At 34.2% G+C, this 115,343-nt stretch carries 121 protein-coding genes, 12 pseudogenes and 1 riboswitch (1 of these 134 running past the window's edge); of the genes and pseudogenes, 85 read left to right on the top strand and 48 right to left on the bottom strand.

The annotated features are described in order from the left end of the window. From A2J09_RS08710 to A2J09_RS22960, 8 genes and pseudogenes are all read left to right on the top strand, one after another. On the top strand, nucleotides 1-2,763 hold the 3' portion of the coding sequence (locus tag A2J09_RS08710; protein ID WP_051563259.1) for a non-ribosomal peptide synthetase. 4,845 nt of this gene lie to the left of the window's left edge; the window shows 2,763 of its 7,608 coding nt (coding positions 4,846-7,608); the start codon falls outside the window, past its left edge; its stop codon occupies nucleotides 2,761-2,763. 592 nt (nucleotides 2,764-3,355) lie between these two features. Next, the gene (locus A2J09_RS08705; RefSeq protein WP_036161900.1) at nucleotides 3,356-4,351 is read left to right on the top strand and encodes an ETX/MTX2 family pore-forming toxin; all 996 of its coding nucleotides are present in this window, start codon (nucleotides 3,356-3,358) and stop codon (nucleotides 4,349-4,351) included. Nucleotides 4,352-4,945: 594 nt separating this feature from the next. Further along, entirely contained in the window at nucleotides 4,946-5,476 is a 531-nt protein-coding gene (locus A2J09_RS08700) for an ABC transporter permease (protein ID WP_012291793.1), read from the top strand. 445 nt (nucleotides 5,477-5,921) lie between these two features. Further along, the gene (locus tag A2J09_RS08695) at nucleotides 5,922-7,268 is read left to right on the top strand and encodes a Larvicidal toxin protein (protein ID WP_012291792.1); all 1,347 of its coding nucleotides are present in this window, start codon (nucleotides 5,922-5,924) and stop codon (nucleotides 7,266-7,268) included. Nucleotides 7,269-7,439: 171 nt separating this feature from the next. Next, nucleotides 7,440-8,552 carry a toxin gene (locus A2J09_RS08690; protein ID WP_012291791.1) on the top strand — a complete coding sequence of 371 codons (1,113 nt, stop codon included), beginning with the start codon at nucleotides 7,440-7,442 and terminating at the stop codon, nucleotides 8,550-8,552. Nucleotides 8,553-9,067: 515 nt separating this feature from the next. Then, nucleotides 9,068-9,385, top strand: a complete 318-nt coding sequence (locus A2J09_RS08685; protein ID WP_012291790.1) for a hypothetical protein — start codon at nucleotides 9,068-9,070, stop codon at nucleotides 9,383-9,385. 268 nt (nucleotides 9,386-9,653) lie between these two features. Beyond that, nucleotides 9,654-10,070: a hypothetical protein gene (locus A2J09_RS08680; protein WP_012291789.1), complete on the top strand. Its 417-nt coding sequence runs from the start codon at nucleotides 9,654-9,656 to the stop codon at nucleotides 10,068-10,070. Between the two features lie 308 nt (nucleotides 10,071-10,378). After that, nucleotides 10,379-11,443, top strand: a pseudogene (locus tag A2J09_RS22960) (IS3 family transposase). 232 nt (nucleotides 11,444-11,675) lie between these two features. On the opposite strand, the gene A2J09_RS08665 reads toward A2J09_RS22960, so the two are convergent. The 3 genes from A2J09_RS08665 to A2J09_RS08655 are packed head-to-tail and all read right to left on the bottom strand — an operon-like array spanning nucleotide 11,676 to nucleotide 15,290. Next, nucleotides 11,676-12,797: a Ger(x)C family spore germination protein gene (locus tag A2J09_RS08665; protein WP_012291786.1), complete on the bottom strand. Its 1,122-nt coding sequence runs from the start codon at nucleotides 12,795-12,797 to the stop codon at nucleotides 11,676-11,678. Between the two features lie 29 nt (nucleotides 12,798-12,826). Next, entirely contained in the window at nucleotides 12,827-14,227 is a 1,401-nt protein-coding gene (locus A2J09_RS08660; protein ID WP_061504544.1) for a spore germination protein, read from the bottom strand. Beyond that, nucleotides 14,214-15,290 (bottom strand): GerAB/ArcD/ProY family transporter, encoded by a 1,077-nt coding sequence (locus A2J09_RS08655; RefSeq protein WP_061504545.1) that lies wholly within the window; start codon nucleotides 15,288-15,290, stop codon nucleotides 14,214-14,216. Before A2J09_RS08655 ends, A2J09_RS08660 begins: the two co-directional genes overlap by 14 nt. Before the next feature lie 1,284 nt (nucleotides 15,291-16,574). Here A2J09_RS08655 and A2J09_RS23425 point away from each other — a divergent pair. Next, nucleotides 16,575-16,715: pseudogene (locus A2J09_RS23425) on the top strand (IS3 family transposase); the annotation flags it as partial. Between the two features lie 426 nt (nucleotides 16,716-17,141). On the opposite strand, the gene A2J09_RS08650 reads toward A2J09_RS23425, so the two are convergent. From A2J09_RS08650 to A2J09_RS08640, 3 genes are read right to left on the bottom strand one after another with little or no spacing between them, the layout of a single operon-like run. Next, entirely contained in the window at nucleotides 17,142-17,642 is a 501-nt protein-coding gene (locus A2J09_RS08650; protein ID WP_036161884.1) for a hypothetical protein, read from the bottom strand. After that, nucleotides 17,599-19,746 carry a site-specific integrase gene (locus A2J09_RS08645; RefSeq protein WP_012291782.1) on the bottom strand — a complete coding sequence of 716 codons (2,148 nt, stop codon included), beginning with the start codon at nucleotides 19,744-19,746 and terminating at the stop codon, nucleotides 17,599-17,601. Before A2J09_RS08645 ends, A2J09_RS08650 begins: the two co-directional genes overlap by 44 nt. An 8-nt stretch (nucleotides 19,747-19,754) precedes the next feature. Continuing rightward, complete coding sequence (locus A2J09_RS08640; protein ID WP_012291781.1) at nucleotides 19,755-21,119, bottom strand: tyrosine-type recombinase/integrase; 1,365 nt, start codon at nucleotides 21,117-21,119, stop codon at nucleotides 19,755-19,757. 150 nt (nucleotides 21,120-21,269) lie between these two features. Between A2J09_RS08640 and A2J09_RS08635 the strand changes: the two genes are divergently transcribed. Beyond that, nucleotides 21,270-21,569: a YolD-like family protein gene (locus tag A2J09_RS08635; RefSeq protein ID WP_231112959.1), complete on the top strand. Its 300-nt coding sequence runs from the start codon at nucleotides 21,270-21,272 to the stop codon at nucleotides 21,567-21,569. Then, nucleotides 21,562-21,903 (top strand): YhjD family protein, encoded by a 342-nt coding sequence (locus tag A2J09_RS08630; protein ID WP_012294775.1) that lies wholly within the window; start codon nucleotides 21,562-21,564, stop codon nucleotides 21,901-21,903. The genes A2J09_RS08635 and A2J09_RS08630 overlap by 8 nt, the downstream gene beginning before the upstream one ends. A 367-nt stretch (nucleotides 21,904-22,270) precedes the next feature. On the opposite strand, the gene A2J09_RS08620 is transcribed toward A2J09_RS08630, so the two are convergent. After that, entirely contained in the window at nucleotides 22,271-23,215 is a 945-nt protein-coding gene (locus A2J09_RS08620; protein WP_012294773.1) for a helix-turn-helix transcriptional regulator, read from the bottom strand. A gap of 154 nt (nucleotides 23,216-23,369) precedes the next feature. Here A2J09_RS08620 and A2J09_RS08615 point away from each other — a divergent pair, with 154 nt between their 5' ends. Together A2J09_RS08615 and A2J09_RS08610 are read left to right on the top strand one after the other, a co-directional pair. Further along, nucleotides 23,370-23,705, top strand: a complete 336-nt coding sequence (locus A2J09_RS08615; RefSeq protein WP_012294772.1) for a hypothetical protein — start codon at nucleotides 23,370-23,372, stop codon at nucleotides 23,703-23,705. 12 nt (nucleotides 23,706-23,717) lie between these two features. Next, a complete protein-coding gene (locus A2J09_RS08610) occupies nucleotides 23,718-24,800 on the top strand; it encodes a DNA alkylation repair protein (RefSeq protein WP_036161876.1) in 1,083 nt (360 codons plus the stop codon). A 241-nt stretch (nucleotides 24,801-25,041) separates the two neighbouring features. On the opposite strand, the gene A2J09_RS08605 is transcribed toward A2J09_RS08610, so the two are convergent. Next, nucleotides 25,042-25,242: a hypothetical protein gene (locus A2J09_RS08605; protein WP_012294770.1), complete on the bottom strand. Its 201-nt coding sequence runs from the start codon at nucleotides 25,240-25,242 to the stop codon at nucleotides 25,042-25,044. A gap of 178 nt (nucleotides 25,243-25,420) precedes the next feature. Here A2J09_RS08605 and A2J09_RS24535 point away from each other — a divergent pair, with 178 nt between their 5' ends. Continuing rightward, nucleotides 25,421-25,789 carry a DUF6713 family protein gene (locus A2J09_RS24535; protein WP_036161873.1) on the top strand — a complete coding sequence of 123 codons (369 nt, stop codon included), beginning with the start codon at nucleotides 25,421-25,423 and terminating at the stop codon, nucleotides 25,787-25,789. 145 nt (nucleotides 25,790-25,934) lie between these two features. Here A2J09_RS24535 and A2J09_RS24185 read toward each other — a convergent pair. From A2J09_RS24185 to A2J09_RS08590, 4 genes and pseudogenes are all read right to left on the bottom strand, one after another. Beyond that, nucleotides 25,935-26,060: pseudogene (locus A2J09_RS24185) on the bottom strand (ATPase); the annotation flags it as partial. A 39-nt stretch (nucleotides 26,061-26,099) separates the two neighbouring features. Further along, nucleotides 26,100-26,312: an RNA polymerase subunit sigma gene (locus A2J09_RS08595; protein WP_230586074.1), complete on the bottom strand. Its 213-nt coding sequence runs from the start codon at nucleotides 26,310-26,312 to the stop codon at nucleotides 26,100-26,102. 183 nt (nucleotides 26,313-26,495) lie between these two features. Then, a pseudogene (locus A2J09_RS22950) lies at nucleotides 26,496-26,917 on the bottom strand (hypothetical protein). A 50-nt stretch (nucleotides 26,918-26,967) separates the two neighbouring features. Further along, on the bottom strand, nucleotides 26,968-27,477 hold the full coding sequence (locus A2J09_RS08590) for a DUF3231 family protein (protein WP_012294768.1): 510 nt from the start codon (nucleotides 27,475-27,477) through the stop codon (nucleotides 26,968-26,970). 475 nt (nucleotides 27,478-27,952) lie between these two features. On the opposite strand from A2J09_RS08590, the gene A2J09_RS08585 reads away from it, so the two are divergent. From A2J09_RS08585 to A2J09_RS08565, 6 genes are all read left to right on the top strand, one after another. After that, complete coding sequence (locus A2J09_RS08585) at nucleotides 27,953-28,798, top strand: MBL fold metallo-hydrolase (protein ID WP_012294767.1); 846 nt, start codon at nucleotides 27,953-27,955, stop codon at nucleotides 28,796-28,798. Between the two features lie 321 nt (nucleotides 28,799-29,119). After that, entirely contained in the window at nucleotides 29,120-29,584 is a 465-nt protein-coding gene (locus A2J09_RS08580) for a sigma-70 family RNA polymerase sigma factor (RefSeq protein WP_012294766.1), read from the top strand. Between the two features lie 2 nt (nucleotides 29,585-29,586). After that, complete coding sequence (locus tag A2J09_RS08575) at nucleotides 29,587-30,567, top strand: anti-sigma factor (protein ID WP_012294765.1); 981 nt, start codon at nucleotides 29,587-29,589, stop codon at nucleotides 30,565-30,567. After that, entirely contained in the window at nucleotides 30,549-30,836 is a 288-nt protein-coding gene (locus A2J09_RS08570; RefSeq protein WP_036161870.1) for a hypothetical protein, read from the top strand. Before A2J09_RS08575 ends, A2J09_RS08570 begins: the two co-directional genes overlap by 19 nt. A gap of 204 nt (nucleotides 30,837-31,040) precedes the next feature. Continuing rightward, on the top strand, nucleotides 31,041-31,199 hold the full coding sequence (locus A2J09_RS23955; RefSeq protein WP_012294763.1) for a hypothetical protein: 159 nt from the start codon (nucleotides 31,041-31,043) through the stop codon (nucleotides 31,197-31,199). 239 nt (nucleotides 31,200-31,438) lie between these two features. Further along, nucleotides 31,439-32,161, top strand: a complete 723-nt coding sequence (locus A2J09_RS08565; protein WP_036161867.1) for an SDR family NAD(P)-dependent oxidoreductase — start codon at nucleotides 31,439-31,441, stop codon at nucleotides 32,159-32,161. A 441-nt stretch (nucleotides 32,162-32,602) separates the two neighbouring features. Here A2J09_RS08565 and A2J09_RS22945 read toward each other — a convergent pair whose 3' ends face one another. Both A2J09_RS22945 and A2J09_RS23950 read right to left on the bottom strand, forming a co-directional pair. Continuing rightward, nucleotides 32,603-32,710 (bottom strand): YjcZ family sporulation protein, encoded by a 108-nt coding sequence (locus tag A2J09_RS22945; RefSeq protein WP_080695207.1) that lies wholly within the window; start codon nucleotides 32,708-32,710, stop codon nucleotides 32,603-32,605. A gap of 629 nt (nucleotides 32,711-33,339) precedes the next feature. Further along, on the bottom strand, nucleotides 33,340-33,492 hold the full coding sequence (locus A2J09_RS23950) for a hypothetical protein (protein WP_012294761.1): 153 nt from the start codon (nucleotides 33,490-33,492) through the stop codon (nucleotides 33,340-33,342). Nucleotides 33,493-33,774: 282 nt separating this feature from the next. Here A2J09_RS23950 and A2J09_RS08560 point away from each other — a divergent pair, with 282 nt between their 5' ends. Continuing rightward, nucleotides 33,775-34,656: a cation diffusion facilitator family transporter gene (locus tag A2J09_RS08560; RefSeq protein ID WP_036161865.1), complete on the top strand. Its 882-nt coding sequence runs from the start codon at nucleotides 33,775-33,777 to the stop codon at nucleotides 34,654-34,656. A 163-nt stretch (nucleotides 34,657-34,819) separates the two neighbouring features. After that, nucleotides 34,820-35,647: a DNA alkylation repair protein gene (locus A2J09_RS08555; protein WP_012294759.1), complete on the top strand. Its 828-nt coding sequence runs from the start codon at nucleotides 34,820-34,822 to the stop codon at nucleotides 35,645-35,647. A gap of 106 nt (nucleotides 35,648-35,753) precedes the next feature. Here the strand turns inward: A2J09_RS08555 and A2J09_RS23945 are convergent, their stop codons facing one another. Both A2J09_RS23945 and A2J09_RS08550 read right to left on the bottom strand, forming a co-directional pair. Continuing rightward, nucleotides 35,754-35,924 (bottom strand): hypothetical protein, encoded by a 171-nt coding sequence (locus A2J09_RS23945; RefSeq protein ID WP_171821092.1) that lies wholly within the window; start codon nucleotides 35,922-35,924, stop codon nucleotides 35,754-35,756. 177 nt (nucleotides 35,925-36,101) lie between these two features. Next, entirely contained in the window at nucleotides 36,102-36,746 is a 645-nt protein-coding gene (locus tag A2J09_RS08550) for a pentapeptide repeat-containing protein (protein ID WP_012294757.1), read from the bottom strand. Nucleotides 36,747-37,160: 414 nt separating this feature from the next. Here A2J09_RS08550 and A2J09_RS08545 point away from each other — a divergent pair, with 414 nt between their 5' ends. The 3 genes from A2J09_RS08545 (at nucleotide 37,161) to A2J09_RS08535 (ending at nucleotide 39,124) form a co-directional block, all read left to right on the top strand. After that, entirely contained in the window at nucleotides 37,161-37,640 is a 480-nt protein-coding gene (locus A2J09_RS08545) for a GNAT family N-acetyltransferase (RefSeq protein WP_031417856.1), read from the top strand. Nucleotides 37,641-37,873: 233 nt separating this feature from the next. Next, nucleotides 37,874-38,185, top strand: a complete 312-nt coding sequence (locus A2J09_RS08540; RefSeq protein ID WP_012294755.1) for a hypothetical protein — start codon at nucleotides 37,874-37,876, stop codon at nucleotides 38,183-38,185. Between the two features lie 525 nt (nucleotides 38,186-38,710). Beyond that, nucleotides 38,711-39,124 carry a hypothetical protein gene (locus A2J09_RS08535; protein WP_036161863.1) on the top strand — a complete coding sequence of 138 codons (414 nt, stop codon included), beginning with the start codon at nucleotides 38,711-38,713 and terminating at the stop codon, nucleotides 39,122-39,124. A 143-nt stretch (nucleotides 39,125-39,267) separates the two neighbouring features. Here A2J09_RS08535 and A2J09_RS08530 read toward each other — a convergent pair. Beyond that, nucleotides 39,268-39,579, bottom strand: a pseudogene (locus A2J09_RS08530) (transposase); the annotation flags it as partial. Nucleotides 39,580-39,690: 111 nt separating this feature from the next. Between A2J09_RS08530 and A2J09_RS08525 the strand changes: the two are divergent. The 3 genes from A2J09_RS08525 (at nucleotide 39,691) to A2J09_RS08515 (ending at nucleotide 41,361) form a co-directional block, all read left to right on the top strand. After that, nucleotides 39,691-40,275 carry a GNAT family N-acetyltransferase gene (locus A2J09_RS08525; RefSeq protein WP_036161862.1) on the top strand — a complete coding sequence of 195 codons (585 nt, stop codon included), beginning with the start codon at nucleotides 39,691-39,693 and terminating at the stop codon, nucleotides 40,273-40,275. Nucleotides 40,276-40,504: 229 nt separating this feature from the next. Next, complete coding sequence (locus A2J09_RS08520) at nucleotides 40,505-40,888, top strand: hypothetical protein (protein WP_012294750.1); 384 nt, start codon at nucleotides 40,505-40,507, stop codon at nucleotides 40,886-40,888. Nucleotides 40,889-40,974: 86 nt separating this feature from the next. Further along, on the top strand, nucleotides 40,975-41,361 hold the full coding sequence (locus A2J09_RS08515) for a hypothetical protein (protein WP_099806218.1): 387 nt from the start codon (nucleotides 40,975-40,977) through the stop codon (nucleotides 41,359-41,361). Between the two features lie 166 nt (nucleotides 41,362-41,527). Here the strand turns inward: A2J09_RS08515 and A2J09_RS08510 are convergent, their stop codons facing one another. After that, entirely contained in the window at nucleotides 41,528-42,463 is a 936-nt protein-coding gene (locus A2J09_RS08510) for an EamA family transporter (RefSeq protein WP_036162783.1), read from the bottom strand. A 448-nt stretch (nucleotides 42,464-42,911) separates the two neighbouring features. Between A2J09_RS08510 and A2J09_RS08505 the strand changes: the two are divergent. Both A2J09_RS08505 and A2J09_RS08500 read left to right on the top strand, forming a co-directional pair. Further along, nucleotides 42,912-43,825: pseudogene (locus tag A2J09_RS08505) on the top strand (EamA family transporter). A 230-nt stretch (nucleotides 43,826-44,055) separates the two neighbouring features. Then, nucleotides 44,056-44,697: a DUF998 domain-containing protein gene (locus A2J09_RS08500; RefSeq protein WP_036161860.1), complete on the top strand. Its 642-nt coding sequence runs from the start codon at nucleotides 44,056-44,058 to the stop codon at nucleotides 44,695-44,697. Between the two features lie 269 nt (nucleotides 44,698-44,966). Here A2J09_RS08500 and A2J09_RS08495 read toward each other — a convergent pair whose 3' ends face one another. Then, a complete protein-coding gene (locus A2J09_RS08495; protein WP_031417209.1) occupies nucleotides 44,967-45,512 on the bottom strand; it encodes a DUF7010 family protein in 546 nt (181 codons plus the stop codon). Nucleotides 45,513-45,835: 323 nt separating this feature from the next. Here A2J09_RS08495 and A2J09_RS23940 point away from each other — a divergent pair, with 323 nt between their 5' ends. Continuing rightward, complete coding sequence (locus tag A2J09_RS23940) at nucleotides 45,836-45,994, top strand: hypothetical protein (RefSeq protein ID WP_172799063.1); 159 nt, start codon at nucleotides 45,836-45,838, stop codon at nucleotides 45,992-45,994. A gap of 555 nt (nucleotides 45,995-46,549) precedes the next feature. Here the strand turns inward: A2J09_RS23940 and A2J09_RS08490 are convergent. Then, nucleotides 46,550-47,902: a lytic polysaccharide monooxygenase gene (locus A2J09_RS08490; RefSeq protein WP_036162780.1), complete on the bottom strand. Its 1,353-nt coding sequence runs from the start codon at nucleotides 47,900-47,902 to the stop codon at nucleotides 46,550-46,552. Between the two features lie 581 nt (nucleotides 47,903-48,483). On the opposite strand from A2J09_RS08490, the gene A2J09_RS08485 reads away from it, so the two are divergent. From A2J09_RS08485 to A2J09_RS08455, 7 genes are all read left to right on the top strand, one after another. After that, nucleotides 48,484-48,948, top strand: a complete 465-nt coding sequence (locus A2J09_RS08485) for a DUF2243 domain-containing protein (protein ID WP_012294741.1) — start codon at nucleotides 48,484-48,486, stop codon at nucleotides 48,946-48,948. Nucleotides 48,949-48,961: 13 nt separating this feature from the next. Continuing rightward, nucleotides 48,962-49,756: a cytochrome c oxidase assembly protein gene (locus A2J09_RS08480; RefSeq protein ID WP_012294740.1), complete on the top strand. Its 795-nt coding sequence runs from the start codon at nucleotides 48,962-48,964 to the stop codon at nucleotides 49,754-49,756. 316 nt (nucleotides 49,757-50,072) lie between these two features. Then, complete coding sequence (locus tag A2J09_RS08475) at nucleotides 50,073-50,957, top strand: peptidase MA family metallohydrolase (protein ID WP_012294739.1); 885 nt, start codon at nucleotides 50,073-50,075, stop codon at nucleotides 50,955-50,957. A gap of 457 nt (nucleotides 50,958-51,414) precedes the next feature. Then, nucleotides 51,415-51,909, top strand: coding sequence for a GbsR/MarR family transcriptional regulator (locus A2J09_RS08470; protein ID WP_036161853.1), 495 nt, complete (start codon nucleotides 51,415-51,417; stop codon nucleotides 51,907-51,909). A gap of 65 nt (nucleotides 51,910-51,974) precedes the next feature. Further along, entirely contained in the window at nucleotides 51,975-52,427 is a 453-nt protein-coding gene (locus tag A2J09_RS08465) for a GNAT family N-acetyltransferase (RefSeq protein ID WP_012294737.1), read from the top strand. 79 nt (nucleotides 52,428-52,506) lie between these two features. Continuing rightward, entirely contained in the window at nucleotides 52,507-53,010 is a 504-nt protein-coding gene (locus tag A2J09_RS08460) for a GrpB family protein (protein ID WP_036161851.1), read from the top strand. Between the two features lie 92 nt (nucleotides 53,011-53,102). After that, a complete protein-coding gene (locus A2J09_RS08455) occupies nucleotides 53,103-53,648 on the top strand; it encodes a GNAT family N-acetyltransferase (protein WP_012294735.1) in 546 nt (181 codons plus the stop codon). Between the two features lie 250 nt (nucleotides 53,649-53,898). Here A2J09_RS08455 and A2J09_RS08450 read toward each other — a convergent pair whose 3' ends face one another. Further along, nucleotides 53,899-54,438: a hypothetical protein gene (locus A2J09_RS08450; RefSeq protein ID WP_036161849.1), complete on the bottom strand. Its 540-nt coding sequence runs from the start codon at nucleotides 54,436-54,438 to the stop codon at nucleotides 53,899-53,901. 683 nt (nucleotides 54,439-55,121) lie between these two features. Here A2J09_RS08450 and A2J09_RS08445 point away from each other — a divergent pair. Further along, the gene (locus tag A2J09_RS08445; protein ID WP_012294732.1) at nucleotides 55,122-55,403 is read left to right on the top strand and encodes a CPCC family cysteine-rich protein; all 282 of its coding nucleotides are present in this window, start codon (nucleotides 55,122-55,124) and stop codon (nucleotides 55,401-55,403) included. 199 nt (nucleotides 55,404-55,602) lie between these two features. Here A2J09_RS08445 and A2J09_RS08440 read toward each other — a convergent pair whose 3' ends face one another. Beyond that, entirely contained in the window at nucleotides 55,603-55,866 is a 264-nt protein-coding gene (locus tag A2J09_RS08440) for a hypothetical protein (protein ID WP_012294730.1), read from the bottom strand. 649 nt (nucleotides 55,867-56,515) lie between these two features. On the opposite strand from A2J09_RS08440, the gene A2J09_RS08435 reads away from it, so the two are divergent. Beyond that, nucleotides 56,516-57,370 carry a hypothetical protein gene (locus tag A2J09_RS08435; protein WP_012294729.1) on the top strand — a complete coding sequence of 285 codons (855 nt, stop codon included), beginning with the start codon at nucleotides 56,516-56,518 and terminating at the stop codon, nucleotides 57,368-57,370. A gap of 243 nt (nucleotides 57,371-57,613) precedes the next feature. On the opposite strand, the gene A2J09_RS08430 is transcribed toward A2J09_RS08435, so the two are convergent. Together A2J09_RS08430 and A2J09_RS08425 are read right to left on the bottom strand one after the other, a co-directional pair. Continuing rightward, on the bottom strand, nucleotides 57,614-57,898 hold the full coding sequence (locus A2J09_RS08430) for a hypothetical protein (RefSeq protein WP_012294727.1): 285 nt from the start codon (nucleotides 57,896-57,898) through the stop codon (nucleotides 57,614-57,616). A 235-nt stretch (nucleotides 57,899-58,133) separates the two neighbouring features. Continuing rightward, complete coding sequence (locus A2J09_RS08425; RefSeq protein WP_012294726.1) at nucleotides 58,134-58,556, bottom strand: ferritin-like domain-containing protein; 423 nt, start codon at nucleotides 58,554-58,556, stop codon at nucleotides 58,134-58,136. 616 nt (nucleotides 58,557-59,172) lie between these two features. Here A2J09_RS08425 and A2J09_RS08415 point away from each other — a divergent pair. Continuing rightward, on the top strand, nucleotides 59,173-59,445 hold the full coding sequence (locus tag A2J09_RS08415) for a hypothetical protein (RefSeq protein ID WP_227256854.1): 273 nt from the start codon (nucleotides 59,173-59,175) through the stop codon (nucleotides 59,443-59,445). Nucleotides 59,446-59,589: 144 nt separating this feature from the next. Here the strand turns inward: A2J09_RS08415 and A2J09_RS08410 are convergent, their stop codons facing one another. Beyond that, nucleotides 59,590-59,970, bottom strand: a complete 381-nt coding sequence (locus A2J09_RS08410; RefSeq protein ID WP_012294724.1) for a hypothetical protein — start codon at nucleotides 59,968-59,970, stop codon at nucleotides 59,590-59,592. A 666-nt stretch (nucleotides 59,971-60,636) separates the two neighbouring features. Between A2J09_RS08410 and A2J09_RS08405 the strand changes: the two genes are divergently transcribed. Next, nucleotides 60,637-60,858 carry a hypothetical protein gene (locus A2J09_RS08405; RefSeq protein ID WP_036161846.1) on the top strand — a complete coding sequence of 74 codons (222 nt, stop codon included), beginning with the start codon at nucleotides 60,637-60,639 and terminating at the stop codon, nucleotides 60,856-60,858. A gap of 249 nt (nucleotides 60,859-61,107) precedes the next feature. Next, on the top strand, nucleotides 61,108-61,827 hold the full coding sequence (locus A2J09_RS08400) for a hypothetical protein (RefSeq protein WP_012294722.1): 720 nt from the start codon (nucleotides 61,108-61,110) through the stop codon (nucleotides 61,825-61,827). A gap of 98 nt (nucleotides 61,828-61,925) precedes the next feature. On the opposite strand, the gene A2J09_RS08395 is transcribed toward A2J09_RS08400, so the two are convergent. Next, nucleotides 61,926-62,129: a hypothetical protein gene (locus tag A2J09_RS08395; protein ID WP_012294721.1), complete on the bottom strand. Its 204-nt coding sequence runs from the start codon at nucleotides 62,127-62,129 to the stop codon at nucleotides 61,926-61,928. Between the two features lie 334 nt (nucleotides 62,130-62,463). Here A2J09_RS08395 and A2J09_RS08390 point away from each other — a divergent pair, with 334 nt between their 5' ends. Continuing rightward, the gene (locus A2J09_RS08390) at nucleotides 62,464-62,826 is read left to right on the top strand and encodes a PD-(D/E)XK nuclease-like domain-containing protein (RefSeq protein ID WP_051563255.1); all 363 of its coding nucleotides are present in this window, start codon (nucleotides 62,464-62,466) and stop codon (nucleotides 62,824-62,826) included. A gap of 555 nt (nucleotides 62,827-63,381) precedes the next feature. Continuing rightward, complete coding sequence (locus tag A2J09_RS23700) at nucleotides 63,382-63,519, top strand: hypothetical protein (RefSeq protein WP_012294719.1); 138 nt, start codon at nucleotides 63,382-63,384, stop codon at nucleotides 63,517-63,519. 32 nt (nucleotides 63,520-63,551) lie between these two features. Here the strand turns inward: A2J09_RS23700 and A2J09_RS08385 are convergent, their stop codons facing one another. Next, nucleotides 63,552-64,268: a copper amine oxidase N-terminal domain-containing protein gene (locus tag A2J09_RS08385; protein ID WP_012294718.1), complete on the bottom strand. Its 717-nt coding sequence runs from the start codon at nucleotides 64,266-64,268 to the stop codon at nucleotides 63,552-63,554. A gap of 328 nt (nucleotides 64,269-64,596) precedes the next feature. Between A2J09_RS08385 and A2J09_RS08380 the strand changes: the two genes are divergently transcribed. From A2J09_RS08380 to A2J09_RS08350, 7 genes are all read left to right on the top strand, one after another. After that, complete coding sequence (locus A2J09_RS08380; protein WP_012294717.1) at nucleotides 64,597-65,157, top strand: hypothetical protein; 561 nt, start codon at nucleotides 64,597-64,599, stop codon at nucleotides 65,155-65,157. Between the two features lie 208 nt (nucleotides 65,158-65,365). Beyond that, nucleotides 65,366-66,187, top strand: coding sequence for a hypothetical protein (locus A2J09_RS08375; protein WP_012294716.1), 822 nt, complete (start codon nucleotides 65,366-65,368; stop codon nucleotides 66,185-66,187). Nucleotides 66,188-66,394: 207 nt separating this feature from the next. Next, a complete protein-coding gene (locus A2J09_RS08370; protein WP_309150427.1) occupies nucleotides 66,395-66,661 on the top strand; it encodes a terminase large subunit in 267 nt (88 codons plus the stop codon). A 56-nt stretch (nucleotides 66,662-66,717) separates the two neighbouring features. After that, nucleotides 66,718-67,143 carry a phage portal protein gene (locus A2J09_RS23935; RefSeq protein WP_012294713.1) on the top strand — a complete coding sequence of 142 codons (426 nt, stop codon included), beginning with the start codon at nucleotides 66,718-66,720 and terminating at the stop codon, nucleotides 67,141-67,143. Beyond that, the gene (locus A2J09_RS23930; protein WP_206701078.1) at nucleotides 67,085-67,495 is read left to right on the top strand and encodes a phage portal protein; all 411 of its coding nucleotides are present in this window, start codon (nucleotides 67,085-67,087) and stop codon (nucleotides 67,493-67,495) included. The genes A2J09_RS23935 and A2J09_RS23930 overlap by 59 nt, the downstream gene beginning before the upstream one ends. Before the next feature lie 45 nt (nucleotides 67,496-67,540). Next, complete coding sequence (locus A2J09_RS08355) at nucleotides 67,541-68,029, top strand: phage minor head protein (RefSeq protein ID WP_080695206.1); 489 nt, start codon at nucleotides 67,541-67,543, stop codon at nucleotides 68,027-68,029. A 188-nt stretch (nucleotides 68,030-68,217) separates the two neighbouring features. Continuing rightward, nucleotides 68,218-68,616 (top strand): hypothetical protein, encoded by a 399-nt coding sequence (locus tag A2J09_RS08350; protein ID WP_036161838.1) that lies wholly within the window; start codon nucleotides 68,218-68,220, stop codon nucleotides 68,614-68,616. 78 nt (nucleotides 68,617-68,694) lie between these two features. Here the strand turns inward: A2J09_RS08350 and A2J09_RS22935 are convergent. Further along, nucleotides 68,695-69,011, bottom strand: a pseudogene (locus A2J09_RS22935) (transposase); the annotation flags it as partial. Nucleotides 69,012-69,468: 457 nt separating this feature from the next. Between A2J09_RS22935 and A2J09_RS08345 the strand changes: the two are divergent. The 6 genes from A2J09_RS08345 to A2J09_RS08320 all read left to right on the top strand — a co-directional run bounded on the left by A2J09_RS08345 (nucleotide 69,469) and on the right by A2J09_RS08320 (nucleotide 75,676). Further along, complete coding sequence (locus tag A2J09_RS08345) at nucleotides 69,469-69,894, top strand: acyl-CoA thioesterase (RefSeq protein WP_031416085.1); 426 nt, start codon at nucleotides 69,469-69,471, stop codon at nucleotides 69,892-69,894. A 12-nt stretch (nucleotides 69,895-69,906) separates the two neighbouring features. Beyond that, on the top strand, nucleotides 69,907-70,281 hold the full coding sequence (locus A2J09_RS08340; RefSeq protein ID WP_012294707.1) for a DUF423 domain-containing protein: 375 nt from the start codon (nucleotides 69,907-69,909) through the stop codon (nucleotides 70,279-70,281). A 146-nt stretch (nucleotides 70,282-70,427) separates the two neighbouring features. Then, entirely contained in the window at nucleotides 70,428-71,759 is a 1,332-nt protein-coding gene (locus A2J09_RS08335) for an SPFH domain-containing protein (protein ID WP_031416084.1), read from the top strand. A gap of 14 nt (nucleotides 71,760-71,773) precedes the next feature. Continuing rightward, the gene (locus tag A2J09_RS08330; RefSeq protein WP_012294705.1) at nucleotides 71,774-72,877 is read left to right on the top strand and encodes a TFIIB-type zinc ribbon-containing protein; all 1,104 of its coding nucleotides are present in this window, start codon (nucleotides 71,774-71,776) and stop codon (nucleotides 72,875-72,877) included. A gap of 469 nt (nucleotides 72,878-73,346) precedes the next feature. Then, entirely contained in the window at nucleotides 73,347-74,552 is a 1,206-nt protein-coding gene (locus A2J09_RS08325) for an EAL domain-containing protein (protein WP_031416080.1), read from the top strand. Nucleotides 74,553-74,806: 254 nt separating this feature from the next. Then, nucleotides 74,807-75,676, top strand: a complete 870-nt coding sequence (locus tag A2J09_RS08320; protein ID WP_012294703.1) for a GNAT family N-acetyltransferase — start codon at nucleotides 74,807-74,809, stop codon at nucleotides 75,674-75,676. A gap of 614 nt (nucleotides 75,677-76,290) precedes the next feature. Here the strand turns inward: A2J09_RS08320 and A2J09_RS08310 are convergent. Continuing rightward, on the bottom strand, nucleotides 76,291-76,917 hold the full coding sequence (locus tag A2J09_RS08310) for a nitroreductase family protein (protein ID WP_012294702.1): 627 nt from the start codon (nucleotides 76,915-76,917) through the stop codon (nucleotides 76,291-76,293). Between the two features lie 126 nt (nucleotides 76,918-77,043). On the opposite strand from A2J09_RS08310, the gene A2J09_RS08305 reads away from it, so the two are divergent. After that, entirely contained in the window at nucleotides 77,044-77,415 is a 372-nt protein-coding gene (locus A2J09_RS08305; protein ID WP_031416075.1) for a winged helix-turn-helix transcriptional regulator, read from the top strand. A gap of 325 nt (nucleotides 77,416-77,740) precedes the next feature. Here A2J09_RS08305 and A2J09_RS23420 read toward each other — a convergent pair. From A2J09_RS23420 to A2J09_RS08285, 5 genes and pseudogenes are all read right to left on the bottom strand, one after another. After that, nucleotides 77,741-78,318 (bottom strand): annotated as a pseudogene (locus tag A2J09_RS23420) (transposase); the annotation flags it as partial. Nucleotides 78,319-78,621: 303 nt separating this feature from the next. Next, nucleotides 78,622-78,747, bottom strand: a pseudogene (locus tag A2J09_RS23415) (manganese catalase family protein); the annotation flags it as partial. Further along, complete coding sequence (locus A2J09_RS08295; protein ID WP_080695204.1) at nucleotides 78,748-79,011, bottom strand: spore coat protein CotJB; 264 nt, start codon at nucleotides 79,009-79,011, stop codon at nucleotides 78,748-78,750. Next, nucleotides 79,008-79,229 carry a spore coat associated protein CotJA gene (locus A2J09_RS08290; RefSeq protein WP_031418574.1) on the bottom strand — a complete coding sequence of 74 codons (222 nt, stop codon included), beginning with the start codon at nucleotides 79,227-79,229 and terminating at the stop codon, nucleotides 79,008-79,010. The genes A2J09_RS08295 and A2J09_RS08290 overlap by 4 nt, the downstream gene beginning before the upstream one ends. A 440-nt stretch (nucleotides 79,230-79,669) precedes the next feature. Then, nucleotides 79,670-80,302, bottom strand: a complete 633-nt coding sequence (locus tag A2J09_RS08285; RefSeq protein ID WP_012294697.1) for a hypothetical protein — start codon at nucleotides 80,300-80,302, stop codon at nucleotides 79,670-79,672. Between the two features lie 144 nt (nucleotides 80,303-80,446). Between A2J09_RS08285 and A2J09_RS08280 the strand changes: the two genes are divergently transcribed. After that, nucleotides 80,447-80,920 carry a hypothetical protein gene (locus A2J09_RS08280; protein WP_031418573.1) on the top strand — a complete coding sequence of 158 codons (474 nt, stop codon included), beginning with the start codon at nucleotides 80,447-80,449 and terminating at the stop codon, nucleotides 80,918-80,920. 569 nt (nucleotides 80,921-81,489) lie between these two features. Here A2J09_RS08280 and A2J09_RS08275 read toward each other — a convergent pair. Then, entirely contained in the window at nucleotides 81,490-81,891 is a 402-nt protein-coding gene (locus tag A2J09_RS08275) for a hypothetical protein (RefSeq protein WP_031418572.1), read from the bottom strand. A gap of 222 nt (nucleotides 81,892-82,113) precedes the next feature. Then, a complete protein-coding gene (locus A2J09_RS08270) occupies nucleotides 82,114-82,434 on the bottom strand; it encodes a DUF4183 domain-containing protein (protein WP_031418571.1) in 321 nt (106 codons plus the stop codon). Nucleotides 82,435-83,702: 1,268 nt separating this feature from the next. On the opposite strand from A2J09_RS08270, the gene A2J09_RS08265 reads away from it, so the two are divergent. The 3 genes from A2J09_RS08265 to A2J09_RS08255 all read left to right on the top strand — a co-directional run bounded on the left by A2J09_RS08265 (nucleotide 83,703) and on the right by A2J09_RS08255 (nucleotide 85,906). Further along, the gene (locus tag A2J09_RS08265; protein WP_012294692.1) at nucleotides 83,703-84,464 is read left to right on the top strand and encodes a glycosyltransferase; all 762 of its coding nucleotides are present in this window, start codon (nucleotides 83,703-83,705) and stop codon (nucleotides 84,462-84,464) included. Nucleotides 84,465-84,655: 191 nt separating this feature from the next. Beyond that, entirely contained in the window at nucleotides 84,656-85,057 is a 402-nt protein-coding gene (locus A2J09_RS08260) for a VOC family protein (protein WP_036161832.1), read from the top strand. A gap of 93 nt (nucleotides 85,058-85,150) precedes the next feature. Further along, entirely contained in the window at nucleotides 85,151-85,906 is a 756-nt protein-coding gene (locus tag A2J09_RS08255) for a class I SAM-dependent methyltransferase (RefSeq protein ID WP_012294690.1), read from the top strand. Nucleotides 85,907-85,997: 91 nt separating this feature from the next. Here the strand turns inward: A2J09_RS08255 and A2J09_RS23695 are convergent, their stop codons facing one another. The 3 genes and pseudogenes from A2J09_RS23695 to A2J09_RS24655 form a co-directional block, all read right to left on the bottom strand. Next, on the bottom strand, nucleotides 85,998-86,150 hold the full coding sequence (locus A2J09_RS23695; RefSeq protein WP_155729468.1) for a hypothetical protein: 153 nt from the start codon (nucleotides 86,148-86,150) through the stop codon (nucleotides 85,998-86,000). Nucleotides 86,151-86,462: 312 nt separating this feature from the next. After that, nucleotides 86,463-87,038 (bottom strand): annotated as a pseudogene (locus A2J09_RS24660) (M13-type metalloendopeptidase); the annotation flags it as partial. 192 nt (nucleotides 87,039-87,230) lie between these two features. Beyond that, nucleotides 87,231-88,583 (bottom strand): annotated as a pseudogene (locus tag A2J09_RS24655) (S-layer homology domain-containing protein); the annotation flags it as partial. A gap of 660 nt (nucleotides 88,584-89,243) precedes the next feature. Further along, nucleotides 89,244-89,290, top strand: a riboswitch (PreQ1 riboswitch). 122 nt (nucleotides 89,291-89,412) lie between these two features. Here A2J09_RS24655 and queF point away from each other — a divergent pair. From queF to A2J09_RS08215, 7 genes are all read left to right on the top strand, one after another. After that, nucleotides 89,413-89,913: a preQ(1) synthase gene (gene queF, locus A2J09_RS08245; RefSeq protein WP_031418567.1), complete on the top strand. Its 501-nt coding sequence runs from the start codon at nucleotides 89,413-89,415 to the stop codon at nucleotides 89,911-89,913. Between the two features lie 119 nt (nucleotides 89,914-90,032). Continuing rightward, nucleotides 90,033-90,692, top strand: coding sequence for a 7-cyano-7-deazaguanine synthase QueC (gene queC / locus A2J09_RS08240; protein WP_012294686.1), 660 nt, complete (start codon nucleotides 90,033-90,035; stop codon nucleotides 90,690-90,692). A 2-nt stretch (nucleotides 90,693-90,694) separates the two neighbouring features. Next, nucleotides 90,695-91,168, top strand: coding sequence for a 6-carboxytetrahydropterin synthase QueD (gene queD, locus A2J09_RS08235; protein ID WP_012294685.1), 474 nt, complete (start codon nucleotides 90,695-90,697; stop codon nucleotides 91,166-91,168). After that, nucleotides 91,161-91,889: a 7-carboxy-7-deazaguanine synthase QueE gene (queE, locus tag A2J09_RS08230; protein WP_036161829.1), complete on the top strand. Its 729-nt coding sequence runs from the start codon at nucleotides 91,161-91,163 to the stop codon at nucleotides 91,887-91,889. The genes queD and queE overlap by 8 nt, the downstream gene beginning before the upstream one ends. A 45-nt stretch (nucleotides 91,890-91,934) precedes the next feature. Then, nucleotides 91,935-92,474 (top strand): VUT family protein, encoded by a 540-nt coding sequence (locus A2J09_RS08225; RefSeq protein ID WP_012294683.1) that lies wholly within the window; start codon nucleotides 91,935-91,937, stop codon nucleotides 92,472-92,474. A gap of 149 nt (nucleotides 92,475-92,623) precedes the next feature. Next, nucleotides 92,624-92,821, top strand: a complete 198-nt coding sequence (locus A2J09_RS08220) for a hypothetical protein (RefSeq protein WP_036161826.1) — start codon at nucleotides 92,624-92,626, stop codon at nucleotides 92,819-92,821. A 732-nt stretch (nucleotides 92,822-93,553) separates the two neighbouring features. Then, entirely contained in the window at nucleotides 93,554-93,946 is a 393-nt protein-coding gene (locus tag A2J09_RS08215) for a RidA family protein (RefSeq protein WP_012294682.1), read from the top strand. Between the two features lie 325 nt (nucleotides 93,947-94,271). Here A2J09_RS08215 and A2J09_RS23410 read toward each other — a convergent pair. The 4 genes and pseudogenes from A2J09_RS23410 to A2J09_RS08195 form a co-directional block, all read right to left on the bottom strand. Then, nucleotides 94,272-94,732, bottom strand: a pseudogene (locus tag A2J09_RS23410) (transposase); the annotation flags it as partial. 324 nt (nucleotides 94,733-95,056) lie between these two features. Beyond that, nucleotides 95,057-95,302: a hypothetical protein gene (locus A2J09_RS08205; RefSeq protein WP_012294680.1), complete on the bottom strand. Its 246-nt coding sequence runs from the start codon at nucleotides 95,300-95,302 to the stop codon at nucleotides 95,057-95,059. A 228-nt stretch (nucleotides 95,303-95,530) separates the two neighbouring features. Beyond that, on the bottom strand, nucleotides 95,531-96,574 hold the full coding sequence (locus tag A2J09_RS08200; RefSeq protein ID WP_012294679.1) for a DUF418 domain-containing protein: 1,044 nt from the start codon (nucleotides 96,572-96,574) through the stop codon (nucleotides 95,531-95,533). A gap of 89 nt (nucleotides 96,575-96,663) precedes the next feature. Then, on the bottom strand, nucleotides 96,664-97,608 hold the full coding sequence (locus A2J09_RS08195; RefSeq protein ID WP_012294678.1) for a helix-turn-helix transcriptional regulator: 945 nt from the start codon (nucleotides 97,606-97,608) through the stop codon (nucleotides 96,664-96,666). Nucleotides 97,609-97,709: 101 nt separating this feature from the next. Between A2J09_RS08195 and A2J09_RS08190 the strand changes: the two genes are divergently transcribed. Beyond that, the gene (locus A2J09_RS08190) at nucleotides 97,710-98,240 is read left to right on the top strand and encodes a dihydrofolate reductase family protein (protein ID WP_036162774.1); all 531 of its coding nucleotides are present in this window, start codon (nucleotides 97,710-97,712) and stop codon (nucleotides 98,238-98,240) included. Between the two features lie 135 nt (nucleotides 98,241-98,375). Here the strand turns inward: A2J09_RS08190 and A2J09_RS08185 are convergent, their stop codons facing one another. Together A2J09_RS08185 and A2J09_RS08180 are read right to left on the bottom strand one after the other, a co-directional pair. Further along, a complete protein-coding gene (locus A2J09_RS08185) occupies nucleotides 98,376-98,747 on the bottom strand; it encodes a hypothetical protein (protein ID WP_012294676.1) in 372 nt (123 codons plus the stop codon). Nucleotides 98,748-98,911: 164 nt separating this feature from the next. Then, entirely contained in the window at nucleotides 98,912-99,253 is a 342-nt protein-coding gene (locus A2J09_RS08180; RefSeq protein WP_036161823.1) for a hypothetical protein, read from the bottom strand. A 320-nt stretch (nucleotides 99,254-99,573) separates the two neighbouring features. On the opposite strand from A2J09_RS08180, the gene A2J09_RS08175 reads away from it, so the two are divergent. Then, a complete protein-coding gene (locus A2J09_RS08175; RefSeq protein ID WP_012294674.1) occupies nucleotides 99,574-100,095 on the top strand; it encodes an AAA family ATPase in 522 nt (173 codons plus the stop codon). A gap of 41 nt (nucleotides 100,096-100,136) precedes the next feature. Here A2J09_RS08175 and A2J09_RS08170 read toward each other — a convergent pair whose 3' ends face one another. Beyond that, complete coding sequence (locus A2J09_RS08170) at nucleotides 100,137-100,958, bottom strand: non-homologous end joining protein Ku (RefSeq protein WP_012294673.1); 822 nt, start codon at nucleotides 100,956-100,958, stop codon at nucleotides 100,137-100,139. Between the two features lie 107 nt (nucleotides 100,959-101,065). On the opposite strand from A2J09_RS08170, the gene A2J09_RS08165 reads away from it, so the two are divergent. Next, entirely contained in the window at nucleotides 101,066-102,883 is a 1,818-nt protein-coding gene (locus A2J09_RS08165; protein ID WP_012294672.1) for a DNA ligase D, read from the top strand. A gap of 51 nt (nucleotides 102,884-102,934) precedes the next feature. Here A2J09_RS08165 and A2J09_RS08160 read toward each other — a convergent pair whose 3' ends face one another. After that, complete coding sequence (locus A2J09_RS08160) at nucleotides 102,935-103,897, bottom strand: MBL fold metallo-hydrolase (protein WP_012294671.1); 963 nt, start codon at nucleotides 103,895-103,897, stop codon at nucleotides 102,935-102,937. A 136-nt stretch (nucleotides 103,898-104,033) separates the two neighbouring features. On the opposite strand from A2J09_RS08160, the gene A2J09_RS08155 reads away from it, so the two are divergent. From A2J09_RS08155 to A2J09_RS08125, 7 genes are all read left to right on the top strand, one after another. After that, the gene (locus A2J09_RS08155) at nucleotides 104,034-105,509 is read left to right on the top strand and encodes a methyl-accepting chemotaxis protein (protein ID WP_036161818.1); all 1,476 of its coding nucleotides are present in this window, start codon (nucleotides 104,034-104,036) and stop codon (nucleotides 105,507-105,509) included. A gap of 188 nt (nucleotides 105,510-105,697) precedes the next feature. After that, entirely contained in the window at nucleotides 105,698-106,171 is a 474-nt protein-coding gene (locus tag A2J09_RS08150; RefSeq protein ID WP_012294669.1) for a GNAT family N-acetyltransferase, read from the top strand. Between the two features lie 46 nt (nucleotides 106,172-106,217). Then, on the top strand, nucleotides 106,218-106,877 hold the full coding sequence (locus A2J09_RS08145) for a hypothetical protein (protein ID WP_012294668.1): 660 nt from the start codon (nucleotides 106,218-106,220) through the stop codon (nucleotides 106,875-106,877). A gap of 739 nt (nucleotides 106,878-107,616) precedes the next feature. After that, nucleotides 107,617-108,135 (top strand): PadR family transcriptional regulator, encoded by a 519-nt coding sequence (locus A2J09_RS08140; protein WP_036161815.1) that lies wholly within the window; start codon nucleotides 107,617-107,619, stop codon nucleotides 108,133-108,135. Between the two features lie 156 nt (nucleotides 108,136-108,291). Next, nucleotides 108,292-109,413 (top strand): ABC transporter permease, encoded by a 1,122-nt coding sequence (locus A2J09_RS08135; RefSeq protein ID WP_036161812.1) that lies wholly within the window; start codon nucleotides 108,292-108,294, stop codon nucleotides 109,411-109,413. After that, on the top strand, nucleotides 109,414-110,127 hold the full coding sequence (locus A2J09_RS08130; RefSeq protein ID WP_012294666.1) for an ABC transporter ATP-binding protein: 714 nt from the start codon (nucleotides 109,414-109,416) through the stop codon (nucleotides 110,125-110,127). It begins immediately after the preceding gene. Between the two features lie 33 nt (nucleotides 110,128-110,160). Then, entirely contained in the window at nucleotides 110,161-110,481 is a 321-nt protein-coding gene (locus A2J09_RS08125) for a heme oxygenase (protein WP_012294665.1), read from the top strand. 236 nt (nucleotides 110,482-110,717) lie between these two features. On the opposite strand, the gene A2J09_RS08120 is transcribed toward A2J09_RS08125, so the two are convergent. Further along, nucleotides 110,718-111,107 carry a hypothetical protein gene (locus A2J09_RS08120; protein ID WP_012294664.1) on the bottom strand — a complete coding sequence of 130 codons (390 nt, stop codon included), beginning with the start codon at nucleotides 111,105-111,107 and terminating at the stop codon, nucleotides 110,718-110,720. 327 nt (nucleotides 111,108-111,434) lie between these two features. Between A2J09_RS08120 and A2J09_RS08115 the strand changes: the two genes are divergently transcribed. The 5 genes from A2J09_RS08115 to A2J09_RS24175 all read left to right on the top strand — a co-directional run bounded on the left by A2J09_RS08115 (nucleotide 111,435) and on the right by A2J09_RS24175 (nucleotide 115,257). Further along, entirely contained in the window at nucleotides 111,435-111,995 is a 561-nt protein-coding gene (locus A2J09_RS08115) for a hypothetical protein (RefSeq protein ID WP_012294663.1), read from the top strand. A gap of 1,363 nt (nucleotides 111,996-113,358) precedes the next feature. Further along, a complete protein-coding gene (locus tag A2J09_RS08105; RefSeq protein ID WP_051563253.1) occupies nucleotides 113,359-114,579 on the top strand; it encodes a stalk domain-containing protein in 1,221 nt (406 codons plus the stop codon). A gap of 70 nt (nucleotides 114,580-114,649) precedes the next feature. After that, nucleotides 114,650-114,802, top strand: coding sequence for a hypothetical protein (locus tag A2J09_RS23690; RefSeq protein WP_155726284.1), 153 nt, complete (start codon nucleotides 114,650-114,652; stop codon nucleotides 114,800-114,802). Between the two features lie 23 nt (nucleotides 114,803-114,825). Beyond that, complete coding sequence (locus tag A2J09_RS24180; RefSeq protein WP_227256852.1) at nucleotides 114,826-115,011, top strand: hypothetical protein; 186 nt, start codon at nucleotides 114,826-114,828, stop codon at nucleotides 115,009-115,011. Between the two features lie 15 nt (nucleotides 115,012-115,026). Continuing rightward, nucleotides 115,027-115,257, top strand: coding sequence for a phage tail tube protein (locus tag A2J09_RS24175; protein ID WP_012294659.1), 231 nt, complete (start codon nucleotides 115,027-115,029; stop codon nucleotides 115,255-115,257). Nucleotides 115,258-115,343: the final 86 nt, after the last annotated feature.

Raw genomic sequence — 115,343 nt, 5'->3', positions numbered from 1 at the left:
GATATTAAATATCCGTCAGATCGTGTATCGTATATCTTTAACGACAGTAAGGCAAAGCTAATTCTTACTAAAGAAGCTTTAAAAAAGAAAATACAAACGTATAATGAACAAGTGTTTTTAATTGAAGATATTTTTGCATCATCTTCCATTAAAGACATCTTAAGTAAAAATAGAGTGGATGACACAGCATATATGATTTATACATCTGGATCGACGGGGAATCCGAAAGGTACATTACTCCGACATGCTGGCGTACTCAATTTAGTGGAATGGCGTTCAAAAACATTCTGTATCACAGAGCAAGATGTGTTATCTCAATTTTACTCTCACAGTTTTGATTCCTCTGTTTCGGAAATTTTTTCTGCTTTATTAACTGGAGCAAGGCTTCATCTGTTAAATGAAGAACAACGAATCTCTTCACAAGCATATTTTGATGCAGTTGCTACTTATAACATTACGATTTCCGACGTAGCAACAGCCTTTTTTAAACAATTAGCAAATGAAGTGTCTTTCAAGCACCGTAGTCCATTACAAAGTTTACGGGTCCTAATTATGGGAGGAGAAGCTGCATCAGCAGAGGCTATCCGAAATTGGCATTCTGAAATGAGTGATACCGTACAAATTGTCAATGAATACGGACCTACAGAAACAACAGTAAGTTCTTTATATCACGTTGTTTCTACAAAAGTGGAAAGTACAGTTACTCATATTCCTATTGGTAAACCTATTGCTAATACAAAAGTCTATATCTTAAATGAAAACATGCAGTTATGTCCAATTGGGGTAATAGGAGAACTTTACATTGAAAGTATAGGAACAGCAATTGGGTATGTAAATCAACCGGAAATAACCAAACTATCATTTTTATCAAATCCATTTTCAGCAAACAATCATTCTATTTTATATAAGACAGGAGATTTAGCGCGCCTATCATTAAATGGAAATGTAGAATACATGGGTAGGCGTGATAGACAAGTAAAAATAAGAGGATATCGTATTGAACTAGGAGAAATTGAAGATGTGCTTATGCAAGAACCTCGCATTCAACAATCGGTGGTTCTACCAGATGCAGAAGGGAAAGAATTACATGCATATTACACTGTTCACAAGCAAACAGAAATTAGTATTGAAGAAGTCTATAAACATGTTTCAACTACTTTACCTGAGTATATGGTGCCAAAGGGATATGTTTGCATTCCAGAGATTCCTGTCACACAAAATGGCAAAATAGATGCTCAAAAATTAATAGGGAAATATCAAATCCAATACCAGAAAAATAAAAATCATCAAGCACCTGTTACAGAAACACAAAAGATACTAGCTAATGTTTGGGCAGAAGTACTAAACAAAAAAGACATAAACATAAAAGATGATTTTTTTTCTCTAGGTGGACACTCATTAAAAATTATGCCTACTTTGGTGAAATTAAAACCATACTTCCCTAAATTGCGTATACAGGATTTCTTTCAATATCCTACAATAGAAAAAATGGCCAAAAAAATAGAGAAAGATGCGATCCAGCTACAAAACAACATAGTAGCCACTGTGGAAATGCATAAAAATGAAAATAATACTAATCTAGATAAACATGAAAACAATAAAAATTGGGATAATCTAATACAAGTAACACAACAGAAACCTCGCTGTGTATTATTAACAGGTGGAACAGGTTTTCTGGGTGCCCATATCTTAGAGCAGTTATTATTACTTCCTGATACATTGATTTATTGCCTAGTTCGGAATCAAAAACAAGAATCATTGGAAATTAAAGTACAAGAAAAAATGAAATTTTACTTTGGTGAGTCCATTTTAGAAAAAATGAAGCATCGTGTTAAGGTAATTGAAGGAGATTTGAGTCAGGAATCTTTAGGCCTTACACCAAATATTAAAAAGGAATTGATTCAAGAAATAGATACAATTATACATTGTGGAGGAGAAGTACGTCACTATGGCGACAGAGAACATTTTATCCGAGTCAATGTCAAATCAACTCAATTCTTAATAGACATGAGTAAAGAAGCAAGGGCACGCTTTCATTATATTTCAACAATAAGTATTTCTGGACATGCCCCTCATGATAATGAGAAAATCTTGTTTTATGAAAGGGACTTTGACAAGGGACAACAGCTAGATAATGTGTATGTAGAAAGTAAATTTTTAGCAGAAAAATTAGTAAGGAAAGCTATAAAAGAAGGTGTATCAGCCACAGTGTATCGCGTAGGAAACCTAGTAGGGCATACACTTGACGGGAGATTTCAAGAAAATATAGAAGAAAATGCTTTTTATCGTTTAATAAAAGCTATCTTATTACTACAAATGGCGCCAGACATTCGTACGTGTATCGATTTAGTACCAATTGATTTTGGGAGTAAAGCAATTGTACAACTTGTATGTACAATGGAAACGGAAGGAGAAACTTTCCATATTATTAATCCTGTTCAATTGGAATGGAAACAGTTTATTGAATATGTGATACAGATGGGTCATCCTATAAAAATTGTAAATACTGAACAGTTTATGAATCTTTTTAAAGACAATACATTGTCTGAAAAACAAAAGTATGCTTTAGAATTAATAGTGCCTTTACTAGAGGAAACAGCTAAAAATTCCTTATCAATCCCAACATGTAAAGATACTCAACGCTTTTTACAAGAAGTTGGTGTATTATGTGAATTACCTAATGCCAAGTTTGTATCTAATTTGATAGATTATGGATATCGCATTGGTTTTTTCTCCATAAGCACAGAGTATACTAAGATTTAAGAGATAGTCATAATTAGTTGTATACAAGAGAAAATTAGGCAGCTAATTGGATGGCATTAGTTAGGTAATTTACGAGGGTACTGAAAAACTTTATCTAGTTCACTTTAGCGAGGTATAGGATGATTCAATCGTACTTACCTCGCATTTTAAATTTATAATTTATATATCAAATAAAGGTATTTTTATCAATTATTATAAATCGAGAGAAACTCAACTTAAGTCCATATATAACTATTTAGTATATTGTCGTGCATAACGATAATATCCTTCAGAAAGTTAACAAATGGGGCAAGCAGAAGGAAAAGTATTGACTTTAAATAGATGCGTATTTATTTGTATGTTCCAGAACATTTAGCAAATAGGAGGTGTGTGTAAATGTGAAATTTATATGGTTATAGTAGTAAGATATAAACCTTAAATTATGTATAAATATAGTTTAAGTGGCTATTTAAAAGTATTATATTCAATTTTATAGCCCTTAATATATTTAAAATACGTTATAAAGGTGTATTCTACCTTTACTTGCAAAAAAATGTGTATATAAATACTATTCTAATTATAAATAAATTTTTCTTTGGAAGGGGAAAGAGATATGCGAAGTAAAACGTTAAGAAATGCACTAATAATTGGAATGGTATTTATAACGTTAGGAGGTACAACGACTATAAATCCTAGCCAAACTTATGCAGAATCAAATAGTATGCAAGAGAAAAATATTGGTATTACAAACGTTAATCAAGTACTCGAGAAGATAGGGAGCTATTATTATCAAAGGAATTTATCCTTGACTTGGTATGAAGCACCGAATTCTATAGGAGTTAATCATGACTTCCAGTTACGAAAAAATCCTGATTCAATTTCCTCAGAAGTAGATTTATCAATTTCTGGAGAAGAAATTGAAAGCTTGTATTACGATTCAACAATCCCCAAATTTTTAGGAGAAAACATATTTGAGAATAATACAAATCAAGAACAAACCTATAATACTTCTAAATTTAGTGAAACATACACCGAATCCACATCAACTAGTGTTTCAAAAGGATTTAAGATTAATGTTGGTCGCGATTTCACAATACCATTAATATTGAACGAAGGGGGTAAAATTAACTTAGAATATAATTCGGGTAGTACAAACACCAATACTTTAAGTAAAACTTATACGTTAGAAGCGCCATCACAGCCTGTTAAAGTGCCACCTAATAAAATTTATAAAGCAGTAGTAGAATATAGCCAAAGGACTTACAAAGGGACAGTGAAATTTTATGGGAGAAACACTCACAATCCATACCCTATAAATACAATTAAAACAACAGGTTCTTATACTGGATGGATGGGAATGCAAGAAATTAAACAATTTACATTTAATGATCCTCTGTACAAACACTATGATGGACTATCAGATAGTCAAAAAAAAGAAGTTGAAAATGACGGAGTAGTGATTATTCCCTTTTTAGGTGCAACTTTTGTTGTTGTAGAGGGTAAAGGCTCTTTTGAAGGGGTATATGGAGCTAAATTAAATGTGAAAACGTATGATGTTACGGATCAAAATAAAGTTAAGTTAGTAGATTCAAGAAGTATTGATTTATAAAATTTATTATGATGCGAAAAACCCTAATATTATTACAAGATAGTAATATATTCAAGGTGTTGATGTAATTAATTGGACATTTTAAAAAACAAAGTTTAGTTGTTATATAGTCCTACCTAATTATTAAAAAGTAAGTGCGTATTTTGGTACTTATCATGATCTGAGACTGGGACAAAACTAGCTGATATTCAAGCAAAAAAAGGGAAATCGATACTGTACGATTTCCCTTTTTGCTTATTTACAAAGTTTTTCTATTTCTTTAGCTTGCTAAATTAATGACAGAATGTTTCCTAAGGATGCACTGCCATTAATATTAAGACCAGTTTGTTGTCAACCTTCGGTTTTCCTCGTACAGAAAATCAAGTGAGAAATAAATTAGCTTTCAAAAATCTCTATTCTCTTCTAACGAAAGAATAGCTATTTAGGTATGAAATAACGGTTGATATAGGATGTCCAAATACATAACTTGGAAATAAGTGTGGTTAAACGCAACATGTGAAAAGAACGAGGCTTTATAAGTTATTTTTATAAAAAAAGGAATAATTCTTTTTTTAAAAAATATATTAAATTTGGAAAGGAGGCAAGGGGAATCAGATGAATACCAATCATGATCGTTTTGAAGAACTTCATACTTCTCAGGAAGAATTATTGCATCAAAGTGCTGGTAAAGAATCGCATAAAATCCCATTTTGTTGTGTCATTTCTATTCCATATGGATTTGAAGTGATTTCAAATTATCAACCTAAAATAATGTATCATTTGGGTTGTTTGGCAACAGTAGAAGAAACATGCCGCAAAACAGTTCAAGTAGATGACTGTGGTAATGCAGAAGTGGATTTACACGTTTTAAAGGCAAAAGGATGTATCCCATTTATTGCTAATATAGTTGTAAAACCAACTTGTGAACAAAAAGGATGTTCGGCCAAACCCCATATTAAAGAAATTGCTATTAGTTGTCAAAATAGTGTGTGTGTGGATTTGATATTGAACTGTAGTGTGGACAGTTCTCAGCATATACACCTGAACTGTAATAATGTAGTAGTTTGTGACTTACAGATGACACCTATTAAGGAAGCTTGTCAACATGTGAAGATTAAAGGTAACTTTCAGTTTCTTTCTGTGTAACAATACACGAAGTAATATATGTATTTCTATAGAAATTAATCAAAAAAAGACCTAGTGAACTGCACCCTGTCAAGTAGATAGTGGAAATAATAAAAATGTATTAAGCGGCTTGTGCTCTTAATTCTAAGAAGGTGATGAAAAACTTGCACTCTAGGGCGTACCAAGCAATCAAAGGAGAAACGTTGTATCTCCGGATTAATTCGAACTACAACGTCTATTGTAGATTAAACCGTAAGAGATTATATAATTATTATAACAATACTTTAATTAATTCAATTGAAATTAAACAAACAACTTTTTCGGTATATACTATCTAACATATCGGTTTCAGTCCCATCGTTCTAAAGGTACCTTCTTTTTGGTTAACGTTATTTAATGAACTTTTTAGGTTTTAAATAATATAATGAGAAGTATTTTTTATCAATGATAAGGAGATGAAGAAAGCATGTGCGATTCAAAAGACAATTCTGGCGTTTCAGAAAAATGCGGAAAGAAATTTACTAATTACCCGCTAAATACTACTCCTACAAGCCTAAATTATAACCTTCCAGAAATATCAAAAAAATTTTATAACCTTAAGAATAAATATTCACGGAATGGTTATGGTTTATCAAAAACCGAATTTCCTTCAAGTATCGAAAATTGCCCATCTAACGAATATTCAATAATGTATGATAATAAAGATCCTCGATTCTTGATTCGGTTTTTATTAGATGATGGTAGATATATTATTGCAGATAGAGACGATGGAGAAGTTTTTGATGAAGCACCTACTTATTTGGATAATAACAATCACCCTATCATAAGTAGACATTATACCGGAGAAGAGAGACAAAAGTTTGAGCAGGTAGGTAGTGGAGATTATATTACGGGAGAGCAATTTTTTCAATTCTATACACAAAACAAAACACGTGTATTGTCAAATTGTAGGGCGCTTGACAGTAGGACAATATTACTATCTACTGCAAAAATCTTCCCAATTTACCCTCCAGCTTCTGAAACTCAACTAACAGCTTTCGTTAATAGTTCATTTTATGCTGCGGCAATTCCTCAATTACCCCAAACATCCTTACTTGAGAATATTCCTGAGCCTACTAGTCTCGATGATTCTGGAGTATTACCAAAAGATGCAGTAAGAGCAGTTAAAGGAAGTGCGCTATTACCTTGTATAATAGTACATGATCCTAATTTAAACAATTCCGATAAAATGAAATTTAATACCTACTATCTTTTAGAATATAAAGAATACTGGCATCAATTATGGTCACAAATTATACCTGCTCATCAAACTGTAAAAATACAGGAACGAACAGGAATATCTGAAGTTGTACAAAATAGCATGATTGAAGATTTAAATATGTATATTGGAGCAGATTTTGGCATGCTTTTTTATTTTAGATCTAGTGGATTTAAGGAACAAATAACAAGGGGGCTAAATAGGCCTTTATCCCAAACGACCACTCAGTTAGGAGAAAGAGTAGAAGAAATGGAGTATTATAATTCTAATGATTTGGATGTTAGATATGTGAAATACGCATTGGCTAGAGAATTCACACTAAAACGCGTTAATGGTGAAATTGTAAAAAATTGGGTTGCTGTAGATTATCGATTGGCAGGTATACAATCGTATCCTAATGCACCTATAACTAATCCACTTACGCTAACAAAACATACAATTATTCGATGTGAAAATAGTTACGATGGACACATATTTAAAACACCTTTAATCTTTAAAAATGGTGAAGTTATTGTAAAAACGAATGAAGAATTAATACCTAAAATTAACCAGTGATACTTTAACTTCAAATATTCATTACCATGTTATTTAAAATAGTAGATAGATGAAATAAATAGTATATATTAAGACAACAACTTAATTTTGACACATAAGAATAATTTTTAAATGTATAAATAGTATTTAGAGTGTTATTGCAATATATTTTTTGAAAGGGAGCTAAAAGACATGAGAAATTTGGATTTTATTGATTCTTTTATACCCACAGAAGGAAAGTACATTCGCGTTATGGATTTTTATAATAGCGAGTATCCTTTCTGTATACATGCACCCTCAGCCCCTAATGGGGATATCATGACAGAAATCTGTAGCAGAGAAAATAATCAATATTTTATTTTTTTTCCTACTGATGATGGTCGAGTAATTATTGCAAATAGGCATAATGGGTCCGTTTTTACCGGAGAAGCCACAAGTGTAGTATCAGATATCTATACTGGTAGCCCATTACAGTTTTTTAGAGAGGTCAAAAGAACTATGGCAACTTATTATTTAGCGATACAAAATCCTGAATCCGCAACAGATGTGAGAGCTCTAGAACCGCATTCCCATGAGCTGCCATCTCGCCTTTATTACACTAACAATATTGAAAATAATAGCAACATATTAATTTCTAATAAGGAACAAATATATTTAACCTTGCCTTCACTTCCAGAAAACGAGCAATACCCTAAAACTCCAGTATTAAGCGGTATCGATGATATAGGACCTAATCAATCAGAGAAATCAATAATAGGAAGTACTCTTATCCCATGTATAATGGTTTCGGATTTTATTAGTTTGGGGGAGAGAATGAAAACCACTCCATATTATTATGTAAAGCACACTCAATATTGGCAAAGCATGTGGTCCGCGCTCTTTCCACCCGGCTCTAAAGAGACAAAAACTGAGAAATCAGGTATCACTGACACTTCTCAAATAAGTATGACTGACGGGATTAATGTTTCAATCGGAGCAGATTTCGGATTAAGGTTTGGAAATAAAACGTTTGGAATTAAGGGGGGGTTCACCTATGATACAAAGACTCAAATAACTAATACCTCCCAATTGTTAATAGAAACAACTTATACTAGAGAATACACAAATACAGAAAATTTTCCTGTTAGATATACAGGCTATGTTTTAGCGTCAGAATTTACTTTACATCGTAGTGATGGAACTCAGGTTAATACGATCCCATGGGTTGCTTTAAACGATAACTATACAACAATAGCAAGATATCCACATTTTGCAAGTGAACCTTTACTAGGAAATACAAAGATTATTACAGATGATCAAAACTAAATTTAAACAATATTCTTGAACTAATAGATGTTAAATAGAACAATTAATAACAATTTAAGTACTTTTGGATTATAGTGAAGGGACCTATAAGCATAGCTTTTAGGTCCCTTTTAAGTTGCTTTTTTTCGTTTTTAGAATAGTATAGATAGGCTACACTACACTAAGTTGGACAGATAAAATAAGGGGTTGTAAACTTAGACTATTAAAAAAGGGAGAGTGCTACTATGACACGTCAACATCGAACTTTTACACTCGAATGTAAACTGTTGTTGTTTGGAAATAAAGTCGTGATGTTTATAAAAAAGATGCGATGTTTAAAATAAAGTCACGACGTTTATAAAAAAGCTGCGAAGCTTTTCCTTGCACCGTTTTGAAATCAAAAATCCTGTATTGCAGGATTTATTTTATTCAGCAATCGGGCCATATTATGGCATAACACTTAAAAAGAAGTATTTAGATATTTATGTTAAAGTTAAGATAAGATTGGGGGAAAATGTTCTATTGGGGGGATTCTTTTGAATGAATTGAAAAAAGTTGTATTTAGAACAATTGAAATCATTTCCCTATTGGCAATCGGTTTGCTTTTCACAGTTTATGTCTTAAAACCTATTTACGAGGGCTTTGGAATTAACTTTATGGGCAATGTATGGGTGAACTGGTTCGGAGTTTCTTATATTTTATTTGTCATGTACACGTTGATTGCTGCTTTATTTCTATTTAAGAAAAGTATCCTTTTCAAACAAAGACTTACATCTGTCTTTTTTTGGCTTATTTTTATCGGTGCTAATTATGTAGTTTTTATCCCTTTTATAAAAGGTGAGAACCCGTTTTAGACTTAAGCGGAAGAAAGTAGTAATTTCTTGTTTATTTAACCTAATAGAAGCTGATCGGTATTCAATAATAGGGCGCTTTTCCGTAATAAGGAAAGCGTCTTTATTCATAGAAGGGCCATTTGAATAACAACCTTTTATGATATGTTACCAAACGACGCTTTGGCTTTTTGTATTCTCAACTCTCAAAATAGTTCATTCAAACAGCAACTATATAAAATCTCTCTCAAGTGGTAATATAAGGGTATATATTGTTTGGGAGGGCGTAAAAATGAAATTAAATATGATTTTAAGTGTTATATCAATTTTTTTATTACTAACTCTAAGTGCCTGTTCACAAGATGAAAAAGAATATAATTTTTATGGAACAAGTAATAACTGGGTTGTAAAATACGACACTGAAATAAGTGAAGGCAAAGAATGGGCTGATTTTTCATTTGAATATATTGGAGAAGAAGATGCACCAGCAATCTTTGGATATAACTTAAAAAGTAAGTGGTTTGAATTAACAAGCAAAGAAGAAAGATTCAATCATCAAGATAAAAATATTAATTCTGGTAATAGTGAGTGTACAGGACCTCCAATAAACAATGAAAGTTGTGCAGTAATTATTGAAGAAGATGAACAGATGGAAGCAAAAATAGAGTGGAACGGCAAATCTGAAGTTATTTTATTGAATAGAAAATAAAGCTAAAGGTTGTGAAGTATGCTAATAACGTATACATAAATAAACTTAATAAATGTTCCCAAATGAAAGTTTGGAAACACACTTAAAAGCCACAAAATGAAGTTTAGTTATTCCATTAAAGGGCGCTTCAATGGAATAAGGAACATAGAAATGATCAAACTTTTTTATAAAAGAATGATTCAATTGAATATAGAAAAAGCGTGTTTTGATCAATCTTTTTTCAAAACACGCTTTTTCTATTTGCTATTTTAGCAAGATTTATAGAGTTAATTTAATCAAACTTTTTTTCAATGCTACAACTGTAATTAGTGAAACTTTATGAAAACGGTAAATATCGGGCGGACATTGCTAAAGAATATAATATTACATCTTCTGCTTTAGATGGATAAAGAATCATAAAGAAACAGGCTCTTTCACTGCTAAAAATAATCGAACAGAAGAAAAAATGAATTAACTGGATTACGTAAGGAAAACCAACGATTAATAATGGTGAACGATATTTTAAAGCAGGCAGCGCTGATCATGGGACGAAAATAGATGTGATTCGAAATAACGCTCACAAATATTCAGTATCAGCAATGTGTGACGTCCTTGATATTCCGAAAAGTACGTATTACTATCATGCCGATGTTTGTGGCAAACGTGCGCTAAAAACTGAAGATAATGAGATTTCCAAAGAGATTGCTCGTATTTTCAAAGAAAGCCGTAATAATTATGGTACGCGTAAAATCAAGGAAGAACTAAGTAAATTACCAGATCCAAAACACGTATCACGTCGTCGAATTGGTCGATTAATGAAAGGTCTTGGACTAGTATCAAACTATACAGTAGCACAGTATAAGGTGCATCACTCAACATGTAATGAAGCGCCGATAAAAAATGAATTATAGCGCCAATTTGAGCAAAAAGAGCCGTTGGCTGTCATCGTGAGTGATTTAACATATGTCCGTGTCGGAACAAAACGGCATTATGTATGCTTATTTGTCGTCCTTTTTAATCGTGAAATCATTGGCCGTAGTGCTGGTGCAAATAAGACAGCAGAGCTGGTTTATCAAGCACTAGTAAGTATTAGAGGTAATTTGAACGACATACAAATGTTTCATACAGACCGAGGAAAAGAGTTTGATAATAAGCTCATTTCAAAAGCCCTAGAAACATTTGGAATCCAGCGATCCCTGAGCATGAAGGGTTGCCCTTATGATAACGCCGTGGCTGAGGCGATGTTTAAGGTATTTAAAACCGAATTCGCTAACGGAGCACATTTATCTACTCTTGAACAGCTCGCTCTTGAACTTGATGATTATGTTCATTGGTTCAATAACATTCGAATTCACGGGACACTAGGCTATTTAACTCCAGTGGAATTCAAGTAACAGACCTTATAATTTTTGTCCAGTTTAGTGTTGACATACCACTTACATCTCAGCTTTTAAAGTGGGGGGCAATACCTTAAACATCAAAACAGAAACATTTGTATCGATTATACTCAGGCAGAAATACAGTAATTATAGCAAGGTCATTAATGCATTAATCTCATTGCTCACACTAGCTATCGTCTCACTAAAGGGATAACTTCTACGTTTAACAAGATGAAGAGGGACCTTCTTACTTTTTAGCTCCTTCATCCTTGATAAAAACATGAATATTAAATTTTTTTATTGAATGTTCAGTAATGGAATTTAATTTATCTACAGTCCATGATTGGGGCTTGAAGCGATAAGCTTTTTCTGAAAAATTGAAGACATCAGAGTTTATTTCCAACCCTTTACTAAAGGTATTTTGAAACTGTGATAAAATAATATTTTTAATTTCATTTTCAATTGTTTCTTTTCCAATATTTTTTGGATTTTCTCTGATTGAAGCTTTAATGTCTAAATTTATAATATATTTTGGAATTGAATTATCCACAATTTCTATATGATAATCTATAGTTTCAATAAACATTGAAACTGACTTATCCTTTATTAATAATTTCATGTTATTAAAATCCTTATTAAACCAATCCAGCCCTGAAAGTTCTTCTTCTTTTATCCAACCATTGAATTCTTGACGTGAAAGAAAATAAGCACCACTTATTTTTAAAATATTTTTAGATTTATTATCCTCCATCCAATAATCTTCACTAATTTTTATTGTAGGAACCATAATGGATCCAACTGGTTCATAATACCTTTTAATCATGTCTTGAACAGTACTGGTTGAGATGAATGAATTAAAGAATAATTGTTCATTTGGATCATAAGGAAAAGTTAATATTGGCGGTTTGTAAAAGAGACCATGTACATTCAATATCTCTTTAATATCATCTTCTTCATATCCATAAGCTAAAGTATTATAACGTAGATAATAATCCCTACTAAAAAAATCAAAAAATTCATCCAAATGACCATCCAATATATTTTTGGAAATAAAGAAAGTTTGTATATGTCCATAATACAAAGGGTTAACAGAATTCTTTTCTATATCATCGATTGCTCCTTGAATGGTTTCACCTTCTCCATGTCCGACAACTATTGGGGCAGGCTCAGTGCTAGGGTCTGAGCCCGCAACATTCGTAAATCCATAAGCTTGAAAATATAAATGATATACATCATTAGAGTAATCTATACCCAGAGCAGTAATATAAACTTCACTTTGTATTTCCTTCGTGCCTAAACAACCGCCTAGTATAAATAATAAAGGAAAAATGAAAGTTATTTTAAATGTGCAATTATAGTAATGGGACATTTATAATCTCCCTTCTGCTGAAAAAACAGTCAGTCTTTTATTTTAATTCTAAAGGGCATTTTAAAAAAACCTTTAATAAAATTGGGTATACTTACTTTATAAAATGTGGAAAGATAAGGATGCCCAAAACTTTCTAATGATGAGATATATGTTAAGAAAAATAAGAGGCTTAAAATAAAGCCATACATTCCAAAAAAGGAGGCAATTATTAATGTTGCGACTCTTATTAAAAATACATTGCCTAGTACATTTTGATTAATTAATGTATAGCTAGATATAACGGTAAGTGCTCCAATTACTAATGTTGATGGTGATGTAAATCCTGCTCTTATAGCAGCATCTCCAACTATTAAGCCTCCTAAAACTGCAACCGTTTGACCTACAGCTTTAGGTAAACGTATTCCCGCTTCTCGAAAAAGGTCAAAAAAAATGAGCATAATAAGAATTTCGAACGAAGAGGAAACAGGTAGTCCAATTTTAGATGCAGATATTGATACTAGTAAGGGAAAGGGTAGCTGGTTTAGTTGATGGACAGTTAATGCAATCCAAAGTCCAGGTAAAAATATACTTGTTAATAAAGAGGTAATTCTTAAAATTCGTGATAAACTCACAAATAAAAAATTGGTTTGATCATCTTCAGCTGCTTTCAAAATAAGTAATAAATTTACGGGTCCAATTAAACAGCTTGGACTTCCATCTACCAGTATGACAAAACGGCCTTTATTGAGGGAACTTACTACAAAATCTGGCCTTCCTGAATAATCCAGGAGGGGAAAGAGGGTCAGCTTATCATAAAGTAATTCCTCAATATGATAACTACTTGCAATATTATCTACTTTTATTTTATTTAGTTTGCTTTGTACATTCTTTAACGTATTTTGGTCAATATAGTTTTCAATGTAGAGCAATAAAACTTTGGTTTTACTGATGTCGCCAATTGTAAAATCGTTACTTGATAAATTTTTACTTTTTAATCTCATTCTTATTAAAGAAAAATTGGTATCTATATTTTCAACAAACCCATCTCTCGGTCCTCTTAATGAGACTTCCATATTTGATTCTTCAATGGATCGTTCAGGAAGTTTAGCTAAATTGGTTGAATATAAGCTATTTGATGGAACATGAAAAAAATATAAAAAACCTGAGAAAATTTTGCTATTCATTTCATCTGTCTTTGTTCGGTACTCTTTGATTTCAAATACTTCTAAATAACGGTTTATAATTTCAACATCATGTAAATGTCCGTGTTCAGCAAGGAATCTAATATTTGGTAATAATGAATTCAAAAAAAGTACACTATCAACCAAACTATGGCAATAGACAAATATAACTTCATGCTTTTCATTATTAAACATATAGAATTTACTACTTATCGTTATATCTGATTGGTGGCCTAATTCTTTATAGAGAAAATCCTTATTTTCGGTCAAGATGATGAACTCCCTTTTGCTTTTTTTCTACTACATAGAAAACAATCATAAAAAAGAATAAAAATAAAAAAATAGAAAGGAGATAAGTGCTTTTTATAAATGACAAAAAATCAGAAACAGACCAAGGAATTAATAATCCTATTGTTAAGCATAAATAACCAACAATTAATATGAATTTTCGATTTTTAAAGAAGGACGACACAATATACATAAATAAACATATACGAATAAAAGCCATTGATAATAATTGGAGAACAGATAAAGAATCTAACCTTGTAAAGTACTTACCAAATGATAAAACTCTCCATTGCTCGTTTATAGGAAAGAGCATTTTTTTGGTTAGATAAATGCCGAATTCAGATACAGCCGTCACAATAGCGATTAAAACGAATAAGACAAACAGAATAGAGAATACGAGTATACCTTTCCTTTTCAGTCGCTCTTTTACATAACCATTTAAAACGATTAAAATAAAGCCCATTTCTAAAATACCAATACATATGTATAATATTCCCCAATAAATGGACGGAGTATTACTTGTATTTACTGGTAATAATAGTTCGTATTCATTGTTCATTGAGTTTCCTAAATTGAGAAGAACAAACAAAAAAATGTATAGTGAACAAATAATCAAGGACTGGATAGCTATGGTCTTAAGCCCTTTTAGGGAACCATAAAAGCATAATAATATAAATAAAATGACTGTAATAAAATAGGGATAATCAGAGTTAAAACTTTCTTCTGCCCAAATAATCGTAAATTTGAGTGAGACAAACGTTGATGACATTAAATAAACGATATATATATAAATGATGAATACGTACAGTGTTTTATTATTTTGGACAGTTTTTAATTCAAGGATTGAACTATTATTTAATGAAGAAGTTATTCTAGAAATAAATAATGCTAAAAGGAATATGGGGATTAAACTGAGCAAGGCACTTATCCAAGCTTCACGTTCCACCACTGTAAAAATTGAGGGAATTAAAACAAAGTGTGCTAAAAAACTAACTGATAAGAATAACAAACAATATACATGGATTGGCTGTAAAACTTTTTTCATTTTATACCTCCCTAACAAGAATACCCACTAAGGCTTTGATATATACACTTAATCGGGTGAATGGTCTGAAAGCATTCTTGAATGATGGATAGATAATAATTATGGAAATGCCTCCGTCACAACGAAGAATGTGCAAATACAAACGCCATCTGCTTGAGCTACACATGGAAATTAAAATAGACGTATTTAAAAATCGATGATATATGGGTAATCAATACGATAATTTTAATAATTGGGGTTTGCGATTTAACATACATTCAATATGGTTAATAATAGAAATAATTATAAGAACTCGTTGACTCAAGTAGCATGAGTTCTTAATACCATTACTACGTTGGTAGGGTGTCTCCCTTCATTTTGGATTAGAGATTAGCTAATCTTGAATATAGCTGGTGGGAGGGTTGGCTACTACATTACTAAGTAAAAAAGATGAGGGAACATATTCACTTCAAGTTGGAGAAATTTAAGTGAATATAAAAGAAAGTAAGCTGCTTATCAAGCGCAAAGATCTGACATTTTTGCTAGGCTGGAAAATACTATGCCAATACAATACTTAAAAAACTATGTTTCTATATATGAGATATACAAGCTTCCAATAATCGATTAATACCCCAATCCATCTCAGAAGATGCGTATAGAAAACTTATTAAAATAGTACAAAAAATAAACTTAGCTATAATTGGAAGTTATTGGTAGGACACTTGACTATGTCAACACCGTGTTTAGCTAGTGCAATTAAATTAATCCTTCTCTAATACCTTGTTGTGTGCTAGCAGATGAAAATTTGTTTTAAATAATGCAAAAAAAGTCGATTATTAGCATTATTCTGGGTGTTACATATGTTCAACTTCTTTGAATAGTGTAGAAGATACATATTATAAAAATTTCATTGCAAGTACAAAAATTGGATTAAAGAATACCCTGTATTACCCAAATTTATAATGTTCGATTAGTTATTGTAAATAAGTATAAAGCGCTGCATTCGTGGGAGATCTACAAATGTGGTAATAGCAAAATACACAAGTAACGAACTACAGTTATTTAAAAAAAAGTAGTATTTATTATTTAGTAATACGAAATCCTGAATCTAAAGTAGATATCTGAGCTATACAACCATATAATCACAAAGAACATGAAATTGCTAAATCGATTGGGACAAATCATAAGGAAATTCTTATTTTGGCTATAACAATCGTATACAAACTATACAGCACAGTTTAAACTAGACGTACTAAACTACATGATTGAACACAGTGCGTCCTTCATAGAAAACAGCGGCCATCTTATTTAAAGGAGTTCGAAAGTGTTGAGCATTTTAAATCGGAACTCGAAAACTATATAACGTATTAGAACACGAAACGAATTAAGGCAAAATTAAAACTGAGTCCGGTACAATACCAAACTCAGTTTACCCATGCTGCATAAATGAAATAACCGTGTCTAACTTATAGGGGTCATTTCATAATTTACTATAGGGATATACCCCTTATTTAACCTTACTGTCCTTCATGGGGATGATCAACGAGCTCCAACGCCAATAGTCAACAACATCGACGATATAGCTCGGTCTACTCGAAAGGCAGATGTTAACGAAGATATAGTCATTTCAACAGTTGTGAGGTAATTTTACTCAAACTTTATTTTAAAGCAACAACAAATCAAACAGTTGTGGTGTAGAACATTCAAGAAAACGTCCTTTAATGAGAACGCGACTTCAAGATAATGATAAAAGACATTACCAACAATTTTTTCTATTTCCCCGAACATTTTAGTTGGTAATTTTACTATATAATACAAATTTTGTGGTGTTATGTCGTATGTGATGCTACCTAAAAAATAATGGAAATTATATCAAAATTCAATAGGGTAATCTATAAATTGTTTATACAGCCACTTTTGGTTGTTTTCGACAATATATTCCTCTGCGCCAATTAAACGGCTAATAAGATCTTCTTTAGTCAAATTTTTATATCGATTCTGTAAAGCAACTAAATTACGATTAGGTTTAATATTTTCGAAATTCTCAGTAGAGATCGGTTTTTTATTTTTCCTTTGTTGTTTAGATCTATTCATTACTTTTTGGTAGGTTTTACTGTGCTTTGAATAGTAGTCATGAGCCTCAGTGTTTACTCGAATAGTATTGGGATGTATGCCTTTATTTTCAGGATCTATTTGTTTGCTAATCTGTGCAATATTTGATATAGTAACCTCCTTGTCTTTACTTACAAGGAGGTCAACACTATTTTTGACTAATTCAATCGTTCTATTTCTCTTGTAAGTATAATGTTTTTCTAACCATGGTCGTTCTTTATTTAATTGGTTTGATTCTGACTTCTGGTTTATAGTTTTCATCCTTTTTATATGCCTCCATTAATTCAATCTCATGTAGTTCTTTATCGCAATCCCGTATAACTTGATTCATTCTGTTGACTTCAGGTAATAAGCCCATTGATCTCCAATCATTTCCGCTTTTTTGTGCCCACTCTTTCATTTTTAAGAGTTCATTTTTTTTATCAGATTCAGGTACTTTTGCTGCACAACCAACGCATTGAAACTTTGAAGGACAAAATGAATGACTTGTACATATCCCACCAATAACTTTGTTAAGTGTACCAACCTTATTTTTTGCTTCTTCATACATTAATTTAAGTTCTTCAGGGCTGCGTTTAACGGCTTCAGTAATATTAATATGAGTTGCTGTGTACTTTAGCCAAGCATCTGCTCTCTGAGCAACTTGAGAAGGAGTAGGGGCAGAATAATAATCAGTTACTTCAATGTTTTTTTGATGTAACCAAGAGCCCACAATATCTAAGGGGATTTTTTCCACTTGAACAGCATGAGTAGCAAAAGCATGACGTAATAGATGAGCTTTTAAAACTACATTGTCACCTTCAGGTGTTTTAAAAACCATTCCATGTAAAAGAAATCTCATACAAGCTGTTACTGAATCATCAGTAAAATGTTTATAATTATATTGAAAGAAGTAAGGTTTCTCTTCAGGAAATAGATGGCGGCGAGTTGCCCTATACTTTACTTTCGGAATGTGGTTATTGTTATAATGTTCTTTTAAAAATCCAAATACCTTAAAAAGGTTATTCAAGGTTTCCTTACCTATAAAATAATCCTCTGGTTGATCTCTGCCTTTTGGGATTAGACGTAAAATATACCTTTTTTCTAATTTGTTTGGATTATCAGGCTGATTTAAAACAATAATACAATCCTTTGTATAACTTATTTGGAGAACTTCATTTATTCTCATACCTGTAGTAGTGATAAGATCTACAAGTGCTAAACCAAAAGTAGCAGCTGCGTATAAGGTCTCAATTTTCAAAAGTACACAATCTGTGTGATTTTGAGCATGACAGATATAATCGCCTTGCGCTAATAGTCCCTTTACCGAAGTCCTAAAAGGCATGGGAATAGAATCAGTATCTGAATCACCATACCCCCAGGACAATAAAAATTTTTTCTTTCTCTCTTTTTGTTCTTTAGAGCCCGTTGCGGGTAATTGATTCAGGACAGATTCTGAAATTAAATCTTCAAACCATAACCCCTCAATACACTTGTTCCCATCTAGAGATTCTACGTTAACAAACTCGAGGAAAAACTCGTTATTTTCATTAGAATAAGTTTTTCTTCGATTTTTAGCTAAATCAATAGAATATCTACTATAACAATCTTTATGGGCGATAGTAAAAGATGGGCGATCCCATATTCTAAAAAATAACCTTTCTCTTGTCTGTTCTTCATCATAGTCAAATTCTAGGGGAAGGGATGTAGTAGGGGTTACCTTTGCAGTTAATTCTTTAAACTTAGTAAATAGTCGATGTATTTTGTTCCATCTAAAATGTGCTTCCCCTCGAATTACAGGATAATGCGGTATAATAGCATCGGTTTCATTTTTTCTATGTGATTGGGAAAGTTGTAATACCTTTTTTTGATTAGAAATGGTATGTGTAATATTACATCTATTAAGTAAAAATGGTTTGAATATTTCTTGTGTACATAAGTCGAATTTACTGTTTAACCAATTCAAGACAGAAGAAATAGACGAATTATATGACTTTAATAAGTCAAACCTTTGGTTTTCTGTATGTTCAGGTAATATTTTTTTATTTAAATACTCATATAAGTGAATATCTGGATTCCAATGATTAATGGTTTGAATACTTAACTCTTTAAATAAACTTTGAAATCTTACATTTAAAACACCTAGAATTCCTCTCACAGTATTTACGCTATTACGGGAGTAACCACTACGGGCGAGCATGATTAATGCTAAATGATTAGTCCAAACATAGCCTATACAATATTTTTCGAAATAATCAATGATATCTTCATGTACGAATCCCCAGTCGATATCATTCGTTAAATTTAGTATATCTTCGTGAATTTTACCATGAAATTTTTTGTGCCAATATTTTTTTTCTGAATTAGATTGTTCTAGAATGTTCATACATTTAGCTACTCCAGTCCTAATAAAAAATTTTCTAACGGGTCTTTGATAGGGGGTTCTTTTATTGAATTTAATTTTGAAGAAGTTAGATTTTCTTTGTGTACAATTTTTTTATTTCTGAGATAGTTTTCAGTCTCTTTTTCCATTTTCACAAAGAATTGTTCTTGTGTTTCGAGATGTTTTTTTAAATCAAAATAGTGTTCATAAACTGTAATAGTTTCTTTACTTTTCCAATTCATATAACTGATAAGCTCCCGAATATGAAGTTGAATATCTGCTTCATTTTTTGAAGTTTCATATATAAAACGAAGTGTTTGTGTAACATACCAATGCCGGGTTTTATGTGGATTGACTTTTAATTTAGCTGAAATACAAGCTTTACACCAATTTGGGTACCAAGCTTGATAAGTGTAAGGAGTACCGCGTTCTGTTAAAAATAGAGGGGCTTCGTCAGGTAATTCAGTAAACCCTAATTTATTTTTGTCATATACTTTTCTTTCACCTTCAATATAACGCCTGAGAAGGATTGCTGTATCGTCAGTGAAATACAGGAACTTTACCCTTTTTTTATAACTCCCTTTACTAAAAGTGTTCATTTCGCGTACTGATGGTCTTCTACGATAATCACCAATCGTGACTTCAATAACTTCTGAAGCTCTTGCTCCGGTTTCGAATAGTAAGCGTGCAATAACTTGGTCTCTTAATTTCCAATGAATTTTTTCTCCACCACTAAGTATTTGAGAGGGTAATGAATTATCATCGATGATATTAGGAATCCATGTATCACCCACAATCTTGTAATAAGAATTAGTTACTCTCCTATAGTTTTTAGGTTCTTCAGTACCTGCAATATCTGGCATTCGTGTACGGTTATTAATTTGTAATTCAATTGCTGATTCCATTTCATTGAGTAACTTATAAGAAAAATCAATAAATGGATTTTGAAAATGGTATAACTTTTTCTGAATCATAGAATTATAAAATGATTTTAATGCTGATAAAAAATGGCGTACAGTACTTGGACTTTTATGAGTTAAATGAACAAAATTGAATGTTCCATTGTAATGTTCTTGAACTTTACAATTCATATTGTCAATAAGATATGTTCTTACTACTGCCCTTATTGAATCAGGAACATCTGTCCAAATTACTTTTCTTCCTTGATAGTAACCATATTGTTGAATCCAATTAAAGAAAGGCAATAATGATTGAAGATAGGAAATGGCAGTTTTATTACTTAATCTACCTAATTCATATTGGTAAAACTCAGTTAATGGTCTAAATGGTTTGTTGTTGATATCAAATACTATCAGGGGAGGGGAGTCCTTCCCAAGAGCTTCAGGACGAAGCTTATAGTGATATTTACCGCCCATGAAATGATTATGCTCCCTTCAAAATTATTAATAGATATTGTATAAATTATATAATAGTAATAAATTGTTACACAAAATAAATAAACCATTAATAAATCAATAAATACTGTTACTTAATCTTATTTAATCTTACATATATGGGCGTCTATGATGATGCCAGAGCATTTGGACCTACTAAGGGAATGTAAAGAAGTCTATACAACGCAACCGAGAGAGCTGACAGAATGGGAACTGGAAGAGTTACAGCAAACCATTGATACAGCCTATCAGCAGCAGCAAGACGTTCAATTAAATGTTTGGAGCGATGGAAAAGTAATGCATTGGACGGGAATCATTCATACCATCAATCTATCGACAAACGAACTGTTACTTGAAACACTACTGACAATAAAACGTGTTCCTATCCATCTTATTCAATCAGCTCAACTAGAAGCTGATTATTATGATTAAAGCTGAACAACGCCAGCTAGTACACCAGTATTTATTATTGGAATTAGCTGTAAAGTCAGTACAGCATGATTATCGATTTGCTGAACAATTTAAAATGAAAATCGTGTTTGTACCCTTAATGGATGCATTATTAAAAGATTTGCGCCAAGACTATTTTAATCTCAAAAGACAGCTTAGCCAGCAACATATACGAGTGGTAGGCTGGCATCGTGTAGATGAATATTTTAGCGATGTACAAATTGCAACGGCAGGTAATGATGTAGTCCTCCGCTATGCTAATCAGGCATTGAAAACACAGGTGGAAAAGCTCGTCATCCGTTATCTCGATAAATGATTGGTTTTTGAAATGAGCCCTAGGTTACCATATATCAAAAGGGATATTTTGGGGGATGATTCTATTTATACAGCTACTAATAAGGATTATTATGCTGTGAATAGTCTTGTGAGTGAGGGGCACGAGGAACATGTTAAGGAAGAGCTAGCTGTTTTTAAAAGTATTGAATCGGTTATGCCTAAATCTTATTTTCAAGATTTGCCTGACAATCAAAACAGTCATATTTTTATCGCTAAGAACAAATGTTTGGGAGTTCAATACCAATGCAATTGCATTTTATAAACATATAGGAATGAGGGGACATGAATATTTGAAGCTGTGGCAAACAAAGATAAACCAGGTGCTCTGAGAACCTGGTTTTTATTCTTCATTCATTGTATTGCTTCATAAGTTCCTGTAATTTGCTTTTAATTTGTTCTCGTACTATTGGAGGATGTTTTACATTAGCCTCCATGCCTAAGCCTAGAAAAAAATGGACTAACCACGGTGTAAAGGAAGAGTTCACTGTTGCGAGTATCTTCCCATGTCCGTTCTCACGAAGCTCTATCCATTGGGATAACCATAGTTCTGATTGACAACGTCTTACTCCTTCTGAGGTTAAATCTACCTCAAGATTGAACATATTTTCTTCGTGCGCTGGTATAATCCACGACTTGATGTGCTCATTCGTCATATCTAATTTCAAACTTTGATCTTCAGCAAAAGAAAAATCTTTCACCCGATCTATTCGAAATACTCGGTAATCCTCTGCTAGGAAACAATAAGCCTGACAGTACCATAACCCGTTCATCGTATAGATTCCAAGAGGTTGAATCGTTCTATTTTTAGTAGTAGCGGATTCATACAAGATTGTGACGACCTGTTGTTGAAGTGCAGCATCCAATAATTCCTTTAAAAAGGGCACCTCTAATTCATGAGGAGGTACCCAGAAAAGAAGACGTTGCTGCATACTTTCAATCTTTTGCTTTAGCTCACTTGATAAATAGTAGAAAAACTTATCTAATGCAGTATTTACTTCATTTTTGAAGGGGAGAGCTTTGTAATTATGTAATGATTGGCAAGCAAAGAACAAAGCAATTGCCTCGTGTTCGGTAAAGCTGATAGGTGGTAGCACTTTTTCACGCAAAACACGATAACCACCATTAGGCCCAGCTTCGGAATAAAGCGGGACACCTAGTTCACTCAGTTCCATTAAATCACGAATCATTGTTCGGCGTGAAACACCACATTCTTCAGCCATCTCCTGAATAGTAAACTTTTTACGTTCATTGACCTTCATCATGAGCTGAATAAGTCTTTGAGCCTTGTGCATGGAAAGCTCCTCCTCCTAAAAAACTAAATTAATAGTGACAATAGTTGTCACCATTATCCCGTATAGTAAAACTCGAAGTCAATGTTTATAAAGCTTTGACATCATGACAGGATACACATGGACCTCATCATCAAAAGCCGAAAGGAGATAAAAAATGGAACTAGAAAAACAAAACTATGTAATGGAAGTTGTTTTATTTGAACTGAAGGAGGGGATTGACAAGCATCGTTTTTGTCAGGCGGCTGCGGCACTTACGGAGTTACTAAAGCTTGAAATATCAGGATTTAAGGGCCGCACTTTGCTACATACATTCAATGAAAATCAATGGACGGACATCATATATTGGGGTGATATGGATAGTGCTCGAAGTGCTATGGAGAAGCTGAAGTCTATGTCAGCATTTCAAATTTTTGTCTCTATGATTGATTCACGGGAGATTACACAAAGACTTCTAGTTCCGGCTAATTTAAACGAATTGAACTATAACTAAAGGGGAATGGACATGGCTGACACATTTGAGGGTAAATATACAACCGATTTCTTTCATCAATTCATAAATATATTACAGGGTGAATACCCTGCCTTTGATTCACATAAGTTCATGAATTTAATTTATGACGACGAATGGGAAACGAAAAAATTCAAACAACGTATTAGGCATATTAGTACTTCTTTACGGACAACTTTACCGACATCCTATCGTGAGGCATTATCTATATTGATACAAATGGCACCTAAATGTAAGGGAGTGGAATATTTATTTTTGCCTGATTTTGTCGAAGTAAATGGACTAGATGATTGGCAAGCCTCCATTCATGGATTAGAGGTGTTTACGGAATTTTCTAGCTCAGAGTTTGCTGTTCGGCCTTTTATTGTAAAAGACCCACAAAAGATGATAGATCAAATGTTAGAGTGGGCGAGTCATCCAAATCCTCATATCAGGCGATTAGCTAGTGAGGGGTGTCGCCCTAGGCTACCTTGGGCATCTGCATTGGAAGTTTACAAATTGGATCCGTCACCAATCTTACCGATATTGAACCTGCTCAAACAGGATCCATCTGTCTATGTACAGAAAAGTGTCGCTAATAATTTGAATGAAATTTCCAAGGATCATCCCGAACTAGTGAAACGGCTTGCGCGTGAGTGGCACGGAGAAAGTTCAATCACCGATTGGATTATTAAGCATGGATGTCGTGGTTTATTGCGAAAAGGAGATGCTGAGGTACTTTTCTTGTTCGGCTTTGACAGCTTTCCAGACGTAACCGTCCATGAGTTAACGCTAGGAAAAGAAAGGTTGTCGATTGGACAAACCCTTGATTTTGCATTTACTGTTCAGACAAATTCTACTACACCACAGAAGCTCCGAATCGAATATGGGATAGATTTTGTCAAAGCGAATGGAGCGACTTCAAGAAAACTATTTAAAATAACGGAACGTATCTTCGAAAAAGAGGGTCACCAATATACACGGCGTCACCATTTTAAAGACTTGACAACCCGCAAGCATTACCCAGGCCAACATAAGCTAGCCGTAATTATAAATGGAAAAGAGCTCGCTACAACCGAATTTTGCGTGGAACACTAAAGTAACCATACTGAAAAATGGGGAACAGAAGATGAACAATGTAACAATAAGTGGCTTAGGATCAAGGGGCAACATTAGCCAGTGTGCTACTTAAAAGGGCTATCAAGTGACTAGATGGAATCGATCAATAGCAAAAGCAGAATCTAAGTAGACCACGTGATAGGTGGCTTATTTCATAGAAGAAAACTATAAAACGCTTAGGGGTCACTGAAACGGAGGGAGTGACCCATTTAACTAGAGGTTATTTAAAATATTGTGGTTTTTCCACTTTAATAGAGGCTACTTCTCCGCAGTCTTTACAAAAGGTAACAATAAACGGGGACCCAACTGAAAAGACAGAATCAATAGGTCTAATATTTCCTTGATTAAAATCGCCACCAACTTGTCCAATCGTAAAAGAATCATGACCACAGGACTTGCAAACCACCTTTTTATCTTCCACGCTATCACCTCTTTATGTAATATATGTAAATTGTATCATAAAAAGGAGAATGTGGCATGCAAGCTTATATTCCAACATTATTCGCGACTTGATATCGACATATTTCGGAGGATTTACTCGGAATTTGAAAAATAATTTTGTAGTAATATAGGGTATATAAAGATGGAGGAGGTTTTATATGCCTGATTTATTGCTAATCCTTTTTTTATTAAACCTTTCTATATTTCTTTTGCATGAAATGGATGCGATAAGGCGCTCAGAGTGGCGATTATTTATTGTATTAAAAGATATGAAAGATTCAAAGGCTTATCAAGTATTCATAGTTATACATCTTTTTCTTTATGTCATTATTCTTTCCCTACTATTCAGTCCATATCAAACAATAACTTTTTGGGTTCTTGATATATTCTTTATCATACATACAATCCTACACTTATTATTTGAAAGACATCCTCGAAACGAATTTAAAAATACGTTTTCAAGAGCTATCATTTATCCCATGGGATTTCTTGCGACAATCCACTTATTCTTTTTAATAAATATTTAGATATAATCGTATAAGGTACTATGGATTACCTTTTTTACCCATGAGGATACATGGAGCAAGTAGAATATGCTGAAGCTAGCTGGTACAAAGCTAATAATGGAAAGCCCTATACGGAAGTATAAGGCTTTTCGGCATGAACTAACATTTAGAAAATCTGTGTTAATTCCGAATTTACAAACCGTTCGGCAGTAATGATAGTTCCTGAAGCTATGCGTCCATAAACGCTATATATTCCGCCATTTTAATTAGGAACAATTTCAACTTCATACTGAAGCTAGCTTCCAACGCCTGAAGCTACAAGTTTATTCAATCAGCTTCTATTTTTAGCTTTTTCCGTTTCTACTTTTTTACTTCTAAGTAGCAATGCCATGAATATAAAACTTGCTACCCAAAAGGAAAAGAATAAATTTTCGAACAATGCCCAATTATCGTTTTTGAAATAATCCCAAATCATTGTAATTAAAAACAGGGTTACAAGGAAAGCAAAATACAGTAATTTTCCTAATGTGGTCAACTGAAACACCTCTTATGTAAGTTATAATGGTGTAACTCATCACTTATAAGGAGGCTGTGACGGTCAACTAGCGCCACAGCCATAATCAGTGCGTGCGATACACTTCATTATAGTGTGTGTCATTTATGGTTACTTATACATAAAGAAACAGCTGTAACGTCGTCGCACGCTACAGCTTAGATTGTGTATAAATTAATGATGCGTATCTTTAAGGCCAGAACTATGTGCATTTGGCATAACTGGTACTGGGAATCCTGCAGTGTTGAGTCTAACACAAAGTTAAATGGAGCATTAGGATAGCCCATTTCAACAAACTTTCTACACTTAGGATATTGGCATACACCCAAGAGAGCATCGACAGCTAAAGATGATTGTGCACCCAATATCATGGTATGGGTATACATGTCTAACCGCTTCTCTGAAGGAGCTTGGTCCATACCTTTGTTCTACATGGAAAACGCCACGAAGTAAATCACCATATTGTGTTTCTTTGCCCCTGAAATTAGAGCTGTGAATTGCATCATGATTCTCATTTTACCTTAACGACCATCTAATATTTCTTGCAATACACGTGCTGCTTGTTGATCCGGTTTATCAGGTTTAATGAGGTTCATTAATTCTTCTTTGTAAATAATTTACATGCCTCGATTGGGGGAAATAAGGTTTATTTTTCAGGATAATTCACATGTAATGGTGGTGGTACAAGCCAACCTTTATTTTTGTTAAGACGCAGTAGTTTAGCACCGATAAGAGCTTTTGCAGTATGGAACTGGCCATACATTAAAGCAATATCCTCTCGAGTGGAAGTGCCCATTGCCTGACTACATGCAACTAATCCAGCAGCTAGGTCTACTGACAGTGCAGCACTAATTTCTGGATCATTAAATTTAGCACCAGCAGGGATATCTTCCATTCTTGCTACAGGTCGTTCAGGTGAAGCAGGTGGTAAAGCAACACCATTCGTTTTTAGAATTTTTTCTAATTGCTTTACTTCATCCCTACATGTTTCGATGATATCTTCAATAATTTTTTTAAGATCTTCATCCCCAGCGTGATTATAAAACGTTTGATAGCCTGAAATCATACCATAATCAGCAATTAAATTTGACCAAACACTAAAAACTTCACCGTAATGCAATGGTTCATCTTTTGGATTTCCACCAAGAATACCCATACTTTCACTTCCTTTTCTGGTTTTCACCTTTATTTAACCAAAGGTAGTATGAGTGAAAAAAGAAATGAAATACCCTTTTAAAAAAATTATTTGAGGTATTAATAGTTGTTAGAACATTTATTGTATTAACGGCTAGCACAGAAAGAAGCCACAGCGATCGAATCACTGCAGCTCTTTAAGTAGTGAGACACTACGCAGGTTTTATATTGGCTGTTTATTGTCAAATTATACGTTATATTTTTATCGGGAAAAATAAAGTTAAAAGTATAGAACATCACTAGAAGGATAAGTTAAAACTTATTGAAGTGAATAAATTGACAAAAGAAAAGGAAAAGAATGAATTAGAGCAAGGAGAAATTGGATAGGAATTGAATCCTAAAAAACTCGAAATAAAAAAGAAAAAGAGCAAAAGAAATAAGAGATAATGCCACAAACCTAGGTTTGTGGCATTATCTCTAAAGAAAGAGGAGTTAATATGGACAAAGATTTAATGTATGGTGAAGACTATAAATTTATTCCGGCAACTTCTATTGGGAGTGGTGTTGGTATAGAAGTAGTGCCTGATTTATATCAATATACTATTCAAATCGTAAATATTGTGCTTTATGGTGACCCAAATACAAAAGAATTTGTACTCATTGATGCAGGAATGCCCAAAAGTGCAGAGGAGATAATATCGGTAGTTGAGGAACGCTTTGGCTCCAATGCTCAGCCTAAAGCGATTATTCTGACACATGGTCATTTTGATCATGTGGGAGGGATTATCGAACTAATAAAACGATGGAATATCCCTGTCTACGCTCATGCTTTGGAAATACCCTATTTAACTGGAACACAGGACTATCCAGTAGCTGACCCTGCTGTAAGTAGCGGATTGGTGGCAAAAATGTCTCCTATTTTTCCAAACGAAGCCATTAATTTAGGGGAAAACATTCAAGCAATCCCATCAGATGGTAGTGTCCCATTTATGTCAGATTTTCAATGGATTCACACCCCAGGGCATACGTCAGGTCATATATCATTATATCGTGAAAAGGATAAAGTACTTATTGTTGGAGATGCATTTGTGACTGTCAAACAAGAATCTCTTTATAAAGTTATTACACAGACAAAGGAAATTAGTGGTCCCCCTAGATATCTAACAACGAATTGGCAAGCCGCTCGAAAATCTGTTGAAAAATTAGAAGCTTTAAAACCTTCTGTGGCGATTACAGGTCATGGATTACCAATGGAAGGTAAAGAATTGGCAAGGGAACTAAAAAAACTTGTAGATCATTTTGAACAAATTGCTCTCCCAAAACAAGGTAAATATCTTAATTAATATTTTTGAATAACGTAGCATTTTCTTGCACATTTAAATAGGTCAGCATGAATTATGTCTTTTATGAATGCTGAAGAAGTGTATGAGGTACAGTTTTACTATACAGAGAATTGGACTATCAGGAACATGGATTAATGGTGTTTTTAAGTAAACGGACTGATAACTAAAATAGATAAAACGGCAAAATCCATTTATTATGTTTGGATTTTTGCCGTTTTTTATTGTATTACCACTTTTTTGAAGTAAACATTTAAAATAATTTTAAATTATTTGCAACCTTTTGTGACCTTTATACGAGGATAGGTTGAAAGGTGGGAAGAGATGGAACTTGAAACCATATATATTGATATATATCGCTATTTATATTCACTTACGAAAAATCATAGTGCAGCGGAGGATTTGCTTCAGGACACATTTACAAAAGCGCATATTACCCTTCTTGGTCAAGACATTCAAGACATCAAACCTTGGCTTTTTAAAGTAGCTTACTATACATATATCGACAGTACACGAAAAGAGAAGCGGTATGTAACTTCCGACAAAATTGATCAAATGCATTTCAATACACCAGAGCAAATCATCGTTGAACAAGATGCTTATTTAAAATTAATCAACCTACTTGAACAAATTAAACCAATCGAAAAGCAAATTATTTTGTTATGTGATGTACATGACTGTACAAATGAGCAAGCTGCAAACATTTTGCAATTAAACGTGAATACGGTGAAAAGTCATTTAGCGCGAGGTCGCAAAAAAATGCGCGTACTCATTAAAAGGGAGGAATAAAGGTGGATTCTTATCAACAATTATTACAGCAAGCAAAGAATAGTGAGAAAGGAGATGCACCTTCAACAAATGTGATAAAAAAAGCCATTGCGTCATCTAAGTGGAAGCTGATTGTAACAACGCTGACGATTGCCCTTTTAATCGTCCCCACTTGTTATATGCTCACTTTTTTGTACTATGCCTTTGGTACAAAGTCTACAACCTTAATGGATGTGACAAGTCAGACACTTTATGTAACGGAACCGAATACGACATTGGAGGAACTTGAATTTGATATGGAATTTTCGCTCTTTTCGATGGGATTATCATTTGAGCAATACAAGCAGATCGGTGACGAGGTCTATCCCGTGAAGCATTATGATACACGCTTTATGTTAAATAATTTAGTGGGAAAGAAGATTACTTCAAAACTGGAAAAATCGTATCCAAAATATCCAACTGAAACGAATCAATGGCTAGTACATCCTAATAATCGAGGAGAATTTAACACAATTGAGGAGCAAAGGAAATTAAAAGGATTACCTAATGAAACCGTTGTAGAAGCGTATCTTTCTTTCAATGATTTATATACAGTAGATCAAGTTATTCAGCAAATGCCAAATGTAGATGTCACCTGGGCAGCGATTTATACAGGAGTAGAAGACACCATGCTAAGTGCAAATGGGAATGTTGTATCGCCTATTGGCTATCCTGTACAACCAGATCAAACAAATTGGTCCCCATTTAAAGGTGCTACTTCTCATGAACAAACGTTTTTATCCATATTAAATTTTCTAGTTGATTATGAGGAGACGGCTACTGCTGTTTCCGCTCATAAAAATCTGGACCTAAAAGAGAGAATCCATTATTTAAAACAGCATGATATGAAAACATATGGGGTTGTCGTTACAGGACCCAAAGCTGAGGTTGAACAGCTACAAAGTTTAACCATGATTAAGCATATGAAACTAGGGGAGGTTAAATTATGGAATTGGGTACGTTAAAGCAGACTATTTTCAATGTTTTTGGCTGGGCTAGCATTAGCATTGGCCTATGGACGCTTATCATGGTTAATAGTTGGATTATCATTGGCTATGGTGCTCCATTTACTAGTAAGAATTTCATTACCTTGACAATCGTTTTTGGGTTCATTGCGATCCTTTCGAGACCCAGTCGTTCTCTAGGCAAGTGGGGAATCTTTATGGGTGGCTATCTTATTTTGTTTATGACGGTTCTATTCTTTGTTGGCTGGTTAATTACCCCATTTCCTTAAGACAAGCAAGTAGGCCATACCTATGGTTTGTGAGTCTTTTAGAACATACTATGTATAGGTAATAAAGTATAGATACTAGTTTTTTATAAGGCGACAGTTAGGATGTCATGTCAGTCTTTGTAATCAAAAATAGCGAAAATAATTGTCAGAAAATATCAATATATTCTATAATGAGTAAAAAAATAGAGAATAAGAGGTGGACTTATGGGTAAACCAGTAGATTACAATCTATATCCGGATTATCAAAACACACAAGATTCTAGACTAGATGAAAGAAAAGAAGAATATATAGAAGTATTAGAAAAAGCAAAAATAGATGGGTATATACTTGAGTTTGAAAAATCCTCTGAATTACCCCAATAACTATGTTTAAATCTCAATCTAATACAAGGAAGCCAGGCGCTCTGCGGAGTACCTGGTTTTTTACATTTTTAAGCTTTATTTGCCAAGCCATTATAAATAGCGGCTCCTAGACTATGTGCTTGTTCATATTTCATACATATTGTTTTTAATGATGATGACCTAGGTCTAGCTCATAATGGACTTAATGTAAAAGTTACTATAATCTACTAATTAATGCTGATATGGAAAGGGTGGTAAAAATGAGTAAAAATATTATTGTATTTGGAGCAAGTCAGGGGTTAGGCGACGCTTTTGTAAAAGGCTTACCCGTGAAGGGGGATACTGTATGGGTAGTTTCACGTACACGACCTAAAAGCTTAGATATCAATGATGGCGTAAATCGTCAATGGCTTTCTATTGATTTGTCTAGCCAACAACACATACCGTCATTAAAAGAACAATTAAAAGATATTGCTATAGATGTATTAATTTATAATGTTGGGGTTTGGGAAAAACGTGGATTTGAGGATGATTATACATTTGATAGAGATGAAGTCGAGGATATTTCAAATTTAATCAATATCAATCTAACGTCCACTATTACATATATTCAGGCACTTTTACCGAATTTAAGACAAGCGAAAAATGGAAAGGTTATTTTAATTGGTTCAACTGCAGGGTTAGACCATACAAACAATGCACAGGTTTCATTTGTCACATCTAAATTCGGTTTACGAGGCATTACAAATGCTTTACGTGAACATTTAAGAGAAGACAGAATTTCTGTCACTTGCATTAATCCTGGGGAGCTAGCAGCGGAAGTCCCTTATGAGGCAGGCGCTGATAAGGCCATCCAATTATATGAAGGTACACGTATCCCTGTCCAAGATATTGTAGCTATTGTGCAATGTGTGGTTAATTTATCACCCGCTTCATGTGTAAAGGAAATTAATATCCCTGCCATAACAGATTTAAATGCTTAATGGTTCCATATTATTCTAGGGATCTCGTCCTATTAGAGTATAGTGTTAGCAGCTACATGAGCTATAACGGCGGGAATTAAAAAGGGTCACAGAGGATAGTGACCCTTTATAGAATAAGTGATATTAGTAGTTATGAACATTAGAGGCGAACAATATCATCAGAGAAGTGTTGGATGCCTTTAATATTTAGACATGAACTTAAGCTTGCATTAAAACAAATGATGATTTAGAGCCATAACCACCCCTTAATCTAGCAGACCGCATTACTCCCCCTCTCTAATTGTTCATGAATAGAGGTTCACAAGGAAATTTGAAAATATTGTTATGGTTGGGGAAGGTAATAGATTTTTAGTCTAGTGATTTGGGATGGAAAAAATGGCTCTAAAATGGCTATCTATCATTTTAATTTGTTCCTATATAGGACAAACGAGTAATGAGAGATTAATATAAAACTGAAGCGCCGACAATAATTAATAGAATAAATAGAACAACAACTAGAACGAATGTTGAACCGTAACCGCCGCCGTTATTGCCTCCGTAATAACTCATAAAGTATCCCTCCTTTCTCTCTATATGTATAGTATGTATCGTTATAGGAAGTTTAAAGGTATTTATCCAAACCTATAGAGCTCTAATGAAAGAAAAATTATTGCGACAAACTAAATTATAGGAAATGGTTGATTTTGCTATTCAAATAAAAAGTAACCAAATGCTTACTTGAAAGCTTATGTAAAATGCCCGACTTACTTTTGATAGAACGAATATGACATAAAGAATTACAGACACCTCTATCTACTGTAAACCAAAGGTATCGTGAAGAAGAACCCTCTTGGTGGCTTTTGTGATGTTAACATATTCATTTGAAGAACGCCCCCAAATAGAAGAGGGAAAATCAATGATTGTCTCTTGTTTTCGTCCTAACAGGATTTGAGGAGCTATGTTTTTAAAGGTGCCTTGTCCATCTATTTCATTCCCCAAAAAGTTCATCGGGAACGAATAGCGGAGACTTCTGTAGGAACAGCGTGAAAGTCGAGAACCTAGAATGGACCAAGCAGCTCGTCCCCCATGTGTAGTGAAAATTTCCATGCTTGGAATGGTGCTCGAAGCTTAGCATTTCGAATGGAATAATACCTCATTTCGGTTTATTTACATCGCTAATACGTACATCAGAATTCTCCTTAAAAAAATGACAAAATAAGAGGGGAGGCTGAAGCAATAAAAGAGCCTGTAGGTCTGACATTATCATACAGTTGATTATTTTCCGCAGGTAGTTGACCAGTTGCAAAAGAATTTATTTCACGAGCCTTGCCGACTAATTTTTTTGTCCCCATCTAATCACCTCAAGATTACAGTATATGTGAAAATAGCACATGAAAAACGACAGCGTTTAAGCCCACCTAGAAGGCATCAATAGGAAATTCATGAGGGTGAAAATAATATATTGAAATAAATGTTGGAGTGGCCGAAGACTGCTTCTTTAGGAAACGAATTTTTCCTGTAAGCAACTCTTTTATATCCCTTCCACTAATGTACGCTTAGGCAAAAAGGTTGCTGTAGACCCACTCGGGGTGGGGCTGTTATGATAAAACAGAACGTTAGTGGGAGGTAATGAATTGGAAGAAGAAAAATACAATAATCTTAAATTAGGTGAACGTGGTGCCATTATAAGTATTATTGCTTATATAATTTTGTCTGTTGTAAAAGTGGGAATTGGTTACATGAGTGGTTCAGAAGCCTTAAAGGCGGATGGTCTCAATAATACGACTGATATTATTGCCTCGATTGCAGTACTTATAGGCCTTAAGCTTTCACAAAAACCTGCAGATCATGATCATCGATATGGTCATTGGAAAAGTGAAACAATTGCTTCTATGGTAGCTTCCTTTATTATGATGGCAGTAGGTATTCAAGTATTATTTGGTGCATGTACTTCCATTTTTCAAGGTGGAAAAGAATCACCTGACATTTTCGCAGCCTATGTAGGTCTTGGATCGGCATTGGTCATGTATTTTGTATATCGTTATAACAAAAAATTGGCTGAAAAGATAAATAGTAAAGCCGTTATGGCTGCTGCCAAAGACAACTTGTCAGATGCCTGGGTAAGTATTGGGACAGCAGTAGGTATATTTGGATCACAATTACATATGCCATGGTTAGATACAGTAACAGCTATTATTGTAGGTTTTTTAATTTGTAAAACAGCTTGGGATATTTTCAAAGAAGCTTCTCATGAACTTTCTGACGGATTTGATGAAAACATACTTCAAAACTACAAAAATATTATTTTAAAGTTAGACGGAGTTATTGGAATTAAAGAAATTAGAGGTAGAAATTATGGCAACAACGAAGTGATTGATGTTGTCATTCTAGTCGATGCAAATTTAGATATTACAGAGGCTCATGATGTAGCTTGTCATGTTGAAGATAAGATGATTCATGAGCAGGGCGTATATGAAGTTCATGTTCATGTGGAACCCAATGAGGAGAAAATATAAAAAAGATTAGGCACTCAATGAATTTGAGTCCTAATCTTTTTTTATATTTGTCCATATTTAAGCCATTTCTTTCAAGGAAATGTATAAGTTTGTTTAAATTAATTAGAAATTATTAGTATAATAAACTTACTTTGGAAAATAATTATAGTAGGAGGATATCTTCATGCCAATTCATATAGATATAGTAAACAGAAAAGGGGCTAGAAAAGTTAGTGAAATCCCTGAAGACGTATTAACGTTGTTGAACGAAGGAGAAATAGAAAGTGTTAATTTAACTGAATGGTTGGGGGTCAATCATATTTCTTTAGTGAAACATGTCCTACCTAAGATAGGATTATCTCATAAATTAGAAGGTATAGTAGAAGAAATGTTAAAACAGAATGCTGAATCGGGAATGAAGGCTATTCGTTTAACTGGTGAACTATTAAATACAGCAATAAACGAAGAAAACGAACGAACAAAAGAAGATATTATTAAAAAATTTGCAACGCATCCTTCTGATAGTGTTCGCTGTTGGGCAGCATTTATGAATAAAAATGAAAGCTCCTCTTTGGAAGAAAAATTAGCATATATTTATCCATTCGCTGGGGACCGTCATTTTGGGGTTCGAGAAATTTCTTGGATGTCGATTAGAGAGGAAATAGCGCAACAACTTGATGATAGTATAGAATTCTTAACAGAATGGGCAAAAGAAGAGGATGAAAATATACGAAGATTTTCTATTGAAGTCATTCGTCCTCGTGGTGTTTGGGCCAAGCATATCGAAGTTTTAAAACAGAATCCTAGTAAAGCCCTTCCTATTCTAAACCAACTGAAATCTGATCCATCAAAGTATGTACAAGATTCTGTAGGGAATTGGTTAAATGATGCCAGTAAAACCCAACCTAATTTTGTCATAATGCTTTGTGAAAAATGGAGTAAAGAATCTGAAACAAAAGAAACATCAAAAATTATAAAGAAAGCGAAAAGAACAATTATGAAGGGCAATTAATTAAAAAAGATAAAAACGTCAATCTAGCATATGCAAGAGCTAAAGGTTCTTGATATTTAAATGAATTAAAGTAGGTGGGAAGGGAAGGAAAACGAGTGAAGCCTTTTTAAATGCTGTTATTTTGTTTCTTCCCTGTTTCCATTCCTGCCTCGAAAATAAAGACGAGCATAAGAAAGAAGATAACAATTTTTATTGTGAGGGTTTCTGTCCAAAAGCCCAAATAATACATGAACACCATCATAATAGATAAAAGTGTTTTAACAATCTTTAGGGTCATTATGACACCTCCTAATAGTCGGATTACCTTATAACAAAAGGCTGTATAATAGAAACGCTTTTTTTTCATAAAACAAAAAGTAGCCAAAAAGAAATAAACTTCAATGGCTACCTGTAACGTAAATGATTATTTATAATTGGCTGTTTTGAGTAGTGTATTAATCATTGCTTGGTCGTATCATTTAACCGTTAATCCGAGCAGTGAAGCAAACCCGATAGCTTGTTCAGAAGATACTTCACACCCATTCAAACTTTCGAGAGATACTTGAAGTCTTTTAAAGGTACACGTACTAATATCAATCCCCTTTAACGAAGTTTCAGTAAAATCAACCTCATTAATATCACATTCTTGAAATGCCACTTTCTTTAGTAAGGAATCAAAATAATTCGCTCCTTGTAGGTTGGTGTTATGGAATAATACTTGTTTTAAACGAGCCTCAGGAAAATTGCTTAAGGTTGCCATACAATTTTCAAAAGAAACATTTCCAAGATTAGCTTCGGAAAAATTCACACCTAATAATTTACAATTTTTAAAAACCACTCTATGTATAAGGCTTTCCTTTAAGTTTAAGTTAGATAAATCACAGTTTTCGAAAATGACATCCGTTACATCCATTTTTTTAAAAGAAGAATTGATGAATGTGACATTTTTAAAAATAACCTTAGCTACGATTAATCTTTCAACAACCTCCTTATCAATGACTGTATCTGCGATCATGCAATTTGATAAATAAGGTTCCTCCTCGTCATAAATAGCTTGAAAATTAGCTTTTTCTAAATCAGTAGGTATTTTTGGTGATGTAATTTGGAAATTATAGGACATATAAGCACACCCTTCGAATGTAGTTAGCATCTATCTTATAGAATAAGAACTAAAATAAAAAGTCTTTCTTATTAAGTTAAAGTGTGTGCAAATCTAATTTTCTATAATAAAAGTGTTCATTCCAATGATATTCCGGAGTAGGGAAAGAGGCAAAGGCTTACCTATAGCCAGCATACATAAAACCATTTGTTAAAGACTCAGTGTCTTCAGTAGAAGAACATTCTATAGCATATGACGAATACCTATTTGATGTTCCACTTAGCTTTCAGTGGTACTGAAAATCAATGAGTAGGATCCCAAACAGTTCATTAATGGAGGGCATCGGTATCATTTATTTAGAAATTTCAAATAAATAAATGACCAAAACCACATTAAATGGTAAAGTATAGAAATAGTGATTGGGGGAATGGTCATATGGAGAAATTGAACAGGGTTGAACTAAAGCATTTCATAAGTGAATATAAAGAAGAGTTAAACACTTTTGTCCTTACAGAGGAACAAAAACAATTCTCTGCGCTTCCAAGCAATTTTGAGGAAATCAATGAAGGACAATATCGTATTGTAATTTTAAGTGATCATACACCTGTTGGTTTTTTTCTATTGAATTCAAATGAAAGAGTAAAGAAGTACTCTAATAATTCGAACGCTTTGTTATTATCGGCACTTTCAATTAATCATGCTGAACAAGGAAAAGGTTACGCAAAACAGGGAATGACATTACTAGTTGAGTTTGTTCAATCAGAATTCCCTCATTGTGATGAGCTTGTCTTAGTTGTAGATAAAGATAATATACCAGCACAAAAGTTATATTTAAAGGTAGGATTTGAAGATACAAATGAGCGATTAATAGGACGGATTGGCGAAGAAATTATTATGAGACAATTAATAAAATAATACACCCCACAAATACATAACGACCTACTTTTATGTATGGGAACGGCCATGTACGGCAGTACGACGACGTTCGGTAGCAGAAACAGTAAATTGAAAACAATGATGAAGTAGCCAAGCAGCTACTTCTTTTTAATGATGGCTAGATGAAATTTAATAAGCAGAGGTAATGATTTAAGATGCGAGAAAGTGTCAATCATTTTATGAACGATCCGTGGTGGCAGATTTCAAGAGGTATGTCAGAATCATTAAATGAAGAGTTAAAGAAAGAACTTTCACAACAACATATTCTTTATGGGAAAGAGGCAATTGCGGTGGCTAGAAGAGAAGATAATGATGATGTGATTTTTTGGATTGAAAAGATGAATAAATACGCAGTCGTTCATTTAACCTATTCGATAGAAACTTCAAGCGAATATCCTATCACATCATTATATACACGGAGAGAGTTAGAAGAATACTGTAAGAGTGTTTCAAAATCTACGGTCTCATTAGGAATGGTGACGAACAACTTATTAAAATCGGCGAAAGATATGCTACTATACTAGATTTAGCCGTCATACTGCCACCAAGTGAAGTAGGAAAGTATCAATTAGACGGTCTATTTATTTGGTATTTCGAAAGCCATACACCTCCCAACGAAGAGGAAATAACACGTTGAGGTGACAATAGAACAAATTCTTCCTATATCGCCATGGTTGGTCAGTTTAAACGTACTTTAAATAAATCAAAGGAAGCCTCGATTTCATTGCGGCTAAAATCTAGTGCACAAGCGAATGTTTGTATATTTATTTTTTGTTTATATGATACACTTTTATCTTTGCCATACATATTGCAAAAAAATTAAAAAAATTTATTGTTGTCTACACAGCAACAACAGACGGCACCAAATTGAACAGTTTAAAAATAAACTTCATGTAGGTAGGCAACGGTCATTGATTTTACCTGATGAAATAAGTATCTAAAGAAGTCATTTAAAATAATAATTTATATATATGGACTATTTGGGAATTTTTTGAATAATTCGGGTGTATTAATGATTATCAATTAAATCTCTAATGGGGGTGTTGTTCTTGAAAAAGTGGTCAACTTATATATGGAAATTAATTTGGGTTATTGGGTTATTTTTATTAACAATCATCAGTTATGATATTAAATATCAAATTAAAGTTATCTCAGCTACAACATATAGTATAGCTCCTGTTTTTTGGGCTAATTTTATTATTCTCTTTATGTGGGGTGTCTATTTATCACTTATTTTTATAAAAAAATGGACCATTAAAATAAATTTGCCTTTACTTATTTGTGTATTCATTCCTTGTTTTCTCTTTTCGCTATATGTGCCATTAGCTACATTTTTGCCATTAACTTTACCTATAGGTGGTATATGGTTTAATAAAGCCATAAGTTCGAACTTCATTGGAATTGTTGCAGGTTTAACATTCATGCTAAGTATTTTTAATGACTCAAGAAGCAAGAATGAATAAAACAGTTTCCTCTATAATGATGATATACAACTAAACCAGCTAATAGATTGTCAATAAAAATCTTTTAAATTAGAAAACACTTCATGCTATACTAAAAAGCACAATCCAAATAACCCTCCGATTGAACTAACCCCTTCGGGTTAGATCTCTTTTTCAAGTAGTTCATTGTATAGCTGATTTGCTTTTTCAAATAGTCCGTTATGATATTTCTCAATCGACTTTTTCCACACAAATGGAAATTTGTTCGAATTCGCTTCAATCTTTGTTCCATCAATAAAAATAGCTTCTTGATCAATTAATTCTTCCTGTACCAACTGGCAACGGAATTGGACGAAACATTGACGGATTAACTCTTTCATTTCTGGTTGAACTCGGAAACGGTTGATCGTGCGATAGCTTGGTTCATACCCTTGAGCTAGCCACATCATCCAAAGATTAACTTTTAATAGGGCTTCGAAGAATAGAAAACTCTAAAAAGGAAATAATCATCCATAATTTTAATAATTGCCTAAATAGAATATGGTACTATTCAATTATATTACTCTATAGTGAAAAGGAGAGTTATGATGAAAAGTGGGTTCGAATTTAAAGATTTCCCCGTATTAGAAACAGAACGCTTTATTCTAAGAAAAGGCACAGTAGATGATGGTAATGATATTTTTGAGCTTTATGCTAATGAAAATGTGGTTAAGTATCTTCCATTAAATTTATTTGAATCGCCTGATGACGCAATGGTTGAAATTAATTGGTATGAGAAAATTTTTAAAGAACAAATTGGTTTAAGATGGGTAATCGAAGAAGCCAAAACGAAAAAAGTGATTGGAACATGTGGCTATTTGAATTATGAAAAAGAACATAACCGTATAGAAATGGGTTATGATTTGAACCCTGTTTATTGGGGGCAGGGTATCATGCAAGAGACTTTGGGCAAAATTATTCATTTTGCTTTTACGTCGATGGCAATAAATAAAATAGAAGCGAAAGTTGAACCTGAAAATAAAGCATCCATCAGATTGCTGGAAAAATTAAAGTTTTGCCAAGAGGGTGTTTTAAGACAACATGAATTTGAAAAAGGGAAATATGTTGATCTTGTCCTCTTTTCAATGTTGAAAAGTGAATATATCGCGCTAAATGAGGAGTCACGCTTGTAATGAGCAGTGGCTTTTTTCTTTTCTTAATAGTGGGTATCAACTAGTCAAAACGTTAGTATGAATTTATGAGGTGAAAGGGAATAATGAAGCATTTATTATCTTTAATATTTGAGGTTATTGATTACCAAAATTTGTTTTTTATGCTTTAATATAAAAGAAGAGGGGAGGAAATGATTAACAAAAATCTATAAGATGCATGGTCATTAAGAAATAAGAGGATTGTGAAAAGATGTTACAAAATAAAATAATTTCAGCTGTAATTACATTAATTATAGGTGCTTTTATTATTCCATTATTTATTGGTTATACATACAGCATTTCATATGGTATTTATGGCACTGCATTTACTGCACCAGCTATGCTTATAGCTGTTACCATATCAATTTTAATTGAAAAATACAGTAAAAATAAAAATGCTATATTCATGTATTTGAAGCATTTACTATGTGCATTAATTTTTTCACTATTATTTAGTTTAATTAATTTTAATGTTAATACTTTTAAAGATACTATTTATCTAGTTTCTTTAATGGGAAGTATTTATATAACTATATTTGTAATCTTTGATTATTTGTTAAAAAGATTACAACTAAACCAATCAAATCGCAATTAGAGTATCTACAAAAACATTCAAGAATTTTTGAGGAGGAGATTATATGAATACTATCAATTATTCATATGGAGCAAGGGTGAATATAAATGAAGGGTTTTATGATTGATTATTTTGAAAGAAAATTAAGATTTAAAGATATGGAAGTATGGGATATCTGGTTTGATAAAGATATATATAGATTGTTTATTGTAGATGAAAACCGTGCTTCTGAAATAAGGGATCTGAACTTGCCCCCTAATGCAAGGGTATTTGAAGAGGATTTAAGAGAGAATCTAATCACTGTGAAGGTATACTCCGAAAAACAAGTAAAAAGTGAACATATAGAGTTAATCGATCAGTTTGCTAAACAATTAACGGATCATGTTGCATTAGCTCATTGTGATATCCACCTTACGTTTTATACGGGTAAAATAAATGATGATATTTTTGAGAAAATTCCTTTAAAGCATTTGCTACATTTCAACCAGGACTAATTTCAAAGTAGCTCTTGACGTAGAAGTTGATTAGAACAAAGGGTGACCTCACTCTGGGAAAGCGTCTGCACGTAGTGGTAATCAACGGCTTTACTGTATGGTAAAAGAAAAAAGACTGTAGATAAACTCAAAATTCATTGAGTTTGCCTACAGTCTGAAAGGATTTTTAAATAGAAGATCCTTTAGCTATTTCCTTGCTTGATTTTTTGTATGTTGTTTCGTTATTTCTTAACAAGCTATCTTTATCTAATATAGTTGGTAAACAAATACCAATAATGATTGTTACGATACCTGCAATTTGCAAAGTTGTAACCGTTTCGCTTAATAAGATAACGGATACCATCACTGCTATGGGTAATTCAACCGCACTTAAAATGGATGACATTCCTAAACCAACTTTAGGAACGGCAATAGTGAATAAGAATACGGGTATAATCATACCAAATAATCCCAACGCCAATCCGTAAACCCACAGTCCTTCATTAAACAAAGTACCATTCCAAATAATTTCTGGGGATTGAAAAACAGCCGTAATCATAAAGGCAAAGAAAGAAACAAATACTAAACGGTTGGACGTGGACATATTGGCAGTAGCTTTTCCGTTCACATATAAAAATAAGGAATAACAAAGAGCAGCTGCTAGCCCCCATAACCATCCCTGCATAGGGATTTGGGATAAATCAACATCAATGATGCCAGCAGCTGGAATGGTTCCAGCTACCAATATGAGTAAAGAGATTAATTCAATTCTACTTGGGAATTGTCGTTTTGTAATACAAGATATCAACATACCGATCCATGTAAATTGAAACAGTAGTACAACTGCCAACGAAGCGGGCAAAAAGTTTAAAGAATGACCATATAAAATGTTTGTTAATCCTGTTAAAATACCTGCGAATATAAGGATTTTAACACCTTTAAAGCTCATTTTGGCTCTGTTTGTAACTAAGAAGATACATACCGCTATACAAAAGCCTATAAAAAACTGACTTGTCACGGCCTCAGAGACAGAAAACCCACTACGCATGGCCAGTTTTATAATAGTTGAAACGATACCAAAACTACTAGCTGCGATAATAACTAGTAGGGGATAAAGATACATCTTCATTTATCCACTTCCCTCCTAAAACGTTTATATAAATAGAAATTTAGCTATGATTTTGAGATTTAGAAAAAAATCATAATCTCCAATATAAATGACAGATTGCTATTTTACAATCTTTTTTTTTTATAATAATTGCTGGTGAAAAAGAGTTTTTCTGTGGAGGAAAGTAATATTTTAGAAAAGGTAAAAATACCAAAATCATATGTATCAAGGCTTTGGCTTATGGTTGTGGCTAAATATTTTTCAAAATGGAGAAATGTATTTGCTATCAAGAAAAAATGAATAGCATTGACACTTCCCCAATTTTTTTATACAATTGTGCTAATTTTATAAGCAAACACTCGCAGGTTCGTGAGTGGCGGAATTTTGTAGAGTGTTCACTCTGTTTCATTCGCTCGTTGTCTTTTTATAGGCGACGAGATTTTTTATTTTTTGGAGGGATTTTTTGAACAAGTTGAAGTTTTCTTTAGTGGTTTTATTAGGGGCCTGTAGCTATGGGGTCCTATCATCCATTCTGAAAGTTGGATTTTCAAATGGCTATACTTTTCCTCAACTTTTAGGGGGACAATATGTATTCGGTTGGTTTGGACTTTTAATACTCGTTCTTACCTTTTCTCGTTATAAAGTATCCTTGAAAAATATAGTATCACTATTAGCGGTTGGGACAACGATGAGTTTAACGAGTATTTTTTACGGCTTTTCTGTAAAAGAACTTCCGGCATCTATTGCGATTGTGCTGTTATTTCAATTCACATGGATGGGTGTTCTCATTGAAGCGATTATTAATAAAAGTTTCCCAAGTCGCGAAAAGGTTTTGTCGATCATTATCTTATTTGTAGGAACGATGCTCGCTGGGGGTGTGTTTGAAGGGTTAGGACAACAATTATCTTTGAAAGGAATACTCTTTGGACTACTAGCAGCGATAACTTTTTCCTTCTATATATTTGCTAGTGGCCGTGTTTCTACCGAAGTACCGATCTATTCAAAAAGCTTTCTGATGACAACGAGTGCAACACTCTTTGTTTGCATAATGTTCCCCCAACATACTTGATGGATGGTACATTGCAGGCTGGATTATGGAAATATGCGCTAATCCTAGGTTTCTTTGGTGTCGTTATACCAGTTATTTGTTTTTCTATTGGTATCCCAAAAGTAGGGACGGGTTTAGGAACCATTTTAGGAGCTGTCGAGCTACCAACAGCCGTGATCGCTTCAATTACGCTTGTTCATGAGGTCGTGTCTCTTTTGCAATGGCTGGGAATTGTCTGTATTTTACTAGGTATTTTCATCCCTCAAATGCTAAATGTACGAAAAGAGAGGCAGCTAGCCCGTTTTAGTAATGAAGCCACAGAATTTTAGAATGCTATCTACGGGGATCACCGATCAATCTAGACATTTTATAAAGCTTGGTTTGCCTATCTATCATAGAAGCTTTCATCTTTGAATGGGGGCTTTTTTATGAGTCAAGAAGGAAGAGTTGTTTTAATAATTGTAGTCTAGACAGCTATGATAACTATATTTTATCCTCATTTTTGGTTATAAATTGGTAATTTATTTTGGAATTAACTATATAATTATAAAAAAGGGGGATGAATGTTATCTATTTATCTAAAAAAATAGGAATAGTAAGCTGGATAGTTACCATTTTATATTGCGTGATAGAGCCGATTTTTATTATGACTTCACTTGTACCTTATAATATAATGCAACAAGCTATGAGTGATTTAGGAGTGACAACATGTGGTAAGTATACGTATACAATCGCGCCGCATGAAATTTGTTCGCCATATCATTTTGGGATGAATGTATTGTTTATCGTAAATGGTTTATCATTTTCAGTTGGCGTTATATATATATATCAATATTTAGAAAAGAATTTGATCAATAAAATAGGAACAGTATGTATTCTTATTTTTGCAGTAGGAAATATTGTGTCTGGTATTATACCGGCAAATGTTCATTTATTTTGGCATTCGATTTTAGCTCAAATAGGCATGATTACTTTTTTAATTGGGCTGGGAATATATGCAAAATCATTAGATAGAGGTAAACATTGGACCTATTTAAACTTAATTGTACTGATAGTTTTACTAATCCTTATTGGTCTATTGTTTTTCCTTCCTTTGCCTGCAGGTTTATTACAAAGGCTTTTTTATGGTGTAATTTTCGTGTGGGGTATGGGATTAACCATTCTATTGGGTTCATCAGAAATAAAACCAGGTACTCACTGACTTGAGCCTGGTATTTTTTATATAAACGGAAAAGTAAACATACAGAGGATCATCACAAAGAAGAGGACGACTCATGATGACCATTTCACTGGGAGAAGGATGTAAGAAAGGTACATAGCAATAAAAAAAGCTGCTTAATCTGACTAGAGATTAAACAGCACATGGATATTGTCAATATAAAACATAAAAAGGAAAAAGTCAACAATTTTTTAGTGGATAAAGTGCCAAGCATAATTTCGGCATGTACCCTATATACTATCTTCCATTAATTATACAGGTTTGACTTTAAGTTCTCTTTGGATTAAAACAACTCCAATTCCATACACAATCGAAATAGCTAAAGGGACAACAGTGAAAGCATAATCAACAAAGAAACCACCTAAGATGAGAGCAGAAAAACAGGTTCCTAAAGTAACGAATAAATAGGCTTTACTTTTATAAATCCATATGTATGGAAGAAAATGAGAGCCTGCAAGTAAACCAATTGTGAAGGGAAGGTATTCAGGTATTTTCATATACACAATGATAAATACAGGTATATAAAAAGCTTGAGGAGCCGCGACAATTCCTCCTAAAATCCCTAAAGGATTGTCTGTAGAGTTTAAACTGACACCAAGAATTTTACTAATGAAAATGCCAATAGGAAAAATAGCGCCCAATCCAAAGATCCAAATTAAACGGACAGCTTCTATTGGAAGAACAAAGTACATTAGGGTGAAAACTAAAAAGACAATAACGCCAGAAAGTAGAATTGGGAATCCTTTTTGTGTTTCAGCTATAAGTTCATTTTGCAAATTTACAAGAGTTTTACTCATAAACGTACCACCTTTCATAAAATGGGGAGAGGATAGTATAGTATAACAGTTCATAATCAAATTTACCGTAAATATCCTAAAAATGGTATCTTTTTCAGATGTTTTGGCGGAAGATATAGGGAAATGGCAATGGGGAAGAAATGGAAAAAATCATTCAAATGAAGGAGTAGCAGGCATTGATTCGTCGGTTTTTCTTCCATCCCTCTCTTTTGAAAACTAAACGTTAATAATTACAGTATGAAGCATTTGGATATGTTATGATCAAATTTGTGGAAAATATTCACAAGCAGTCAGTGTGGTCTAATGAAATAGGGGGACAGATGATGGATAATCAGTATTTCGTAGGTTGGGGTACATTAGCGTTAATTAATGCAGGCCTGGCACAAGGGAAAAATAGAACAGGGTTAAATTGGTTTTTACTTTCTCTTTTATTAGGTCCATTTGCCACATTAATTTTATTATTTGTTGAAAAGAGACAGTAACTTCCTTCCATCTAGGAAGATTTGCGATAGAAGAGACGAGAATAGCGTTTTAGTAGGACTAGATAAAACTTCTATAAGTGGAACAATACTAAGTCAGTTACATTTAAAGGAGGAGAATATATTTATCTTACTCATAGTTTAAGTAAAATTAACGATGGAGCTCATTTGTTTAGCCATTTTGATGGTGACTCTCAATCTTTCATTACTTCTGCAATTTGAATCAAGTATTAAAATGACTATGATATCCTTGCAAATTCAACCGAGTTAAAGGGCAGTAAGAATGAACCTCACCTGATGGTGGGGCTTTTTCTTATAAAAATAGTCTAAACTAAAAGTGAAATCAAATAATAATAACGTTGTGGAGAAAACTCTATTTCCACCATCGAACGGATTCTTCATTTAGATTATCTGTTGTACTAACCTGTTGTATAATCTCGAAGAATAGTAGCATGTTTTACAAATGTAAAAGCAGCTTGTAAGTAAGCTGCTTTTACTTGAATCATTCTTTTGGAATAAAAAGATACTGAATCCTCTTACTAGAATACTGTCTTTTTATTAAATTTCTTTCCATAAAGACAGTGCGTTTATCCAATTTGGATCTCCATATCCTTGATAGCTTTGAACCGCTTCATAATTTTTACCTTGATACTCTACCTTATCTCCTTTTTTGTACGCCTTAAATGGACTCCATTGCTCATAAGAAGCACCTTGCTCCTTAGTCGTTACAGTTAAAATAGAACTTTTAATGGACTCATTTCCAGCTGCATCTACGGCAGTTACTGCATACATATATGAAGTGCTTGATTGAAGATTCATGTCCATAAATGATGGGATTGTGGAAGTCCCAACTGCAGACATTTGTTCTTTTGTTGACCCTCTATATATAACATAATGGTCAACGGCTACATTATCCTCTGAAGCACCCCACATTAAGTCTACACTTGAAGAAGTAATTCCCATTGTATGTAGTGAAGTTGGTTGAGTAGGGGATTCTGTATCTGGAGCAGCATTCAATGTTTTTACAACTAGAGACTCACTTACTGTAGAAACATTCCCAGCTGCGTCTACAGCCTTTACAGAGTAAGTATAGGTTGTATTGGAATTTAAATGTTTATCTATAAATGTCGTTCCTGGGATAGTGGCAACTACTTTGCCATCACGTAATACTTGATATTCTTTTACACCTACATTATCAGTAGAAGGGTTCCATTTTAGCTCGGCGCTAGTAGAAGTAACTTTTGTTGTATGTAAACCATTTGGTTGAGATGGGGCTTCCATATCCACATTGCCACCATTATTAACCAAATTTATATCAATCACATTATAGAATGCATTTGAAGTGTCTGCGACATCCCAAACGGCTAGAATAACGTGGTAGCCATTACGGTCCGTCGGCACGTTAATGGTATGAGTTAAATTAGTCGATGCAGCAGTGCCATTATGTGCTACAGTACCAATTGGCTCAAGGTCAGCACGGGTTAAAGGTTTGTTAGGATTCCAATCACGTTTTGTAATATAATAGTGCCATTTGCTTGTTAAATGTGGCGCAGTATATTTCCATGTAAAAGTATTGGGACCTCCCGTAATCGTATTCTTATACCAGCGATCTGCAGTTTGTTGATCAAGGATACCACCAAAAAGACCACCCGCAGATGCAATTTTTCCATCTAGAGGTCCACTTTGCGGAAATCCTTTAGGCGCCTCTAGACTCTGAGGCTCATACATGATGCTTCCACACATTAAGTTAAGTGCTCCATAATTTTGAGTACATAACGCTGCTCGGCTAGCTGGTTTTTCAACAAATCCATGAGCATATGCATTTGGAGCTGTCGAAATCCCTATGATTCCGGCTGCTAATAGGGCAGCACTCAGTCCTTTTTTGCTTAATTTTGAGAATTTAGTGTTCATCATCCATCGTCTCCTTAATTTGAATTTGTATTGCGACTAGTATGATAGCAATAGATTAATAATTATTCAAACTACGGATAAATAATACAATAGTTTTATTTTGCAAAAAAACATTTTTATAAAAATGTAGATATAAAGACCTGGTTTAGTGGAAATTGTTATTTTAAAAAGCTAATTTCTATTAAAAAAAGCTATAAATTCTAATAAAATATTTAAATTTGTCTATTTTCGTACTAATTGATATTATTCCAAAATATCCAACTGATTAAGCTTGTAAGGGCTATTGGAGATGTCTTTTAAAGGACAAACTAAGTTTCACCGCGAAGCAACAGTAAGTGGTGAGTTAAGGGATGAATCCAATATTTTTAGACACTATGTAGGTAAATGTCTGTTGCGATAGAATGCAGCTAAGAAAAAAATAACCTAAAGATGCTTTGCTCTTGCACATGCATGCAAATCCTTTTGGTGGTTTTCTACACACCATAAACAAAGGAGTTGATTACATAAAATGGTTTAGATTCTTTTGTTTCATGGTTAAACTAATAAAAATCTAGGAGGTGAATGGGTTGGATATATCAAAAATGAATGAGGTTAACCATCATACACACGAAAATCGTTTTCAGTATGGGAAACGTAATATGTGGACCGGCATATTATTTGGCTTTGGTGCAGTAGCATTTATAGACGAAGTAATTTTTCATCAATTATTACATTGGCATCATTTCTATGATAAATCTACGGCTAATATTGGATTAGTCTCTGATGGATTGTTTCATGCCTTTAGCTTTTTCGCCACAATTGGCTCTGCTTTTTTACTGGCAGATCTTCATCGAAAACATGGGTTTTGGTTAAAAAGGTGGCTTGGAGGTATTTTTCTAGGTTCAGGAACATTTCAACTATACGATGGTATCATTCAACATAAATTCATGAGGCTACATCAAATACGATATGATGTCGATATTGTCCCCTATGATATAGTTTGGAATGTGCTAGCGGCTATTTTAATTATTATTGGTATGGCCTTATTATTTAAAACTAATCAATAAGGAGGTACCATCTTTGCATTCACATGAAACTCACATCCAAAATCTTTCTGTCATTGTACAGCTAATAGTAGTTATCCCATTTTTCATTTCTTTGATTTCTTATATCGTGGCAGTCAAGCTCTCAAATCAACATAAAAAACAGTGGCCTTATATTCGTACATTATGTGGGATTCTTGGACATGTATGTGCCATATTAACACTAATGGGTCCATTAGCAGAGCTTGCACATGTTAATTTTTCAGCCCATATGGTGGGTCATTTATTGCTTGGAATGCTAGCACCACTACTTATAGCATTATCGGCACCTATTACCTTATTCTTAAGAACTATTCCTGTGAAAAAGGCCCGTTTTATTTCACGAATACTCCGTAACTCTTACTTTAAATTTGTGTCCAACCCGATCATAGCAACGATTCTGAATGTAGGTGGTTTATGGCTTCTCTATACTACGCCGCTTTTTAGCATGATGCACGAAAGCTCGATTTTATATATACTGATTCACATGCATATTTTTCTAGCAGGTTATTTGTTTACTAGTGCATTTATCTATATTGATCCAACGCCACATCGATTATCTTATGTTTTTCGTTCAATCGTTTTATTGATAGCTTTAGCAGCTCATTCGATATTGTCCAAACATATTTATGCGTATCCCCCTAATCATGTAGCTACTGAACAAGCAGAGCAAGGTGCTATGATTATGTACTACGGTGGAGATTTAATTGAAATTGCACTGGTCTATATACTATTTTACCAGTGGTTTAAAAAGACAAGAAATCCTGTTTTTGCAAAGCCTATTATTTCTTAACAACTCATCGTATACACTTATAAACAATCATGATGAGTATGAAATCGAGTGATTTCAACTATTTTCTCATAGCCCAATTAGATTGAGCTATGAGAATAACGATGCTCCATCTTGAAATTTTATAGTAAAAGACAAAGCTCAGGTACTCATCATATGAGAGCCTGGGCATTTTTGTATTTTATTCTTTGTAAAAATGAAACTCAAGTGTAATTAATCTAGTTGCCTTATATTAAAGTTCGAATAAATGCCAATAATTGAAACTTCTGTATTTTCAGTTCGTATAAATGGGTAATACTATTTTTTCCAGGGGGTAAAAATGTTTAAGTTGAGAAGCTGCTATCTTATTTTAGTCCTCTTACTAACGGCCTGTACTCAGGAGGCAGTCATTCCAAAAGAACAAGAAAAAAATGATGATAATATCGTGGTGACACCAGATGGAAAAATAACCTTTGAGATTATTAAAAATATCGAGATTTCACAAAGCAAAGTAGAATCATTAAAAGATGAACTTCTAATTGCCTATCATGATATTCAAAACTCAATTCAAACGGATTATGTTCCATCCGAGAGAATAAAAGTATATCTTAATGCAGGTAATGACTTATCTTGGGGCCTGAGGTCGGAAATCTATTTATATGGTGTTAAATCAAATTTCTATCCACTTGTTCATGAATTGACACATTCTATACTAGGCTATGGCAACAATTTTGATGCAAGTAATGGCTATTTTACGCAAGAAGGGTTTGCTACTTACATGGAAGATAAGTATGGAAAAAGCTCATATACCAATCAGTTTGTGAAGTCTTTTATCGATTCAAATACATTATTACCTATTAGTAATTTAATAGACCCAACTCAAGACGATTCTTATTTTCGACCAGATATTACAAGTGAAACAAGGTTCACCCTAATGAGGATGAGCTATATTCATTCAGCTTCATTTATTAATTACTTAATTGAAACTTATGGATTAGAAAAGTTTGAAAAGATATACAACGAAAAAAATGTAGCAAATAAAATAGAGGAAGTATACGGGAAGAATGTTAGTGAAATAGAGAAAGAATGGGTAGCTTTTATTAAACGTAGTCCAGAACCAACAAAAGAAGAAAAAATAAAAATGAGAAATTATTCTGAATTAACTTCTTCACTTATTAATCAAATTGATGCCAAGTATTTTTCTAGAGATACTACAAATGACTAAGGACGTTCTGTTATATGAGAGAAAGAAAAAAACAGCTATTCCTACTAAAAAATAGCTGTCTAAACTATAATGCTAACAGTGGAAATGGTTGAATCAGCTTATAATGTTGCTTGTGTGTTAACGGAAATAGTGAGCAAGTGTCAATCTAGGCGAAAGACCTTATGTATCACCTCTAGGGTACCCATACAGTATGGTAATCTCTTAAAATGCTTTAATCCAATACTCACACAATCATCAATATCATTTGGAAGTCGCCATCGATTTATAAATTTAGCCCGTGTAACCTTAATTGGTACAGGGCTTTTTTTATTTTTACAAATCATCGCTTACAAAAATAAAAATAGTGTTCTATGGAGAGGGGGATGCCTAATTAAGTAAGAGAATAAGTTGACAACGATATATAATTACATTATTGTTAATAACGTTAACAACTACATTAACGAAAGGGGATAAAATGTTGGTTTTACAAAAATTACAAGACCAATTTAGTTATGAATTAGTGAAACTAAGTGCGGACGGAGGAAATTTATTAGCTGCACGACTTTTTACTCTTTTATTGTTTTCATCTAAACCTTTAAGTTTACAAGAAATGGCCAATCAATTAGAAGTCACAAAAGCTGCAGTCAGCATCCGAATTCGTGATTTAGAAGCAAGTGGGTTATCTGTGAAAAAGTCGAAAATAAGTGATCGAAAAGATTATTACTATATAGCGGAGGATAATAGCCTAGTTATGGCTGAAACACTTTTGGCGAAAATGAAGCAATTTTTATTAGGTACTGAAAATATATTAGAAAACTGGCCAGGAGAGGCAGAAATTCAAGAAGACCATTTGGATGACTACCTGATAGCTAAAAAAAGAATACAGGATTTTCATTTGATTTATCAGCTTGTTTTTCAGCGAATTGAGGGAATTGAAGAGGAATGGAGATCCAAAAGAAACAGTACTAATTAGGAAAAAAGACATTTAAAACAATCAGCCATAGCCATTATAGAAAAACATTAATAGGAGGTAATTATATGTTCTTTCGAAGAGCTCAGATTGCAGATAGTACTATATTAAGCAATTTAGCCTATAAATCAAAAGCTTACTGGGGATATACAGAAGATTTTATTCAACAATGTAAAGATAAAGATGCTTTAACTGTAACAAAAGACTATTTAGAAAAAAATACCGTTTATTTAATTGAAAATGATAACAAAGTAATTGCATTTTATAGTTTTGCCATTAATGAACAAAAATTAGATGCACTATTCTTAGACCCCGACTATATTGGTAAGGGGCTTGGGAAAATAATATGGAATCATTTATTAAATAAAGCTAAGGAGTTAGAATTAAGCGAATTTACAATAGATAGCGATCCCAACGCAGAAGGTTTTTATTTAAAAATGGGGGCAAAAAATATAGGTTCTACGCCATCTACTGTATTTCCTCAACGTAGCCTCCCTCTTTTGAAGGTTAAAGTTAATTAAAGAATGTTTAAACTCCAAAGGTGTTTTGGAGTTAACTTTAATATAAGGGAAGCACAACAATTACAGAATGGGGATTATTATGGAAAAAGTAAATTTTTATAATAGTAAACTATTTAATAAAAATGCTGAGAGAATTTTCTTGATACAAAAAAATAAAATAAAAATGCTTTTACCTGATGTAGATATACAGCACGTCGGTAGCACAGCAATTCCAAATAGTATAACTAAGGGTGATCTAGACATACAGGTACGCGTTTATGCTAATGAATTTGCGAAAGCTGTGGAACTTCTTTCAAATTTATATGAAATAAATGAGGAGAGTATTAAAACGGATACTTTTAGAGCATTTAAAGATGATACAACTAGTCCACCTTTAGGGGTGCAATTAACTGTTATTGATGCTGATTTTGATTTTCTATGGAAATTTAGAGAAGTCTTATTGGCAAATAAAAATTATCGCGAAGAATATGATAATTTAAAGAAGGAGTATGAAGGTAAATCCATGGATGAATATAGAGAAGCAAAAGATGAATTTTTTCAAGGATTAATGGAAACTCCCGAGTTTAAAAAATACGGTAGATAAAATTCACTACTACTTACAGATTAAAGACCAAAGCCTAAATACTACTGTAACGAAAGAAATTATTGTTTCATATTAGAGAGGATGAAAGTTAAATGGAAAGGAATTTCCCTATACTTGAAACAAAAAGATTAATTTTAAGAGAAATAACTACAGAAGATACTAATGATGTATTTAAATATTTATCGGATAAAGATGTTGTTAAATTTATGGGGATATCACCTTGTCAAAACATAAAAGATGTAGAAGAAGAAATTGGGTGGTATAAATCAATATATGTAGAAGCTTCAGGAATAAGATGGGGAATAACAATGAGAGATACTGGCACGGTTATAGGTAGTTGTGGTTTTCTCAATATGCTTACAAAACATTATCGAGCTGAGGTCGGATATGAATTAAGCAAAATTTACTGGGGACAAGGGATTGCAAGTGAAGCTCTAGAAGCAGTTGTTAAGTATGGCTTTCAAAATCTCCAATTAGAAAGAATACAGGCTTTGATTGAACCAGCAAATGTATCTTCGCAAAAACTAGTAGAAAGACAGGGCTTTATAAAAGAAGGTTTGTTAAGACATTATGAATATACTTGTGGTAAGTTTGATGATTTATTTATGTACTCTATCCTGAAAAATGATATGAGTTAATAAAATATAGTTTAGATGATGTACGTTGTAAACAAAAACTAAAATAATCGGATTGACACTTGATGCACAAAACGTTGATTTTTTTTAAAAACAAGTAACCCATATTCTCTAAAATGAGTATATGGGTTAGATAATAGCTTATAATTGTGATTAGACATCTTCATGCAAGTAGATCTGTATAAGACCAAGACAGCTAAATACCGTCGTGGTCTATAATGTATTGTAAAAAATGATTTGCTGGATAATCATATTAATATTTCCTTTTTGTAATCAATCCGAATTCATAAATAGCTTCTAGCTTGCCATTATTAAATTCTAAACTTACCATAGAATTTTCTTCTACACCGTTCTTTCCTTTATAATTAAGTTTATTTTCATCTGTGTGCAAAGCTCCGTATCCTACGATTTCTTTTACGGTTTCTTCACTCATACCAATTTTGAGCTTTCGAAACATTTCAGGCGTTATGGTTGAAATTTGTTTTGTCGGTTTTTCCTCCTCTGAGAAGATCATTTCTATCGATTGGCCAACTATCAATAATCCAATTATACTAATCAAAATTAAAGCGATTTTTTTAGGCCATTTTGGTGGAGTGACCTCTCTATAATAATAAGTTCTATTTGCTGACTCTCTGACTATTTCTGGGTGATTATATTCAAAATGAGTTTCTTTTTCTATAATCGCATAATCTTCTGAAACGGCACCACAATATTCACATACATATATATCTTTATATTCTTTGTGAGATTTTTTATATGAATTTGTAGCTAAACAGTTAGGGCAATTTTTCATAAATCCTTCTCCTTACCTTTGTCACTTCTTTCGGGTTGTGTCTTCAACAATCGTATGACAATATTCTCATTTTATTAACACTAAACCCTCTTTATAAACGTTCTTAAACATTACTGGCTAAACTATTAGGACAGTTATTCAACGACATACATCTCTCAATCTCTTCTTCTAATTACTATTTTAGGAAACTTAGTATGAATTGTATAGAGACAAATTGAGAATAAAAAATTATTGTTGTCACAGCTGGTGAGAATCAAGTGATTATTTTTGAGGAAAAGTGTGCTAAAGGCGCAGATGAAGAAACGAATACAGATAGCAAAGTAAAGACCAGAAGCTCAAATGAGTTACTGGTTATTTGTTGTGTATTATGTATAAAATATAAATTTAACCATTAGGCTGTATAACTTCCTAGTAAATCATTATACGAGTAGGCTTAAAAAAGCCGAGAAAATAAGCTATAATGTAATTCTAGAGAACTAGTAATGGGGCAGATTTTATCATAATTTTAAAGCGAGGAAGATGGAGATACAGTAGTTTACTCTCCATATCCCATTTCATATTTAGAAGATTGAGAGGGCTTGTATCAGTAGAACAAAAGTCCATTTGGTGAAAAAATGTATTTGGGTAGGCCAAGTAAAAAGAAGTATGATGTTATTTACTTATAAAAGTATTGGAGAAATTATATGAAATATACTTGTCCTTGTTGTGGATATAGAACATTAGGCGAAGAACCACCCAGAACTTATGATATTTGTGAAATTTGTTTTTGGGAAGATGATGGAATTCAATTTTCTGACCCTGATTGTATAGGAGGAGCTAATATTCCATCCTTAAGGCAAGCACAAAAAAATTTTATTGTATTTGGAGCTTGTGAAGAAAGATGTATTGAATTTGTAAGAAAACCTAATGAAAAAGACGAAAAAGACCCTAATTGGAAACGTATAGATTTCCAAGTTTTGAAATAGAAAAAATTTACCGTTATATGACGGATGAAGAACTTGCACAAAATTCAGAAGCGATAAATGATGATCTACATGCAATTTATTATGAAAAATGAGCTTCATGTACAATACCCACCATGGGAAAATTGATCCATATAGTTCCTTAAAGAAAACCCAGGTACTTGTGTATCTGGGTTTTTATTCTTTTTCAAATTGCTATCATTTAATTTAATTTAGATAAAGTATCTATAATGAAAATCAGGATCATAAGTCCAATTACAATTACGAAAACCTTACCTGAAGATTTTTCATTTTGCACATCATTTTGAATTTCGTTACGTATTCTCTCTGACACTTCTCTCGTTTTTTTCGTTGTTGTTTTATCTTCAAAAATTGTATTACAATACTCACATTTCACAAATACTAAACCATCTCGATATACTTTTTTAAAAGGAGTATTGGCTAAACAATTAGGACAATTATTCATACATTCCACCTCGATTTATCTATCTTCTATTTACCATTTTAGGAAATTTGACATGAATTGTATATATAAATAAAATAAGTCATCAAATTTATGGAAGAGTATTTAATATCATTAATAATGCAAATATCAGATTTATTTTTGACTCATGAAGTATGTTTGACACGAACGGATAAAAGCTTTAAAAATATTGCGATAGAGATACACCTGATTTCAGCGAGATATTTTGGTGGCTTTCAAATAGTGAATTACTAAAGGTATACGATGAAATTTTAAAAGCCCAGGTACTCAATTAATTTTGAGCCGGGGCTTTTTCTGACTAACAGTTCTTCAGTTATAGATAAAATCTAAACTATTTCAGAGAATAATTTTTCATTTTAACCTATGATAAAATGAGTTGTCAATAATAAATTTGTGGAATTACTAAAAAAATGTTATAATAATGTTACAATTATTTTTAAAATCGTATTTTTGAATTCTGAAGTCCTTTTTGCTGATAGAGTTTGGGTACGTTTTTTTAATATCCTTTTATAAGCCAAAGAAAAAATCAAAACAATTATGTGAGCTTTTAAGGAAGTTAGTTGAAAATAAATGTATTAATTTACTATCTAATTGTAATTAAGTTTTTTATTCCTTAAGGAGGACTAAAATAATGAATCTAATCAATAAGAAAGTTACACACAAGCGTTTTGGTATAGGTAGTATAGTGAAGCATAACGATTCTAGTATTGAAATCCATTTCGCATCGGAAAATAAAAAGTTTGTTTATCCGGATGTATTTGGAAACCATCTAATATTACATGATAAAAGTGATGCTAAATTACTTGAAGAAATTATACAAAAAAAGGAAAAAGAACGAAAAGAAGAGGAACTAAAAAAGGAGGAGGAAAAAAAACAACAACGAAAAAAATTGGCACTTCGCTTGGAACATGAAAAACTTATGAAAAACCATAAACTACATCCATCCTCTCAAATGGTTTTTTGGTGTGACACAAATGAACAGAATAGTGCTTTTTCAGAGTGGAAAGTTTTTTCAGGAATATTGAAAAGTGGTAATAACATAGGAAAGCCAAACAAGCCGAGCCGATTGCACCCAAATAGTGCTGTCGTCTTAACAGCAATAGATCCCAAAATGCCTGAAAAAGACAGACGTATTTTAGGTGTCTATATGGTGAAAGAAGATTTTGTTGGTAAAATTTGTGAAGATGGATACATTCCAGCTCATTCCTTATACAGAATTCAGCTTACAGAACAAGAATCGAATCAGTTACTTTTCTGGAAATATTATATAAACGAAAAATCCCCTGAAAAAATAATATGGAAAACAGGTAAATATCGTTATTTTGAAAATTTGTGGATGGCACAAATTTTGCTTGATATAGTTTCGTTGAAAAGTGATTCAAATGAACGGGAGCTGGCACAACAATTTTTCAAACATTTTTGTAAAATGAATCAGATATCAGCTCAAGAATTACCAAAACCAGATGGTGCATTAATGCGTATTTAGACATTAACCCAAATATTATGAGGATGACTAAAAACCACTCTTGATAGAGTGGTTTTGAAATTAGATAAGGCATGTTCAAACAGTATTGTAGCAATGGCATCATACGTAAATGGTTTAGGTGCAGTTACATTCGTTTCTGGTGATTCGTGGAAAGCTACTTCATTGAGCATGACAAAGAAATAAATTATTCAAGGGACGCTCATATTGAGTGTCCTTTAATTTTTTGATACTAACTGGTTTGTATTAAAAATAATGAGATGGCTTTTTTTTATTATTTAAATACTGTTCTCTTACTAATTGTGTGTAGTCCTTTACTATTTTAGAAAGTGTGTCAGTATCTACAGAAGGAAGTGAAGGCATAATTTCAAAAAGTTGAGGGGCAAAAGATAAGGTTTTTCCTTTATATGTAGCAATAATTATTATTTTTATGAATCCAATATCCCCAAATGTTTTGTAGTGCTCACTTGTGATTAGTATCTCTTTTTGAGGGTGCAATTTAACCCATTTTCTTACACGGAATTTTTCCATTGAAACACCACTCCAATTATGATAATTTAACACTTTATATTTTATCATTAATTCCTATAAAAGGGTGCTTATATATGTATAATTTTAACTTTTGAAATAATAATAACCATTTTTATCGAGGTGTAATATGGGGTAAAAACAACTAGTTGAGTTATACACTATCTTGATTGGCGGTTGTAAGTAATTCCTGATAATCAATAAAAAAACCGACCATTTAGCCGGTAATATTTCATTATCAATATTGGTTAATAAAGAATAAAAACCAAACTGCGTGATTCTGTTCATCTGAAGCATTGGAACTGAATTGATTACTAATATAAGGAATATTATATTCTCTAGCAACACGATGATAAAATTCCACGGCTTCTTGTTCATCTTTAAATGCCGTTAAAATACCATTCTTAAAGTTCTGTGGCAATGTTTCGCTTATTTGTAGAGTTGGTTGTTGAGCTGTAAGGTAAGTATAGGTATAAACAAAACCTTGGTAATGTCTTATTTCATCTTTTTGTATTTCTAGTATACGATTTTTAACTTCCTCATTTGGAGCAAGCTTTGCCAATTGTTCATAATATCGAATAGCATTATATTCGCCGTTAATGGCTTTATTAAGGTCGAGAATTAATCTATTGTTTGAAGTTGGTTGTACAGTGTATTGCAAAGGTTTACCCTCCTTTTTTATATTTTAATGTCACCTTTTAAGGTTTAGGAGAAGCTCTAGTAATCGACTTTTTAACTTGCATTAATTCATTTATTAAATAGTCTATTTGCTTTTGAAGAGCCTTTACTACCTTAGATTGATCACTGGATTTGAGGATTTTGGTTATTTGTTTTTTTTAAAGCATTTGATGCTAAACCTGCTGCAACAGCAGATAGGCCATCACCCAAAGTGAATTATTTTTGGTCATTTCAATCAATAACCTCTTTACTTACATAGTGATGAATTACCACAACCGTATTCTATGTATTGCGTTACATAAAGGTGACAGCTCACAATCGGGTTACAGACGATACAGCATACAGATGAACAAATAATGAGGGGGAGAACCATTCATATTAGTAAAAATCGAAGAAATCTAAACCGAAAGCGCCTTTGCCGATTCAATAATTTGCTCATATAACTCATTGGCTTTCTTGAAAAGACTATTTAACAACAATTGGGTATAAGGGTGCCCATATAGAAAGGCTGTAGCGTGTTCACGCTTCTGCTCGAATTGGTTTATGCCCTTTGATGGCTTGTCAGATAAGTCATGATAGCTCAGTTTGAAGGCAAACCTATGCTAAAAGAAAGAACACTACCAAAGGCAGCAATCGGCGTAGGCGATCCAATTATGCAGGATGCAATTAGACGTTCGAAAAATAGGAAACGTGTTACTGAGTATGAAAAGAAGCTTTTTGAGGTTCAAAATTTAAACGAAGAAGTTGCTGGTGATAGAGAGGTCCAAGTGTTGAACTGGATGTTAGACGGCAAGTCCCAGCGATGGATAGGGCTACACATGGCTCTATCAGCAACAAGCATTAAACGTATTAAGCATGCATCGTTAAGATGATTGCATGAATTGGGGCCTTGGCTCCTACGAATTAATTGCCACAATTAAAGAGTGTGGCAATTAATAAGATTTATATTTAGGTATCAGTTATAACCTTCACGCAAATTAATAATAAATACTAATCATGGTATATATTATTCGTCCTCAAATACCTGTTTTATATTTAGAGATATTTTTTTCCTTTTCAAAAATAGAAGTATTCTGTTCATATTTTTGGGGATTAGATACCTTTTCAAGCTCTTGTATCAACATATCCTCTATATCTATAGACTCTTTCATGTTTTCTTTGGTTTGTTTTACCTCCTTAACAAGTACTCTAACTAATTTTTGTCCATTCGATTTCACAAGATATGTACGTATATATCCATCTTCATATCTGGTTTCGAATTTAGGTTTGATATTTTTTTCATTTTCGTCTTCATCTTTGTTTTTAATTCCAAATAAATCTAAGAGGCTTTCATTTTTTATATTTTTATTTACCTCAGTTTTAAAATAAATTAATGTATTATTGGTTTGGATTTTCATCAATAATTCTCCTTAATTACAAAATATTTTAAATTAAACACTTTGAAATAGGTTTAATTTAGTATTTTTTATACGTTATTATACCTTATATAGTTAAAAATTGGAGGTTTTTGAAAATTCATTCAGTGCTTTTAACATCAGTTTGCTGATATACAAATATTATAGCATTCATGACTACACTATAATTTGTTCATGTACAAATGTAATAGATGTATAAATGTTACATTCGTTACACATTAGGTATTTAAAATCTTTTCTTCTTGTAAACTGGAGGGGAGGTTGGAGACAGAAAAATGTTTCCTCTCTTGGTATTTATAAAAAACCTAACTATTAGGGAAAGACATACTTACGAGCGGCCAGTGCTGAACAAACTTGTTCGAAGCATCCCATACAACGCCAGCCCATTTTTTTAAGAGATTAAGTAATTCTAGTAAATCAAAAAGCCGCCGAGTCCGAGTGTAACAGTACCATTCATAAGCTTAGAGGATTCGAGAAAGCAATTTAGTGCAAAATAAAGTTTGATAAGTATCGTTATTATTTTAAAGTAATCAAATTTGTTTTGTATTTAAGTAAGAAAAATTATATGCGAAATTTATCAATGTGGTAAAATAAACCATAATAAAGTATTGAAATAACAGAAAAGATATTTAATAGGAGGTTGAGTGTATGAATGAAGAAAAGAATAATAAAATACATATTTTAGCGATATTATTGATGATATCGTTATTGGTTGCGGCGTTTGTAATTTTTTTCTTAGGTCATTACATGGTGGGTTCTATTTTATTTGTAATTTTTATGCTGATTTTGAATGCTATTAGTAGTTGGCAGAAAATGAAAAATGATGAGTACATCCATTTGAAAAATTTTAAAAATAATGAGAAATGGTAATTGGCAGGATTGAAAATCATCATTATCAAAGCCCAGGTACTCATAAATTTGAGCCTGGGCATTTTTAATGAACATATGTTAACTCTATCTTTTTAGAAGATAACGACAATTTATCTACTTATTCAAATGTCATTGTCCTATTTCCGTCGGCTGAAATATCAAAGAAATAAAACTAGCTATGATAACTATTATTACAGCTCTGGTGAATTCTCCCCAAATTATGTATATTTGTGTATGAGGAGGGATTAGATGCAAAGAGTTATTCACCTAATAATCATTTCGTTGGTTGGAATATATTTCGTGTATGGTTTGTCTAGTATATTTTTAAACACCCAAGGAAATACAGCTGCGGACTTTATAATTTTAGCTATTTTATTAGTACTAGTTGCTCTATTTGAGGGATTTTTAATTCAACTTTATAGAAGAGAATATAGTGCTAAAGCTATAAAAGCACGCAAAGAAAGAGAAGCTAATAGAAAGAGAGAACAATTCGATGCAGAGAGTAAAGTACTTGGTTCAAGAGCTCGACAACAACTATTCAATGCAGATTTATGTATTAAAGTAAAACATATAGCTGGTTTACCAATTGCTGAAGGTGCTGAAACCTTTGTTTACAGATGCACAGATAAGGTCATTTTTGAGAGGGGTCAAGACACAATCGAGTTAGATATAAATAAAGTTACCGATATTCTAATAAAAACAGATGTTGAGATTCAAAAAAGCTGGGTAAGTAATGCTGGAAGAGCTATAGCGGGGGATAATATTTTTGGTTCGTTAGGTGCTATAATTGGAGGACTAGAAAAAGAAAAAACAAGTACTGTCATAGAAAAGTATTTAATTTTTGCTTATGAAAAGAATGGTGGGCAAAAATATATATCTTTTGAAGTCACTAAAGAACCTAATGCAAACTTATTTAATTCAAATTATTACAATCTCTCCCATAACGAAAGAAGATTTACGAGTCTATAGAGTGCCAAATTGGTGCTCTTTTTTGTATTTGAAATTAGTTTTGAATAGTATAGAAAAGAATTGTAAATGCGGCTACAGAACAACAAAAACCAAGACAGCTACATGCCGTCTTGGTCTATTTTCATTTCTAATAATACTTGTTTTCGTTCTAAAATCAATTCCATAATCTCATCTAAATCTTCTTCTAAAGCATAATTTTTTATAAAGCTGCGCGCGCTTGATCGTGCACTAATGTATTTTGCTCCCTCCTTATTCTTCTCTTGCCAACGATTATTAACTTCGGTCTGGGAATTCCCCTCCATCTTAACCCTTCCACAGTTAAGATTCAGTTTTGATTTTGGAGTAGGGGTAGAGGCTATCTCCAAATACGAAAATGTCCGTAGTAAAGTACCTGCGGATATAAGTAAAAGTATTGTATAGAAGTTCGACAATCCTAAACTTGTACTTGCTGTAAAACATCAATATACAGGTACGGAGCCGATTTGGTTAAACGGTCCAAATGTAGACCTTCGTCGCTGTCGTATACGTGAAAATACAATAGAAGAACTTCAAGAAGCATTGGATTCAATAACTAGTACAAGCCTAGCAAAACCTAGTGATGCTATTGAACACTTTTAAAGGAAGAACATCATTGACATGATTGAGGTGGCAGTTGAGGCAACTAAAGCACTAGCGAATTTTATAGCAGTAACAACGGAGCACCTTGTAAAGAGCACTCAAGAGCTTCGAAAGCATTACTGGAGCGAGAAATACAATACTTGGGTTTCGTTTGTACAAGCCTTCGATTATGTGTTGCAAATGTGGGTATATAAAGAAATCATCTTTCAAAATACAGGTCGTTATATGATCTATACATTGTGGCAATTACAAAAGAATCGCCACCCGATAAAGCCGTTTTACACTTCGATTCAGGACGTTTCTACTTTGAGAAAGAATATGTTCAATCGATGTAAGCATCATAGATGCAAAGCTAGGGCGCAAAAATGCACATCGATGTGACAAGTGCGAATATTGCCCAGGAACCAAGAAACTAAGTGGCACATACGAAATTGAATATCTATTAGATTAGGCGGTGCAAATGGATGAATAATGTACCCCAAAAAGTACTTCTGCCTGCTTGAATATTTGTTCAGGCGAAGGATAACGATGAAATCAGACGTTTGGTGCTGGAGTACATGACTAGGTATCGGAATTATCGAATTGTCAAAGTGAGTGGTAGTTTTGCAGTTTGTGAGAAGTTAGAGAGCTTTTTATAGAAGCTCTCCATACTACATTACTTTTCTAACTTGTCAGCAATTCTTAATAGAATTTCAGTTTGTTCTTTTTGGATATTAATGATTTTAAGCACGAACCAGACTATAAATATTACTGGTACAAGATAAAACATTAATAAAAAGAAAATAGGTATAATTCCAAATAATATTTCCATAACTGTATAAAAACCTCCTTGCTGGATTATTGTACCATAGCTAATTGGATATTTGAGGTTAATTTTAGGCTGGTAATTTAAGATTAAAAATTTGAAAATTTAGAATATGGGAGGTGTTTATAACTGTGATATACAGAGAACGCAAACGAGCGATATTCTCTGCGCTTTGTAGAGAGCTTGGAAAATCAGATGCTTATGATCAGTATTTTTGGGGCTATGAAGAAGAAAAGTGTAAAGTGTGTGGTTCAGAAGTGGAAGAGTAAAAGGGAGGATTTTTCTCCTCCCTTAATATACCTTACTTATAAAATCTTGCATCAAATAGACCAACGGTAGCATCATTTCCAGTACGTTCTTTTTTAATTAATTTAAAGCCAATTTTATTGGCACCTTTAAGTTTTAATTCGATATTCTTTGGCATTTCACCAGCAGAAATTGTATAGGTTTCTTGTAATTTCTCATCAAGATAAACCTCCAATTTTAATTCTGTAGATATATTTTTACTTTTTTCAGTCAATCCAAAAATAGTTTTAAAAGTGTTGAATTGACCATTTAAAGGAAATTCAAGCAATGACCATTGATCACCCCTATAATTAGCTGAAATTGTAATGTAGTTGCTGTAATCATTTCCAATATTATCAGAAATTGTTTTTTGGTTAAATGAATAACTATATAAATCGCTAAAACCTACTTCGCTTTGGAAGTTCATATAATCTAGATCTCTTCCAGGGTAAAAAGCAGATTTTTCACTAGTTTTCCCTATATTTATTGTTTGATTAGCGCTATCCCATTCCACTGGAGATCCAAGTTGCTCACTAATGAAGCGTAATGGAACATAAGTAGTACCATTGTATGTAAAAGGTTTGTTTTCTGGCATCTTAGATACCTGGTTAATCTTGATATCTTTGACATTATAGAAAACTTCGAGTGTTTTACTATTAGAACTAGCATAAACACCCGCACTTCCTAATAGGAGCGCACCTGCAACTGAAAATCCGATTAATTTTTTTTTCATAAATATTATTCCTCCATAAATCTAATTGAATGAGACATATTGCTCAAGTGTAATGGTTCTTTATTCGTTGTTTATTAATGAGGTTAAAGAACCTTTTTACTCATATTATTATAATGTATTGGACAATTTTAGCAAGTTTAATATTTTTTTAAAAAATAAGGAAGGTATATGTGTTTACTTTGTTTAAATGTATTAGCCCTGTTAAATTGAATGAATCATTAAAGAAAAGAAAAAGCCGAGCGTTTGCACACGCTACAGCTCGAATTGGTTTATGCCCTTCTAGGCTAGTCAGATAAGATATTATAACACAACTTAGGAGGGCAAACTTATGTTAACAGGGCAAACAGTAAAAAAAGTATGGTCAGAGGCAGACATTAATTATCTAGTGAAAAACTATCGTTTCTGGAAGAAAGAAATCAATCGGTTAGAAAGGGTGTTATATGTTGGTTCAAGTTCAATGGGATCTTGGGGCGTAGCTCAGTATGGGATAGATGCAGCAATGCCAAAAGGGAGCTCCATTCGTAGTGCAGAAGAACTCAAGAGAATGGATGTACGTGAACGTGGTCAATTAGCTCGACTAGAAAAGCTACGTACTTATGTTTATGCATTAGAGGTGGCCTACAACCTTATTGATGACGAGCAACTTATAACGATTTATGATTGCTTACTTGATGGTATGACCTACAGACAGATCGCTGAACACCTATCAACAACTAAGGACTATGTGCGCTTAAAGAAACAAATCATTTTTAGCCAAAATAGCCAAATAAGTACGATTTTGACCACGAAGAATTTGCAGTGTAAATGGAGGGGAGGTCGGACAGGTAAATGTTTCTTCCCTTGGTATTTATCAAAACCTAACGAAATAACGTGGTACTCTCTGCTATGATGTCAAAAGTGAGCACTCGACATTAGGATTACCACAATATTTAAGCTTTCATCTTCGGATGAAGGCTTTTTCTTTTGCTTTGAAAACTGCATCAAACAGCCAAAACACTATGAGTTGAGAGGGAGAGTTTGGTGTGGTATTAAAAGAGTAGAAAATTATTAAGGTTTTGTACGTACCTTTTGTTCTATGATGGAGTGGGAGGGAAAGTATGAAATTAATTAACTTTTTAAAAAAATATCCTTTAACTATTCTAGGGTTTGTACTAGTAATACCACTTCTTATATCTGCATTTATGTATGTTCCTTTGTTTAAATTTTCAAAAGGAAATGTAGACGGATGGCTAGGTTTTTGGGGTAGTTATCTTGGAGGAACAATTGGGACAATGGGGGTAGTTGCTACAACATATTTTATAATAGAAGCGAACAAAGTAGCTACCAAGGATGCAGCTAAATTAAATGATCAAACAGAAAGAGAAAGAATACACACAACCTTTTTACTGAATAAGAATGAACTAATTATAGCTATTATAACGGAATTATATGAATTAAATAATACACGTTTTAATTTGCTTCAGAAATATGTTGCCTACTCAAAAAATATGAAAACTTTGAAAGATAATAAAAAAGTTTTGGAAAGGAATAAACTCATCGATGACTCTGATATTATTGGAAAAATAGATAAAATTAGGGATTCGTACCAACAATATTCAACAAATAGAAGTAATGTACTTGATGAGGAAACAAAGATAAGAGGAAAAATAATTACACTTTCAGCTCAATTAAAAACAGAAAGTATGTATTTCCCAAATTTAGAACTGGATATTGATGTTTTTAGAAAGGAAATTACCAAATCATTAGATACTCTCTTTGAGGCAATCGAAAAAACAACTGACGATTTAAGTGAGTTGGATAAAATAAGCGCTTTGATAGAACAAGATAGTGAGGGACGAAAAAACAGTTCAAATATATTAATTAGAAAATGTAGAAGTAACATTGACACATTGTTTAATGAATTTTTAATAAGAAAATAGTAAAAAAACTCTGTCTACACAGGGTTTTTTCTTTTGAGTAAAATAAGCGATTAGCATAATGGGGTGAGCCATTGATAGAACCAAAATTAACAGTGACACAACAAGCTTTTGCAGATTATTATATCGAATTAGGAGATGTGGAAGGAGCCGCATTGAAGGCAGCACTCGGTTTGCTTTTAACTTGAGGAAGAAGGGCTTAAGAAATCCATTATTAAAGCTTATAATGCCGAGCCAAAAACAATTACTTACTACAAACAGCGAGGCTTTAGTATGTTTGCTTGTAAGAAGCTCACACGCGTTGAAAATACAAAGAAGATGAAACGTTTCAAGCGAATCATTTGTTCTGATTCATGCGTGAATACAATTAGGGAGTTGAAGGAACTCACCTTCAAAAAAGATCCTAAAACAGATGAAATTTATGAAGATGAATTTAATATTGATCCACACACATTTTCGGCAATGTCTTACTTCTAGATGATTACGATGTTGCCAGTGTGAAAGGTGTCAATTCAAAATAAGGAGGTGGTAAAGTGAACGAATACATTGCTTATATCGACGAGAAATGCGTTACTCCTTTATTACTTGATAAGCTCGTTTCAGAAACTAAAGCTGAACGAAATAAAAGGTTATTAAACTACAACCGTTATAAAGCAGAATTATCAGCAGTATCGATTTTAACACATAAACCAACCGATTATGCTCAAGGTAATGACAATGTGGTCCGTGTTGACGACAAGGTGAACAATACACTTAATAACCCTCTAGATGCTGAAATAGTAGACACAAAGGTAGGCTACATGCTCGTTAATCCAATTTCATACGTATTAGACAAGCAAGCTCAAAGCCTTGATAAATTATCTGAGGCAATTGAGCTTTTTAATTTGCGTAATTCTATTGATGATTTGGACAACGAGTCAGGGAAGAAAACAGCTATTTGTGATTATTCAGCACGATAGCTTTACATTGATACGGATGGTAATGAAAGGGCAACCGTTATCGACCCATGGGAAACTATTAAAGTGCTATGTAGTGCATGGGCAAAAAAAAGGTATTTGCTCAAAGGATGATTACTTGAAAGTTTGGTATGAGTATAAGTGCAACATCCCTATCGACTTGTTATCGGAAGCTCAAGCTTCACAAGCGTTAAAAGGATTAGTGTCAGAGCGTACTCGCCTTTCTAAGTTATCGATTGTTGATGATGTGGATTATGAACTTGAAGAGATACAGAAGGATGCTCAATTGTATGGAAATGAGCTTGAATCTTTGAACGAGGATAACGATGATCCGAAAGAAGTTGATGAAACATGAATCAACAGGAGATCAATCGAATCCTTGACGATTTAGAGACCAAAGCTGGCAACCCTTGTTGCTCGTACTGAAGGGGGTCGAGTTAGATCACAAGTTGATTTAGCTATGGAAGAACAGGCTAGCAAAACAGCGTGGCTAACCAAAGTGTGGATGTCGTCACTTGATACGAGGGTTCGGAAGTCTCATAGAAAGCTAGATGGACAAAAAGCTGATAAAGATGGCTATTTTCATTACGGTAAGTGGAAATCGAAAGCACCGAGGTTATGGGATGTTGCATCAATGGATATTCAGTGCCGTTGCCATACGATTTACATGGTTAACGGTAAGTTACCTGAATATCGACGAGGCATAGACTACATGGACGATACTTACCAAAAGAAATTGGCTGCTCGTATTGATGCTTATATGTCCGATTTAGGTTTGACATACAAACAAGCTTTTAACAAAGCGTACAAAGAGGTGAAACCGCCAAGTGTCACAATACCATTCATAAGCTACGAGGAATGGAGAAATCAATTTAGTGGGAAGGGATGAATGTGACTTGCGTAGAGAAAACCTGATTAAGGTTGTGAAATAAAGTTTTTTATAAAAACCCTCTAATTTTATGATAGATGATTTCGTTTTTGGATAATTATGTTAAAGTTAGGTTGAAGCAGTTTTTGTTCAAGAAAAACATGATGTTATTTTATAGTTTAGAGAAAATATTGATTAGGAGGAGAAAAGTGAAACTAAATAAAATTTTAGGTACTATATTTCTTTTTTCAGTTTTGATTCTATGCGCTTGTTCAGATGGTGAAAAAAAATATAATATTTTTGGTGAAAGTAATAATTGGATTGTTAAGTATGAAACTGAAGTTACTAAAGAAAGAGAATTTGGAGAATTTACAATTAAATATATTGGAAAAGAACCTGCACCTGAAGTTTTTGTATATAAAATAAAGAATCCATCAACATCTCTAGATGTTGGTATTGGTGAAGAAACTTTTAACAATGAAAATAATGTACATTCATTCAATGTCGAATGTACTGGCTGTGAAGTTTATACAACTGAAAATGATAAGATCGAAGCAAAATTAGATTGGAACGGGAAATCAGAAATTATTAAATTGGACAGTAAATGAAAGATCTGACCAAAAAAGTTAGACATATTTGGTAAATCATTGCTGTATCCAACATACTCTTCGAGCATAGATGCTCTCTTAAGCTGTCTGCCACGTCCAAGTAGCTAGTTTCTTTAAATTCATGGCAGCAAAAGTAAGCATCGTCTGCATGGACCATTTTTTTAGACCTCTTAAGGTTGTCCATCGCATACCTTGCTTTTCTTTTGCATCCGCAAAGACGTGCTCAATCGTTTCTTTACGCTTGTATAATTTTGTTTGATGTCATAGGAATGGCGTAAATGCTCAGCTTCCTCCACATACAGTTCCCCAATATGGCGTTGAATGAGTTTTTGATGATGCTTACTTTCTGTACATTGGGAAAGGCTTGGACACTTCGCACAGTTCAAAGGATTCGAGGTTTCTCAAAAATTTACCTATGTAGATGTGGTACTTTATGTAGAAGTTGATGGGAACGAAGGGCGGCGACTCCCGCGGAAAGCGTCCGCCCGTAGTGGAAATCATCAACGGCTTTACTTTATTTCATTGTAAAAGAAAAAAGACTGTAAGCAAACTCTCAAATTTTTTGAATTTGTCTACAGTCTGAAATCACTCTTTCAAGAAAAATAGTGATTTTTTAGATATTTAATATTACACCTGCTCATTACTTTTATACTTTTATTTAAAATGATGGTACCCCACTTAAAAGGGTTTATATGAGTTTATATGAATTGTATTTCATCTTATAAAAAATCCATATTTATTTTAGGTATTCAAGAATAACTTCCATTTATTTTTCAACTCTCTTATTTTCATTGAGCAAAAACCCCACCAAACCAATACTTTTACGCTATAATGTAGGACGAGGTGAAGAAAATGTTTGTGAGTGAAAAACAGATTGAGATTCGATATGCAGAGACAGACCAAATGGGCGTTGTCTACCATGCCAACTATATAATTTGGATGGAGATTGGGCGTACGCAGCTTGTAAGTGATGTGGGCTTTAAGTATGCGGCGTTAGAAGAAGATGGTTATGTATCACCGGTTATGGATTTATCGATTTCCTATAAGGCTGCGATGCACTACGGACAGGTGGCAACGGTTCGTACTTGGGTAGAAAAGCATGACCGCTTACGAACAACCTATGGCTATGAAATTTTACATGAGGATGGTACAGTGGCGGCCACTGCACAGTCTGTACATATTTTAGCACGTAAGGATACATTGCGTCCGGTATCTTTAAGTAAGGTGGATCCTGCTTGGGATGCAAAATATAAAGAAATTGCCGTTGTGGCAAAATAGGAGAGAGCCTAAATGGAAATGTTTTTAGCGTTCGGTGCGATTTTGGCCTGCCTTGGTGTTATTTTAGGTGCTTTTGGGGCCCATGCTTTAAAGGATAAGTTTGCATCCCCCCATTATGCAGCTATTTGGGAAACAGCAGTTCAATATCAGATGTACCATGCATTAGGGATTATCGGCTTAGGTATTCTTTCAAATGAGACGCTTCTAGGAAGTTCTAGTCTGCTTTCATGGGCGGTATATCTAATGTTTACTGGGATTGTTTTCTTTTCTGGTAGCCTGTATGTCCTTGCCGTGACAGGTGTGAAAAAACTAGGCGCGATTACGCCCATAGGTGGAATGTTATTTATTATCGCTTGGGTACTTGTAGCAATTGCGGCATTCTCTTAAAAGAAAACGAGACAGTTCTCATAGGAGCTGCTCGTTTTTTTATGTGCGAATAAAGAAAAGTGAAACAATTTGTCTGATTATGCGTATTACATATTGTTTATAGATGATAAAATAAGCTAAATATCAATGTGAAGGTGGGAAATCAAATGGGTTTATTAAAAGCGGGAATTGGCGCGTTATCTGGCGTTTTAGAGGATCAATGGCGTGAATATTTCTATTGTGAGGCATTATCGGCGGATGTGCTTGTGACAAAAGGTGTGAAGCGCACGTCCAAACGAGGGTCCAATAAAGGGAATGACAATATAATTAGTAATGGTTCTATTATTGCGATAAACGAAGGGCAGTGTATGATGGTCGTTGAGCAGGGGAAAGTCGTAGAGTTTTCTTCGGAATCAGGCGAGTATGTTTATGATACGTCAACTGAACCTTCAATCATGTATGGCTCAGACCTGTCTCAGGGGATTATGGAGACCTTTAAGCAAATTGGCAAACGTTTTACATTTGGAGGAGAACCTGCGAAAGATCAGCGAGTTTACTATTTTAATAAGAAAGAAATAGTGGGGAATAAATACGGAACACCTGCACCTGTCCCTTTCCGTGTGATTGATCGCAATATTGGTTTAGATATTGATATTGCTATTCGTTGTCATGGCGAATATTCATATAAAATTATAGATCCACTACTATTCTATACAAATGTTTGTGGCAATGTAGAGCGTGAATATACAAGGGCTGCTATTGATAGCCAGTTGAAGTCAGAATTAATGACAGCTCTACAACCGGCGTTCGCACAGATTTCTGCTAGCGGCGTTCGCTATAGTGAAATACCTGCCCATACTGCTGCATTAGCAGAGGCTCTTAACAAAGTATTATCGGAAAAATGGCTTGCAACACGCGGATTAGCTGTTGTGTCTTTTGGTATTAGTACACTAAAAGCATCAGAAGAAGATGAGGCTATGATTAAGCAACTTCAACGCAGTGCTGTAATGCGTGACCCTGGAATGGCTGCGGCTCATTTAACAGGGGCACAGGCAGAAGCGATGATTGCAGCTGCCAACAATGAGGCGGGTGCAATGACAGGATTTATGGGCATGAACATGGCGGCACAAGCAGGTGGCATTAATGCTAGTCAGCTTTATCAAATGAATGAACAAAATAAGCAAGCACAAATGGCTCAAGCGGATAGGCAAAATCAATCAGCAAAAGAAGATAATTCATGGACATGTACATGTGGTCATGAAAATACTGGGAAGTTCTGTTCGAATTGTGGGACGGCAAAACCGGTTGAAGAAGGTTGGTCATGTGCATGTGGAGCGGTGAATAAAGGGAAGTTCTGCAGTGAATGTGGGACAAAAAAACCTACAGGAGCGTTATTATACGCATGTGATAAATGTGGATGGACACCAGTAGACCCTGCAAATCCACCTAAGTTCTGCCCTGAATGTGGCGATGTGTTTGATGAAAATGACGTGAAGTAAGGAGAGGATGATTCATGTCAACGCAAGAAGTTGAGAATGTCAAACAAGTAAAGCTTGATTTTGATGCAGAATGTCCATCATGCAGCGCAACAATTGAATTTAATCCTGCCACAGGTAAGCTAGCTTGCCCATATTGTGGCTTTGAGACAGAAATTGCAACTCCTGAGCAAGAGGAAGAAAAAGCTGCTCGAGAAATGGACTTTTTAACAGCCGAGGAACGTGGCAATTTCAATTGGGGTGTAGAGAAAAAAACAGTCATATGTGAAGCCTGTGCCGCGGAAACGATATACGATGCGTTGCAAGTGGCCGACAGTTGTCCTTACTGTGGTTCCCATCAGGTCATGGAAGCGAGTGCTGAAAACACACTAGCACCAAATGGTGTATGTGCTTTTGAAGTAACGGATAAGCAAGCTGGGGAACATTTTCAAAAGTGGATAAAAGGTAGATGGTTTACACCGAAAGCCGCCAAAAATAGTGCTAGGCCTGATGCCTTTAAAGGGGTCTATCTTCCATACTGGACGTTTGATACGAAAACAAGCTCCAGATATTCTGCCCGATATGGACGACATCGCACCGTTACAGATAAAGATGGGAAAACACATACGGAAACAGATTGGTATTCCACAAGCGGCTTTTATCAGGAATTTATCGACGATCATTTAATAAGTGCAACTACTCGCTATGATCAGAATATGATGCGAAAAATCGAGCCTTTTAATCTTTTAAACAATAAGGCTTATAAACCAGAGTATGTATCTGGCTTTTTATCTGAACGATATAGCATCGGCTTACAGGATGGCTGGAATCAAGCCAAAAGGGATATCCATGATCATCTTCATGCGCAAATCACTTCAAAAATTCGTTGGGAAAATAGCGCGGATGTAGTATCGAATTTACGTTTTTCGACCAATCATGATGATATTACATACAAATATTTAATGTTACCGATTTGGTTATCCTCTTTCCGTTATAAAGAGAAAATTTATCGCTTTATGGTCAATGGGCAAACGGGTCGAGTGGGTGGGGATGCTCCTGTATCACCACTTCGTGTAACGATAGTTGTTATCTTATCATTAATGGTAATAGCGATCATTTGGTATTTCTTCATGTCTGAATAATGACGAGCAGTATTCCATCAGGGGCGTAATTGACCATTTGGAATACTGCTTTTTTCATAAAATTGTCCATCCGTGCTGGGTAAATGACTACTTTATGAATTATTATCATCTATTATCCCAACCACTAGTGACACTCGTAGCATAAATTAATATGAATAGGGAAAATGAGCGAACAGCCTTGAACCAATAACATGTTCATGAGAACAAAAGCATAACATGACAAGATGGCGTAAAAAAATAACCTTTTCTGTTAATAAGTCGTCGGAAATGATGGGAAATTATGAGTATGACACCTAAGTTGATCTGAAAATTTCTATTAGATAAGCTATAAATGTTAAGAAGTGAAGTTGCGATTTTACAATAAACAACTTATTATACAGTCAGAGAGCATTTTTTAAGCTATTTATAGACTATATATTGTTATTTTTGAATAACAAATAAGAGGTTATTCATAATGGAGGTTTCGAAGATGGACGCAATTGAAGTGTTAACGAATTTAGATCAAATACATGGGTATTATCAGCCGATATTTAGCGCAGATGCGCATACGGTGATAGCCTACGAAATTTCCGGACATCTACAAATTGAAGGTCAGCAAATTAATTTAAAGGATTTTGTCAATAATGAGGACATTCCAGAAGAATACCGAATAGATATGGAACATAAAATTTTGCATGCAGCACTCGCCCAAATTGATGAAATTGCATCTGATATTGATATTTACATTCCAAGTAACCCTAATTTATTGATGCAGGATTTTGGTGAGAGTCATTTTAATATCATCCAACAATATATTGGAGAAGAAGATTTACACAGAATCGTGTTTGTCGTATCTGAGCATCGATTTTTAGGCGATATTAATAAATTGCACCATGCACTGCGGTATTTTACGACATTTGGGGTAAAAATCGCTGTCCAAGAGGTCGGAGCTGAAAGTCATTTAGAGCATATTGCATTATTGGCCCCCCATATTTTAAAAGTCAACACACGTGATTTAAATTATGATTCTTGGTCTGCTCAATCCGATATGATTTCTGCTATTGGCAGTCTTGCTTATAAAATAGGTGCCAATCTTTTATTCGAAGATATTGAAACGGTTTATCAGCTACAATTTGCTTGGAAAAACGGAGGACGCTATTATCAAGGTCCTTATTTAGCCAACCCTGCTAGAAATCTTGTCGATAAAGATGTATTAAAGGAACGATTTAAAAAAGAATGCCAGCAATTTATTACGTCTGAAAAGAAAATGCTAGAGGCGCAATTTTTGCAGCTAAAGAAATTAAGAGAAGAGTTGGAGGCTATTGTTCACCGTGTGAAACCAACGAGTGATAATGCCTCACAATTAGAGCATTTAGCTGAATTACTGGATAACTATTCTTTTAGACTTTACATTTGTAATGAGGATGGTTTCCAATTAACGCCTAACGTCATGCGAATAGATGGAAATTGGGAGTTGCAGCCACGTGCCATCAACAAAAATTGGAGCTGGCGCCCATACTTCTTACAAACGATCATTAAAATGCGAAACGATCAAAGTGGGGAAATCTCTGAGCTTTATCGTGATATTGAAACAGGAGAAATTACAAGAACCTTTTCAATCGCCATCAACGAACATGAATACTTGTTTGTTGACCTTTCCTATGACTATCTTTATGAGCACAGTATTTTTAGGTAAGCCTAGAAATGCTTATATAGCAAGGTTTGTGGGGTATAACTTATGATTGTACCCCAAAATGATTATTTACCATAATAGAGTTTGTACATTACCAGTTAGAAATAATATTTTGAGTCAGATGATGAAGTAGCCGAAAGGTTGCTTCTTTTTAGTTATATGTAAAAGTATTGTTTCTGCAACGACAGAGTAGTTTCATTGAATAAAGGTAGATGGTAAATTATGATAATAATAGAAATAAAATAGGGGGATTTTTCATGTATACTGACAATAAAATAGAATTAAAATTAGTGGAATTTGATAAATATGATGTCTTAAGCTTAGTAGAACTTTCTACATCAGTTGGCTGGGATTATGATGAATATGAAGTAAGAACCGTTATGGCATCTGGAAAAATATACGGACATAAAAATACTGTGGGGAAAATTGTTTCTAGTGCTGCAATTATACCTTATGATACTAATTTAGCTTCAATAGGTATGGTTATTGTTAATGAAGATTATAGGGGCTTAGGCTTAGGCAAGAAGGCCACTCAGAAGTGTATAGACAGTGTTTCTCAAAATACCTCAATCATGTTAATTTCAACCGAGGATGGAAAACCTTTATATGAAAGATTGGGTTTTAGTACGGTTGATTCTGTACATAAATATTTAAGTGATAATTATATTCCAACTAATTTGTTTAATCATCCTCAAATTACTTTAGAAAGATACAAAGAGGAAGAAATTCATAAAATTATTGAATTAGATTCTGCTGCATTTGGAGATAAGAGGGGGGAATTGCTTCTTAATAGGATAAATCAATCAAAACAATGTTTAGTTGTTAAAAATCAAAATGGGAAGATTATTGGATTTGGATTATCTATATTAGGTCCAGAGAATCTATTAATAGGACCTATTGTAGCACCAAATTCACAAACAGCTGCTTTAATAATCGATGGGTTAGTTATTAATCATCAAGGGAAGATAAGGATTGATGTGCCATCCAGTAATGACGAGTTAATGTTGTTCTTGGAGAAAAGTGGATTTATTAAAGTTAGTAATCCTCCAATAATGATAAAGAATTCTATTAAAATGCCATATAGGAATAAAGAGTTGTTTGCTATTGCTGCACAAATTTTTGGTTAGAGATATCAATATCCTTTGTTCATGTAACGTTTGGAACTAATATAAGCGGAAAAGGTAATATGGTAAAAAAAATAAAGAAAGTGTGGACTTAGGAAAAAATTGATGATTACTTTGATTCCAAAACGGATCATTATTTAACTATTTATAATGGGATAAAATAGTATTGGATTGTCCAACTGCACCTTAAAAAAACCGAAGTTGGCAATGAATTATGATAATAGGACATCAAAGTCAAAATTAGAAATTCTGTGGGAAGATGAAAAGACTAGTGTTTGTGAAGCTAACACTTTCTACGATTCTGATAACGGGTTAGAACTAGATGATGATAATTATGAAGAATATGATGTTGCAATAGTTAAAGATGTGTTGAATGATTTTCAAAATTGAAATGGCAACAGGTGAAAATAAACCTACACGTATTAAGATAGAGAAAACAGGAGAAGTAATTTTTGACTGATTTTCTTGCAATTATTGAAAGAAAAATGTTATTACAGGGCCCAGGCACTCAATAAATCTTGAGCCTGGGCATTTTTTCCACAAAAGCGCCTGGTCTATTTGTGGTTTTTCTTAAGATAACCTATTTCATGACTATCTAATTTAGGCTCTAAAAAGCACTATATTATTTCGTTTTTATAAATTATCTCATTTACATTGTGTCTTACGGTTTTGTGACCAGCCTTCGTCCCTTTACCAATCGCTATTAGCATAACATCTAAATATCTTTCAGAAATATTTAAGGCGTCTTTTAACTTTTTAGAATCATAGCCTGACATAGTAATTGTGTCAAAGCCCGCTTCATTTGCTAACAAGATTAATGACATTGAGGCAAGACTTACATCTCTAGTTAATTCTATCTTTAAATCTTCAGTTGATTTATTTTTATAATAATTTATCGCAGCATGCGCTAGATAATCTCTTAGTGATTCGTCAAAATAACCTGCTTGAAAGCCTTCTTCATGTATCCTAATAATATTTTCTTTATCGAATGCCTGATAATCTCCCAACATAACAATTAAAGTTGAAGCTTCTATTACTTGTTGCTGATTAAAAGCTATAGGCAATATTAAATTTCTTAAGTCAGGTTCATCAATTATTAAGTAACGTGTAGCTTGGATATTATTCCCATTAGGGGATTTGCTTGCAGTCTCAACTAAAGAAGTTATAATTTCTGAACTAATTTTATAACTTGGATCATAATGTCTAACTGAACGTCTTTTTTCCAAAATATTTTTTACACTCATGATATCACTCCATAATTTTTATTATTTCTTGCAGCTTTAATTATAGTAAGCAATAATAAATAAGAAAATAACGCACAAAAAAGTGGTATAGCTACTTTTTTGTGCCTATTTAGGGAGAGAAAGCATATGGTTAAATATAATACTGGCATCAATATTTTTATGAATATTGCAGGTGGAAAATGGAAGTGTTTAATCCTCTTTTTTTTGAGCCAAAAATCTGTAAGAACAAAAGAATTTTATGAATTCATACCAGGAATTACACAAAAAGTTTTAACAGATCAATTGAAACAACTAGAAAGAGATGGGCTTGTACAACGAGAAATATTTAAAGAAGTGCCACCAAAAGTAGAGTACAGCTTGACTGATTTAGGTAAGTCATTTGTACCAGTTTTAAACACAATGTGTGAATGGGGGAATAAGTATGCATTAATGAATGGTATAGATAAAGATCAAAAAATTGATTGTCATACATTCATTGCAAACGAAGTAAAGTCGTAATTGCTAAAAATTGTATCGTTTAAAGGGTGAAATTTCACAAGTTACAAATAAATAACCCGGTGCTCATTTAATTGAGCACTGAGTTATTTTAAGCGCTAAACTACTAATTCATACTTGAGAAAAAGGCCATGACCCGTTTCATAAATGTAATACTAAAAAAATGCAAAATAATGAAAACAGACCACCTAGAAAAGTGGTCTCAGACTGTAGACAAAAGTCATCGAGAAGTTTATTGTCGATGGCTTTTTATTTTTCTTTCTCTTTCATTTTCAATATTTGGTAAATCATTGCTGTATTCAACATACTCTTCGAGCATAGGGCTCTCTTAAGCTGTCTGCCACGTCCAAGTAGCTAGTTTCTTTAAATTCATGGCAGCAAAAGTAAGCATCGCCTGCATGGACAATTTTTTTAGACCTCTTAAGGTTGTCCATTGCATACCATGCTTTTCTTTTGCATCCGCAAAGACACGCTCAATCGTTTCTTTGCGCTTGGCATAAATTTATTTGATGTCATAGGAATGGCGTAAATGTTCAGCTTCCTCCACATACGACGCCCAAATATGACGTTGAATGAGTTTTTGATGATGCTTACTTTCTGTACATTGGGAAAGGCATGGACACTTCGCACAAATCAAAGGATTCGATTTATATTGGCGATATCCTTCCTTCGTCGTTGTCGCATACTTCAATATCTGCCCTTTGTTTCTTTCCATTCTTCCTTTTCAAACTTCTCCAGGGGAAGGGGCTTTTTTCCGTGTTCTTCACGATCCATATTTAACTCTAATGGAAGTTTTTCTTCATAAGCCCGTGTTTCTTTTCGCACAACCTTTTTATCATACTTCCGTTTATTCACACTCGCTTTCACATGCGTAGAATCGATAAATAAATGGTCTGCATGGAGCATTTACTTTTCAACACCCTATGTAGATGGAGTACTTTATGTAGAAGTTGATGGGAACGAAGGGCGGCGACTCCTGCGGGAAAAGCGGGAAAGTCGATATCCTGGACTGAGCGAAGCGAGGGAAGTAGCTCGACCCCGCCCCCGCCCGTAGTGGAAATCAACGGCTTTACTTTATTTCATTGTAAAAGAAAAAAGAAGACTGTAGGCAAACTCTCAAATTTTTTGAGTTTGTCTACAGTCTGAGACCACCTAGAAAAGTGGTCTACTACATTTTTAGAAAATTTTCTTTTGATTTCTGTCATCCTTTAAAATTTCTAGAGCTGCAGCTAATTCCCCATCAGCATCACCATATTGCTCCGTTAAATACTTTGCGAGCATGGGATTACATGTACTAACCTTAACCGCAAAAATTATTCCTCCCGGACTCAGAATTTATACTTGCCATGGCCAAGGTGTATCAACCCAATTGAAAGGATAATCAGAATAACTTCTTCCAAAATTCATTAATGGACCAAATTTTTGCTCAAATTTGACTTTAAGTTTCATACTTTTTTCAGTGTTTTCATTAAATTGCTGAATGGCATCATAGTCATCGGGATGAGTATCCAGATATAAGTTTAATTCAACAATGACAAAATCGATCGCTTGTATTTCTTCAAGTAGGGTATAAAATTCGGGTGGCATCTTTTTACTCACTTTTCATCCCTCCTTTTTGGTGGTGGGTAGGGACTAAACAATTGAGGCCATAAAGTTCCGGCTAGAAGTGCTTCTTGAGGGGTTGGGAATTGAGGTAATCCGGGTGGTTGAAAGCCCATATATAATTGTGGGGGTGTAGCATAAACTTTAACTTTTATAGGTGGACATGGATCGAATGGGCCGATATAAGGTTTCCAATACTTATATTGTGAAGACATGATATCCTCCCTTCTATAATCATTTGCATCAGTGCAATATATGGGGAGGCGATAAGTATTATTCTGAAGAAATAAAGATATTTCAAAAGAAAGTCCTAAACCATTAAACAATTTTAAATTAAGTAGAGATTTTCAAACACCTGCCATATAATACTTATTATGCTAACCGATAATCTGGGGTACAAACTTCAATAACGGTCGTACACCCCCACTTGATTTACTTTTACAAACATTGATTTAACAATATCCTCTAGAATTACTTTAATGCGCCATTCTCTTATGATTGTGCGCCACAATGGACAATAATTATTCTATTTTAATTAAAATGAGTATGCTTGAGTTGCTTTTATTTTACGAAGTCATTAAAAACCCAACTACAAACAGATTGTAGTTGGGTTTTCGTAGCAGGATATTCATAGCTTGTACTGCTAAATAGCTACTTAATTTTTATACATTAATTCAGTATACGTATCACCAATTGGAGTTGCAGTTTCAGTTATATACGTGTTGATGATTGTACCCATAGGGTTTTTCACTACATTTTTTACTTTGTGGTAAATAACGTCTTTTCTAACACCAACTCGGACATATTTATTAGGGTATTGCGATTCATAAGTCCTTGTAGAAGTAAAGCTATGTGAAAATGAAATACCGAACGTCGATGAACCTTGTGCAAAGGAGCCGTTTATACTCCAAGTGATGCCACCAGCAATGGATACACTTTTCACTTTATCCCAACCTGGTGTAGCAGGGTGGTAACCAATAAATGCCCGTGAAACAGTATATTTTTCAAGTGTAGTCTGTGTTGTTTGATTACATGTAGCACATAATAGTTGTTTGCTGTTATTCAGATAGGATTGATAATCTGCTTCTGATTCAAACAGAATCATGCCGCCGTCTTCTGTTGTTATGCTATACCTATTATCTGTCACTAATTCTAATTCCTCAAAGGGTAGTAATTCTGAATCACTCTCGGCTGCATGGACTAAAAGGCTACTGCAACTAAACACTAAAAATAACACAAAGCTAAAGAGTAACGAACTAAGTAACTTATTTCCAGTTATTGCTGTCATCTTTTAACAACCTCCCCTATATTTGTAATTCAATTTCCATTATATACTAAGTGGCAATATTTGTATATAGAAGGTTTGCTTATTGTATAATATGTAAGTATTAACCAATGTTATTAAATTTTAAGAGAAGGTGGAATAAGAGTCGTGAAAAAGAGGTTAACATTTTGTGCTTTACTCGGATTATTGTTGATGCAAACGGCTTGTAGCTATGGAGTAAATGTTAACTACGAAGAAGTGAGCAATCCTGAAATGGTAATTTCCGAAAATACAAAATTGGAAAATGTAAGAGTACTAGAACTGGATATTAATCATGAAGAAAGTAAAAGGGTTCTTAACACATTTGGAGATGATTTAAAGGATGGAATTTATGCTTACGACAAGAATAAGCATAAAACATATATTTTGATAAATTCAACTACTAGGAATTACTCTGATTACTCGTTTAAATTTGATAAGGAAAAGAAAATTTTAACTCTTACCTATACAACGACAGAAGGAAGTAATACAAATAAAAAAACGCTATTTCTGTTAGAGAGTTATAAGAAGAATCCATATAATGAAATCAAACTCGTTAATAATGGGAACGATGATGGATTCATCGGAGTGTATACGCAGTAAACCATATTCAAAAAACATTTTATGTTGAGTTCAGGTACCAAAAAGATTATTCCTCCAACAGAAATACCCTGTATATTTCTACACAGAAAGAGGTAATGAATACATAGAAATGTACGAATTGTTATAGATAAGTGAAACAAACGTAACATGCCTTTGCTGATGCACGGAACTTGGAGTTTCCCCATCTCACGGTAAAGGGTGGGCTTCTACAAAACCAGTAAGACACAGATATATTGTGTTTTGCTGGTTTTGTTCTATTGGTGATAATTAAATTTTTGAACGGAATGAAGAATTACTCCATCTAATGGAGGAAGGAGGTGGAAAGGATAAAATTTGAATTAGAAAGGCACGCAATACACAAAGGTATTTCGATTTCACGAGATGAGTAATACGTAGTGGAGAGAACACAATTTGAAGAATATAATGGAAAAGCAAAAACTTATTTGAATTATGATGCCAATCCCATGGGGGAAAATATTGAACTGAATATTCCTTTGCAATAAGAAAAAGATGTTCAAAAAGGCTCTCCTTTCTAGACATCTTTTTTATTACATCATTTAGTAGATGCATTAGGATTGATCAAAGCTACCTAGAACCATAAAATCTACAACAACACCACTTACTGGATTTTCTGACCCTAATACATTAATGCCTAATACTGTTACACCGCTAATATTTGTCACATTTGCAGAAACATATTTTGCGGCAATATTCTTCTCTCTCATTTGTACCCGAGGTCTTAAATTAATGGTTGTATTTGTAGAGTATACGCTTGATACTGCGAAATCAATAGTTGTTAACAAAGGATTGCCACTCGCTATTGCATTGTCTGTGAAATAAAAAGTAGCGATACCATTTGCATCTGATGTAGCTTGTCCATAAATAACGCGCTTTTCTTTTTTAGGAATCGACTCTCCAGCTTTAAATACATGTAATAATGTTGGTGCGAGTTTAATAATTTCAATGCTCATAAACATTCTCCTTCGTTAAATAGTTTCGTACCCATCCTAATTATTTATGAATGATGCAATGCTATTCTATGAACTTTTTATTAGTTTATTACTTTTTTAAATCAGTTATTAAAGTGCATAAGAAAATTAAAATTTTGCTGTAGTGGCAATGCCTTGAAGTATTTGAAGGGTCACTTGGGATGTAGTGACCCTCGAACAAAAGGAATGTGAATTAATAACTCATTACGTTTGTGTAACTAATTCTACTGCTTCGATTACTAAAGGTGTACCTGCAGTAAGCGTGCCTGTAACGCCATTAAATGTTAATTCTGTCGCAGAAACTGTATAGGAGCCGCCTTCTTGTAATACGCCATTAATATAGAAATTATAGTAGCCATTAGTTACTACTGGGAAAGCAGTAGCGGCATTTCCACTATCGTTTAAAAAGGCAGTTGCAGCAATAGTTGTGCCATCTGTGACAGTTAAATTGGCTGCTAAAATATTAAAGAATTTAGTCGAAGTTCCTGTAACATTTACATGAATATTTATAATTGAAAGTGCCATTTTTTCACCTCCTTCCAAAACAATAATATTTACTGAAAAACTTCAAATTCATTTACCTATCCAATGAGATTTACGAGAGTTATACGGGTGAAAAAAGTTGATTATTTTCACAGTGAAACATGTAAGTTTTAAAAAAATACATCTTATCTTATTTTCATTAATAGTATATGAATCGAATATGGAAGATGATTGGTAATGTGTCTATTAAAAAAATTGAATATAGGATTAGAAAAAAATGGGAAATGGGAGGCAGTCGATGGCCGAACACTGCATAAACACGCGCGAGGCAAGACAAAAATGGCTGGCCGATAGATACAACATTCTTTTGGAAATTTCCTATCGACTATTATTGAAAGGCAATATGATGAGGGTAAGAATACTACTCGGATGCTTGAGTAAGTCAAGGATTATGATGAAATCAGTCGTCTAGTGTTAAAAGAGGAGACTAAACTTGTCATTTCTTGCGCTTACCCGGGAAATTATTTTTTTATTTCCTAGCTAGATAGCTTTTCACAAGGGAAATATAATACATCATCATGGGGGAATGAAATCATATCGACAAAGAGGAAATAGTCATGATCGTCTATTTCCTGTCTATTTATCTGTTGTTAACGTGTGATCTGCTTATAACCGCACTTTCTACAGGAGCAGTGAACTTTACATTTGCTCAATTCACCACGTTCTCATTCTCCCGTAGCATACTATTCTATTTAATGGCCCATTTCTTTTGAATAATTCGTACTCTTTGATGGCAAAAAATAGATTTTGAATGGGCTTTGATCCCAATCAGCTCTCTTGAGAAAGCAAGCTTGCAGGTGTTCAAGTTCAAGGGATGTGTTGGCACGCACTTCAAGCTTGTGTAGCTGATATTCTACACGAATCTTTTCATCTCATCATTTCCTCTTGATTAAAAACGCAACAGCATCACTTCAAGGGGTTTATGCCTTTTGGTTTTGCAGTTTGTTGTAAATTTGAACTCAGAAGCTTATTCACATAATGTTCTAGAAGGTGACGAAAGGAAATTTAGGCGTTCTGAAATGTGGGAAAAGGAAAAACTTATGTTGATAAAGACTTCTAATTTTTTTATTTCTACAATACATAATAATTAGAAAAAAATTCAAATTCTAACTAGCTGAGACCATTAATTCAATGAGATAATAATTAATGGGTAGGTTTGGAAATAAAGTGAATAGGTAGTGCCACTTTGATTTTATTTCCATATTATTCACTCTTATGTAAGTTACTGTTAGTTAAAGGGGAGATTTTACATGAATGAAAAGGAGAACGTTTTAAAGGAAAAAAATAAGGAGGATATAAAATTTTCAGTTGTAATACCCGCGCATAACGAAGAACAGTACATTGGAAAATGCATAGAATCCATATTAAAAGCTTCCAAGCCATTTGAACATCAAGTGGAAATCATTGTTGTATTAAATAGATGTACAGACAGAACGGAGGATATTGCAAAATCGTACAATTGTATCGTATTAGAGAATAACGACAAGAACCTCTCTAAGATAAGGAATGCTGGTGTTGAAATAGCAAGAGGTGAAATCATCGTAACGATTGATGCAGATACACGGATGAATGACCATGTGTTGTTAAAGGCAGAGGAGTATTTAAGCTCTGGAAAATACATTGGCGGTGGAGTTACAGGGAAGTTTGAGAGAATGTCTTTAGGAATTTTTGTTTCAGCTATGTTATTGATTGGTCCATTATTCTTTAAATATGGAGCCATATCTGTGGGAATCTTTTGGTGTAATAAAAAGGATTTTAAATCGATTAATGGTTTTAATGAAGAAATGCTTATGGCAGAAGATGCAGATTTTGCTAAACGATTAAAAATGTGGGGAAAAAAGAACGGGAAAAAATATGGGACAATTCAAAATGGAATGATCACATCAAGTAGAAAATTTGATAAAAATGGGGATTGGATTTTACTTAAGCGTCCGACAATCATCCTAGCCTACCTAAAAGGAACAGACCGAAAATATGCGGATGAAGCTTATTATGAAAATCAGGATAGATGAATGATCTTAAGCTAGAGGTTAAAATGAGAGATAAAAATAAAGAAACATTTGTGACGTTAATCCTCCATCGATTAACGCTTTTTTTTTTGCTGTGATAGTGATGTTGTAATAGATAACTAATAAAGGTGAATAGTAGGGTGAGGTAGAATTCTAAAGTATATGGAATGCTTGATTGGAAGGAGAGTGTATGAATGATTATTTCTAACAATAGTACCCCAATTAAAAACAGAGTGGGTGCTGTGTTTGTTCCAGTTCGTAACTTAGAGAAGGCAATAGAATGGTACAGGAAAATATTTGGTTTGGAGGGGGGAGAAGAACATTTTGGGCATTTATTCGTGGCACCCATGGAAGGAACGGCTGGGTTGATTTTAGATGCTATGCCAATGTGGAGAAAAGAGGATGGAGATATTGCCACCTACCAAGTTCCATCCATTCAGTTTGTGACGGACGATATCCAAGCTTCTTATCAATTTATGAAAGACAATCATGTTGAACTTTTAACAGAAATACAGGATGATTTTTATTTTGTGTTCAAAGATTTAGAAGGAAATGTATTAATGGTTTGTAAAAGTGTTGAAGCTTCGGAGGGCTAATAAAGTGTGAGTGATAATGAATTTTGGTAAGGTATGATCCTTATCTCATTATCAAAACATTAAAGAAAATAGTGTGGGGAGGAAGGGTGTACAGTGAAAACAACTGAAAATTTTACGGACAAGGCCGAAATATATGCGAAATATCGCCCTAGTTACCCTAATGAATATATTGATTATTTGTTTTCAGCAAACCAACTTAAAGGAGAACAGACGGTGGCAGATATTGGTTCAGGTACGGGGATATTGAGCCGTCAGTTACTTGAAAAAGGGATGAATGTTATTGGTGTGGAGCCAAATGACGACATGAGAAAGATGGCTGAGGAGTCTTTAAGCTTCCATTCTCGTTTTAAATCAATAAAAGGAACTGCTGAACATACCACATTAAAAGGCAATAGTATTGATTTAGTAACTGTGGCACAGGCATTTCATTGGTTTGATAAAAAAGCTTTTAAAATGGAATGTCAACGGATATTAAAACAAAATGCAAATGTTGCTCTTGTGTGGAATAGTAGAGATTTAACTAGTCCAATTATTCAAGAGAATGCAGCAATTTGCCAAAAGACCTGTTCGAATTTCAAAGGATTTAGCGGTGGAATGGAAGATACTCCAGCAATTTTTAACAGCTTTTTTAAGGATGGAAAGTATGAGCTTATAAAGTATCAAAATGATTTGATTTTTAATTATGAGGATTTCTTGGGAAGGAATTTATCAGCTTCGTATGCTCCAAAAAAACACGACGACGAATATGAAAATTTCATTTTTCTCCTGTCGGGGTTATTCGAAAAATACAGTAAGAATGGACAAATTGTTCTTCAGAATATAACACGAAGCTATCTAGGTAATGTATAAATAGCCAATAGAAGGGGGTTCGTTTAAGGAAATACAAAAAGCCCCAATATACAGCTTTTTAAAAGGATATTGGGGCTACGTTCCACATTAATTATTTATTCTTTTCATTTATAATTTGACTGAAATCTATTTCCTCTGCGAACTCTTCTCTGTTTTTACGCTCTCTGTTAGCATTTTGATTTTGATTCTGTTGTTTTTTGTTGTCTTGCGTTTTATTATTTTTATGTTTATTATTACCCATCATCATCTCACCTCCACCATTAGTGTGGGTGAAAGATGTTTTTTTATCCCCTTAAAGTACATGAAGTGATGATAGGTAATATTTAGAGAAACTTTTACTCGTTTGTTTTAGTAGGTAAGCCAAAATGATAAGGTTGCTAATATGGATAAATTTAATGCATGAAATATTGAAACAAAAGACAGAATTTAATCTAAATGTATAGATTAAATCTGCCTTTTTGTTTTAACAGCAACAATCTTAGTAAAGCGCCATACTCTTTCTCTAGACAGTCACTTAACTTTTTTATAGGGATGTAAGAGCTATTGAATTAGCTGTTTACCAGATGGAAACTCGATCTTTCGGAGCTACATACATGCCATCTCCAGGCTTAATTCCATAGGTGTCATAGAATTCCTGGAAGTTTACAATCGTGCGGTTTACCCGAACTTTATTGGATGAATGTACATCATTTTTGCTCAAAATTGCTGCAAATTCTTTTGTTGTTGTGGATTTCCACATTTTTGCATTACTTTCGAAATATGCTTTAAAATCTGGATTACTCATTTGAGAGACAACCTGCAGTGAAGCCGCCATTCCACCTAAATCAGCGCCATTCTCGCTTAATGTAAGCTGACCGTCATTCAAAACACCAGGAATAATCTCAATGGCATTATAAAACTCAATCAGCTTTTGGTTTTTCTCTTCGAATTTCTTAAAGTCTTCTTCTGTCCACCAGTTATTTGCATTTCCATTTTCGTCGTATGCAGATCCATTGTTATCAAATGCATGGCTGATTTCATGACCAATAATCATGCCAATGGCACCATAATTTTCTTCAGGTTTAGCGTTAATATCATAAAAAGGCGCTTGAAGAATACCAGCAGGGAACGTAATTTCGTTATTAAGAGGATTGTAAAAAGCATTAACGGTATAGACACTCGTTACCCATGCCGTTCTATCTACTGGTTTTCCTAGCTTAGCTTTTGTGTTATCAATGTATGCTTTGGTTACTGTGAAGGTATTAGAAAATAGCGAACCACCTTCGTCATATGTCTTGATAGTTACTTTATCTAATGTCGTATCCCACTTATCTGGGTAACCGATTTTAACAATCATTGTATCCAGCTTTTTAATTGCTTTAGCTTTTGTTGTTTCTGACATCCAATCAAGGGATTTGATTCTTTCCTCATACGTAGCAATTAACTTATCTACCATTTGTTCAACATCTTTTTTAGCTTTTGGTGAAAAATGTTCTTCGGCGAACAGTTGCTCCAAGTATCCGCTCATTGTGCTAGTTGTCTTAGCTATTGCGATTTCCTTATCTGTTTTTACGCCTGAAACTCCATATAACGTTGCAGAAAACTCATTAGCAGCATCTCCGAATTCATCTGACAACAGACCGCCAGTTGCCATAAGGAGCTGCAATTTAGAGTAAGCTTTCAGCACATTAAGATTCTTTTCATTCAAGAGCTCCGCGCCTTTTTGCGCCAGCTTCACATCAAATACGATGACTTTATCAACACTGTCAACTTTCATCGAATTTAAAACTTGTTTCATATCTACTGTTTTGAACATGCTGTTAAATTGCTCGATTGTATAAGGGTTATAGTATTTCTTAACGTCGCCTTGTTCATGAGGGTCAAGTGATACGGAAGCTAAGCTTTTTTCCATTTCATAAATTTTCTCTGCTAGAGCAATTGCCGTAGATTCTTTTTCGCCCGATAGTACTAATAGTCTGGTCATATACTGAATATAGGCTTTTTTCGCGTTAGAGTCTTCAGTTACAAAACTGTTCTTATCCAAACCAGTAGCTAACCCAGTGTAATACAAAGCATTTTCACTGCTATTCTTTGCATCGTTCATAATGGCAAAGCTGAATAGTGAGCTTATACCTAATTCTTTCTCCAAATGAAGATCTGCTTGCACAAGTTCAGCAAGAGTTTTAGCTTCATCAATTGCTTTTACATATGTTTGAATGGGCTCAATTCCTTGTTTATTTCTATTGTTTGTATCCAATGCTGTCGAATAGAAATCGGCAATTTTCTGCTCTTTTGATCCTTTTGCAAATTGTTTGCCAGAGAGCTCATCTATTATCTTTTCGATTTTATCAGTATTCTGTTTTTGAAGCTCAGAAAATCCGCCGCCCATGATTTCTCCGACTGGAATAGTCGATTTATTTAACCATTCCTTATTGATGGCTTCATAAAAATCATCGTTTAAATGGGAACCTTTAAGTGTCCATATTCTGGCAATCAGGTTTTGGAATTCATCGATAGTAATTTCTTCATTTGCTCCTAATGTACCGTCAGGGTTGCCTGTCAGTATGCCTGCTTTAGTCAGTTTATCGATATCTTTCTTAGCCCATGTAGGTACATCAGTATACTCAACTCCAAATGTGCCACTGCGAAGATCATTTCCAACAGGCTTTGGCAATTCGCCGAATGCTCTGCTCAACATAACTAAAGCTTCAACTTTCTTCGCTGGCTCATTTTCTCGTAAATCTTTGTTTTTAGAGCCTTGTATAATTGCCTCCTTATTTAGTCCTGGTTGATAGGTATCTGCAGCTATCAACAAGGTTTTAACAATTTCTCCTCTTGTCGCAGGTGGTGACTTTTCATCAGCATACACCGCTACACTTACGGACAGGACCATTATGACGGTCATGAGTAAGGATAAAAACTTCTTTTTCATGTTCGTGCTCCTTCACAGTAAATTTGTATAAATTAAGGTAATTGGGTAGATTTTAGAATTTCTACCATTTGTCCATTGTAGTTGATTTATTTCAGTTTGAAAATATGTTAGGAGCTTTTTCATTTTAAGGGAGCATTATCTAGCTAATTTTGCGCTAATAGAGCTGAGAAAGGTCACTTCTAACCGACTATAATAGTATTACTTTAGAGTGGATTATAGGATTTAAGTAATACTACACTCAGGTTTTATTTTTTACGAATAGTAATGAAACTATGCCCAGCTAAGATTTTATGAGCTGCTAAAATATAGCCTAGAATGACAGTGTAATTTCAGAAGAAGCAATTCTGGGATTTTGTATGAAAAAATCTATTTGACGTTTCGTACTATTTTTCGTATTATATGGAGGAAAAGAATGCCCGAACTTGATCGGGAGAGGTTCATAGCTGATACCCTCTATAAAAAACTATGGAAACATGACAATTTGCCATGTCCATATCGGACGTGGCTTTTTTATGTTTAGACGTATGTTTTAATAGATGAATTGGTAAAGCCTCTCTTGAAAGTGTTGGGAAACATTTTACAAGGAGGTTTTTTTATGTCTGGTCGAAGTCATGAAGAAGGACTAAAGGATTTAACATTATTAGGTAATCAAGGAACGAACTATTCATTTGAATATGCACCTGAGGTATTGGAGGCAGTAGATAATCTTCATTCCAATCGCGATTATTTCGTTAAGTTTAATTGTCCAGAGTTCACTAGTTTATGCCCGCTTACCAATCAACCTGATTTTGCAACGATGTACATCTCGTATATTCCAGACAAAAAAATTGTAGAGAGTAAATCACTAAAGTTGTATTTATTCAGTTTTAGAAATCACGGTGATTTCCATGAAGATTGCGTTAACATCATTATGAATGACTTAATTACATTGCTTGACCCTCGATATATCGAGGTTTGGGGGAAGTTTACGCCACGTGGGGGGATTTCAATCGATCCGTGGTGTAACTATGGGAAGCCAGAGACTAAATATGAAGAAATCGCAAATTACCGTTTAATGAACCATGACCTTTATCCAGAAAAAATTGATAATCGATAACGAGAAATTAGTTAGTCCAATCAAAAAAGAGGTTTTTAGCTACCCTCTTAAAAAAACTAAGGAGAAAGCAGCACCTTTTCTTAGCGTGCTGTTTTTTCCATCAAAGGGAGTTTTTATAGATGAAGCAGGAGAAAGCAATTGTTGTATTTAGTGGAGGTCAGGATAGTACAACTTGTCTGTTTTGGGCAAAAGAACGTTTTGCAGAGATTGAGGCCGTGACTTTTAATTATGGACAAAGACATCGCCTTGAAATTGAATGTGCGGAACAGATAGCAGAGGAGCTTGGTATTAAGCATCACATACTTGATATGACCCTCTTAAATCAGCTTGCTCCGAATGCATTGACACGACAAGACATTAAAGTGGAAGACGGTCAAAATGGTGAGCTTCCATCGACATTTGTACCTGGACGAAACCTTCTTTTTCTTTCATTCGCTGGTGTTTTAGCAAGTCAAATAGGAGCCAAGCATATTGTAACTGGTGTATGTGAAACGGATTTCAGTGGATATCCGGATTGCCGAGATGTTTTTATTAAGTCCTTGAATGTAACGTTAAATTTATCGATGGATAATTCCTTTGTGATTGATACACCGTTAATGTGGCTCAATAAAGCGCAGACATGGGAGCTTGCCGATCAGTTTGGGGCTCTAGAATTTGTTCGGGAAAGAACATTGACTTGCTATAACGGAGTAATCGCAGATGGTTGTGGGGAATGCCCCGCATGTAAACTGCGAAAAAAAGGGCTTGATGAGTATCTAAGCTATAGGAAGGAGTTTTAAGCATGTCAGATTTTAAAATCGTCGATAAGCTCCAAAAAATAGGGGTAGATATCCAAAGTAATCAATTGAACTATCATGCTAAGCGTGTGCTTGTAAGCAAAGAATTTACCTTCGATGCTGCTCATCATTTACATCATTATGAGGGCAAATGTAAAAACCTACATGGCCATACTTATCGTGTTGTATTGGGACTTAGTGGATATACAGATGAACGCGGCTTGATGATTGATTTTGGTGATATCAAAAGAATATGGAAACAAAAAATTGAGATTCATCTGGATCACCGTTATTTAAACGAAACGCTTCCACCTATGAATACTACAGCAGAAAATATAGTTGTTTGGATTTACGATACCATGGTAGTGGCCTTGCGTGATGAGCAAAGAAATAATGGTGCGCGTGTAGAATTTATCAGACTATATGAAACTCCAACAAGCTATGCAGAAGCGAGACGGGAGTGGATGGAAGTTGAGTAAGATACCTGTTATCGAGATCTTTGGACCGACAATTCAAGGCGAGGGAATGGTAGTGGGCCAAAAGACCATGTTTGTAAGAACGGCTGGCTGTGATTATTCTTGTTCGTGGTGTGATTCGTCGTTTACGTGGGACGGTAGCGGAAAGCATCTTATTGTTCAAATGACAGCGGAAGAGATTTGGGCAGAGTTGAAGCGTCTTGGGGGTAATGGCTTTTCATATGTTACGATTTCAGGCGGCAATCCTGCACTTTATGCTAATTTAGAGGCGCTTATTGCCATTTTAAAAGAAAACAACATAAAGGTTGCGGTGGAAACACAAGGAAGTAGGTGGCAGAACTGGATGTACGACATTGATGAATTGACCATTTCTCCCAAGGCGCCTAGTTCAGGTATGACAACAGAGTATTCAGTGTTGGTGGATATTTTTGGAAAACTTAGATTGCGAAATAGTCATCACCATATTTCTCTAAAAATAGTCGTTTTTACTCAAGAGGATTACGATTTTGCTAAACAAATTCACCATCAATTTCCAACTATCCCCTTTTATCTTCAAGTCGGCAATGATGATCTCACAACGAATGACAATTCGCGATTAATGAAAAATTTACTAGATAAATATCATGCACTGATTGATAGCGTGTTGAAAGATGAAGAATTAAAGGATGTTAAAGTATTGCCACAGTTGCACACTCTTGTATGGGGAAATAAAAGAGGTGTATAGTGTGCCATTACGAAATGTCTATAAATGTATTAGAGGAGTACCAGAATGAGAATTTTATTTTATTTATTATCGATTATCATCGCTAATGTGGTAACAGCAGCATTTGCGCCATTACAGTTTGGGATGTTTATTGTTCCAATGGGGACGCTTTTAATAGGGGCGACCTTTATTTTCAGGGACCTTGTGCAAAATAAATATGGTAGAACAAAGACATATTTCTTTATCGTTACAGCTTTAATTTTATCAGCAGTAGTGTCATTCATACTCGGGGATACACTTTTAATTGTGGTAGCATCGGCTGTCTCATTTGTTGTGGCTGAAACAGCTGATACAGAAATCTATAGTCGACTGAAATTACCAATGGCTTGGCGAGTGCTTTACAGTGGAATCGTGGGAGGGTTTTTGGATTCTGCAATCTTTGTAGTCATTGGATTGAGTCCACTTGGAGCTAATATATTGCCTTGGGAAGCAGTACCTGCCGCTATTGTAGGACAAATTATAGTGAAGACGATTATACAAATGTTCGGAGCCCTAATTCTTGGTCAAGTGGGATCATTAAAAGAAAAACGTCTTATTTCAGGTTAATTCTTTGTAGAAGAGGGCTACTCGTTTTCTGTGGGAAAAGTGAGTAGCCTGCAAAGAATAATCGTTATAACACATTGACATTTTCCATTTTAATACCAAATTGAAATCTAGTATGCTACAATCTTGTTTAAAGACAGGAGGTTTAGGATTTGAATAATTATAATAATGGAGATATTATATTTAGTTTATTTTCGATAGTAGGACTGTTGTTTTACATAATTCCGATTATTTTTATAATTTGGTTTGCTATTAGTACGATTAGGCAACTAAAAAGACAAACAAAATTATTAGAAGAAATGAAAGACAGTATAAATTATATCAATGGACATCCGACACGTAGTAAATGATAATGCCCTAAAAACTATAAAAAACGATGAAAAAAACAGGTACTCGAATGAGACCTGAATTTTTTAGAACGGTAATCGCTATGAACTTGGGGATGGAATAAAGGGTTTAGGGTTTAGTCACATTAGTGTTCATAGCGATTCCCCCCTTACAAAACATATCATTTACTTATTTTGTAAATTGTATACCTTACTTGATGTAAAAAGAAAAGAATATCATGCCAGTACATATAAGCGCACTTCAATCATGGTTTATGCTTACGGCACCTATTGGAAGTTTGTTGAAAAATTGTAGAGGATGATATGGTATTCTGTGAATGAACACGCATACTAACCAAAAAACTAGGTACTCCACAAAGAGAGTACCTAGTTTTAATTGTGAAAAAAGGAAGGACCACTTGGGATGGAGTAACCCTAGTAACAATTTCGGAGGTGTAAGGCTAATTTAGCTTTACACTATTAAGTATATGTTAGATTCGCTATGTTTAAATAGTTAATTGCCTCAGAGTCTTAAAAAGAAAATTCTTAATAATTTCAGTTATAAATTGAAAAAGAGGGATAGAAATGGTAATATGGCAATAACTTTAGGTAAAGGGGAGAAAGCTTATGAAAAAAAGATCTATCCGTTTTTTAAGCATGGGCATTGGATTCTCCACTGCTGTTTTTTTCTAGAATAGTTGAACAAGGGATAAGTCTGCACTTTTTTAGAAAAAAAGAACCTAAAGGAGATTCAACATGAAATCAAAACTAGTGCGTAAAAACCCAATACAGGCACCAAAGCCTGTAGGGAAATATAGTCATGTCACAATTATTCCAAAAGATGCAACAATGTATGTTTTTTCTGGTCAAATTGGTTTGGACCAAGATGATCAATTACCACAGACATTAGAGGAACAAATAACAAATACCTTTTATCATATTGAAACGATTTTAGCTTCAGAGGGAATTGATGCCTCTCACATTGTAAAGGTCAATATTTGGGCTACAGAGGAAATAGATTGGGATTATTTCGACGAGCAATGGCAAGGTATGTTTGGCGATTCCTATCCATCAATGACCATAGCCTATGTATCAGCACTAGGTTTGCCAGAGATTAAAATAGAGCTTGATATTTGGGCTGCTAAATGATTTGATGATTTGTCATTATCATTTATACCCTTAAAAGTTCATTTTACGAAGACAGTTGGAAGGAAGGGCTATTCCGCCACCGAAAACAGACCATCCACCGTGAAGATTGCTTGCTTAACTTTATTTCATTGTAAAATTTAAAAACGAATATATCCTTTGAATATTGTCGTTTCAGACTGTAGACAAAAGCCGTCGAGAAGTTCATTCTCGATGGCTTTTGTCATTTTTCTTTCTCTTTCATATTCAATATTTGGTATATCATTGCTGTATCTAACATCCTCTTCGAGCATAGATGCTCTCTTAAGCTGTCTGCCATGTCCAAGTAGCTAGTTTCTTTAACATGCGTGGAATCGATAAATAAATGGTCTGCATGGAGGAGTCCTTGATGCATAATCTCTTTTAAAAATACGATAGAAAATCTGCTCAAATATATCGGTGTCTTAAAAGCGACGGACATAATTTTTACCGAAGGTAGAGAAATGCGGGACTTCTGTATGGAAGCCAAATCCTAAAAACCAACGATACGCCATATTCGTTTCAATTTCTTTGATGGTTTGACGCATGGACCGAATACCAAAAACGTACTGAATAAACGCCATTTTAAAGAGAACAACAGGATCAATACTAGGACGCCCATTAGGTGAATAGAGATGTTCGACTAAAGGATAGATAAATGAAAAATCAATAGCAGTCTCTAGTTTTCGCACTAAATGATTGTTTGGAACTAATTGATCACGTTAACATTTCTAATTGTTCTCGTTCATTGGTTTGATTCTTCGTCATCATCGTTTATCACCTCAAAAATTTACTTTTCAACACCCTATATAGATAAAAGTAAGTACTTTATGTAGAAGTTGATGGGAACGAAGGGCGGCAACTCCTGCGGGAAAAGCGGGAAAGTCGAGATCCTGGACTGAGCGAAGCGAGGGAAGCAGCTCGACCCCGCCCGCAGAAAGCGTCCGCCCGTAGTGGAAATCAACGGCTTTACTTTATTTCATTGTAAAAGAAAAAAGACTGTTGGCAAACTCTCAAATTTTTTGAGTTTGTCTACAGTCTGAGACGACAATATCCTTTGAATATTGTCGTTTTTTTTACGTTCATGGCTACATTTTACCGAAGCATTCTTTTTAATTGCTTCATTTCATAATTTAAATCGTCAATTTGCTTTTGCAGTTTATCAATATCATTATTTTTACCTTGGTTCTCTTGTAACTCATCTTCCAAGGCAAGACCTGCTGCAATGGTCGCTAGTGCGTCACCAAGTGTTGTGATGGCTCCCGCAATAACAGCCAGCTTAGCAGCTTGACTCACTGACTCAGCTCCTTCACTATTCCGATAGCCTTTGTTATTTTTCATAAAATCCTCCCTGCAAAAAAGGGTATTATATGTATAGTATGCATGCTGTAAGAGACAGGTGCAGAACCATGGTGACTAGCAGCCAAAAAAGGTCACTTATTTTTCAATAAGTGACCAAAAAAATGGGGATGTGTATCTTCCTGAAGATATGAGCAAAGATGGAAAGCGAGTAGGGTACATTACCAATATATGACGTTTTGCTTTATGCTGATAGGTATATATCCTTGGCTAAAAATCTTTTCTTTTTCTAAGGGGAGGGACTGTCCAATAGGTCCCCATTCGCCACAGCCACTCCAGTGGTCCGAAGCGGAAATAGTGTAACCATAGCTTACTGAAGATTAATTGGAAAACGTAAATACCTAGACAAATCCATAGTGACTCGAGGAATCGAAGTTGCCCAATTAGTTGAAATGTATGACCGATTATTAAAATGAGTGCAGTTTGCCCTAAATAATTTGTTAGGGCCATGCGTCCATACGCCTTTAATGGTGATAATAGTCGTTGGAATAATACACTTTGTAAACATAGGATAATAACCCCCATGTAAAAAGCGGAAACAAATGGGCTAAACTGTAGTCCAATTAACGCAAATTGCTCCATATTAGTAATATGCTCTTCCAGTTGAATTTTGGATAAATGATTGATATTAACATTGGCTGTAGGGACATAGTGCCACTGATAAAGCCAGCTAACTATGCTAACACAGAACATTACAATCGTCACTAGCATGATTTTTTTTCGATGTACAGAGATGTTTTCAAATAGGCGGTATTGTCCAGCAGTTAAACCTAGCAAAATTAGTGGGAAAGGCATGAGGATCTTTATCCCAAAATAAGCTGACAGGGCTAATAGAATGATCCCAACTATTAAATTGATTTCTTTCCGTACTTTATAAAAAGGTAAGGCTAAAAAACCAAAAATGGCATAGACAGTTAATGCTTCTCCTGGTTGAAAATAGAAATGGATAAGCCCCATTAATAATAATATTAAAAGTCTGCGACTAAATAATACATAGGCTCTATCATTTCTAGCCATTGCACGCGAAAGAAAAAGATAAAATCCTATGCCAAATAAAAAAGAAAAAATAATAAAAAATTTACCCTCTATAAAAAGCGTGAGAAATCGACTATAGGCAATATCACTAGCTATTTGTGGTGGTGCAATCCACATCAATGCAGGGATATTCACTAAAATAATGCCAAGTAAGGCAAACCCTCTTAAATAATCTAAAGTATCAATACGTTTGTTGTTGTCGGTTGGTTGCAACGTCATCTCCTCCTTACAACCAAGTATAAGGTCGTTTCCTAAAAATTAGTAACGAAGAATGTTACGTGAATCTTACAAAATCGTCATATTTGGAATTAGCTTTCTATAGGGTATGTCGCTAATATAGCATGAGCATGTTGACGCAAAAGCTGAATTAATTCAGGTGGTTCTTTGACAATCGCATCCGGACCTAGGCGATAAAAAAAGGAGCTAATAAAGTGAATCTCTCCTTGGTCAATCATTGTATTGATATAGCCAGTTCCATCACTATGACCAACCACCACCTTCTCGAAATTTGGCTCACTTCTGCATTGTCGTACACCTTCTCTTGTTAATTCGACATACAAGCGTATTGGCTGCTGAGGTTCATGGGGACTCTCTAGCCATTGCTGTAAATGAACAGATGTCTCATAGCCTTTATCGCTTTTATTCATTGAATGAATGCGATCAACTCGAAATAGAAGGATTTTCTCTGTTTGTAAATGAATAGCAGGCATATACCACAAGCCATCATGCGCATACACGCCAATAGGATGGACATGCTTAGTTGTGATGCCTGATTTTGATTCATATTGAATGTCTAATTGTAAATGGTTAATAACCGCTTCTAATACGTCTGATAAAAGAGGTGTAGAAATAGCGCGTTTAGGATTCCAAAAGGCAATATAGGATTGCAGACTATCTACCTTTTTTTGCGCCTCTTTCTGTAACGATTCATATAGTTTTTGTGAAACAGACTTCATTTCCGTATTAAATGGTAAATCACGATAATATTGCAGAGATTGGAACGCAAAGAAAATAGCAACCGCTTCTTCCTCTGTAAATAAAATAGGGGGAAGAATGGCACTTGAAAGCACTGTATATCCACCATTTCTTCCTTGCTCTGCGTAAATTGGCAGCCCCATATCACTTAAATCTAACAGGTAACGATGCACTGTTCTTACAGAAATGTTGAAGGCATCGGCAATTTCCTGGGCTGTAAATTGCTTTTTAGCGCTGACAAATAACAAAATATCAATTAATCGTTTAGCCTTGGACATATTCTTTCACCTTTTTTAATTAATCATGTCAATAGTTGTCATGTTTTATGTTTAGTATATACATTGTACGAAAGATTTTCAAAAGAAGAGGAGCTGACATGATGTCACGAGAAATAGTGGTATTTATCGGAATAAGTTTAGATGGGTTTATAGCTAAAGAAAATGATGACTTACAATGGCTGGAAGAAACAGAGGGGGAAGGGGATAATGGCTATGCGGATATGTATCAAACCATCGATACGATTATTATGGGGAAACGAACATATGATTATGTCAAAGAGCATCTCGATACATTCCCTTATCCTGATAAGAAATGTTATGTGTTCACCAAATCTCAAACAGGGAAAGATGAGCATGTGGAATTTGTCCAAGGGGATGTGGTGGCGTTCACTAAGAAATTAAAACAACAATCAGGCGCAAAAATTTGGATGGTCGGTGGAGCTCATATATTGGATGCTTTTTTACAGGAGCAGTTGGTTGATGAATGGATTATCACCATTACCCCGCATTTAATAGGGGCAGGTATTCCATTATTTAAACAACCGCGTCCATTTGAAGATTTAAAGCTACTCGAGACAAAGCGATACGGTCAAATGGTCCAAATGCATTATCAGGTGAGAAAAGAAGAGTAAGGTAGTACGGATTAAAAGGAAAGGATAGATGAAGAAAATCTATCCTTTTTTTCATGGAATAATAAGTTGCTTATTATGAAAAAGAACTTGCTTGACTCTGTATCTGTTATGTTAACAAGACCAGCCTCAATCGGTTCATCTTGTTTTTAATTGCATAAAAATATTCACTAATATAACTAATAATGGGTGCATTATAAATGCTATGGCTATTTGAGCATAAGAAGCGCCAAAATATTCAGCATCGGTATCGAAAAGAAAGATGTTCAGCATCGTAAATAGCGTTAATACAGCTATTAGAGTGTAGCGAATGGCATTTTGAGAGCCAATAATTGAGCCATACACAAATAACAGTGTGGAACTAAATAGGAGTACATGTAGAATCATGGCTTCATCAATTGCATATGAAACGGGTATATCAGAAGTAATCAATAACCGATAAGCGAAGGCCCCTAGTAAAACAAACGTGCCAAATAAAAGTAATAGATTAGAAATTAAATTTTCTCTCATTGTCTCACCTTTTATTAAAATTTAGGTGTTAGTTTGGTTGCAAATCCTTTTTAAAAGACCTGAACAGCAAACAGTACAATCCGTTTTGAATTGGCAACAATATTAATTACTTAACAAAAACAACATATTCGTACCATTGGTTTAGAAAAACAAGCAAAGAGTATTTAATCCTTTTGCTTATGTTTGATTGCTAAATGTAATGAGAAACTTATCCCAATGGTCATTATTATAGAAAAAATAATCGTGAACATTTCTTTATAATAGATGGATGTAATAGCCATGATAATTGAACTGATGATAAGGGCTACACGTAATAATATTGCGGTTTTTTCACTTGGATTAAAAAAATCTTGAAGAATAGCAAATAAATAAGCGAATCCGAAAAATAGAATGTACTCATAAACCAACACAGGCTCAACAGAATCTGGAATTCCTAAATATAGGGCTTGAATTATGAGAATAAATAACGCTATATATTTTAAATATTTATAGGAGTTTTTTGACAAATGATCACCCTTTTTTATAATAGATTAACATTTTTAAACAAGTGTTGGTTATAAAAGTTATTATTTTAAAAATTTAGTATATTCAGTAAGGAATGTTCTTTCCATTTGGATAAAAGGAGACAATTTGAAGTGAATGATAAGAGATATTACAGATTAAACTTAGCGTTCATTTGTGTTGTTTCATACCTGAGATTCATAATCAGATGGATTATAATAGGTTTGTAAATGGTTTTGGATATTGGGTGGGTTCATGTATGGTCCTCCTATTTTATTGTATAATAAATGGACATTTCTACAAGGATACAGAGGGGGATACTACAATGTCATTGGAACTTCCGCGAAAAATACATATTATTGGCTCTGTTGGTAGTGGGAAAACAACATTAGCACGTTCATTATCCAAAATGCTCCAGCTTTCTTTTCATGAATTAGACAATGTAGTTTGGATTCGTAACCAATCGGGGGATATTAGAAGGACGGAGCAAGAGAGACAGGAATATCTACAATGTATTATCCAAACAGACGGGTGGATTATTGAAGGAATCCATCAGGAGGAATGGGTGGCACAAAGCTTTCAGCAAGCGGATTGTATTATCTTTCTAGATACGCCTTATAAAATTCGTACTGCTCGGATTATAAAGAGGTTCGTCAAACAAAAAATAGGAATCGAAAAAGCCCATTATCAGCCAACTTTTTCGATTTTTTTTAAAATGTTTCGATGGAATAAACGTTTTGAAGAGGTGGGGAAGCCACAATTTTTTACAAAAAGGGAAGATCTATTAGATAAAGTATTATTAGTTCAGCACCAAAAGGATGTAGACAATTATTTTCGTCAGTTTTAATCAATAAAAAGCGTATTCCGATGAGTGGATACGCTTCATTTTTAGGCATTTTTCTTTGTGCGTGTTGTACGCTTTCTTGTAGTAGGCTTTTTCGTTTTATCTAAGGATGCCTGTAGCGCAGTCATTAAATCTGTGACATTATCGGGAACTGGTCGTTGTTGATCGTTCGTAGCTACCGTATTGGTTGCTTTTTTCTCTTCGATTAAGTCCAGCAATGCATTCCGATAATCGTCTGTATATTTCTCTGGGTTAAATGTGGTCGTTAATTGGTCGACCAGCATCAGAGCTGTCTCTAACTCCTTTGGTACAACGTCCTGCTCACTTGGAATATTCGGGACATCCCCGACACTCCTCACCTCATCAGGATAATGAATGGTCTCCATCACGAGTGCATTTTGATACACTCGCACAACAGCAAGCTGTTCTTTTGAACGAATAATGATTTTAGCAATGCCAATTTTGCCAGATTGCTCTAATGTTTTACGCAATAATGAATAGGCTTTAGCACCAGTAGAATCAGGGGATAGGAAATAGGTGCGTTCAAAATAAATCGGATCGATTTCCGTCAATTGTACAAAATCAATAATTTCTACGGCTTTATCTTCATTTTCTTTCCGTAAGTTTTCTAAATCCGCTTGATCCAGTACGACAAATTTATTTTTTGTATATTCATAAGCTTTTACAATGTCCTCATCTTTTACTTCTTGATTGCACCCCTCGCAAACCTTTTTATAGCTAATCGGTGTATGGCATTCCTTATGGAGCTGTCGCAGTTTAATATCTTTATTTTCCGTAGCGGCATGAAGCTTTACTGGGATATTGACAAGTCCAAAGGAAATGCTTCCTTTCCATACTGTATGCATACAAATGTCACCTCTTTTTCTTACTATGATATTTTTTGCAGTATTTTATGTATTGTAAATCGAAATCATCAAACACTGTAGATAAAAAGCAAGGTAGGTATTGTGACATGAAACCAATGCTTTTAACGGAAGCAAATGAAATTCCAATAGGGGATGACTGGCTTTATGAAACGAAATATGATGGCTTTCGATGCCTCTTAATATGGGATGAGCAACCGATACTTATTAGTAGGAACGGGCGCAATTTAAATCATTCGTTTCCTGAAATTATAGATTATTGTCACCAAATACATGCTTCAGTGAAAGCATTTTTACCACTCATTTTTGATGGGGAGCTTGTGTATTTAAGCAATCCATATAAAAGTGAATTTTCTGTTGTCCAGCAAAGAGGGAGAATGCAAAATCAAGATGTCATTGCAAAGCATGCTCAAGCCTTCCCCATGAGGCTTCTCGTGTTTGATATGTTAATGATCAAAGGGGAATCGTTTAGCAACCGTTATTTAAAAACTCGTAAAGAGCAATTGGCAAAGCTAGCAGCAAAGGTAAAGCTTCCCAATGTAGATGATCAAGATGGAAAGGTCATACAAATTGTGCAGGCTAAGGAGGAAAGTAATATTTTATGGCAGGCGATTAAGGTCTACAATGGGGAGGGCATGGTTGCCAAGAAGAAAACTAGTAAATGGCTGGATAACACACGCTCAAGCCATTGGTTGAAAATTAAAAACTGGCGTTATGTGACAGTCATTGTGACGCAATATGATCATAGTAATGGCTATTTCCAAGGTTCCATTTATGACGGAGGAAATTTACGAGAGGTTGTTACATTTAAACATGGCATGAAGGAGGAAGAGCATCAAACACTCGTTGCTTTTTTTCAGGCTCAAGGGCAACGTAAGAAAGAATTGTGGGAGTTAGAGCCTTCTATTTGTGTTGATATTGCCTGCATAGATTTTGATGGTAGTAAGCTCCGAGAACCAAAATTTCATGCCTTTCGATTGGAATTAACACCAGATATTTGCCAATGGCAGCATATGCAGCGACAGCTGTTTCCTATTCCTGAAACAGTTCCTATAACACATCCTGATAAACCTGTATGGCCAGAAATAGGTGTAACAAAGGATCATTATTTATCGTACTTACAAAGTGTTTCGCCCTATTTATTGCCATTTCTTCAAGATCGCCCATTAACTTTAATACGCTATCCACATGGTGTTCCTGGGGAAAGCTTTTATCAAAAAAGTAGACCAGATAAATTACCTGATTTTGTAGGCACAGCGATGATGGATGAGATTGATTATATGGTCTGTAATAATCTTGAAACATTGTTATGGCTGGGCAATCAATTAGCATTAGAGTGGCATATTCCATTTCAAACACGACAAACTATGAATCCGACAGAGATTGTCTTCGATTTAGATCCCCCTTCAACGGACCATTTTTCTTTGGCGATTGCAGGGGCACTAGATTTAAAAGGAATTATTGATTATTTTCAGCTACAATCATTTGTCAAAACTTCAGGCGGGAAAGGGTTACAGCTCTATATCCCGTTACCAGCAAATAAATTTACCTATGAGGAGGTTCGCGTTTTTACTGAATTTGCTTGTCGTTTTTTATGCCAACAAAAGCCACATTTATATACAATCGAGCGATTAAAAAAAAATCGCCATAATAAATTATATTTAGATTATGTGCAGCATGCTGAAGGTAAGACGATAATTGCCCCTTATTCCACTCGTGGAAATGAATTAGGCTTAGTCGCAACGCCACTCCATTGGGAAGAGGTTAATGACGATTTAAAACCCTATTATTTTTCGATTCCTGCTGTTATGGAGCGAATGAAGAAAATAAGCAATCCTTTTAAATACTTTCGAGAAGTAGGGGAACAACAGGACTTTCAAGCAGTTTTAGATCGTATAAATGAATAATGCTCATCAGGTCAAGAAGTATTGTAAGCTACTTCTTGACCCTTTTTATGATTAAAGTGTAACCTGTGCTTTCACTTTTTCTAAATAATCCAATATTCCCATCGCTGACACAATCGTATCGAATGGAATGGTTTGATAGACGGGGTGGTCGGGTGATAGACCATTTGCTTGTAAGTAGCTAAATAACAGCTCCTTTAATCGAGCATCTAAATCGCGAATTTGTTCCTGGAGCTGGCTGGATGCTCCTTGTGCTTTACGGCCTTCTTCTAAAAAAAGAGGTGTCCAATAACGTACTTGACGATAGGCCTCTGCTGGGTTTTTATAAGCTCCATAATGGCCAAAATATAATTCGCTTGCCTGTAGCTTTTCGTACAATTGAATGGAATGCTCCATCGTTTCAGGATTGTATTGATTTGGGGAAGTGGAAGGTATGATTAGATCAATTGCTTCACCGTCCATTTCTGGGTAACGTACACCTGTTGTATCCCCAACAAAAAGACCGTTAGTAGCGGAATAAAGCATAGAAACATGATGTTTTGCATGGCCCTCTGTATGATAAAACGTTAAATGATGTTGTCCTAAATGGAGTTGTTGTTCATGACTTACTTCTATAATTCGGGCTGCATCGATCGGCACAATCGGATGAAAAAGGCGGTCAAATTCGGTCCCATAAACGCCTTTAGCGCTGGAAATGAGTCTGCCCGGATCGATCATATGGGCCGACCCTCTAGGATGAACAACTAATTTAGCATGAGGGCAGCTCTGTAAAAATAAGCCTGCACCACCGGCATGGTCTAAATGAATATGTGTCACAATGACGTAGTGAATATCCTCTAAAGCGATATTTAATTCCTTTAATCCTTCCATAATGTATGGAACGGATGGACTAGCAGACGTTTCAATTAAGGTTATTTTTTCATCAATTAATAGATAGGAGCTTGTTCGTTGCTCTCTATTTAGATCATGCGTATCAATACAATAAAAATTTGCGGCGATTTGTTGGACTCTGCTCAAAAGAATTCCCCCTTTAATTTCAATAATGTGAAGTATATGCTCTAAAAGTCGATTTTTAGCTACAAAAAGTAGTAGTTATACTATATAATAATAGAAAATCAAACTGAATGTCCATTCATTTTTTAGGGGGATCATTATGGAGAACAAAATTCGTTATGATACAAGGAAAGTGCACCGAGTTAATTTGGCAATAATATCGATTTTAGCCATTCTAATTTGTGGACCTATGATTATATCAAAAGGAATACTATTTTTATTTGTCGGACTAGCCGTTATCGCTTTAGCTATATGCAATTATTTTTTGCCGATAAAAGCTTATGTAAAAGGGTTTATCTTTGGTCTTATTCCATCAAGTATAGTGTTTACATTATTTTTGCTAGATAGTTTTTCATTGAATAAACATTATATTTTGCTGTGCACCATTGCCATTATCGCGCTTTATTTTAAAAAGGAATTAATTGTGTTTTTTGGGTTGCTAACTAACATTAGCTTTATCATTTTATATTTGGTCAATTCTTCATCTTTATTAGGGCCCTTTGATGACATCATTGTTTTCATCACTCTTCTAGCGATTATGAACGGTGTCATTATTGCTTTTTATTTACTTGCTAAATGGGGGAATGAGCTTATTAAACATGCTGAAATTCAGCAAAATGAAGTCCAAGCTTCTTTCAATCAATTACAAAATACATTCCAGGAAATCGAGAAAAGCAGTCAGGCTTTGGACGAACATGTGACGCAATTCCAGCAAACCATGCAAAGTATTTCTGGCTCTAGTAAACAAATATTATTAGCCACTGAGGATATTTCTGCCAGTATTCAGCAAGAGGCTTCTAGTTTGCAAATGATTCATGTCACTATGAGTGATTCTGTTCATTTTGTAAATGAAACGTTGACGATTTCAAAGGACACAGTGGAGAAATCTACTGAACTTCAGCAAGAGGTTTTGGCAGGATGGGCTAAAATGCAGGACGCGATGGCTCAAATGAGCGTGATGAGTCATGCCATGAGCTCAACCGGAGAAACCGTCAACGAGCTTCAATTCAGTTTGCAAACGGTGGATAGCTTGCTACAGGGGATCACACATATTGCGCAGCAGACAAATTTATTGGCACTAAATGCAGCCATTGAAGCTGCTAGGGCGGGGGAACATGGTAAGGGATTTGCTATTGTAGCGGAAGAGGTACGAAAGCTAGCGGAGGAAAGTGCTGCCATTACGGTCAGTATTACGAATGTGACGAAAACGTTGTTTGAGAAAGCGACGGAGGCTCATCAACGTTCTGATGATGGTGAAAAAGCATTACAGCACGGGGAACAGCTTTTACAGGATGTCAGTTATTTCTTTAATAGTTTAAAGGAATCATTTACGCAAACGAATACAGACTTGACAAGGGGGATGCACGAATTAAGCAGTGCCATCTTACAATTTGAGGCAATCCAATCTCAAATTGAAAAGCTGAATAAAATGACAGAGCAAAATGCATCATCAACAGGTGATATAGTGCATTCAGTGGAGGACGAAAATAAGCTCTTAGTGAAGATGACGGATACGACAAATCGTATTCAGACTTTAAGCGATACATTAAAATCATTGGTTATGGCAAAGATTTGAAGGAGAGATTGAAATTGAAATAACTGGTAGGTTAAAATAACAGTATGATTAAACATCTTAGATGGAGGGTATAGTGTTGTTAGTCATCTGAGATATCCGAAGGACAAATTAAAGTCATATGCATCGGTAGCTTGACCTACATAACGATGTCCAGTTAAAAGGTGAAGTTGAAAGGGAGGAAGGATACCATGAACATTCGTAGCTTACAGAGTGCAGATTATTATACTTTATTGCCAGTAATTAATGAGTGGTGGGGCGGAAGGAATATGTCAGATAAACTGCCTAAATTATTTTTCGATCACTTTACGAACACAAGCCTCATCATGGAAAAGGATGGCGAGATCATTGGTTTTCTTGTCGGTTTTTTATCACAATCCAACACAAATGAAGCGTTCATTCATTTTGTAGGGGTTCACCCTGATTATAGAAAACAGAATATTGCAAAAAGGTTATATGATGTATTCTTTCATGTGGTGAAACAGTATCACCGTAATATCGTTAAGTGTGTTACATCCCCTATAAATGAAGTGTCCATTGCCTTTCACAAAAATTTGGGATTTAGAATGGAGAAAGGTGACAAGGTGATGGATAATATGTCTATCCATAGTGATTATAGCGGCGAAAATCAAGACCGTGTGTTATTTTATAAAATTCTATCGTAATTTCCTTGAATGACCTTGCATATAGTCCCCAATAAGGGGGCTATAGATGTTTATCCAAAAACTATTTACCTTATGGTTTCTTATTTCCATCATTGTTAGTGTCGTCTTTTTCTTTTTTTCCCATACGCCTATTCAAAATGCTGAGAAATCAAATGTGTCTCTATCGCAACCTAGCAACGATGAACTATTAGGTTATATGCAACATTATCAATTTCTTATTAGTGATATTGTCATAGCCCTGCAAAAAGAATCTTATAGCTTTCAATTAGACTATGCTGTCCTGCCAAATGGGAAAATGGAGCTCCTTGTGTCTATACCTGAAACAATCAATCAGCTGTCCAAACAAAAAATAGAGGAAACGATGCTTGATTGTATTCAAAAAAATGATTTAAACCCGATATCGTTTCAAATAACAATTAAAAATCTTTATGATCCTGTAGCCACTGACTCGACCAGGCTTAGCTATAATGATGTTATGGCTCATTTATTTGAAACGATGACTGCACAACATGTTGGTGTCTTCAGTATCGACCACACGATGACATCAGAACATGTCCACATCATCATCAATTTAACAGAAGAGAAGGATGATGTAATTCAAAAGGAAGTTCGACAAGTAGCCGAGGATGTTATAAAGCAGCATCAATTTGATATACAGCAATTCTATATTGAAATACAAAATAAAATGTTTGCGTACCATAAATGAATAAGGAGATGTGTGCTTCGAGCGCTCATATTCAAATGCCTAGCCTTTGTAGCAAGAAAAGGGATATACCCTTGCCATCGTAACAGGTGTAAAAAGCATCCTAAAGATTTAGGAGCTGCATTTGTAGAAAATCAGCGGTTGATAGTATACATATTTTTTCACGCACTAGCAAGTATATCAAAATAGCATTTAAGTAGTAAAAGGAGACAACGTTTACTGTCTCTTCCTCTACGAAAGCACCTCGCTAATTGAAGAAGAACAGCGACGTTTATTAAACAATCGCGCTCGTTGTCTTAATTAGGGACTGTCACCAAAATGAATTATTTATTCTCGACCTATCTACAATGCATCCATTTTTACATAAACAGAAAAACACCACAAGTTAATAACATACTTATTAATCCCACACCTCGGCCCCTATTATCCACCAAACAACGGATTTAGTGGATGTCTCTTTTCCTTCTTTCCTCTATGCTTTTTTTCATTGACATAAGGACAAAAAGTCCAGCTACGATTAAACCAACTGATATCCAAAGTAACAATTTCATTTTAACATCTCATTTTTTATAGTTTGCTATCTACGAATGGCACCAAATATAGATGTTATTTTTCTAGATAATAAAAGTTCCCTTTCTTTATAGCACCATTAACGGATCAAGCACGAAATTAACACTCAATTGACTACAGATAGAATTTAAGAGAGAATATATAAAGAATGCTGAAAGAAAGGAGGATTTCTGTGGAACATCGCTCACTAATTCTGCTTGGGTTATTAATGGGACAAAGTCAACATGGATATCAAATTAATGAATTTATCGAAAGAAACTTAAGTACAGTTACAGATATGAAAAAGCCAACCGCTTATGCTACTCTGGATAGACTAAATCAAAAGGGTTATATAGATATTCAATTAGTGCAAGAAGGAAATAGACCTACCCGAAAAGTGTACTCTATAAATGAAAGCGGCCGAACGTATTTTTATCAATTATTATTGGATAATCTATCCTCTGCAGAAAGTGTTAATTATCAAGGAGATATTGGGTTAATGTTTATTGATTTCCTTCCTATGGATCAAGCAATCCCGGCCTTGCAAGAACGATTAAAGAAAAACAAAAAACGCATAGATGTATTTAAGGAAACGCCGGCACATGGGATACGTACCGGTGTTAATCTAGCGGTCGAACATAAAATTATTATGCTAGAAGCAGAAATAGTCTTTCTTGAAAAAACTATTCAAAATTTTAATCATTCGGATTAAATAGTATATCCACAAAAAAAGGAACCAAAGAGGGTTCCTTTTTTTATTTGAGACAAAAATAAAATTATATAGTCACGCTTGACTAATCAAAAAGAAACTATTAGAATTCAATTAGTCAAACGTGACTATATATTAATGATAAAGGAGTGTCGTACATTGTTTCTTGCTATGAAAGAATTAAAGTATGGTAAATTACGCTTTCTGATGATTGGCGTTATAACTATTCTAATTGCTTGGCTAGTATTCATACTATCAGGATTAGGTAACGGCCTGTCTACTCTTAGTGCAGCAACCTTTAAAAATATGGATACCGATTATGTAACCTTTGAAGAGGGATCAAGAGCCTCTATGAGCCGATCGTTATTAAGTGAAACATTGACAGGGAAACTAGAAAGCCAACCTCATGTTTCAGCGGTATCAGCAATGGGTGCCACTATGGGAACAGTAACAAATAATTCGAGTTCGAATAAAAATGAAAAAGTAGATATTGCCATTCTAGGAATCAATCCAGGTAGTTTTCTGGAACCTACTGTAGAAGAAGGAAAGCCCCTCGATGCAAATCAGGCTTTGGAAGTAATCGCGAATGATACTTTAAAGAAAAAGGGATTTAAAATTGGTGATACGTTGAAAATAGAAGGATCATTAGAAGAGTTGAAAATTGTCGGGTTTGTAAAAAATGAAACATACAATCATTTACCTGCAATTTTTACTACCTTAGATAAATGGCGCTCCATTCAATTTGCAGCACCTGGTTCTGATAAAGGGATTGAAAAACCTGTAAACGCAATTATGCTGCAAGGGGAGGAAATTGACTCCGAGAAACTAAATCAGGTCTTCAAAAATACTGAAACAGTAACTAAGGCCAAAGCCATACAGGGAATGCCCGGTTATAAAGAAGAGAATGGCACAATTATGATGATGCTTGCTTTCCTTTTGGCCATTTCGGCATTTGTACTGGGGGTATTCTTCTACGTACTTACCTTGCAAAAATCAAATCAGTTTGGCATATTGAAGGCCATCGGCGCCAGCAATCGTTTCCTCGGGAAAGCTATTGTATCCCAAGTATTTCTATTATCATTCATTAGTATTACAGCAGGAATCTTGTTAACCTATGGGACAGCCCTTATTCTTCCTGATGAAATGCCATTTTCACTTGACCTTAAGTTAGTTGTCCTTTATGCCCTGTTCTTACTTGTCATTTCTATTTTAAGTTCATTAGTTTCAGTTCGGAAAATTACAAAAATAGACCCACTTCAAGCGATTGGGAGGATGGAATAAATGTCAGGTATACAATTAAAAAATGTCTCCAAACTGTATCAACAGGGGGAAAATCAAGTTCTTGCCCTTGATAATATATCCTTAACTGTGGAACAAGGTGAGTTTATAGCTGTTATTGGTCCATCAGGTTCGGGTAAAAGTACCTTTCTTGCCATTGCAGGCGCCTTACTCCAATCATCTGAAGGTGAAGTTATTCTTAACGGCAAGAGCCTTAATCAGTTAAACCAAAAGAACTTAGCTCAATTGCGGCTGGATGAAATAGGATTTATCCTACAAACTAGCAATCTGGTGCCTTATTTAACTGTTCTCGAACAATTACTTGTAGTAAAAAGAATGTCAGGGAAACTTTTAAAACAGGATAAGGAATATGCAAAGGAGTTATTGCAAAGTCTGGGTTTAACAGAAAAACTGAATAAGTTGCCAGAACAGTTATCTGGAGGAGAACGCCAACGTACGGCAATTGCCCGCGCATTTATAAACAGCCCGTCTATTATTCTAGCAGATGAGCCAACAGCTAGTCTGGATTCAAAAAGAGCTCATGAAGTGGTTCAACTCATAGCTATACAAGCAAAAACAAGAAACAAAGCAGCAATTATGGTTACCCATGACGAACGAATGCTTGAATACTGCGATAAAGTGTATCGAATGGAAGATGGCAAACTTAAACATGATGAATCTTTTAAAAACTTGAAAATTACCTCTACTAAAGGATAGAAATGTTTATAGAAAATTTAGGAGGACTAATCAATGATCATTGTAACAAACAGAATTAAAACGAAATTAGGTTTTGCTGCAAAAATGGCGCCCATGTTCACTAGGTCAGGTCCCTTACAAAAAACAGAAGGTTTTATAAAAGTGGAGGTTTTAATTGCTAAAAATCTAACCGGATTTGATGAACTGAATGTAAATATGTATTGGAACACGATTGAAGACTTTACTCAATGGAAAAATAGCGCTGCTTTTAAAGAAACCCATGCAGGGTCAAATAACACGGAACAGGAATCTCCAATTTTGGGAAGTGAAATTATTTTTTCAGAGGTTGCTTCGGCTTTAGAGCCAATTGCATAATGCTATACAATATTTACTCCACGACCGATTGTGGAGTAAGAAAACATTAGATTCATTTTATTGTTGTAATAAATAGGGTCATTTTTAGTAAAAAGAGGATAGATAGAGCGAATTTTATTTAAGCTCTTCTATCCTTTTAATGTATATACATTTGATGTGTGACATTTACTAAGTTTTTCTATTTAAAAAGCATCAGTTTTAACTTGGACTTGTAATCATTAACTGATTCCTTTTGCTTAATGAATGAAATTTTGAGGAATACATTCACGAACACCAGAATTTCTTAACGAGTTAAATAGGGCTGCACTGATTCTTAATAGAACATGGTTATCAGTGCCATTTTCTAAATCATAGATGACGAAGTAGGAATTATCCACCGAAAAAATACATTTTCGTTCTAAGTCAAACCCAGGTGGTACAGGTGGAAGCTTTAAAACGGGTACAACTACAGGTGTATCTCCTTCTTCTCTAATAAATCTGAAAGTTTGTCGGTCAATCTCATAGATATTTACTGGGTCAATCTCCACACCTTTATCTGGAACTGTAATTTCATCTTCAACTATTAGAAAAAAGCGCTCGTTCCGAAAGTTGAAAAGACTTCTTGCTCCAATTTCAAATGATGCCATTTTATTTTCACCTCCATTCCTATAAATAGGTTATTCGTATGGAATAAGATTCTTTGGACTATAAGGAAGGTAGAGTGAAGAATTATAAATAGAAATATTACTAAGAGTTGCTTTTACTACAGAAGCATACGTTGAACCATATACATTGTTATTTTCAATCGTGACAATATAATCCTATAGAACGAAAAGTAGAATGATTTATCCACTTCCATATACACTTACTAGCAATTGATAAAAAGTATTTACTATATTAATAAATATTTTTTAAAAATTGTTATAGTGAAATCCCTTCACATTCTGTATATTTGTGTAGGAGGAGGAGATTTAATGGCAAGAAAATGGATGTTACCATTACTTTTATTAGTAAGTGTTCTGATGGTTGCGTGTAGTCAGGATCAAGAAAAAGAGAGCAATAAGGGTGGGGAAGTAGAAGTAACCATTCCAGCTTTATTTTTCGAGGGACAGGATATTGATTCTGTTATTTCAAAGGCGAAAAATAGTGGAATTAAGGAAGTCATTAAGAATGATGATGGTTCTTTAACGTATAAAATGTCTAAACCTGAGCACGAAGAAATGATGAAAGGCTTAAAAGAAGGTATTTTAGCAAGTGTAGATGAAATTAAAGCTAGTCAAGATTACAAATCTGTTAAAGATATTACTTATAATAAATCCTTTTCAGAATTCACACTTTCTGTAAACAAGAAAGAGTTCGACGGTAGTCTTGATACAATGGCCTCAGTTGGACTTGCTTTAACAGGTATGTACTATCAATTATTTAATGGTGCAGACGTTGAAGATTATAAAGTCACAGTAATTTATAAAGATGCATCTAGCGGAGAAGTATTTAATACCATTGTTTATCCAGATGATGTAAATAAGAAGAAGTAATAAAAAGAAAACCTACATAGGTATATAGGAACGCTGTTGCCAAAAGTCGTTGAGACGTCCATTCTCGATGACTTTTGGCATTTTTTCTCTTTTATAGCCAGAATTTAATGAAAAGATTAATCAAAGACATGCCGATCGTTTACATTGGATGTTTTATCCTTACTAGAACATAAGTTTTTTGGACAATCCTTTTAGTAGATCAGTATGGCTAAAAAAACTATTCTAAAAGAAAGAAATTCTAAAATATGCTCTAAGTAGGTTGAGCTGCAGAAGGTGATTGAGGCTGATGAAATGATAAAAGCAGAAGTTTCAGAGGACATATGATGTTATAGATGTCTTGCTTAAGAGAAAATAATGATTGAACCATCATTGTATCCCACAAGGTCCTTCTGCCTGATTGGGCAGGCAAAGGGAAACGTTGATTATTTTTCCTTTCGGGGTTTTCTAAGGTACGAAAAGGACATAACAGAAAGTCCTATAAAAAAGAATAGTATCGCAACATATTTATTTGGAATAAGTGAATTGTAATCGAGGGAACCTGTTAATCTTCCCATTCCACTTGAAATTAAGAGGGCAGCTAAAATAAATATGATATGTTTAATTATAGAATACTGTGTTTTCATTGCATATATACTCCTAATATTTGGGTCATTAACTTATAAAAGGATAACATAATTGGGTAATGTTTGAAAATGTAGATTTATTCATGTAGTGCATAATATAAATACTGAATATTTCAACATAGAAAGTAGTGGCAAACGGCGAATAGGCAAGCACATGAAATTTCCAGTATAACGTTATTTAGGTGAGAAACAATAAATTATGTCAGGTGACTGCTTTTTAAAAATTTAGTACAATAGTTTCCCTCCACCCAAATAAGCCTACTACTTCTAATTTCATTCCATTTGAATACGTATTATTTTTTCTCGACATAGAAAAATCCCCTTAAAGTATAATGTTATCTACCTAAAGCGGATAATATCGAGCTCACATCATTGTGGGTTCTTTTTAATTAAAACGAAAAGGTTAAGATGATCATATATTTTCAAACTTAGCTGCTTTTTTTGCACACAATAAAAAATAAAACGATAATATTAAGCGAGCTTTCAAAGAAATTTGTTGATGAACAAGGTAATCCGATTGAAATGGGATTTTGTACCTTTCACGCCAGTGCGAGTTACTGAATTGAAATCTGATTCTAAAAAGTGCTCTCTAATCAAAATTGAAGATGATAAAAAGCAAGAATGTGAAGCAAAACGTGGGTCCAAAAAGGGCAAGAAACGAAAATAAATAGTTAATTATGCTAAAGAGCTATAGTGTAATCTCTTCTTATTATGTATATTTGTGTATAAGGAGGGGTATTATGAAAAAAATTTTAATATTTGTATTCACTGTTGTTATAACACTGAGTATATCTACTACAGCTTTCGCAATCGACGTATTTTACCAAAATGAAAAAGTTGAAATGGACGTACAACCAAAAGTTGTTAATGGTAGTACATTAGTTCCGATACGTGCTATCAATACCGCTTTAAAAGGCGAAACAAAATGGAATCAATCAAAACAGCAAGTAGAAATTGTAAAAGATGGTCATAAAATAATTTTAGAAATCGGGAAAAATAGTGCATTAGTTGATGGTAAGATTGTAATTTTGATTGCGCCTGCACAAGTAATATCGAATCGTACTTATGTGCCTTTACGCTTTATTTCTGAATATTTAGGGCACGATGTTAAATGGGATAGTGCCACCCAGCGTATTTTAATCGATACAGATATAGCTATTATTGACAAACAAGCAAACGTTTCAACTCAGTTTGATTCTATTATAGATATAGATAGTATTGATTTCGGGAAAATTTATGAAGTCAATGGAACAGGGAAATATTCTGGTTATAAAAAGTTAATTGGCTATCCATATGAAAATCATTATTCTATTTACTATAGTGGTAACTCTTCTTCTTACAGTGTTACCTATGAAGATTTAAAGCCAAAAGATTTGAAAGAGAAAATCAGTTGGATATACGATGGGAAAACTTATACTCATACAAGAAGTCAATTATATAGTTTTTTCTCAGATATTACTACTCTAGAGCGTTTATTGGGGCAGAATGACGGTAAAATAAATCAAAATTGGTTAGCAAAAACATTCGGTGAAACATACCGGGATTGGTTTACCCAAGGTTTATATTCACAAGAAGCCACTAGAATAGTTGATAGATATCTAGAAGTTAAAGAAGGTATTAATATTATGGATAGAGATCCATTTAATGATATTGATTTAGAAAACATAGAACCCAATGAATGGATTTCATTGAAGGAGTTTCATATGAATTCAGAGGGAATGGATTTCTCTGCACATGCAAAACGAGTAGGGGATAAAACCGTTTTAATAATGGCTTTCTCAATAATTAGCCCTCTTACTGGCACTGTTGAAAAAGTAATATACGAAGTTCCAGATATGCCCACAGATTATATGGATAATGAAATAGATGTTGAAAATACTTTTAACGGAATACGATTTAAAATTTATAATGGAAATACTTACATTAACCGAGAAGATTTAAAAAATAAAGGTATTTTATAATTTTTAATTCAAGAACACCAAAAAGTGATTTAATGGTGTTCTTTTTATTATGCCAAAAAGAGGTGAGATCATGGCAACATTTCGCATAGCCATACAAATTGAAGATCGCTTGAGTCAACCAATTAGGGCTATGCATACTGCATCTGGGACTATGTTTGATACTTCGTCAATAGTACTGATGCGAAGAGAACTAGCTAATGCAGCAACCTCTGAATCAGATTGAGCAAGAAATTCGGGGTACTGATAATGCACATTCACAAGAACAACTTTGCAACCGAATACGGGACGGCACGGGTGCTATGGATGGGTTTACTGGGTAAGGTTGGCGCATATTTATCTTTGCAAGGTTTAGGGAAAGTAATCGAGATTTCTGGAAATCGTTATTTATTTGCGCAGTTAATCAACCAAGAGGTACGTATGGATAAAACCTAAACGCAAGTCCCTATTATGGGCCGTGTAGCAAAAGGTAATAGATCAACAGGTGCAGAGTATTCAGGTAGTGCCACATTCTATTTCAATACATCTATTTTCTGTAAGTTATTGAAGCGTTATAAAGATACTGGAGAAGGTGTTTATTTTGATATTCAAGTGACTAATGAGGATAAATCAACATCAGTTGGTCGTCAAACGACAATGCTAATCGATTGTAATATGGATGGTGGCATCATTGCTGCATAAGATGCAGATACGGAGTATCCAGAATACTACATCAACTTTACATTTGAGGATTGGGGTATGCCAGAGGAATTTGGAATTTGAAAGGA

This window comes from Lysinibacillus sphaericus, assembly GCF_001629735.1.
GTDB lineage: Bacteria > Bacillota > Bacilli > Bacillales_A > Planococcaceae > Lysinibacillus > Lysinibacillus pinottii.
Note: the sequence above shows the minus strand (reverse complement) of the source record. Positions and strands in the feature narration are given on the sequence as shown.

What these genes read in the sequence shown, in the direction of transcription:
- A2J09_RS08705 (WP_036161900.1), top strand. Translation starts at nt 3,356, where the DNA reads ATGCGAAGTAAAACGTTAAGAAATGCACTAATAATTGGAATGGTATTT.
- A2J09_RS08700 (WP_012291793.1), top strand. Translation starts at nt 4,946, where the DNA reads ATGAATACCAATCATGATCGTTTTGAAGAACTTCATACTTCTCAGGAA.
- A2J09_RS08695 (WP_012291792.1), top strand. Translation starts at nt 5,922, where the DNA reads ATGTGCGATTCAAAAGACAATTCTGGCGTTTCAGAAAAATGCGGAAAG.
- A2J09_RS08690 (WP_012291791.1), top strand. Translation starts at nt 7,440, where the DNA reads ATGAGAAATTTGGATTTTATTGATTCTTTTATACCCACAGAAGGAAAG.
- A2J09_RS08680 (WP_012291789.1), top strand. Translation starts at nt 9,654, where the DNA reads ATGAAATTAAATATGATTTTAAGTGTTATATCAATTTTTTTATTACTA.
- A2J09_RS08665 (WP_012291786.1), bottom strand. Translation starts at nt 12,797, where the DNA reads ATGTCCCATTACTATAATTGCACATTTAAAATAACTTTCATTTTTCCT.
- A2J09_RS08655 (WP_061504545.1), bottom strand. Translation starts at nt 15,290, where the DNA reads ATGAAAAAAGTTTTACAGCCAATCCATGTATATTGTTTGTTATTCTTA.
- A2J09_RS08650 (WP_036161884.1), bottom strand. Translation starts at nt 17,642, where the DNA reads ATGAAAACTATAAACCAGAAGTCAGAATCAAACCAATTAAATAAAGAA.
- A2J09_RS08645 (WP_012291782.1), bottom strand. Translation starts at nt 19,746, where the DNA reads ATGAACATTCTAGAACAATCTAATTCAGAAAAAAAATATTGGCACAAA.
- A2J09_RS08640 (WP_012291781.1), bottom strand. Translation starts at nt 21,119, where the DNA reads ATGGGCGGTAAATATCACTATAAGCTTCGTCCTGAAGCTCTTGGGAAG.
- A2J09_RS08635 (WP_231112959.1), top strand. Translation starts at nt 21,270, where the DNA reads ATGATGCCAGAGCATTTGGACCTACTAAGGGAATGTAAAGAAGTCTAT.
- A2J09_RS08630 (WP_012294775.1), top strand. Translation starts at nt 21,562, where the DNA reads ATGATTAAAGCTGAACAACGCCAGCTAGTACACCAGTATTTATTATTG.
- A2J09_RS08620 (WP_012294773.1), bottom strand. Translation starts at nt 23,215, where the DNA reads ATGCACAAGGCTCAAAGACTTATTCAGCTCATGATGAAGGTCAATGAA.
- A2J09_RS08615 (WP_012294772.1), top strand. Translation starts at nt 23,370, where the DNA reads ATGGAACTAGAAAAACAAAACTATGTAATGGAAGTTGTTTTATTTGAA.
- A2J09_RS08610 (WP_036161876.1), top strand. Translation starts at nt 23,718, where the DNA reads ATGGCTGACACATTTGAGGGTAAATATACAACCGATTTCTTTCATCAA.
- A2J09_RS24535 (WP_036161873.1), top strand. Translation starts at nt 25,421, where the DNA reads ATGCCTGATTTATTGCTAATCCTTTTTTTATTAAACCTTTCTATATTT.
- A2J09_RS08590 (WP_012294768.1), bottom strand. Translation starts at nt 27,477, where the DNA reads ATGGGTATTCTTGGTGGAAATCCAAAAGATGAACCATTGCATTACGGT.
- A2J09_RS08585 (WP_012294767.1), top strand. Translation starts at nt 27,953, where the DNA reads ATGGACAAAGATTTAATGTATGGTGAAGACTATAAATTTATTCCGGCA.
- A2J09_RS08580 (WP_012294766.1), top strand. Translation starts at nt 29,120, where the DNA reads ATGGAACTTGAAACCATATATATTGATATATATCGCTATTTATATTCA.
- A2J09_RS08570 (WP_036161870.1), top strand. Translation starts at nt 30,549, where the DNA reads ATGGAATTGGGTACGTTAAAGCAGACTATTTTCAATGTTTTTGGCTGG.
- A2J09_RS23955 (WP_012294763.1), top strand. Translation starts at nt 31,041, where the DNA reads ATGGGTAAACCAGTAGATTACAATCTATATCCGGATTATCAAAACACA.
- A2J09_RS08565 (WP_036161867.1), top strand. Translation starts at nt 31,439, where the DNA reads ATGAGTAAAAATATTATTGTATTTGGAGCAAGTCAGGGGTTAGGCGAC.
- A2J09_RS22945 (WP_080695207.1), bottom strand. Translation starts at nt 32,710, where the DNA reads ATGAGTTATTACGGAGGCAATAACGGCGGCGGTTACGGTTCAACATTC.
- A2J09_RS23950 (WP_012294761.1), bottom strand. Translation starts at nt 33,492, where the DNA reads ATGGGGACAAAAAAATTAGTCGGCAAGGCTCGTGAAATAAATTCTTTT.
- A2J09_RS08555 (WP_012294759.1), top strand. Translation starts at nt 34,820, where the DNA reads ATGCCAATTCATATAGATATAGTAAACAGAAAAGGGGCTAGAAAAGTT.
- A2J09_RS23945 (WP_171821092.1), bottom strand. Translation starts at nt 35,924, where the DNA reads ATGACCCTAAAGATTGTTAAAACACTTTTATCTATTATGATGGTGTTC.
- A2J09_RS08550 (WP_012294757.1), bottom strand. Translation starts at nt 36,746, where the DNA reads ATGTCCTATAATTTCCAAATTACATCACCAAAAATACCTACTGATTTA.
- A2J09_RS08545 (WP_031417856.1), top strand. Translation starts at nt 37,161, where the DNA reads ATGGAGAAATTGAACAGGGTTGAACTAAAGCATTTCATAAGTGAATAT.
- A2J09_RS08540 (WP_012294755.1), top strand. Translation starts at nt 37,874, where the DNA reads ATGTCAGAATCATTAAATGAAGAGTTAAAGAAAGAACTTTCACAACAA.
- A2J09_RS08525 (WP_036161862.1), top strand. Translation starts at nt 39,691, where the DNA reads ATGAAAAGTGGGTTCGAATTTAAAGATTTCCCCGTATTAGAAACAGAA.
- A2J09_RS08520 (WP_012294750.1), top strand. Translation starts at nt 40,505, where the DNA reads ATGTTACAAAATAAAATAATTTCAGCTGTAATTACATTAATTATAGGT.
- A2J09_RS08515 (WP_099806218.1), top strand. Translation starts at nt 40,975, where the DNA reads ATGAAGGGTTTTATGATTGATTATTTTGAAAGAAAATTAAGATTTAAA.
- A2J09_RS08510 (WP_036162783.1), bottom strand. Translation starts at nt 42,463, where the DNA reads ATGTATCTTTATCCCCTACTAGTTATTATCGCAGCTAGTAGTTTTGGT.
- A2J09_RS08500 (WP_036161860.1), top strand. Translation starts at nt 44,056, where the DNA reads ATGAATGTTATCTATTTATCTAAAAAAATAGGAATAGTAAGCTGGATA.
- A2J09_RS08495 (WP_031417209.1), bottom strand. Translation starts at nt 45,512, where the DNA reads ATGAGTAAAACTCTTGTAAATTTGCAAAATGAACTTATAGCTGAAACA.
- A2J09_RS23940 (WP_172799063.1), top strand. Translation starts at nt 45,836, where the DNA reads ATGGATAATCAGTATTTCGTAGGTTGGGGTACATTAGCGTTAATTAAT.
- A2J09_RS08490 (WP_036162780.1), bottom strand. Translation starts at nt 47,902, where the DNA reads ATGAACACTAAATTCTCAAAATTAAGCAAAAAAGGACTGAGTGCTGCC.
- A2J09_RS08485 (WP_012294741.1), top strand. Translation starts at nt 48,484, where the DNA reads ATGAATGAGGTTAACCATCATACACACGAAAATCGTTTTCAGTATGGG.
- A2J09_RS08475 (WP_012294739.1), top strand. Translation starts at nt 50,073, where the DNA reads ATGTTTAAGTTGAGAAGCTGCTATCTTATTTTAGTCCTCTTACTAACG.
- A2J09_RS08465 (WP_012294737.1), top strand. Translation starts at nt 51,975, where the DNA reads ATGTTCTTTCGAAGAGCTCAGATTGCAGATAGTACTATATTAAGCAAT.
- A2J09_RS08460 (WP_036161851.1), top strand. Translation starts at nt 52,507, where the DNA reads ATGGAAAAAGTAAATTTTTATAATAGTAAACTATTTAATAAAAATGCT.
- A2J09_RS08455 (WP_012294735.1), top strand. Translation starts at nt 53,103, where the DNA reads ATGGAAAGGAATTTCCCTATACTTGAAACAAAAAGATTAATTTTAAGA.
- A2J09_RS08450 (WP_036161849.1), bottom strand. Translation starts at nt 54,438, where the DNA reads ATGAAAAATTGCCCTAACTGTTTAGCTACAAATTCATATAAAAAATCT.
- A2J09_RS08445 (WP_012294732.1), top strand. Translation starts at nt 55,122, where the DNA reads ATGAAATATACTTGTCCTTGTTGTGGATATAGAACATTAGGCGAAGAA.
- A2J09_RS08440 (WP_012294730.1), bottom strand. Translation starts at nt 55,866, where the DNA reads ATGAATAATTGTCCTAATTGTTTAGCCAATACTCCTTTTAAAAAAGTA.
- A2J09_RS08435 (WP_012294729.1), top strand. Translation starts at nt 56,516, where the DNA reads ATGAATCTAATCAATAAGAAAGTTACACACAAGCGTTTTGGTATAGGT.
- A2J09_RS08430 (WP_012294727.1), bottom strand. Translation starts at nt 57,898, where the DNA reads ATGGAAAAATTCCGTGTAAGAAAATGGGTTAAATTGCACCCTCAAAAA.
- A2J09_RS08415 (WP_227256854.1), top strand. Translation starts at nt 59,173, where the DNA reads ATGCTAAAAGAAAGAACACTACCAAAGGCAGCAATCGGCGTAGGCGAT.
- A2J09_RS08410 (WP_012294724.1), bottom strand. Translation starts at nt 59,970, where the DNA reads ATGAAAATCCAAACCAATAATACATTAATTTATTTTAAAACTGAGGTA.
- A2J09_RS08405 (WP_036161846.1), top strand. Translation starts at nt 60,637, where the DNA reads ATGAATGAAGAAAAGAATAATAAAATACATATTTTAGCGATATTATTG.
- A2J09_RS08400 (WP_012294722.1), top strand. Translation starts at nt 61,108, where the DNA reads ATGCAAAGAGTTATTCACCTAATAATCATTTCGTTGGTTGGAATATAT.
- A2J09_RS08395 (WP_012294721.1), bottom strand. Translation starts at nt 62,129, where the DNA reads ATGGAGGGGAATTCCCAGACCGAAGTTAATAATCGTTGGCAAGAGAAG.
- A2J09_RS08390 (WP_051563255.1), top strand. Translation starts at nt 62,464, where the DNA reads ATGATTGAGGTGGCAGTTGAGGCAACTAAAGCACTAGCGAATTTTATA.
- A2J09_RS08385 (WP_012294718.1), bottom strand. Translation starts at nt 64,268, where the DNA reads ATGAAAAAAAAATTAATCGGATTTTCAGTTGCAGGTGCGCTCCTATTA.
- A2J09_RS08380 (WP_012294717.1), top strand. Translation starts at nt 64,597, where the DNA reads ATGTTAACAGGGCAAACAGTAAAAAAAGTATGGTCAGAGGCAGACATT.
- A2J09_RS08375 (WP_012294716.1), top strand. Translation starts at nt 65,366, where the DNA reads ATGAAATTAATTAACTTTTTAAAAAAATATCCTTTAACTATTCTAGGG.
- A2J09_RS23930 (WP_206701078.1), top strand. Translation starts at nt 67,085, where the DNA reads ATGATTTGGACAACGAGTCAGGGAAGAAAACAGCTATTTGTGATTATT.
- A2J09_RS08345 (WP_031416085.1), top strand. Translation starts at nt 69,469, where the DNA reads ATGTTTGTGAGTGAAAAACAGATTGAGATTCGATATGCAGAGACAGAC.
- A2J09_RS08340 (WP_012294707.1), top strand. Translation starts at nt 69,907, where the DNA reads ATGGAAATGTTTTTAGCGTTCGGTGCGATTTTGGCCTGCCTTGGTGTT.
- A2J09_RS08335 (WP_031416084.1), top strand. Translation starts at nt 70,428, where the DNA reads ATGGGTTTATTAAAAGCGGGAATTGGCGCGTTATCTGGCGTTTTAGAG.
- A2J09_RS08330 (WP_012294705.1), top strand. Translation starts at nt 71,774, where the DNA reads ATGTCAACGCAAGAAGTTGAGAATGTCAAACAAGTAAAGCTTGATTTT.
- A2J09_RS08325 (WP_031416080.1), top strand. Translation starts at nt 73,347, where the DNA reads ATGGACGCAATTGAAGTGTTAACGAATTTAGATCAAATACATGGGTAT.
- A2J09_RS08320 (WP_012294703.1), top strand. Translation starts at nt 74,807, where the DNA reads ATGTATACTGACAATAAAATAGAATTAAAATTAGTGGAATTTGATAAA.
- A2J09_RS08310 (WP_012294702.1), bottom strand. Translation starts at nt 76,917, where the DNA reads ATGAGTGTAAAAAATATTTTGGAAAAAAGACGTTCAGTTAGACATTAT.
- A2J09_RS08305 (WP_031416075.1), top strand. Translation starts at nt 77,044, where the DNA reads ATGGTTAAATATAATACTGGCATCAATATTTTTATGAATATTGCAGGT.
- A2J09_RS08290 (WP_031418574.1), bottom strand. Translation starts at nt 79,229, where the DNA reads ATGTCTTCACAATATAAGTATTGGAAACCTTATATCGGCCCATTCGAT.
- A2J09_RS08285 (WP_012294697.1), bottom strand. Translation starts at nt 80,302, where the DNA reads ATGACAGCAATAACTGGAAATAAGTTACTTAGTTCGTTACTCTTTAGC.
- A2J09_RS08275 (WP_031418572.1), bottom strand. Translation starts at nt 81,891, where the DNA reads ATGAGCATTGAAATTATTAAACTCGCACCAACATTATTACATGTATTT.
- A2J09_RS08270 (WP_031418571.1), bottom strand. Translation starts at nt 82,434, where the DNA reads ATGGCACTTTCAATTATAAATATTCATGTAAATGTTACAGGAACTTCG.
- A2J09_RS08265 (WP_012294692.1), top strand. Translation starts at nt 83,703, where the DNA reads ATGAATGAAAAGGAGAACGTTTTAAAGGAAAAAAATAAGGAGGATATA.
- A2J09_RS08260 (WP_036161832.1), top strand. Translation starts at nt 84,656, where the DNA reads ATGATTATTTCTAACAATAGTACCCCAATTAAAAACAGAGTGGGTGCT.
- A2J09_RS23695 (WP_155729468.1), bottom strand. Translation starts at nt 86,150, where the DNA reads ATGATGGGTAATAATAAACATAAAAATAATAAAACGCAAGACAACAAA.
- queF (WP_031418567.1), top strand. Translation starts at nt 89,413, where the DNA reads ATGTCTGGTCGAAGTCATGAAGAAGGACTAAAGGATTTAACATTATTA.
- queC (WP_012294686.1), top strand. Translation starts at nt 90,033, where the DNA reads ATGAAGCAGGAGAAAGCAATTGTTGTATTTAGTGGAGGTCAGGATAGT.
- queD (WP_012294685.1), top strand. Translation starts at nt 90,695, where the DNA reads ATGTCAGATTTTAAAATCGTCGATAAGCTCCAAAAAATAGGGGTAGAT.
- A2J09_RS08225 (WP_012294683.1), top strand. Translation starts at nt 91,935, where the DNA reads ATGAGAATTTTATTTTATTTATTATCGATTATCATCGCTAATGTGGTA.
- A2J09_RS08215 (WP_012294682.1), top strand. Translation starts at nt 93,554, where the DNA reads ATGAAATCAAAACTAGTGCGTAAAAACCCAATACAGGCACCAAAGCCT.
- A2J09_RS08205 (WP_012294680.1), bottom strand. Translation starts at nt 95,302, where the DNA reads ATGAAAAATAACAAAGGCTATCGGAATAGTGAAGGAGCTGAGTCAGTG.
- A2J09_RS08200 (WP_012294679.1), bottom strand. Translation starts at nt 96,574, where the DNA reads ATGACGTTGCAACCAACCGACAACAACAAACGTATTGATACTTTAGAT.
- A2J09_RS08195 (WP_012294678.1), bottom strand. Translation starts at nt 97,608, where the DNA reads ATGTCCAAGGCTAAACGATTAATTGATATTTTGTTATTTGTCAGCGCT.
- A2J09_RS08190 (WP_036162774.1), top strand. Translation starts at nt 97,710, where the DNA reads ATGTCACGAGAAATAGTGGTATTTATCGGAATAAGTTTAGATGGGTTT.
- A2J09_RS08185 (WP_012294676.1), bottom strand. Translation starts at nt 98,747, where the DNA reads ATGAGAGAAAATTTAATTTCTAATCTATTACTTTTATTTGGCACGTTT.
- A2J09_RS08175 (WP_012294674.1), top strand. Translation starts at nt 99,574, where the DNA reads ATGTCATTGGAACTTCCGCGAAAAATACATATTATTGGCTCTGTTGGT.
- A2J09_RS08170 (WP_012294673.1), bottom strand. Translation starts at nt 100,958, where the DNA reads ATGCATACAGTATGGAAAGGAAGCATTTCCTTTGGACTTGTCAATATC.
- A2J09_RS08165 (WP_012294672.1), top strand. Translation starts at nt 101,066, where the DNA reads ATGAAACCAATGCTTTTAACGGAAGCAAATGAAATTCCAATAGGGGAT.
- A2J09_RS08155 (WP_036161818.1), top strand. Translation starts at nt 104,034, where the DNA reads ATGGAGAACAAAATTCGTTATGATACAAGGAAAGTGCACCGAGTTAAT.
- A2J09_RS08150 (WP_012294669.1), top strand. Translation starts at nt 105,698, where the DNA reads ATGAACATTCGTAGCTTACAGAGTGCAGATTATTATACTTTATTGCCA.
- A2J09_RS08145 (WP_012294668.1), top strand. Translation starts at nt 106,218, where the DNA reads ATGTTTATCCAAAAACTATTTACCTTATGGTTTCTTATTTCCATCATT.
- A2J09_RS08130 (WP_012294666.1), top strand. Translation starts at nt 109,414, where the DNA reads ATGTCAGGTATACAATTAAAAAATGTCTCCAAACTGTATCAACAGGGG.
- A2J09_RS08125 (WP_012294665.1), top strand. Translation starts at nt 110,161, where the DNA reads ATGATCATTGTAACAAACAGAATTAAAACGAAATTAGGTTTTGCTGCA.
- A2J09_RS08120 (WP_012294664.1), bottom strand. Translation starts at nt 111,107, where the DNA reads ATGGCATCATTTGAAATTGGAGCAAGAAGTCTTTTCAACTTTCGGAAC.
- A2J09_RS08115 (WP_012294663.1), top strand. Translation starts at nt 111,435, where the DNA reads ATGGCAAGAAAATGGATGTTACCATTACTTTTATTAGTAAGTGTTCTG.
- A2J09_RS08105 (WP_051563253.1), top strand. Translation starts at nt 113,359, where the DNA reads ATGAAAAAAATTTTAATATTTGTATTCACTGTTGTTATAACACTGAGT.
- A2J09_RS23690 (WP_155726284.1), top strand. Translation starts at nt 114,650, where the DNA reads ATGGCAACATTTCGCATAGCCATACAAATTGAAGATCGCTTGAGTCAA.
- A2J09_RS24180 (WP_227256852.1), top strand. Translation starts at nt 114,826, where the DNA reads ATGCACATTCACAAGAACAACTTTGCAACCGAATACGGGACGGCACGG.
- A2J09_RS24175 (WP_012294659.1), top strand. Translation starts at nt 115,027, where the DNA reads ATGGGCCGTGTAGCAAAAGGTAATAGATCAACAGGTGCAGAGTATTCA.